Annotated in this window: 101 protein-coding genes, 1 tRNA gene and 3 pseudogenes (1 of these 105 only partly in view); 41 read left to right on the top strand and 64 right to left on the bottom strand. The window is 65.8% G+C overall.

The window, feature by feature from the left end; translation table 11 throughout:
* Positions 1-240, bottom strand: partial view of an SDR family NAD(P)-dependent oxidoreductase gene (locus RDCOP1_RS11405; RefSeq protein WP_072700566.1) — the 5' portion only. It extends 591 nt beyond the left edge of the window; 240 of the gene's 831 nt are visible here — the first part of the coding sequence; its start codon is at positions 238-240; its stop codon lies beyond the left edge, outside the window.
* 57 nt (positions 241-297) lie between these two features.
* A complete protein-coding gene (locus RDCOP1_RS11410; RefSeq protein ID WP_072700568.1) occupies positions 298-732 on the bottom strand; it encodes a nuclear transport factor 2 family protein in 435 nt (144 codons plus the stop codon).
* Positions 733-903: 171 nt separating this feature from the next.
* Here RDCOP1_RS11410 and RDCOP1_RS11415 point away from each other — a divergent pair, with 171 nt between their 5' ends.
* The 4 genes from RDCOP1_RS11415 (at position 904) to RDCOP1_RS11430 (ending at position 5361) form a co-directional block, all read left to right on the top strand.
* Positions 904-1566 (top strand): IclR family transcriptional regulator, encoded by a 663-nt coding sequence (locus tag RDCOP1_RS11415; protein WP_111731695.1) that lies wholly within the window; start codon positions 904-906, stop codon positions 1564-1566.
* Between the two features lie 120 nt (positions 1567-1686).
* Positions 1687-3030 carry a YhgE/Pip domain-containing protein gene (locus RDCOP1_RS11420; RefSeq protein WP_072700570.1) on the top strand — a complete coding sequence of 448 codons (1344 nt, stop codon included), beginning with the start codon at positions 1687-1689 and terminating at the stop codon, positions 3028-3030.
* Between the two features lie 189 nt (positions 3031-3219).
* Positions 3220-4779, top strand: coding sequence for a bifunctional 3'-5' exonuclease/DNA polymerase (locus RDCOP1_RS11425; protein ID WP_072700572.1), 1560 nt, complete (start codon positions 3220-3222; stop codon positions 4777-4779).
* Between the two features lie 135 nt (positions 4780-4914).
* A complete protein-coding gene (locus RDCOP1_RS11430; protein WP_084722578.1) occupies positions 4915-5361 on the top strand; it encodes a nitroreductase/quinone reductase family protein in 447 nt (148 codons plus the stop codon).
* A gap of 6 nt (positions 5362-5367) precedes the next feature.
* On the opposite strand, the gene RDCOP1_RS11435 is transcribed toward RDCOP1_RS11430, so the two are convergent.
* The 4 genes from RDCOP1_RS11435 to RDCOP1_RS11450 are packed head-to-tail and all read right to left on the bottom strand — an operon-like array spanning position 5368 to position 7820.
* Positions 5368-6222 (bottom strand): DNA-3-methyladenine glycosylase family protein, encoded by an 855-nt coding sequence (locus tag RDCOP1_RS11435; protein ID WP_072700574.1) that lies wholly within the window; start codon positions 6220-6222, stop codon positions 5368-5370.
* Positions 6222-6809 carry a methylated-DNA--[protein]-cysteine S-methyltransferase gene (locus RDCOP1_RS11440; RefSeq protein WP_072700575.1) on the bottom strand — a complete coding sequence of 196 codons (588 nt, stop codon included), beginning with the start codon at positions 6807-6809 and terminating at the stop codon, positions 6222-6224. The genes RDCOP1_RS11435 and RDCOP1_RS11440 overlap by 1 nt, the downstream gene beginning before the upstream one ends.
* Complete coding sequence (locus RDCOP1_RS11445) at positions 6806-7321, bottom strand: RNA polymerase sigma factor (RefSeq protein ID WP_072700577.1); 516 nt, start codon at positions 7319-7321, stop codon at positions 6806-6808. Before RDCOP1_RS11445 ends, RDCOP1_RS11440 begins: the two co-directional genes overlap by 4 nt.
* Positions 7308-7820 (bottom strand): methylated-DNA--[protein]-cysteine S-methyltransferase, encoded by a 513-nt coding sequence (locus RDCOP1_RS11450; protein ID WP_072700751.1) that lies wholly within the window; start codon positions 7818-7820, stop codon positions 7308-7310. The genes RDCOP1_RS11445 and RDCOP1_RS11450 overlap by 14 nt, the downstream gene beginning before the upstream one ends.
* 108 nt (positions 7821-7928) lie before the next feature.
* Between RDCOP1_RS11450 and RDCOP1_RS11455 the strand changes: the two genes are divergently transcribed.
* On the top strand, positions 7929-8615 hold the full coding sequence (locus RDCOP1_RS11455) for a ribulose-1,5-bisphosphate carboxylase/oxygenase large subunit (protein WP_072700753.1): 687 nt from the start codon (positions 7929-7931) through the stop codon (positions 8613-8615).
* Between the two features lie 88 nt (positions 8616-8703).
* On the opposite strand, the gene RDCOP1_RS11460 is transcribed toward RDCOP1_RS11455, so the two are convergent.
* The 6 genes from RDCOP1_RS11460 to RDCOP1_RS11485 form a co-directional block, all read right to left on the bottom strand.
* Positions 8704-9123 carry a hypothetical protein gene (locus RDCOP1_RS11460; RefSeq protein ID WP_371836826.1) on the bottom strand — a complete coding sequence of 140 codons (420 nt, stop codon included), beginning with the start codon at positions 9121-9123 and terminating at the stop codon, positions 8704-8706.
* A 90-nt stretch (positions 9124-9213) separates the two neighbouring features.
* Positions 9214-9951, bottom strand: coding sequence for an SDR family NAD(P)-dependent oxidoreductase (locus tag RDCOP1_RS11465; RefSeq protein WP_072700581.1), 738 nt, complete (start codon positions 9949-9951; stop codon positions 9214-9216).
* Positions 9948-10976: a phosphotransferase family protein gene (locus RDCOP1_RS11470; protein ID WP_072700583.1), complete on the bottom strand. Its 1029-nt coding sequence runs from the start codon at positions 10974-10976 to the stop codon at positions 9948-9950. Before RDCOP1_RS11470 ends, RDCOP1_RS11465 begins: the two co-directional genes overlap by 4 nt.
* Positions 10973-12190 (bottom strand): acyl-CoA dehydrogenase family protein, encoded by a 1218-nt coding sequence (locus RDCOP1_RS11475; RefSeq protein WP_072700755.1) that lies wholly within the window; start codon positions 12188-12190, stop codon positions 10973-10975. The genes RDCOP1_RS11470 and RDCOP1_RS11475 overlap by 4 nt, the downstream gene beginning before the upstream one ends.
* A gap of 82 nt (positions 12191-12272) precedes the next feature.
* On the bottom strand, positions 12273-12899 hold the full coding sequence (locus RDCOP1_RS11480) for a TetR/AcrR family transcriptional regulator (protein WP_072700584.1): 627 nt from the start codon (positions 12897-12899) through the stop codon (positions 12273-12275).
* Positions 12900-12949: 50 nt separating this feature from the next.
* Positions 12950-14077, bottom strand: coding sequence for an NDMA-dependent alcohol dehydrogenase (locus tag RDCOP1_RS11485; protein WP_072700586.1), 1128 nt, complete (start codon positions 14075-14077; stop codon positions 12950-12952).
* A gap of 151 nt (positions 14078-14228) precedes the next feature.
* Between RDCOP1_RS11485 and RDCOP1_RS11490 the strand changes: the two genes are divergently transcribed.
* The 3 genes from RDCOP1_RS11490 (at position 14229) to RDCOP1_RS11500 (ending at position 16085) form a co-directional block, all read left to right on the top strand.
* Positions 14229-14678: an SRPBCC family protein gene (locus RDCOP1_RS11490; RefSeq protein WP_072700588.1), complete on the top strand. Its 450-nt coding sequence runs from the start codon at positions 14229-14231 to the stop codon at positions 14676-14678.
* 88 nt (positions 14679-14766) lie between these two features.
* Positions 14767-15429 carry an enoyl-CoA hydratase/isomerase family protein gene (locus tag RDCOP1_RS11495; protein WP_072700590.1) on the top strand — a complete coding sequence of 221 codons (663 nt, stop codon included), beginning with the start codon at positions 14767-14769 and terminating at the stop codon, positions 15427-15429.
* 44 nt (positions 15430-15473) lie between these two features.
* Positions 15474-16085, top strand: coding sequence for a TetR/AcrR family transcriptional regulator (locus RDCOP1_RS11500; protein WP_072700592.1), 612 nt, complete (start codon positions 15474-15476; stop codon positions 16083-16085).
* Between the two features lie 21 nt (positions 16086-16106).
* Here RDCOP1_RS11500 and hppD read toward each other — a convergent pair whose 3' ends face one another.
* Positions 16107-17312, bottom strand: coding sequence for a 4-hydroxyphenylpyruvate dioxygenase (gene hppD, locus RDCOP1_RS11505; protein WP_072700594.1), 1206 nt, complete (start codon positions 17310-17312; stop codon positions 16107-16109).
* 180 nt (positions 17313-17492) lie between these two features.
* Here hppD and RDCOP1_RS11510 point away from each other — a divergent pair, with 180 nt between their 5' ends.
* A complete protein-coding gene (locus RDCOP1_RS11510) occupies positions 17493-18011 on the top strand; it encodes an Lrp/AsnC family transcriptional regulator (RefSeq protein ID WP_072700757.1) in 519 nt (172 codons plus the stop codon).
* Between the two features lie 45 nt (positions 18012-18056).
* The gene (locus tag RDCOP1_RS11515; RefSeq protein WP_072700596.1) at positions 18057-18677 is read left to right on the top strand and encodes a class I SAM-dependent methyltransferase; all 621 of its coding nucleotides are present in this window, start codon (positions 18057-18059) and stop codon (positions 18675-18677) included.
* Between the two features lie 10 nt (positions 18678-18687).
* Here the strand turns inward: RDCOP1_RS11515 and RDCOP1_RS11520 are convergent, their stop codons facing one another.
* From RDCOP1_RS11520 to RDCOP1_RS11550, 7 genes are all read right to left on the bottom strand, one after another.
* Positions 18688-18810, bottom strand: coding sequence for a VWA domain-containing protein (locus RDCOP1_RS11520; protein ID WP_084722584.1), 123 nt, complete (start codon positions 18808-18810; stop codon positions 18688-18690).
* Positions 18811-18844: 34 nt separating this feature from the next.
* Positions 18845-19345: a polyketide cyclase gene (locus tag RDCOP1_RS11525; protein ID WP_072700597.1), complete on the bottom strand. Its 501-nt coding sequence runs from the start codon at positions 19343-19345 to the stop codon at positions 18845-18847.
* A gap of 66 nt (positions 19346-19411) precedes the next feature.
* Positions 19412-20266, bottom strand: coding sequence for an SGNH/GDSL hydrolase family protein (locus tag RDCOP1_RS11530; RefSeq protein WP_072700599.1), 855 nt, complete (start codon positions 20264-20266; stop codon positions 19412-19414).
* Between the two features lie 291 nt (positions 20267-20557).
* The gene (gene fabG / locus RDCOP1_RS11535; protein ID WP_072700600.1) at positions 20558-21316 is read right to left on the bottom strand and encodes a 3-oxoacyl-ACP reductase FabG; all 759 of its coding nucleotides are present in this window, start codon (positions 21314-21316) and stop codon (positions 20558-20560) included.
* Positions 21317-21362: 46 nt separating this feature from the next.
* Positions 21363-22124 carry an SDR family NAD(P)-dependent oxidoreductase gene (locus RDCOP1_RS11540; RefSeq protein ID WP_072700602.1) on the bottom strand — a complete coding sequence of 254 codons (762 nt, stop codon included), beginning with the start codon at positions 22122-22124 and terminating at the stop codon, positions 21363-21365.
* A gap of 150 nt (positions 22125-22274) precedes the next feature.
* Positions 22275-23492, bottom strand: a complete 1218-nt coding sequence (locus RDCOP1_RS11545; protein ID WP_072700604.1) for an acetyl-CoA C-acetyltransferase — start codon at positions 23490-23492, stop codon at positions 22275-22277.
* Positions 23493-23535: 43 nt separating this feature from the next.
* Positions 23536-24681: an acyl-CoA dehydrogenase family protein gene (locus RDCOP1_RS11550; protein WP_072700606.1), complete on the bottom strand. Its 1146-nt coding sequence runs from the start codon at positions 24679-24681 to the stop codon at positions 23536-23538.
* A gap of 111 nt (positions 24682-24792) precedes the next feature.
* Here RDCOP1_RS11550 and RDCOP1_RS11555 point away from each other — a divergent pair, with 111 nt between their 5' ends.
* The 5 genes from RDCOP1_RS11555 (at position 24793) to RDCOP1_RS11575 (ending at position 28709) form a co-directional block, all read left to right on the top strand.
* Positions 24793-25395 carry a TetR/AcrR family transcriptional regulator gene (locus RDCOP1_RS11555; protein ID WP_072700608.1) on the top strand — a complete coding sequence of 201 codons (603 nt, stop codon included), beginning with the start codon at positions 24793-24795 and terminating at the stop codon, positions 25393-25395.
* A 121-nt stretch (positions 25396-25516) separates the two neighbouring features.
* Positions 25517-26815 (top strand): hypothetical protein, encoded by a 1299-nt coding sequence (locus tag RDCOP1_RS11560; RefSeq protein ID WP_072700610.1) that lies wholly within the window; start codon positions 25517-25519, stop codon positions 26813-26815.
* On the top strand, positions 26812-27594 hold the full coding sequence (locus tag RDCOP1_RS11565) for an ESX secretion-associated protein EspG (protein ID WP_072700612.1): 783 nt from the start codon (positions 26812-26814) through the stop codon (positions 27592-27594). Before RDCOP1_RS11560 ends, RDCOP1_RS11565 begins: the two co-directional genes overlap by 4 nt.
* A gap of 21 nt (positions 27595-27615) precedes the next feature.
* On the top strand, positions 27616-28089 hold the full coding sequence (locus tag RDCOP1_RS11570) for a DUF309 domain-containing protein (protein ID WP_072700613.1): 474 nt from the start codon (positions 27616-27618) through the stop codon (positions 28087-28089).
* Positions 28089-28709 carry an LON peptidase substrate-binding domain-containing protein gene (locus RDCOP1_RS11575; protein ID WP_072700615.1) on the top strand — a complete coding sequence of 207 codons (621 nt, stop codon included), beginning with the start codon at positions 28089-28091 and terminating at the stop codon, positions 28707-28709. Before RDCOP1_RS11570 ends, RDCOP1_RS11575 begins: the two co-directional genes overlap by 1 nt.
* An 83-nt stretch (positions 28710-28792) precedes the next feature.
* Here RDCOP1_RS11575 and RDCOP1_RS11580 read toward each other — a convergent pair whose 3' ends face one another.
* Genes RDCOP1_RS11580 through RDCOP1_RS11590 form a run of 3 tightly spaced genes read right to left on the bottom strand, consistent with a single transcriptional unit; the run spans position 28793 to position 31676 of the window.
* Positions 28793-29416, bottom strand: coding sequence for a LutC/YkgG family protein (locus RDCOP1_RS11580; RefSeq protein WP_072700617.1), 624 nt, complete (start codon positions 29414-29416; stop codon positions 28793-28795).
* Positions 29413-30921, bottom strand: coding sequence for a lactate utilization protein B (locus tag RDCOP1_RS11585; protein WP_072700618.1), 1509 nt, complete (start codon positions 30919-30921; stop codon positions 29413-29415). Before RDCOP1_RS11585 ends, RDCOP1_RS11580 begins: the two co-directional genes overlap by 4 nt.
* Complete coding sequence (locus RDCOP1_RS11590) at positions 30918-31676, bottom strand: (Fe-S)-binding protein (protein ID WP_072700620.1); 759 nt, start codon at positions 31674-31676, stop codon at positions 30918-30920. Before RDCOP1_RS11590 ends, RDCOP1_RS11585 begins: the two co-directional genes overlap by 4 nt.
* Before the next feature lie 100 nt (positions 31677-31776).
* On the opposite strand from RDCOP1_RS11590, the gene RDCOP1_RS11595 reads away from it, so the two are divergent.
* Positions 31777-31853, top strand: a tRNA-Met gene (locus RDCOP1_RS11595).
* Positions 31854-31945: 92 nt separating this feature from the next.
* Positions 31946-33133: an AI-2E family transporter gene (locus RDCOP1_RS11600; protein ID WP_084722580.1), complete on the top strand. Its 1188-nt coding sequence runs from the start codon at positions 31946-31948 to the stop codon at positions 33131-33133.
* Here the strand turns inward: RDCOP1_RS11600 and RDCOP1_RS21790 are convergent.
* The 4 genes and pseudogenes from RDCOP1_RS21790 to RDCOP1_RS11615 all read right to left on the bottom strand — a co-directional run bounded on the left by RDCOP1_RS21790 (position 33122) and on the right by RDCOP1_RS11615 (position 35061).
* Complete coding sequence (locus tag RDCOP1_RS21790; protein WP_231923101.1) at positions 33122-33391, bottom strand: hypothetical protein; 270 nt, start codon at positions 33389-33391, stop codon at positions 33122-33124. The genes RDCOP1_RS11600 and RDCOP1_RS21790 overlap by 12 nt on opposite strands.
* 104 nt (positions 33392-33495) lie before the next feature.
* A pseudogene (locus RDCOP1_RS21945) lies at positions 33496-33582 on the bottom strand (FAD-binding protein); the annotation flags it as partial.
* A gap of 88 nt (positions 33583-33670) precedes the next feature.
* Positions 33671-34318 carry a CoA transferase subunit B gene (locus RDCOP1_RS11610; protein WP_072700623.1) on the bottom strand — a complete coding sequence of 216 codons (648 nt, stop codon included), beginning with the start codon at positions 34316-34318 and terminating at the stop codon, positions 33671-33673.
* Positions 34315-35061, bottom strand: coding sequence for a CoA transferase subunit A (locus RDCOP1_RS11615; RefSeq protein ID WP_072700625.1), 747 nt, complete (start codon positions 35059-35061; stop codon positions 34315-34317). The genes RDCOP1_RS11610 and RDCOP1_RS11615 overlap by 4 nt, the downstream gene beginning before the upstream one ends.
* A 184-nt stretch (positions 35062-35245) precedes the next feature.
* Here RDCOP1_RS11615 and pcaD point away from each other — a divergent pair.
* The 4 genes and pseudogenes from pcaD to RDCOP1_RS11635 all read left to right on the top strand — a co-directional run.
* Positions 35246-36040 (top strand): annotated as a pseudogene (gene pcaD, locus RDCOP1_RS11620) (3-oxoadipate enol-lactonase); the annotation flags it as partial.
* Positions 36041-36090: 50 nt separating this feature from the next.
* The gene (locus RDCOP1_RS11625) at positions 36091-36900 is read left to right on the top strand and encodes an IclR family transcriptional regulator domain-containing protein (protein WP_072700628.1); all 810 of its coding nucleotides are present in this window, start codon (positions 36091-36093) and stop codon (positions 36898-36900) included.
* Between the two features lie 17 nt (positions 36901-36917).
* On the top strand, positions 36918-38129 hold the full coding sequence (locus RDCOP1_RS11630) for an acetyl-CoA C-acetyltransferase (RefSeq protein ID WP_072700630.1): 1212 nt from the start codon (positions 36918-36920) through the stop codon (positions 38127-38129).
* A 39-nt stretch (positions 38130-38168) separates the two neighbouring features.
* Positions 38169-38585: a DoxX family protein gene (locus RDCOP1_RS11635; RefSeq protein ID WP_072700632.1), complete on the top strand. Its 417-nt coding sequence runs from the start codon at positions 38169-38171 to the stop codon at positions 38583-38585.
* Between the two features lie 7 nt (positions 38586-38592).
* On the opposite strand, the gene curA is transcribed toward RDCOP1_RS11635, so the two are convergent.
* From curA to RDCOP1_RS11675, 9 genes are all read right to left on the bottom strand, one after another.
* The gene (gene curA / locus RDCOP1_RS11640; protein ID WP_072700634.1) at positions 38593-39630 is read right to left on the bottom strand and encodes an NADPH-dependent curcumin/dihydrocurcumin reductase; all 1038 of its coding nucleotides are present in this window, start codon (positions 39628-39630) and stop codon (positions 38593-38595) included.
* Between the two features lie 32 nt (positions 39631-39662).
* A complete protein-coding gene (locus RDCOP1_RS21495; RefSeq protein ID WP_169848882.1) occupies positions 39663-39827 on the bottom strand; it encodes a hypothetical protein in 165 nt (54 codons plus the stop codon).
* A 174-nt stretch (positions 39828-40001) separates the two neighbouring features.
* Positions 40002-42473, bottom strand: a complete 2472-nt coding sequence (locus RDCOP1_RS11645) for a glycosyl hydrolase 2 galactose-binding domain-containing protein (RefSeq protein WP_072700636.1) — start codon at positions 42471-42473, stop codon at positions 40002-40004.
* A gap of 16 nt (positions 42474-42489) precedes the next feature.
* On the bottom strand, positions 42490-43449 hold the full coding sequence (locus RDCOP1_RS11650) for a DUF1839 family protein (protein ID WP_072700638.1): 960 nt from the start codon (positions 43447-43449) through the stop codon (positions 42490-42492).
* Positions 43446-44387, bottom strand: a complete 942-nt coding sequence (locus RDCOP1_RS11655) for an amino acid--[acyl-carrier-protein] ligase (RefSeq protein ID WP_072700640.1) — start codon at positions 44385-44387, stop codon at positions 43446-43448. Before RDCOP1_RS11655 ends, RDCOP1_RS11650 begins: the two co-directional genes overlap by 4 nt.
* Positions 44384-45583: an acyl-CoA dehydrogenase family protein gene (locus RDCOP1_RS11660; RefSeq protein ID WP_072700642.1), complete on the bottom strand. Its 1200-nt coding sequence runs from the start codon at positions 45581-45583 to the stop codon at positions 44384-44386. The genes RDCOP1_RS11655 and RDCOP1_RS11660 overlap by 4 nt, the downstream gene beginning before the upstream one ends.
* Complete coding sequence (locus RDCOP1_RS11665) at positions 45580-45822, bottom strand: acyl carrier protein (protein WP_072700644.1); 243 nt, start codon at positions 45820-45822, stop codon at positions 45580-45582. The genes RDCOP1_RS11660 and RDCOP1_RS11665 overlap by 4 nt, the downstream gene beginning before the upstream one ends.
* Entirely contained in the window at positions 45819-46241 is a 423-nt protein-coding gene (locus RDCOP1_RS11670) for a holo-ACP synthase (RefSeq protein ID WP_072700646.1), read from the bottom strand. Before RDCOP1_RS11670 ends, RDCOP1_RS11665 begins: the two co-directional genes overlap by 4 nt.
* A 265-nt stretch (positions 46242-46506) precedes the next feature.
* Positions 46507-47907, bottom strand: coding sequence for an NAD(P)/FAD-dependent oxidoreductase (locus RDCOP1_RS11675; protein ID WP_072700648.1), 1401 nt, complete (start codon positions 47905-47907; stop codon positions 46507-46509).
* 95 nt (positions 47908-48002) lie between these two features.
* Between RDCOP1_RS11675 and RDCOP1_RS11680 the strand changes: the two genes are divergently transcribed.
* The gene (locus RDCOP1_RS11680) at positions 48003-48923 is read left to right on the top strand and encodes a LysR family transcriptional regulator (RefSeq protein WP_072700650.1); all 921 of its coding nucleotides are present in this window, start codon (positions 48003-48005) and stop codon (positions 48921-48923) included.
* A gap of 43 nt (positions 48924-48966) precedes the next feature.
* Here the strand turns inward: RDCOP1_RS11680 and RDCOP1_RS11685 are convergent, their stop codons facing one another.
* Positions 48967-50634, bottom strand: a complete 1668-nt coding sequence (locus RDCOP1_RS11685; protein WP_072700652.1) for an ABC-F family ATP-binding cassette domain-containing protein — start codon at positions 50632-50634, stop codon at positions 48967-48969.
* Positions 50635-50959: 325 nt separating this feature from the next.
* Between RDCOP1_RS11685 and RDCOP1_RS11690 the strand changes: the two genes are divergently transcribed.
* Entirely contained in the window at positions 50960-51808 is an 849-nt protein-coding gene (locus tag RDCOP1_RS11690; RefSeq protein WP_072700763.1) for an alpha/beta hydrolase, read from the top strand.
* A gap of 22 nt (positions 51809-51830) precedes the next feature.
* Here the strand turns inward: RDCOP1_RS11690 and RDCOP1_RS11695 are convergent, their stop codons facing one another.
* Genes RDCOP1_RS11695 through catA form a run of 5 tightly spaced genes read right to left on the bottom strand, consistent with a single transcriptional unit; the run spans position 51831 to position 56345 of the window.
* On the bottom strand, positions 51831-52805 hold the full coding sequence (locus RDCOP1_RS11695; RefSeq protein WP_072700654.1) for an alpha/beta hydrolase: 975 nt from the start codon (positions 52803-52805) through the stop codon (positions 51831-51833).
* 40 nt (positions 52806-52845) lie between these two features.
* Positions 52846-53982, bottom strand: coding sequence for an alkaline phosphatase family protein (locus RDCOP1_RS11700; protein ID WP_072700656.1), 1137 nt, complete (start codon positions 53980-53982; stop codon positions 52846-52848).
* A 52-nt stretch (positions 53983-54034) separates the two neighbouring features.
* Positions 54035-54319 carry a muconolactone Delta-isomerase gene (gene catC / locus RDCOP1_RS11705; RefSeq protein ID WP_072700658.1) on the bottom strand — a complete coding sequence of 95 codons (285 nt, stop codon included), beginning with the start codon at positions 54317-54319 and terminating at the stop codon, positions 54035-54037.
* 47 nt (positions 54320-54366) lie between these two features.
* Complete coding sequence (locus RDCOP1_RS11710; RefSeq protein ID WP_072700660.1) at positions 54367-55494, bottom strand: muconate/chloromuconate family cycloisomerase; 1128 nt, start codon at positions 55492-55494, stop codon at positions 54367-54369.
* Positions 55494-56345: a catechol 1,2-dioxygenase gene (gene catA, locus RDCOP1_RS11715; RefSeq protein ID WP_072700662.1), complete on the bottom strand. Its 852-nt coding sequence runs from the start codon at positions 56343-56345 to the stop codon at positions 55494-55496. The genes RDCOP1_RS11710 and catA overlap by 1 nt, the downstream gene beginning before the upstream one ends.
* Positions 56346-56533: 188 nt before the next feature.
* On the opposite strand from catA, the gene RDCOP1_RS11720 reads away from it, so the two are divergent.
* Positions 56534-57328 carry an IclR family transcriptional regulator domain-containing protein gene (locus RDCOP1_RS11720; protein ID WP_072700765.1) on the top strand — a complete coding sequence of 265 codons (795 nt, stop codon included), beginning with the start codon at positions 56534-56536 and terminating at the stop codon, positions 57326-57328.
* Between the two features lie 21 nt (positions 57329-57349).
* Here RDCOP1_RS11720 and RDCOP1_RS11725 read toward each other — a convergent pair whose 3' ends face one another.
* Positions 57350-58378: an LLM class flavin-dependent oxidoreductase gene (locus tag RDCOP1_RS11725; RefSeq protein WP_072700664.1), complete on the bottom strand. Its 1029-nt coding sequence runs from the start codon at positions 58376-58378 to the stop codon at positions 57350-57352.
* A gap of 194 nt (positions 58379-58572) precedes the next feature.
* On the opposite strand from RDCOP1_RS11725, the gene benA reads away from it, so the two are divergent.
* The 5 genes from benA (at position 58573) to RDCOP1_RS11750 (ending at position 65717) form a co-directional block, all read left to right on the top strand.
* Positions 58573-59967, top strand: coding sequence for a benzoate 1,2-dioxygenase large subunit (gene benA, locus RDCOP1_RS11730; RefSeq protein WP_072700666.1), 1395 nt, complete (start codon positions 58573-58575; stop codon positions 59965-59967).
* Positions 59968-59980: 13 nt separating this feature from the next.
* Complete coding sequence (benB, locus tag RDCOP1_RS11735) at positions 59981-60484, top strand: benzoate 1,2-dioxygenase small subunit (RefSeq protein WP_072700668.1); 504 nt, start codon at positions 59981-59983, stop codon at positions 60482-60484.
* 32 nt (positions 60485-60516) lie between these two features.
* Positions 60517-62133 carry a benzoate 1,2-dioxygenase electron transfer component BenC gene (gene benC / locus RDCOP1_RS11740; protein WP_072700670.1) on the top strand — a complete coding sequence of 539 codons (1617 nt, stop codon included), beginning with the start codon at positions 60517-60519 and terminating at the stop codon, positions 62131-62133.
* Positions 62130-62930: a 1,6-dihydroxycyclohexa-2,4-diene-1-carboxylate dehydrogenase gene (locus tag RDCOP1_RS11745; RefSeq protein WP_072700672.1), complete on the top strand. Its 801-nt coding sequence runs from the start codon at positions 62130-62132 to the stop codon at positions 62928-62930. Before benC ends, RDCOP1_RS11745 begins: the two co-directional genes overlap by 4 nt.
* 90 nt (positions 62931-63020) lie before the next feature.
* Positions 63021-65717, top strand: a complete 2697-nt coding sequence (locus RDCOP1_RS11750) for a helix-turn-helix transcriptional regulator (RefSeq protein ID WP_072700674.1) — start codon at positions 63021-63023, stop codon at positions 65715-65717.
* Positions 65718-65747: 30 nt separating this feature from the next.
* Here RDCOP1_RS11750 and RDCOP1_RS11755 read toward each other — a convergent pair whose 3' ends face one another.
* From RDCOP1_RS11755 to RDCOP1_RS11770, 4 genes are all read right to left on the bottom strand, one after another.
* On the bottom strand, positions 65748-68171 hold the full coding sequence (locus RDCOP1_RS11755; protein ID WP_072700677.1) for an ATP-binding cassette domain-containing protein: 2424 nt from the start codon (positions 68169-68171) through the stop codon (positions 65748-65750).
* A gap of 253 nt (positions 68172-68424) precedes the next feature.
* Entirely contained in the window at positions 68425-70803 is a 2379-nt protein-coding gene (locus RDCOP1_RS11760) for a PEP/pyruvate-binding domain-containing protein (protein WP_072700679.1), read from the bottom strand.
* Positions 70794-71798: a TIGR03617 family F420-dependent LLM class oxidoreductase gene (locus RDCOP1_RS11765; protein WP_072700681.1), complete on the bottom strand. Its 1005-nt coding sequence runs from the start codon at positions 71796-71798 to the stop codon at positions 70794-70796. The genes RDCOP1_RS11760 and RDCOP1_RS11765 overlap by 10 nt, the downstream gene beginning before the upstream one ends.
* Positions 71795-72931 carry an Rv3169 family protein gene (locus RDCOP1_RS11770; RefSeq protein WP_231922870.1) on the bottom strand — a complete coding sequence of 379 codons (1137 nt, stop codon included), beginning with the start codon at positions 72929-72931 and terminating at the stop codon, positions 71795-71797. Before RDCOP1_RS11770 ends, RDCOP1_RS11765 begins: the two co-directional genes overlap by 4 nt.
* Positions 72932-72975: 44 nt before the next feature.
* On the opposite strand from RDCOP1_RS11770, the gene RDCOP1_RS11775 reads away from it, so the two are divergent.
* Positions 72976-73575: a TetR/AcrR family transcriptional regulator gene (locus tag RDCOP1_RS11775; protein WP_072700685.1), complete on the top strand. Its 600-nt coding sequence runs from the start codon at positions 72976-72978 to the stop codon at positions 73573-73575.
* A 175-nt stretch (positions 73576-73750) separates the two neighbouring features.
* On the opposite strand, the gene RDCOP1_RS11780 is transcribed toward RDCOP1_RS11775, so the two are convergent.
* Both RDCOP1_RS11780 and RDCOP1_RS11785 read right to left on the bottom strand, forming a co-directional pair.
* Positions 73751-74161: a VOC family protein gene (locus tag RDCOP1_RS11780; protein WP_072700687.1), complete on the bottom strand. Its 411-nt coding sequence runs from the start codon at positions 74159-74161 to the stop codon at positions 73751-73753.
* Between the two features lie 5 nt (positions 74162-74166).
* On the bottom strand, positions 74167-74616 hold the full coding sequence (locus RDCOP1_RS11785) for a helix-turn-helix transcriptional regulator (protein ID WP_072700689.1): 450 nt from the start codon (positions 74614-74616) through the stop codon (positions 74167-74169).
* A gap of 161 nt (positions 74617-74777) precedes the next feature.
* Here RDCOP1_RS11785 and RDCOP1_RS11790 point away from each other — a divergent pair, with 161 nt between their 5' ends.
* The 3 genes from RDCOP1_RS11790 (at position 74778) to RDCOP1_RS11800 (ending at position 77281) form a co-directional block, all read left to right on the top strand.
* On the top strand, positions 74778-75785 hold the full coding sequence (locus tag RDCOP1_RS11790; RefSeq protein WP_072700691.1) for an NAD(P)H-dependent glycerol-3-phosphate dehydrogenase: 1008 nt from the start codon (positions 74778-74780) through the stop codon (positions 75783-75785).
* A 157-nt stretch (positions 75786-75942) separates the two neighbouring features.
* Positions 75943-76524 (top strand): SOUL family heme-binding protein, encoded by a 582-nt coding sequence (locus tag RDCOP1_RS11795; protein ID WP_072700693.1) that lies wholly within the window; start codon positions 75943-75945, stop codon positions 76522-76524.
* 79 nt (positions 76525-76603) lie between these two features.
* The gene (locus tag RDCOP1_RS11800) at positions 76604-77281 is read left to right on the top strand and encodes a nitroreductase (RefSeq protein ID WP_072700695.1); all 678 of its coding nucleotides are present in this window, start codon (positions 76604-76606) and stop codon (positions 77279-77281) included.
* 31 nt (positions 77282-77312) lie between these two features.
* On the opposite strand, the gene RDCOP1_RS11805 is transcribed toward RDCOP1_RS11800, so the two are convergent.
* Together RDCOP1_RS11805 and RDCOP1_RS11810 are read right to left on the bottom strand one after the other, a co-directional pair.
* A complete protein-coding gene (locus RDCOP1_RS11805) occupies positions 77313-78500 on the bottom strand; it encodes a DUF8462 domain-containing protein (protein WP_072700697.1) in 1188 nt (395 codons plus the stop codon).
* Positions 78501-78846: 346 nt separating this feature from the next.
* Positions 78847-79263 (bottom strand): hypothetical protein, encoded by a 417-nt coding sequence (locus RDCOP1_RS11810; RefSeq protein WP_084722581.1) that lies wholly within the window; start codon positions 79261-79263, stop codon positions 78847-78849.
* Between the two features lie 331 nt (positions 79264-79594).
* On the opposite strand from RDCOP1_RS11810, the gene RDCOP1_RS11815 reads away from it, so the two are divergent.
* Positions 79595-80911 (top strand): glycosyltransferase 87 family protein, encoded by a 1317-nt coding sequence (locus tag RDCOP1_RS11815; protein ID WP_084722582.1) that lies wholly within the window; start codon positions 79595-79597, stop codon positions 80909-80911.
* Here RDCOP1_RS11815 and RDCOP1_RS11820 read toward each other — a convergent pair.
* Complete coding sequence (locus RDCOP1_RS11820; protein ID WP_072700701.1) at positions 80881-81210, bottom strand: branched-chain amino acid transporter permease; 330 nt, start codon at positions 81208-81210, stop codon at positions 80881-80883. The two genes, RDCOP1_RS11815 and RDCOP1_RS11820, sit on opposite strands and share 31 nt — an antisense overlap.
* On the bottom strand, positions 81203-81895 hold the full coding sequence (locus RDCOP1_RS11825) for an AzlC family ABC transporter permease (protein WP_072700704.1): 693 nt from the start codon (positions 81893-81895) through the stop codon (positions 81203-81205). The genes RDCOP1_RS11820 and RDCOP1_RS11825 overlap by 8 nt, the downstream gene beginning before the upstream one ends.
* 117 nt (positions 81896-82012) lie before the next feature.
* Between RDCOP1_RS11825 and RDCOP1_RS11830 the strand changes: the two genes are divergently transcribed.
* Entirely contained in the window at positions 82013-82753 is a 741-nt protein-coding gene (locus RDCOP1_RS11830) for a M50 family metallopeptidase (protein ID WP_072700706.1), read from the top strand.
* 58 nt (positions 82754-82811) lie between these two features.
* On the opposite strand, the gene RDCOP1_RS11835 is transcribed toward RDCOP1_RS11830, so the two are convergent.
* Both RDCOP1_RS11835 and RDCOP1_RS11840 read right to left on the bottom strand, forming a co-directional pair.
* Positions 82812-83663, bottom strand: coding sequence for a DUF5995 family protein (locus RDCOP1_RS11835; RefSeq protein ID WP_072700708.1), 852 nt, complete (start codon positions 83661-83663; stop codon positions 82812-82814).
* A gap of 76 nt (positions 83664-83739) precedes the next feature.
* Positions 83740-84540 carry an acyl-CoA thioesterase domain-containing protein gene (locus RDCOP1_RS11840; RefSeq protein ID WP_072700710.1) on the bottom strand — a complete coding sequence of 267 codons (801 nt, stop codon included), beginning with the start codon at positions 84538-84540 and terminating at the stop codon, positions 83740-83742.
* Between the two features lie 130 nt (positions 84541-84670).
* Between RDCOP1_RS11840 and RDCOP1_RS11845 the strand changes: the two genes are divergently transcribed.
* Positions 84671-85705, top strand: a complete 1035-nt coding sequence (locus RDCOP1_RS11845; RefSeq protein ID WP_231923069.1) for a nucleoside hydrolase — start codon at positions 84671-84673, stop codon at positions 85703-85705.
* Between the two features lie 38 nt (positions 85706-85743).
* On the top strand, positions 85744-86139 hold the full coding sequence (locus RDCOP1_RS11850; protein WP_072700715.1) for a histone-like nucleoid-structuring protein Lsr2: 396 nt from the start codon (positions 85744-85746) through the stop codon (positions 86137-86139).
* Between the two features lie 40 nt (positions 86140-86179).
* Here the strand turns inward: RDCOP1_RS11850 and RDCOP1_RS21340 are convergent, their stop codons facing one another.
* Together RDCOP1_RS21340 and RDCOP1_RS11855 are read right to left on the bottom strand one after the other, a co-directional pair.
* Positions 86180-86344: an FUSC family protein gene (locus RDCOP1_RS21340; RefSeq protein ID WP_143152194.1), complete on the bottom strand. Its 165-nt coding sequence runs from the start codon at positions 86342-86344 to the stop codon at positions 86180-86182.
* 42 nt (positions 86345-86386) lie between these two features.
* The gene (locus RDCOP1_RS11855; RefSeq protein ID WP_072700767.1) at positions 86387-86866 is read right to left on the bottom strand and encodes a hypothetical protein; all 480 of its coding nucleotides are present in this window, start codon (positions 86864-86866) and stop codon (positions 86387-86389) included.
* A 209-nt stretch (positions 86867-87075) separates the two neighbouring features.
* On the opposite strand from RDCOP1_RS11855, the gene RDCOP1_RS11860 reads away from it, so the two are divergent.
* On the top strand, positions 87076-87663 hold the full coding sequence (locus RDCOP1_RS11860) for an HdeD family acid-resistance protein (protein WP_072700717.1): 588 nt from the start codon (positions 87076-87078) through the stop codon (positions 87661-87663).
* Positions 87664-87746: 83 nt separating this feature from the next.
* Positions 87747-87845, top strand: a pseudogene (locus RDCOP1_RS21800) (DUF2510 domain-containing protein); the annotation flags it as partial.
* Between the two features lie 302 nt (positions 87846-88147).
* On the opposite strand, the gene RDCOP1_RS21805 reads toward RDCOP1_RS21800, so the two are convergent.
* Positions 88148-88336: a hypothetical protein gene (locus RDCOP1_RS21805; RefSeq protein WP_231923100.1), complete on the bottom strand. Its 189-nt coding sequence runs from the start codon at positions 88334-88336 to the stop codon at positions 88148-88150.
* Between RDCOP1_RS21805 and RDCOP1_RS21810 the strand changes: the two genes are divergently transcribed.
* Positions 88335-88406, top strand: a complete 72-nt coding sequence (locus RDCOP1_RS21810; RefSeq protein ID WP_231923068.1) for an excalibur calcium-binding domain-containing protein — start codon at positions 88335-88337, stop codon at positions 88404-88406. The two genes, RDCOP1_RS21805 and RDCOP1_RS21810, sit on opposite strands and share 2 nt — an antisense overlap.
* 45 nt (positions 88407-88451) lie before the next feature.
* Here RDCOP1_RS21810 and RDCOP1_RS11870 read toward each other — a convergent pair whose 3' ends face one another.
* The 5 genes from RDCOP1_RS11870 to RDCOP1_RS11890 all read right to left on the bottom strand — a co-directional run bounded on the left by RDCOP1_RS11870 (position 88452) and on the right by RDCOP1_RS11890 (position 91711).
* On the bottom strand, positions 88452-88859 hold the full coding sequence (locus RDCOP1_RS11870; RefSeq protein ID WP_072700721.1) for a PPOX class F420-dependent oxidoreductase: 408 nt from the start codon (positions 88857-88859) through the stop codon (positions 88452-88454).
* 100 nt (positions 88860-88959) lie between these two features.
* The gene (locus RDCOP1_RS11875) at positions 88960-90306 is read right to left on the bottom strand and encodes a phosphotransferase family protein (RefSeq protein ID WP_072700723.1); all 1347 of its coding nucleotides are present in this window, start codon (positions 90304-90306) and stop codon (positions 88960-88962) included.
* 34 nt (positions 90307-90340) lie between these two features.
* Complete coding sequence (locus RDCOP1_RS11880) at positions 90341-90877, bottom strand: DinB family protein (protein WP_072700769.1); 537 nt, start codon at positions 90875-90877, stop codon at positions 90341-90343.
* Positions 90878-90984: 107 nt separating this feature from the next.
* On the bottom strand, positions 90985-91167 hold the full coding sequence (locus RDCOP1_RS11885) for a hypothetical protein (RefSeq protein WP_072700725.1): 183 nt from the start codon (positions 91165-91167) through the stop codon (positions 90985-90987).
* A gap of 64 nt (positions 91168-91231) precedes the next feature.
* Positions 91232-91711: a TspO/MBR family protein gene (locus RDCOP1_RS11890; RefSeq protein ID WP_072700727.1), complete on the bottom strand. Its 480-nt coding sequence runs from the start codon at positions 91709-91711 to the stop codon at positions 91232-91234.
* 157 nt (positions 91712-91868) lie between these two features.
* On the opposite strand from RDCOP1_RS11890, the gene RDCOP1_RS11895 reads away from it, so the two are divergent.
* Positions 91869-92858, top strand: a complete 990-nt coding sequence (locus tag RDCOP1_RS11895) for an MBL fold metallo-hydrolase (RefSeq protein ID WP_072700729.1) — start codon at positions 91869-91871, stop codon at positions 92856-92858.
* A 15-nt stretch (positions 92859-92873) separates the two neighbouring features.
* Here the strand turns inward: RDCOP1_RS11895 and RDCOP1_RS11900 are convergent, their stop codons facing one another.
* Positions 92874-95246, bottom strand: coding sequence for an FdhF/YdeP family oxidoreductase (locus tag RDCOP1_RS11900; RefSeq protein WP_072700771.1), 2373 nt, complete (start codon positions 95244-95246; stop codon positions 92874-92876).
* Positions 95247-95303: the final 57 nt, after the last annotated feature.

Consider the following 95303-nt stretch of genomic DNA (forward strand, 5'->3'; position numbering starts at 1 on the left):
GGCCACGAGGGACTCCGTCGCCAGTTCTGCGTTGATCTGCTGGGCGGTCTCCTTCATCTGAGTGTCGTTGATGTCGCCGCCGACGACATTCACGCCCCGCGTCGCCAGACCGCGAGCGAACTGGGCGCCCATGCCGCGCGCGGCCCCGGTGATGACGGCGGTCTTACCGGCCATCTCGGGGTACGCGGCCGCGATGGGGGTGGTAACGGTGCGGCCCGGGTTCTGAGCGTCAACGGTCATGATGCGTGATCCTTCGAAAGAGTGAAACGGTTGTGGTCCGACGCGCACAGGGACGTGTCAGGAGTCGTCGCGCCGGACGGTGCGTTGGGCAATGAGCCATGAATAGTTCTGGCGGACAAGGTGGTCCGCGATCGTGGTGAATCTGACCAGACGGGAGTCTCCGCCACGCGCCGTCGCCACGATCTGCAGGTAGGCGCGTACGTCCAGGGTCTCGTCGTCGACGGCAACGACGTCGACATTGGTGATCACATGGCGATGGACTTCTCCGGCGTCTCGCGCACGCTCGAAGAAAAGCTCTGCGAAGCGCGTGAGTTCGTCCGTGCCGACGACGGGAGCCGGATAGCTGGGCGAGTGGAACTCCCCGTCCGCTACGAATGTCTCTGCCCATTCGCGCGCCGATCCGCCGTCGATGAGGTGACTCTGCCGGCCGTAGAGCTGGTGAACCTCCGCGAGCACTGTCGCGGAGACCTCCTGGCAACTGCGTGAGACCACCTTGGGACCGTCCTTGTGTGCGATAATCGCACACAATGTGCGATTAATGATGATGGTAAGTGTTACAGTTCACAAACGTCAAGGGAGGTAACCGGGGACATGTCGGGTGCAGGGCAACAGACCGTAGAACCGCAGGCACTGGGGCGATCCCCCGTGGAACTCGATGCAGGAATGTCGAAGACGCTTCATAACGGTCTCTCGATCCTGGAGTTGCTCGCCGCCCACCCGCACGGAATGTCGATCACGGAAATCGCCGAGGGCATCGGCGTACACCGCACGGTGGCACACCGGCTCCTCCGCACTCTCGAAGCGCACCGGTTGTGCCGGCGCGACGAGCACAAGGTCATTTCACTGGGCGCGAGCCTGGTCACTCTGGCGGAATCGGTCGAGCAGGACCTGCGCACACTCGCCCGGCCGATCCTCGAAGAACTCGCCGACACCGTCGGAGCGACGGCACACCTCGTGGTCCGGGAATCGGACACCCATGTGCGAGCGATGATGGTGGTCGAGCCCCGGCGATCCGACGTACACATCGCGTTTCGGCCCGGTCAATTGGACCCGATCGACCGCGGTTCCGCCGGTATGGCGATCCTCGCGGCCCAACCCCCGAAGGAAGGCGAACGGCGCGAGGTGACCGAGGCTCGCCGTGCCGGATATGCGATCTCGGCAGGCGAGATCATCTCGGCGACGATAGGCATCTCCGCTGCGCTGTCCAGGCGCCCCGGCAGCACCCAGGCCGCGATCGGTATCTCGGTGTTCGACGCGACCGACGAAGAACGGCTCGCCGGTGCGGTAACCACAGCAGCGCGAACGCTCGGGGACCTGCTCCGCTGACCAGCGTCCGGCCGGACGCTCGTCGACAGCGCATATGCGTGTGAGCCCTCGTCGGGCACCCCCGTGTGCGCTCGAGCACTCGGTTCCACGAATCAGCACACATGTGTGCACAATCGTGGAGTGAGTTTTCCCGATACCTCGGTCGATCCGCATCGGCACACGCTGCGCGGTCCCCGTTTCTGGCTGGCGCCGCTCGTAGTCGTCACCGCGGTGATGGCCGCCTTGGGCTACTTCTATCTCGGCAGCATGCTCGAACCATCCGCAAACCTGCGCGAGTTCCCGATGGCGATCGTCAACCAGGACGTGGGCGACGTCATGCCGGGTTCCGACGCCCATCGCAACCTCGGAACAGAGATCACCGGAGCTGTTCTCGACGGCATCGATTCCGAGCGGATCGATCTGCAGGAAATGGGAATCGCTGCTGCGCACCAGGGGCTGGACAGCGGCGACCTTTACGGCGCGATCGTCATTCCGAGCGACTTCACCAAGCGCACCTCGATCCTCGCGCAAGCCAGCGTTGTCCCCGGTGACATCGAGAAGCCCGTCATCACCGTCTACAGCAACCCACGCACCGGAACCTTCGCGTCGGCAATCGTGGGGATCATCGGCGACGAAGCCATGACCACGGTCAATACCTCCGTCGGTGCAGAACTCACGAAAACTGTCACCGCGACGCTCGCGGAGACCGCACCCGATCTCCAGCTCTCGGGCGGCAGCAAGCTCACCCTCGCGGAACCGATCAACGTCCTCTCCGTCGAGCACAAACCCCTGCCGGCGCACACCGGTTCGGGATTGTCTGCCTTCTACTACACGCTCCTCCTGATCCTCGCGGGTTTCACGGGCGCGACAATCGTCAGCTCGATCGTCGATTCCGCGCTGGGATTCGTGCCCACCGAGTACGGCCCGCTCTACATCACCAAAGAAACCACGAAGATGTCGCGGCTGCGGGTGTTGTTCCTCAAATGGGCCATCATGGTCGTGCTCGCCCTGGTGGTCTCCGCCCTCTACCTCTGGATCGGCACCGCACTCGGGATGCCGGTGGCGCGACCGCTGCTGCTCTGGGAGTACGGAGCGCTTGCCATCACGGCTGTCGGAGTCACCTCGCTCGCGGTGATGTCCGTGTTCGGACCGGCCGGCTTGCTCGTGAACCTGATGCTGTTCGTCGTGCTGGGCCTCCCCTCGTCGGGAGGCACGATCCCCATCGAGGCGTCGCCGCCGCTGTTCGAATGGCTTGCGACTTTCGAGCCGATGCACCAGATCTACCTCGCGGTTCGCGCGATCCTCTACTTCGACGGAAATCTCTCCGCCGGCCTCGCCGAGGGCACGAAGATGACCCTCGTCGGCCTCGGAGTCGGTCTGCTGCTCGGGATCGTGGTGACGTGGATCTACGATCGGCGCGGCTTCCACCGCATTCCGGATGCACCCGGGACCACTCGCACCCTCTCGACCGTCACCACCGGGTAGTCGGCGCAACGGAACCCCACCGCATGTCGGGGTTGCGGCGGGGCTCCGCACGATCACCGTAGTCGCGGCGGCCACCCCTCGACCGGCCCGTACCGGGTGAAACCAGGGGTGAAGCCGATCTTGGGTCCCCCGGCGAACCGGTCGGCGGGCGGCGTGGAAGCCGCATTCGACGGGGGGCACACTTGAGCGGTGCGCACCGTCGTCGTCCCCCATCCCGCCGGTGGTGGTGCCGTGCGCGGCGCCAGTACCGTCACCGTCGACGAGAACGGAACACCCGGCGCTCCGGTGCGACACCACCGCGACCTCCCTGCCGCGGTGCACGAGATCGAAGCCGCCGATCACCCCCGATGGGTCTGGACCTCGACGTCGTCGGTATACCCCGAACTTCTCCGCGCGGGTGTGCGCGTCCAGCGATGCCACGACCTGGCAACGACGGGCGCGATATTGAGCATGCGCGACGGCGTGCCGGTCGCGCCCTCCGACGACCCGGTCGACGAACGGCCCGGACTGTTCGACGCCGCGCCCGCCCTCGACGTGGACACCGTCGTCGCGCGGTTTGCCGAGCAGCGTCGGCGCATCACCGGCGATCCCCGTCTGGAACTCCTCGTCGCCGCAGAATCGGCAGGGACGTTGGCCGCCGCCGAGATGGGTTTCGGTGGACTGCCGTTCTCCGCCGAATCCCACCGCCGCCTCCTCGAACGCACACTCGGCCCTCGGCCCACCGGTTACGAGATGCCTGCGCGGATCGCCGAAGTGACCGAAGAAATCAGCGCGGTGTTCGGCCGTCCGATCAATCCTGCGTCGCACACCGAGGTGCTCGACGCCTTCCGACGGGAAGGCATCGACGTCTCGTCGACGCGCAAGCACATCCTGCGTGAGGTCGACCATCCCGCCGTACCGTTACTGCTGCGGCACCGCGACCTGTCGAAGCTGTTCAGTACCAACGGATGGCACTGGCTCGACACCTGGGTGCACGGCAACCGGTTCCGGCCCGTCTACGTTCCGGGTGCCGTCGTCTCGGGGCGCTGGGCGAGCCGCGGTGGTGGCGCGCTCCAAATCCCCAAGGCACTCCGCACCAGCGTGGTTGCCGACCCCGGATGGACGTTCGTCGTCGCCGACGCGGGGCAACTCGAACCGAGAATCCTTGCGGCGATGTCCGGTGATCGCCGGATGGTTGCCGCCGCCGGCGAGGACGACCTCTACGCGCCTGTCGCGGCCACTGCCTTTTCCGGCGACCGCGCGAAGGCGAAGGTCGCGGTGCTCGGTGTGCTGTACGGCGCGACCTCCGGCGACTCTCGCTCGTTGCTCGCCGTTCTCCGCAAGAGCTTCCCGGACGCGGTTGAGTTCGTCGAACGCGCAGCACGCGCGGGTGAGCGCGGCGAGGTCGTGCATTCTTGGCTGGGACGGGCATGCCCACCGGCACCGTCGAGTTTCCAGTCCGAGGGTGACCTTCGTGCTCGCGGGCGTTTCACCCGCAACTTCGTCGTGCAGGCGACCGCTGCGGAGTGGGCCTTGTGCCTGCTCGCTGAACTGCGACGGCGACTGTCCACCGATCCTGATCCGAGCGCAGGTGAACTCGTGTTCTTCCAGCACGACGAAGTCGTGGTGCACACCCGCAATCCGTCGCTCGCGGCAGCGCACATCACCGCCTCGGTGGAGGTCGCCACACGACTGATGTTCGGTAACACCCGGGTCCGGTTCCCCATGAAGACGGCTGTTCGCACGACCTACGCCGACGATTCCGAATAAGCGCTCGTTGCTGCGGAGATCGCTGCGCCCCAACGCCGCCATTCAGAGAGCACTGCTCTTGACTGTCCCTTCGCAGTCGCGCACACTGGTATCAATTCGAGAGCACCGCTCTCGGAACTAGCCGAAGGAATCGTCATGGATGCCTCCACCCGCTACATCGGCCCCAAAGGACTGGACTCGGTCATGAACCGGTTCTTCAACACACTTCCCAGGCTCGGCATCAGCGTCGCCGGCTCTCGCCTGCTCGCCGTGCGCGGCCGAAAGAGCGGCGAATGGCGCACCACCATGGTCAATGTTCTGACCGCTGCCGACGGCGCGCGTTATCTCGTCGCCCCGCGCGGCCACACGCAGTGGGTCCGCAATCTTCGGGCATCGGGCACCGGAGAACTCCGGCTCGGGCGCCGCGTCGAAACCTTCAGCGCCACCGAAGTCGCGGACACGGACAAGATTCCCGTACTCCGCGAGTACCTGAAGCGTTGGGGATGGGAGGTGGGCCGGTTCTTCGAAGGTGTCACCAAGGATTCCACAGACGACGAATTAGCAGCTGTAGCACCCGGATTCCCGGTCTTCGCGCTCGACTGATCCGCTTCAGGGCGCCGGATCCGACGTGGCGTGCGCCCACAGATGCGCGACCGCGTAGGCGCGCCAGGGTCGCCACTGCGCCGCGAGCGCGGTAGCTTCACGCGTCGTTTCGGCGCCGAGAGCCCTCCTCAGCACGAGGTCGCCGGCCGGGTAAGCGTCGGGGTCGCCGGTGCGCAACGCCAAGTAGTCGACGGTCCACGGGCCGATTCCGGGTAGTGCGAGGAGGTCCCGACCGAAGGACGCCGACTCCGGATCCAGCCCGTCGCATGCGGCCCGGGCCAACTCGTGCACCGTGCGTGCGCGCGATCGGGTGGTACCGATCGTCGCACGAAGTTCTTCCTGATCGAGAGACACGAGGCGTTGCGGGGTCGGAGAACAACGCAACCCGCCCGGCGCGTCGTCGCCGAAGGCTGCGACGAGGCGGCCCGCGAAGGTAGCGGCTGCCCCGACGCTCACCTGCTGCCCCAGCACCGTGCCGACGGCGGTGGTGAACCAGTCGGTACTCCCCAGGACTCGCAGTCCGGGCCGCGCCCGTACCAGCGGGGCGAGGACCGCATCGGACGCGAACGCGGCGTCGACGAGCGCGGGATCGGTGTCGAGATCGAGCCAACGCCGCACTGCCGCTTCGACTTCCTCGATGTCGCTCCTGTGGGTAGCGTCGACGCGAAGGATCACCTCTTCTGCATCGGGGCGCAATTTCGCTGCCGCATACGCCGAACCGCGCGACGTGCGTATCGCGATGCAGTGGGCGCCGACCGGCGCATCGTGACGCTCGTGTCCCGGCACGGCATGTCGACGCAACGTCGCCAGTAAGGGCTCCACCGCGAACGGCAGCGCTACCGGGAGCCGGAGCGTCGCCATCACACAGCGGATTCGAGTCGGAGCAGAATTCGTTTTGCCTCGGTGCCGCCGGCGTACTGGCCCATTCCTCCGTCGGTGCGGACGACACGATGGCACGGGACGAGCACAGGCAAAGGGTTCTTCGCGCACGCAGTGCCTACCGCGCGTACCGCTCGCGGGCTACCCGCAGACGCGGCGACCTCCGCGTAGCTGGCGGTGCGTCCGTATCCGATGTCGCTCAGGTGTGAGATCACCTCGCGCCGGAAACCCTTGGCGAGGCGGAAGTCGAGAGGGAGATCGAAACGAGTTCGGGACCCGTGGAAATACTCGTCGAGTTGCCGGACCGCATCGTCGAGCTGCGCAGGTGCCTCGAGGATGCGAGGGCTGATCTGTTGCGACAACTCGTCGAGCACCCCGCCTGCACCGTCCGCAACGAAAGCCACCTTCACCAGCCCCACAGTGGTGGACGCCAGCAACAACGGGCCCACGGGAGTATCGACGACGCGGTACGCGACATCCAGCAGTCCGGCGGCCTCGGCGTCGACGACGAGCTTCTCGTGCAACCACGCCAGGTCGGATGTCGCTACCGGAGGAATCGGAAAGTTCATGTCGTACTTCCTGTTTCGGCGTGATAGTAGAGACGAAGTGACTCGCGGCCGTCCGCGGCGGCTCGGCGAGCCGCATCGGTACTGTTGCCGAGGATCGCGCCGATCTCGGCGTACGGCAATCCGCCCACGTAGTGATAGACCAACGCCGCGCGCTGCGTGAACGGCAACGCCGCGACCGCCGACCACAATTCGTCGTCCCCCGATCCGGGTAGCCCTGCTGTCGAGGGACGCTCGGGGACGGTCTCCGTCGGGACGGGTGTGCGACCACGGAGCCTGTGTACGTCGATCGCCTTGCGGTGAGCGATGGTCACCAGCCACGCTTCGATATTGCTGCCCGGGCGCAGATCGGGATACGCACGTAACGCGGCCAAGAACGTCTCGGACCACGCGTCGTCTGCGTCGGTGAAACCGAGCAGAGCCCTGCACACCCGCAGTACCGTCGGGCCGTGGTCGGCAACCAACCGTTCGAACGGCGGGAGAGGCCCTCGCTCGGTTGCGTCAGACCGGGGCATGAGTGGCCCGCGCCTCCCGGACTTCCGCTTCCCGCTCGAGCAGGAACCGTTTGCGTTCGAGACCACCTGCATAGCCGGTGAGCTTGCCGCTGCTCCCGATCACCCGATGACACGGGACCACGATGCACAGCGGATTCCGCGCGTTCGCGGCAGCAACCGCGCGGACCGCGGTGGGGCGTCCCACCGCCGCCGCAATGGAGGTGTAGGTGCGAGTGGTGCCGTACTCGATCTCTGCCAATGCGGCCCACACCTCCCGCTGAAATTCGGTACCGGCGGGCGCGACGGGGAACGTGAAGCGTGTGCGTTCACCTGCGAAATACTCGCCCAATTGCGTCCGTACCTCGTCGAATCCTTCGGTGACCCGGGGGCCGAAGGAGGTGCGGTCCGGGGAGGGGCGGTGCTCCGCCATGTACACACCGGACAGAACACCGTCGGTGTTCACCAACGTCACTTCACCGATCGGTGTGTCGATCAAGACGTGCGTGCGCGATGCGGTCACGGGTTCGATCCTTTCATCCGGTGCGGGGTTCACATCGAGTAGACGCTCGGCGCGACCGAAACGTGAGGTTGCTGGCCCGCCTGGTATGCCGTGGTGAAGGATGGCCTGATGATCGCCTTACCCGTTGTCCCTCTCGTCGGATCCCTTCTGGACGTCACTCGCACGGTGGTCGAGCGGACGGTCGCTACAGCCACCTTCGCGGTGTCCGTGCCCGCCCGCGCGGAGGCATTGCTCGACAACGTCGAGTCACTCGTCCGCCGGGTCGATGCGGTGGTCACCGAGGCCGCAGATGCCGTCGCCCAAGCCAACGCGATCATCGGGTCCACGCGCTCGGTCGTCGCACAAGCCGACGCTGTCGCCGAGCAAGCCCAGCTCATCGTCGGGCAGGTCGGCACGGTCGCTACCCAGGCCACCACCATCGTCGGAGAAGTCGGCACGGTTGCTACCCAGGCCCAGACGATCATCGAATCGGCCGGCCGCAGCGCCGACCTCGCCGGCGAACTACTCGACACCTACGAACCCCTCGCGCGGAAGGCTGCGCCACTCGCTTCCCAGTTCGTCGAAGAGCTGTCGCCGGAAGAAGTACACGCGGCCATCGTCATGCTCGATCGGCTACCCGAACTGGCCGACCGGATGAACATGATCATGCCGATTCTCGGGACACTCGACACCGTCTCGCCCGAGATCCACGAGTTGCTCGGCGTCGTCAAGGACCTCCGGCAGGCCATCACCGGAGTGCCCGGATTCGACTTCCTCCGTCGGCGCGGCGAAGAGAAGGAGAACACGGAGGAGTAAGTCGCGACCGGTCCGGAGACTCGGGAGTTCCCCGGCGACGAGCGCGAGACCGCCGCACAGCAGGTCGACTCGGAACCCGTCGCCCGACCTACGGAACGTAGAACGCCGCGACACCCGGCGTCGCGAGCCCGTGCCCGGGTATGACGGTGACCGCAACCTGCCCGGACCCGGTCTCCAGTGTCGCCTGGGCAGGAAATCCGTGCAGCCCGTCCGACAACTGGGCGGAGCCCGACGCGCCCGTCGACAGATTCAGCCAGTTCACGGTGGAAGACAGCGGGCACCCCCACCGCCCCTCCTTCCCGCCGGTGATCGTCACTGCGCCGGGTTGTTCGCCGACCACCGCGGCGCATCGGATCGGCGGCACGTCGAAGCTTCCGTTCGGATTCCCGAACGGGGCAGGATCGATCTGGAACGGGATGGTCACCGACGCGGCGGCGACGGCACATTGCGCCAATGCCGAGCCGATGCAGACCGAGGCGAAAACAAGTGTTCTACGAACCTGTTTCAGAGGGGAATTCCGAGAATCGGCTGCAGGCATAACGCACATCTTGCACGAGAAACCCGTTACGCGCGCGCAGTTTTCGCTTCGGCTGCCCGATCAGGCGCCGTACAGACTCGCCCCCGCGCGACTCACCACCAGTCGCGGCAGCACCGCGCGCGACGACAGCTTCAGCAGGGCATCGACGAGTTCGACGACATCACCTACCTCGATCATCTCGTCTGCCGGAATGCGGTCCTTGATCCAGTCGGACATGTCGGTATCGACGTAGCCGGGGGCAATCGCCGAGCCCGTGACACCGTTGCCCGATTCCTCGGCATTGAGGGTCTCCACCAGCGAGATCAGCCCGGCTTTCGTCGCACCGTACGCGGCGAGTCCGGCTTCGGCATACACGCCGGCGATCGACGCGAGCGCGATCACCTTGGCGCCGCGTCCGGGATCGGCCGCTGCGCCGGACCGCAGCAACGGCAACGCCGCCTGCATCAACGCGAACGGCGCGTTGAGGTTGACGGCCACGGTCTTGTCGAAGCGGCGTGCCGGGAACTCCGCGATGGCACCGGCGGTCCCGACGCCGGCGTTGAGGATCAGCGCCTTCATCGATCCGTAGGCTTCCGCGTGGGCAGCGACGATCCGGGCCGGCGCTTCCGGGTGCGCAAGATCGGCCGCGACCGTGCGCACCTCCTTCGCTCCCGCTTCGCGGAGTTGCACCGCGACCTCCGCGAGCCGTTCGGCGTGACGCGCCGAAACGGTCAGCGAGACACCGCGGTCCGCCAGACGGGTGGCGACCCCGAGCCCGATCCCCCTCGTCGCTCCTGTCACCAGCGCACTCGCGGTCACGAGGCCGGCCCCTTTACAGATTCCAGTCCGGCCGCGACGAGCGCGGGTACAGCCTCGCCCGCACGATCGAAACCGTCTCCGACGGTCGCGCCCGCCCGCCAGCGGTGATTGATGCCTTCGGCGATGACGGCCAGCTTGAAGTACGCCAGGCCCATATAGAAGTTCCAGTGCGCGATCTCGCGTCCCGAAGCGACCGCGTACTGCTGGACGAGATCGTCTGCGGACGGCAGTCGATCGCTGGTCCACGCGGCCGGGAATCCGAGTACCTGATCGAGCGCGGGGTGGCGGTACACACACATCATGGCGAGGTCGGTCAGCGGATCGCCGAGCGTAGAGAGTTCCCAATCGACCACGGCCGCAACTCGTCCGGGATCGTGGGAGTCGAGGATGGTGTTGTCGATGCGGTAGTCGCCGTGCACGATCGACGCGGTGGGTGATGCCGGAATCGAGTCGGCGAGAACGGCGTGCAGTCGGTCGACGTCCGATAGCTCGCGTGTCTTCACCCTGCCCCATTGACCGGCCCACAGCTTCACCTGGCGGGTGACATAACCGTCGGGACGGCCGAATCCGCTCAGCCCTACAGCCTCGTAGTCGACGTCGTGAAGGGCGGCGATGACGCGCACGAGTTCCTCGGTGCAGCGGACGACTTCATCGTCACCGAGCGAATCGAGGTCGGCCTTGCTGCGTACCACGCGCCCGCTCACGTGCTCGACCACGGTGAAGGACGCGCCCATCACCGATTCGTCCTCGCACAGTGCAATGGTGCGCGCGACCGGCACCGCACTGCCTTGGAGAGCCGAGGTGATGCGATATTCACGAGCGACGTCATGTGCCGACGGAGTCAGTCCCGCGGTGGGCGGGCGACGCAGCACCCAGTGGGATGTCCCGTCGAGGATGCCGTACGTGAGATTCGATTTACCTCCGGAGATCAGCTCTGCGCGCAGTTCTCCGTCGACCGGAACGCCGTTGTCTCTCAGGAAGCGATCGAGGGCAACGAGATCCAGCCCTCTGTGCGCCGTGGTCATCGGGCGACGCCTCGAGCTGCGGCTGCCTTGCGAGCGGCGCCGATGGCCCGCTTGGCGATCGCCCAACGGTGCACCTCGGACGGACCGTCGTAAATGCGGAACGGGCGGACCTCCCGCGAAAGCCTGGCGAGAGGGAGATCTTCGGAGACGCCGAGGCCGCCGCACATCTGTACCGAGCGGTCGACGATACGGAAGATGGCCTCGGCAGCGAATGTCTTGGCGATGGAGGTGGCATCGGCCGCGTGAGACCCTTGATCGAGTTCCCAGCACGCCCGGACCAGCAGCGCACGCGTCGCAGCGATATCGATCTCGTTGTCGGCGACCATCTTCTGGATCATGCCGAGGTCACCGAGTTTCGAACCGAAACCTTCGCGAGCGGCAACGTACCGCACCGCCGTATCGTGGCCGCGCCGCGCGGCGCCGAGCCAGCGCATCACGTGCGTCATACGGGCCGGGCCGAGTCGCACCTGGGCATAGGCGAAACCCTGGTCCACCTCGCCGAGCACGGCGGAGTCGGGAACGAACAGGTCCTCGAAGTCGACTTCGCAGTGGCCGCCGATCATCGACTTGTCGAGAGTGTCGATGTGGCGGCCGACCTTCAGTCCGCCGGAAGCCGCAGGAGCGAGGAACATCGTGGCGCCACCCCGCTGCCCCGGTTCCCCGAAGGTGCGCGCCATGATGATGAAGAATCCGGCACCGTCGGCACCGGTGATGAAATGCTTGCGCCCGTTGATCTTCCAGCCACCGGATACCTTCTCGGCGCGGGTGGTGAGCGCGTTCGGGTCGGCGCCTGCGCCGGGCGCCGGTTCGGTCATGGCGAAAGCGGAGCGTACGTCACCCGCGGCGAGCGGCGCGAGGAACCGGCGCTTCTGCTCGTCGTCGGCGATATGGGCGAGCATGTGCACATTGCCCTCGTCGGGTGCGGCGATGTTCAACGCGACCGGACCGAACAGCGAGTAGCCCGCCGCTTCGAACACGGGGGCGCGGTCGGCCATGCCGAGGCCCTGCCCGCCGTACTCGACCGGAGCGTGCGGCGCGAACACACCGGCCGCCTTGGCGGCTGCCTGCAACGTCGCCCGTGCAGCGTCGCCTCCGGCCGCCGCGATATCGCCCCGGTGCGCGTCTTCCAAGGGAAGCACTTCGCCGCGGACGAACGCCTCGGTTCGGGTGACGAGATCCTGGACGTGCTCCGGGTAGGACAGGTCTACCGCCATACTGAACTCCTTCCACCACCGACCGAACGATCGCTCGGTGCATGTCACCGTGGCATACCGCGTGAATCGGGTCAACCCCCTCCTACCGCGCCCCGACGGTGTTCCGGGCGATGACCAGATACCGATCGACGATCTCGTCGGGAGAAAGCGGGCCGTCCGGGCGGTACCAGCCCGCAACACCGACGCACATCGTCGTCACCGCCCTGCTCGCGTCCTTCGGGAACGGAGTGGTGAACACCCCGACGGCGAAACCGTCCGCGACGATCTCGTCCATCATGCGCTGCTGCTCGTCGCGCAGAGCGACGAATGCCGCACGAGCTGCCGGCTCCATACTGCGCATCTCGGTGGACGCCACGAACGCCTGGTCACGACGGACCATATGGAAACGCAGCAGTGATTCGACGACGGCGTCGAATCGTTCCCACGGCGTCGGGCCGGCCTCGGCGAGTGCGCGCCGGCTCCGGTCGAGCAGGTCGTGCATGACCGTAGTGGTGAGCGAGACGAGCAACGCCTGCTTCGACGGGTAATGGTGGTACAGACCTGGGACCGACAATCCGGACCGCGACGCGATCTCCCGAATCGAGGTTCCGTCGTAGCCTCGTTCGGCGAATGCCTCGAGGGCTGCCGCAAGAGGTTTCGGCAGAGTCGGTGGCCCGTAGTGACGCCACGACCCGACGTCGCCGGAGACCGGATCCTCGTGCATGTCCATGGACAACACCGTAAGGGACGGTCCCCGGCACCTACGCCGGACGGGAGAGGTCAGTAGTCGTCGTCGCCGTACAGAATGACGCCGCGCAGGTTCTTGCCGTCACGCATGTCGGCGTAACCCTGGTTGATGTCCTCGAGTTTGTAGGTAGCGGTGACCAGGCCGTCGAGGTCGAGTTGCTTGTTGCGGTAGAGGTTGAGCAGCTTCGGAATCTGCGAGCGTGGCCCGGTGCCGCCGAAGATGGCTCCCTGCAACCTCTTCTGAAGCAGAGTCAGTTCGAACAGACTCAGTGTCACCTGCGTGTCGGCAGCGTTGCCCATGCCTACGACGACTACCTGTCCGCCCTTCGCCGTCACCCCGAGTGCGGGCGCGATGATGTCGCCGTGGATCTCACCGACGGTGATGATGGTGACGTCTGCCATTGCACCCCAAGTGATCTCGCCGATAACCGGCGCCGCTTCCTCGAGAGACCCGAAGGTGTGCGTGGCGCCGAAATCCTTGGCCTTCTGCCGCTTGTACTCGACCGGATCGACCGCGACGACGAATCGGGCACCCGCGTGGGCTGCGCCCTGCACCGAATTGATGCCGACGCCCCCGATACCCACGACCACGACGGTGTCGCCGAGCTTGGTACCACCGATCTCGGTGGCCGAACCCCACCCGGTGGCCACACCACAGCCGAGGAGCGCGGCCTTCTCGAGCGGAATATCCTTCTCGATCTTGATGACCGAAGCCTCGTTGACGGTGACATACGGAGCGAACGTCCCCAGCAGGCACATCTGCAACACCGGGTCGCCGTTCAAGCCCACGCGATAGGTCTTGTCCGAGATCGCCTGCCCGGTAAGCAACCCTGCTCCCTCGTCGCAGAGGTTCTGCAATCCCTTGGCGCATGCCCGGCAGCGGCCGCATGCAGGGATGAACGCGAGGACCACATGGTCACCCTCCTCGAGGGTCGTCACGCCCGGCCCCACTTTGGTGACGACGCCGGCGCCCTCGTGCCCGCCTACTACCGGAAAGAACGGAAGCGGGGTCGCGCCGGTGCGAAGATGCTCGTCCGAGTGACACAGCCCGGAGGCCGCGAGCCGGACCTGCACCTCACCGGCCACCGGGTCACCCAGATCGATCTCTTCGATCTCCCACGGGCGGTCGATTCCCTTGATCACTGCCGCTTTCGTCTTCACTGTGGCCTCCTGCGCAGGATAATTGTGATATGCGTCACGCCGAAGTCAAGCACTGTTACCGCGATCGGGCAGCGAATTCGGGATTCCCCCCGTCCCGGCGATACGCAAAGCCGTACCCTCCGTCGCACTCACTCCTCGAAGGACCCGTGCAATGATCCACCTCCGCCACAGCGCGACCGCCGAGATACCCGCAGACCGTGCGTTCACCTACGTCGACGATCACCGCACCGTCCCCGACTGGATGTTCGGTGTCACCCGCTTCCAGCCGGTGGGTAAGCAGGTCAGCGGCCTGGGTGCACTCTTCGACGCCTCCATGCGTCTCGGGCCCCGAAGCCTCGACTCCCGGGTGCAGGTCGTCGAATGGGAGTACGGGCGTTCCATCGTGCTGGAGTCCGTTGCCGGCATCCGGTCGGCATCGTCGTGGACGTTCGCCGAGATCAGCGGAGGAACCTCGCGCCTCGACGTCGATTTCGCCTATCAACTTCCGGGCGGTCTCGCGGGACGCGCCCTCGGCAAACTCATCGAGCCGATCGTCGACACCGCGATCCGGGAGACCGAACGGGCACTTCGGGTTCAGCTCAGCCGGCTCCCACGGTCGTAGCGGCGAGCAGTTTCAGAGCGTGTGCTCTGTTACTGTCTCCGTGTTCCGTCACCCAGTGGGGAACATGCCTACGGAAGGGAGTCGTGCCATGCCATCGATCGTTCGAGAAGGTCCGATCTGGACCCTGAACCTCGGAGACGACGAGAACCGCTTCGGTCCGGAGTGGCTCACGTCCGTCAGCGAGTGCCTCGACGAACTCGAAGGCACCACCGAACCCGCCGCGCTGGTCACCGTCGGGGAGGGCAAGTTCTACTCGAACGGCCTGGACCTCGACTGGCTCGGACAGCACCTCGACGAGTACGCCTCGTACGTCGACCGGGTGCACGCATTGTTCGCGCGCGTCCTCACCCTCCCCTTTCCGACCGTGGCCGCGATCAACGGACATGCCTTCGGCGCGGGCGCGATGCTCGCCGTCGCACACGACTACCGGGTCATGCGAGACGACCGCGGTTACCTGTGTTTCCCGGAGGTCGACATCCACATTCCGTTCACGCCCGGCATGTCTGCTCTGATCACCAGCAAGCTTTCCCCTCGGACGGGACTGACCGCGATGACCACCGGGCATCGCTATCCCGGGCCGCAAGCGCACGAGGACGGTCTCGTCGACGCCACCGCCGACCTCGACACTCTGCAGTCCGCCGCGTCCGACATCGTGCGCCCACTCGCCGGAAAAGACCGCAATACCCTCGGTGCGATCAAGCAGACGATGTTCAGCTCCGTGGTCGAGGCACTTCGGCAGCCGATGGGCTGAGTGCGCCGCGGCAGCACCAGAGACAACCGACCTTCAGGGGCACAGTGGGACGACCTCGCCGACACGATCTCGACGAACTGCTCGATCACGCGCGGAAGTTGTGGGTTCGCCGAGGCGCCGCCGGGGTGACCATCCGCGGCCTCAGCGACGCCGCAGGAGTCTCGAACGGGGCCATCTACAACGCGTTCGGTTCACGGGACGGACTTCTCGCGGCCGTGTGGGCACGCGAGGCGTCGAGGTTCCTCGAGTTCCAACGCCATGCGGTCGAAACAAGCCTTGTCACAGCGGGTTCGACAGACGCTGTCGTCGCGGCGGCAACCGCGCCGGCCACCTATGCGGCGAGCGACGAACTGGGCGCTCAACTACTGCTCGCGGTGACACTCGACGACCTCGTCACCCCGGACCTTGCCGAGTCGCGCCGCCACGAACTGGTCGAACTGCAGCGGACTCTCACCGCGCTGCTCACCCGGCTCGCACACGAGCATTGGGGCAGGGACGACCGATCCGCGGTCACGGTGATCAAATACTGTGTGGTCGATCTTCCCGCCGCGCTGCTGCTCCGGGCGGACAGCGTCGCCGACCCACTGGCTGTGCACACGCTCGAACTCGCGGTGCGCGGAGTCGTCTCGAAGCCACCCCCAGCTCCGCCTCCGTGATCGAGCGTCTCGCAGGCGTCGTCAGAAGTTCCCCCGCGCCGCCTGCTCCCGCTCGATCGCCTCGAACAGAGCTTTGAAGTTGCCTTTGCCGAACCCGGCCGAACCGTGTCGCTCGATCAATTCGAAGAACACCGTCGGGCGGTCGCCCACCGGTTTGGTGAAGATCTGGAGCAGGTAGCCGTCCTCGTCGCGATCCACAAGGACACCACGGCTTTTCAACTCCTCGATCGGAACCCGGACGGCCCCGATCCGTGCGCGCAATTCCGGGTCCTCGTAGTACGCATCAGGCGTGGGGAGGAATTCGATGCCCTGATCGCGCATACGGTCCACCGCGGCAAGGATGTCGCGGGTCGCCAATGCGAGGTGCTGGGCTCCGGGACCCCGGTAGAAGTCGAGGTACTCGTCGATCTGCGAGCGCTTCCTCGCCAACGCCGGCTCGTTGAGCGGGAACTTCACACGGTGATTGCCGTTGCACACCACCTTGCTCATCAGAGCCGAGTAGTCGGTGGCGATGTCGTCGCCGATGAACTCGGCCATGTTCGTGAAACCCATGACGCGGCGATAGAAATCGACCCATTCGTCCATACGCCCGAGCTCGACATTTCCGACAACGTGATCGAGCGCCTCGAACATCCGCGTCGCCGTGTCTCCACGCCCCCCGAAGGAGGAGGTGCGTTCGACGTATCCGGGCAGGTAGACGCCCGAGTACCGCGATCGATCGACGAGCGTGTGCCGGGTGTCGCCGTATGTCGCGATGGCGGCAAGACGAACCGTGCCGTACTCGTCGGTGACGTCGTGCGGCTCGTCCAGGATGGTCGCGCCCTGTGCGCGAGCATGCCGGATGCATGCGTCGACATCCGGGACCTGCAGCGCGATGTCGACGACACCGTCTCCGTGCAGCCGATGACGGTCGGCCAGCTGACTGTCCGGATCGACTGCTCCGCTGATCACGAAGCGCACTGCGCCGCTCCGTAACACGTAGGAATGATGATCGCTGTTTCCTGTGGTGGGCCCGGAGTACGCGACCAACTCCATACCGAACGCGGACTGGTAGAAGTGCACGGCCTGCGTCGCGTTCCCTACCACCCACTCGACCGCATCCCAGCCGCTCACCGGGAAGGGATCGTGTGCGGCGTCGTACTCGATCGACCCGACGAGCCTGCGTAATTCGTCCGGGTCGAGACGAGCGAGTCGCTCGGTGTCGGTGAGGTCCCGTTCGAGAGTCATGGCCTTCTCCTGCCGCGAGCGCGCTGGTGATCTTCGTCGGATACGACCAGGAGAAACCCTCGCGGAGGAGGATGCAATCTCGTGTCGGTGAACTGAACGAGCAGACTCGAAAAACAAGCACCTCACCGGTTCAGCTATACAATCGGCACAGATTCCGAAACCTGCCGGGAAGGAATGATCATGCGCGAGGTCCTGCAACTCGACGAGTTGGATTTCGCGCTACTCGAAGTCCTCCACACCGATCCCAAGATCGGGGTACTGGAACTCTCGCGGCGACTCCGCGTCGCCCGTGCCACCGGATCCGCCCGCCTGCGGCGGCTCGAGGACGGCGGCCTGATCGCTGGGTACGAGCCACGACTCGACCTCGCCGCCGCAGGGTTCGTGGTGCAGGCTTTCGTCACAATGGAGATCGCACAAGGGGCGCTCGAGACGATACGTGAAGCGCTGGAATCGATTCCAGGGGTGTTGGAAGCGTTTGCCACCACGGGAACCGGAGATATTCTGTGCCGTATCGCCGCCGACTCCCATCTCGGCTTACAGCAGACCCTCATCGACCTGAACCGGTCGTCGATCATCACGCGGTCCACCAGCGTGATGGTGTTGTCGCAGGTCGTGCCGTTCCGAGTGATGCCGCTGTTGCGCACACTCGAACCCAGCGGGTCCGCGAAGGCGCCCGCATACCGGCCCCACGGCAGGTAGAACGGTAATGCGGCGTACCCGGCGCCGACCCGACGAAGGGCTGTCATGGGTTTCTACAGAGAGCGCATCCTTCCGCACTTGGTGAACGCTTCGTGCGGTTCGTCCCTGACGACAGCGTCACGTAGCCGCGTATGTACCGGGCTGAACGGACGGGTCCTGGAAATCGGATTCGGGTCGGGCCTCAACATCCCGCACTACCCGAACACGATCCGATCTGTCAGTGCCATCGAACCCGCCGACCTCGGATGGAAACTCGCCCGGTCGCGGCTCGCGCAGACGCAGATTCCCGTGGAAAGGTCGGGCCTGGACGGACAATCGCTGCCCTTCGACGACGACACTTTCGACAGCGCGCTGACCACCTGGACGCTCTGCACGATCCCCGACGCGGGTGCCGCACTCCGCGAAGTCCGCCGCGTCCTCGCACCGGGCGGCACGTTGCACTTCGTCGAACACGGCCTCGCTCCCGACGAAAACGTCCGGCGGTGGCAGCATCGGCTCGAACCGATCCAGAAAAGGGTCGCGGGAGGGTGTCACCTCACCCGCGATATACCGAGTCTCGTCCTCGGCGCGGGGTTCGATATCCGGGAACTCGACACCTATTACGAGGACCACGTCCCGAGACCCTTGGGCGCGTTGTCCCTCGGAGTCGCCGTACCGTCCCCGTAGCAGTACGGCTTCAGCCGACGATTCCCGCACCTTTCGCGGTGGTCGGCCAGTCGGGGAATTCGCTGAGCAACCGCCGGTACAGTTCGGCGTCACTGATCTTCGAGATGTCGTCGACAATGAAGGTTGGTGGGATAGTTTCCGGATAGCGGGCGCTATCGCACCAAAGATCATCGAGACGGAGTGTTTTCGGCCAGCCGTTTCAGGTTGAGCAGTTGCCTTCTCGCCATGACGAGGTCGCCGACGGACACCGCGAGTGCCAGCCAACCCGGCCCGCCCATGATCACCTTCATCAACAACTTCGTATGGGTCGCCGACGGGACGAGCATGTACGACACGACGGCACCCATGATGCGACCGGTGTAATGCACCTGCGGTTCGACAGCAAGCAAACGCCCTTGGGGGATGCCCGCCGTTCTCGTGAAATGTCGGCCCGGCTCCGGTGGAGGGAGGTCGAGTAGCCGTCGCGGGGAACGGCGCCCACCGTTGTCGATCCAGTCGTAGGAGTAGGGCGCCACCTGGATCTGGGCGACCCAGCCCCAGACGACAGCAGCAGGCGCATGCACGGTGACGCCTCTCCACGCCTCGAGACTCGGAGCGGGAACGAAGTCGTCGCACGGGTAGCGGAGGGCAACCTCGTCGTCGGTCACTCCCCACCGGTCGGCCAACATGCGAGGAGGATCAGTCGTTCCGGGCGATCACGGGCACTTCTCGATGCGGTGCTGCCGCCTGCCCGGCTACCACGCCGCCACCACACGACTCGCCATATGCCGCATCCCAGCCGCCGTGGGATGCATCGGGGCAGCCAGCGACAACGACTGCTGTCCCTCGAACCAGCGTTGGTCGGGGAACGCACATGCGTCGTGCCCGACCGCGCCGCTCGCGACGTCCACGAATTCGGCTCCGGTGCTCGCCGCTGCACCGGCGAGCACACCGTTCATCCGGGTGAAGAATCCCTTGATCCAGGAAGCATCGGCGTCGCTGGTGGGGATGTTCGGCCAGCACCCACGGTCGCCGACGACACCTCCGTGCCCGACGAGCAGGACCCGTGCGCCGGGCGCCTTCTGCTTGATCTTCGTCAGGGTCGCCCTGACCTTCGGGGCGAGACTGTCGAGTGCCGCGGTCGCTCGAGCACCCGTTTCCGGGTTGTTGCGGCACTGCGCGTCTCCCCCGGGAAAGTCGGTGAAGCAGGCGGAAACCAGGTCACGCCATCCGACGTCGTTGCCGCCGATGCTGAGGGTGACCAGGGTCGTGTCCGGTGCGAGCAGATCGATCTGCCGAGGTACCTGCCCGGTCTTCGTATCCTGCGGAATTCTCGTGACATTGTCCGTGCGGGCCCCCGCGCACGACACGTTGGTGAACGACGCCGCACGAAGCGCGTGTGCCACCACCGATGGGTATCCGGCATCGGATCGGGCGCATCCCCCGATCATGGCAGCGGCGTCGAGATAGGGTCCCGCAGCACGTGAGTCACCGAGCGCGACGTATCGGACACCGGGATCCACTACCGTGTCGCTCATTGCCGATCCGGGCCACACCATGCTCACTGCCGCGACAGCTGCGACTATGGCCGCTCGCACGCCCGAACGCATTCTCATCGGACCCTGCACTGCGGGACAACGACATTCATGCTTCCTCCGATGGAACGCGACAGTTGCGGCAGGCGTTGACGCGTACCACGGATGTTTCCGCAGTAGGCGCCGCGCATACCCTCACCGTCTGAAATCGGACCGGCCGGGATTGTCGTTACGACTGTACGGAAGCGGCCCCTGATTCGACCGCTGTTTCACCAGAACGAAAGGTCATCCACGGGGACCCGACCCAACGACGACGCCGCGACCCCGAGGCTTCGGGTGTCGCGGCGCCGGTCGGCGATCAGGGGATCAGTCCTTCGGCCCTCCGGCCACGTAAATGACCTGGCCGGAGACGAACCCGGCGCCCTCGGACGCGAGGAACGACGCGGTGTGCGCGATGTCTTCGGGCTTGCCGACGCGCGCGACCGGGATCTGGGTCGCAGCGGCCTTCTTGTAGTCCTCGAACGGCACGCCGACGCGCTCGGCGGTGGCAGCGGTCATCTCGGTTTCGATGAAGCCCGGCGCGATCGCGTTGGCGGTGACGCCGAACTTGCCCAGTTCGATGGACAGTGTCTTGGTGAAGCCCTGCATGCCCGCCTTGGCCGCCGAGTAGTTGACCTGACCGCGGTTGCCCTGCGCCGACGTGCTCGACAGGTTGACGATCCGCCCGAACTTGTTGTCGACCATGTACTTCTGCGTTGCGCGCGCCATGAGGAACGCGCCCCGCAGGTGGACGGCCATGACGGCGTCCCAATCCTCGACCGTCATCTTGAACAGGAGGTTGTCGCGGGTGATCCCAGCGTTGTTGATCAACACGGTGGGTTCGCCGAGTTCGGTGGCGATCTTCTCCACTGCCGCAGCAACCGATTCTTCGTCGGCGACGTTCGCACCCACTGCGAGCGCCTTGCCACCGGCAGCCTCGATGGCAGAGACCGTGTCGGCGCAGGCGTCGGCGTCGAGGTCGAGAACAGCAACCTGAAGGCCGTCCTGGGCGAGTCGCTTGGCGACGGCAGCACCGATACCGCGTGCGGCTCCGGTGACGATGGCGGTGCGGACTGGTGAACTCACTGCAAACCTCCGTGGTGGGATGGATTGTCGGGGACGAGCAAAGCGATCAGTTGATGGTCAGGCCGCCGTCGACTGCGATGGTCTGGCCGGTCACGTAGGCAGCGGCTCCCGAGACCAGCCACACCGCGGTGGCGGCGATTTCGGCGGGGTCTCCGGTGCGGCCCAAAACGATTCGGGATTTCATGGCGTCGAGGTAACCGGGCTGGTATTCGTCGGTCATCTCGGTCCGGAAGAACCCGGGCGCAAGAGCGTTGACGCGGATGCCTTTCCGAGCTCCCCACTGCTGTGCGAGGTCGCGGGTCAGGCCGATGATGCCGGCTTTGCTCGCCGCGTAGGCGGCCTGCGGAAGACCCGCAGTGGTCAACCCCAGAACCGACGAGATGTTCAGGATCGAGCTTCCCGGTTGCATCACGCGCGCGGCGGCCTGCGCCGCCCAGTACGACCCGTTGAGGTTGATGTCGATGACGCGCCGGAACTGATCCGGGGTTTCCTTCGTCGCCGGTACGGCGGTACCGATGCCGGCGTTGTTGATGAGGATGTCGACCTTGCCGAGTTGTTCGACGGCCGCGTCGACCATGTGTTGCGCCTGCTCGGGCTCGGCGATGTCGGTTTCGACGGTCACTGCCCGGCGCCCTGTGGCGCGGACGAGTTCGGCAGTCTGCTCGAGCCTGTCGACGCGTCGCGCCGCGAGGACGACGTCCGCTCCGGCTTCGGCCAGCGCCCGAGCGAAGGCAACACCGAGACCCGAGGATGCGCCGGTAACGACGGCAACTCGGTCGTCGAGACGGAATGTGTCGAGCACGGACATGCGATGATCTCCTCGGTGTGACGGGGCCTACACAAGATGTATAGCCGAGTTCAGGCGGTTGCACAAACAATGCATGTTTGAAAAACGTTAGGCCGCATGTCTTTTCAGACATGCGGCCTAACGGTGGGATAGCTCGAACCTATGGGGAGATCAGCTGAGGCGCTCGAGCACCATCGCCATACCCTGACCACCACCGACACACATCGTCTCCACACCGAACTGCTTGTCCTGCTCACGCAGATTGTTCAGCAGCGTGTTCGTGATCCGCGCACCCGTCATACCGAACGGATGACCCAGCGCGATCGCACCACCGGAGACATTGAGCTTGTCCTCGTCGATCCCCAGCTCACGCGCCGAACCGAGCACCTGCACCGCGAACGCCTCGTTGATCTCGAACAGATCGATATCCGAAATCCCCATGCCGGCATTGGCCAGCGCCTTACGAGTGGCATCGATCGGACCGAGACCCATGATCTCCGGCGACAGCCCCGACACCCCGGTCGAGACGATCCGCGCCAACGGCGTCAACCCGAGAGCCTTCGCCTTGGTGTCGGACATGATCACCAGCGCCGCCGCACCGTCGTTGAGCGGGCACGCGTTACCCGCGGTCACCGTACCGTCGGGACGGAACACCGGCTTGAGCTGGCTGACCGCCTCGTAGGTGGTGCCGGGACGCGGGCCGTCATCGGTGGAGACGACAGTGCCGTCGGCGAGCGTGACCGGGGTGATCTCCTTCTCGAAGAACCCCGACTTGATCGCTTCCTCGGCCCGGTTGTGCGACCGCACGCCCCACCGGTCCTGGTCTTCGCGGGAGATCCCGGTGAAGGAGGCGACGTTCTCGGCAGTCTGGCCCATCGCGATGTAGACGTCGGGCAAGGTTCCTTCGGACCGCGGATCCGTCCAGGCCGTACCGCCCTGGGCAAGAGTTTCGGTCCGCGCCTCTGCGTCCGCGAACAAGGGGTTCTTGGTGTTCGGCAGGCCGTCTGCGTTGCCGGTCACGAAGCTCGACACCGACTCCACACCTGCGGAGATGAACACGTCACCCTCGCCGGCCTTGATCGCGTGCAGCGCCATGCGCGTGGTCTGCAACGACGACGAGCAGTAGCGGTTGACGGTCACGCCGGGCAGGAAGTCGTAGCCCAGCTGCACCGCGACGACGCGCGCGATGTTGAAGCCGGACTGGCCCGCGGGCTGGCCGCAGCCGACCATCAGGTCGTCGATCTCGGTGGGATCGAGTTCGGGAATCTTCGCCAGCGCCGCCGCGACCATCTGCGTGGTCATGTCGTCGGGCCGGAGGGTCTTGAGCGACCCCTTCATCGCACGCCCGATGGGCGAGCGTACTGCTGAGACGATCACTGCTTCGGGCATCGGAAGCTCCTTCGAGAAAGTGGGTTCGGATTCGCTGTCGGAACTACAGGCCGAGATCGCGGCCGATGAGTTCCTTCATGATTTCGTTGGTTCCGGCCCAGATCTTCGTCACCCGGGCGTCCTTCCATGCCCGCGCGACACGGTATTCGTTCATGTAGCCGTACCCACCGTGGATCTGAACACACGCGTCGAGGACCTCGGACTGGGTCTGCGCGCTCCACCACTTGGCCTTGGCGGCATCGACCGCGGTGAGCTTGCCGTCGGCGTGGGCTTCGACGGCCTGGTCGACGTACGCTTCGGCGACCTCGATCTTGGTGACCAGTTCGGCGAGCAGGAACTTGTTGTACTGCATGGTGCCGATGGCCTGTCCGAATGCCTTGCGTTCCTTCGAGTACTCGAGAGTCTCGAACAGGATGTGCTTGGCGTGGTGGACATTGTTGACGGCCGAGCCGAGGCGTTCCTGGGGCAGCAACTTCATCATCGAGATGAAGCCCATACCTTCTTCGCCGAGCAGGTTCTTGCCCGGTACGCGGACGTCCTTGAAGAACAACTCGGCGGTGTCGGCTTCGGGCTGCCCGACCTTGTCGAGCTTGCGACCGTTCTCGAAGCCCTCCATGCCGCGCTCGACGACGAGCAGCGAGATACCTTTCGCGCCCTTCGACGGGTCGGTACGGGCCGCCACGACCACCAGATCGCAGTTGTATCCGTTGGTGATGAACGTCTTGGCGCCGTTGAGGATCCAGTCGTCGCCGTCACGAACCGCGGTGGTCTTGAGGTTCGCGAGATCGGACCCTCCGGACGGCTCGGTCATGCCGATGGCGCAGATGAGTTCACCTGTCGCGCAGCGGGGCAGCCAGCGCTCGCGCTGCTCCTCGTTGCCGAGGTGGACGATGTAGGGAACGGTGATGTCCGAATGGATACCCATCGAGGACGACAACGCCATGTTGGCGCGCGCGAATTCCTCGGCAACGATCGCGTTGAAGCGGTAGTCGCCGGCCTCCATGCCACCGAATCGCTCCGGGATCTCGAGGCCCAGGAAGCCTGCCTTGCCGGCTTCGAGCCAGATGTCACGGGGGATCTCGTGACGATCGATGAGTTCCTCTGCGCGGGGCAGTACGAACCGATTCACGAACTCCCGGGCGGACTCGCGGAAGGCCTCGTGATCGGGACCGTACAGGGTGCGTCGCATCAACTGCTCCTCAAACAAATAAGCGAGTGCTTATTTTCTAAGCACTCGCTTATGATGAGGCGTTGTGGTGAGCCTGTCAACCACACGAGCAGGGCAGGAACTGGAGAAACCGTGACCACACCGAACCCCGGCGTCATCAGCACCTCGAAGGCAGCCGCGCGTCTACGCGAAGCCGCCATCGAAGCGTTCGCAGAGAACGGCTACGGCGGTACGACCACCCGGCAGATCGCGACCCGGCTGGATATGAGCCCCGCCGCGATGTATCCGCACTACAAGTCGAAGGAAGAACTTCTCTACGCCATCTCCTACGAGGGGCACGACCTCGCGTTGCAGGTCGCGCGGAACGCCGACATCCCCGGCGCCGACGCCACCACCCGGCTCGAGTCCGTCATCGGCCGATTCGCCGAATGGCAAGCCGAGCACCACCGGCGCGCCCGGGTCATCCAGTACGAACTGAACGCCCTGGCACGCGACCACTACCGCACCATCACCGGGCTTCGACGGCAGACCACGCAGGTCGTCAGGGATGTGGTGGACGCCGGGCTCGAGTCGGGTGAGTTCACGGTGCCCGACGCGGAGGGCGTCACCCTCGCACTCATGTCTCTGTGTGTGGACATCTGCCGCTGGTACCCGTCCGGCCGCTACAACGAACCCCAAGCGATCAGCACGCTCTACGCCGATCTCGCGCTGCGCCTGGTGGGTGCTGTGCGCTAGCATCGCGCCACCGACAGATCGGGGGGTCTTGTGGTGGGGGAACGTCATGTCGTGTCGAGGGGCGCTCAGGCGCTGACGTGTTCGTCGCGCTGTCCTCGCGTCGGACGCGGGCGGTAGCCGGATGTCGAACGACGAGAACCCGGTCGAAGAACTCCTGCAGCCACTTCTGGGTTCGGGTGCGCCGGGTTCGGTGACGCGGCGACAGGCCCGGCACGACGAACTGGCCGCGCGACTCGACGCGGGCGTCGACCCCGAATACATCCGGGACTTCGAGAATTTCCACAGCATGGAGCACGCCGAGATCTACCGGATCGCCCAGACCATCAGCCCTGTCGCCATGACCACCCTTGCCGGCGAGTGGGCCAAACTGGGCAAGGGTTTCAGTCTCGCGATCGCTCTCGGCACAGTCATGATCCGCGACCGGATCGCACGACACTGGGAAGGTGACGCAGCAACGGCCGCGCTCACCGCCACCGCGCGTTTCGGCGACTCCGCACAGCAACTCTGTGACGCAGCGCAGGCGGTGTCCCAGAAATTGCACATCGCGGCAGACGTCGGGGAACGAGTGAAGTCGTCGATTCCGCCGCCTGCGGAACGGATTCCGTCGGCGGTCGCCGCGCTGAATCCGGTGACGGAAGCGGAGGCCGTGCGGCAGGCGGAAGCGATTCGCGTGCAGTCGGTTCGCGTGATGGAGTCGCTGTACAAGCCGTACTACCGGGATTCGGGTGCTGCGGTACCGGTACTCCCTCCCCCCTACGTGGCGGCCACGGGTGCCGGTGGAGAGAACGCCCACGGCGCACGACGGCTCGACGACACGACCGGTGCGCGCGCCTCGGAAACGGGCACTCCCGTGGCAAGTCGGCTCGACGCGGATGAGCGAGCAGATCCCGGCACCGGGCCGTCGAATACGGGTGACAGCCCCGGCGAGAATGCGGCGAACACCTCTCCCCGGACGAGCAAAGGCGGCGCACCGCCCGGCGCATTCGAGGATTCCGGCCCGGCGACGACCACCCCGGCCGGAGCAGCGGGGCCCACGCCACTGCCCGGTCAGACGTCGGCTTCCCCGCAGTCCGGTCTTCCCGCCGGCCTCGGAACCTCCGGCAATGCAGGTATCGGCAGCACCGGAAGTGGAGGCGGAGGCGTCTCGTCGCCCTGGGGTTCGAGCCTCGGCGGACTCGCCGGCGGCGCACCGGTATCCACCGGTACCGACCGCCCGGGTCAAACCGCGGCGGCCGGATCACGCAACGGTGTTGCCCGGCCGATGGGGATGTATCCCGGCATGGTGCCACCCGGTGCGACGCAGAGCAGCGACGAGCAGCGGCGGGTGCCCAGCTACCTCGTCACCAACGACCACGGCAACGAACTCATCGGCTCGATGCCGGACACCGCACCGCCCGTTCTGGGAGCCGACCCCGCATGAGCCGGCGCCTGACGCCCGACCGGTTCCTGTCGCTGTGGACTGCTGCGGGAGGCGACGAGGTGCCGTTCCCGCTCCGGTACCGCTCGACAGCCGCCTGGGAGAACGAGTACGTCGCAGACCTGCGCGCCGCCGGGGAATGGCGGCGGCGTCTCGACGATCCCGCCCTGGAACACGCGGTCCGCACCTTGCACATGGGTGAAATTTCGATCGAGGTCTACGGAAGTTCCTGCCATCCCGGTGAATCCGTCTTCGCTTCGGGCGCCATCCTCGGTGAATCCGCAGTCCTGGCACGGCAGTACGAGAACGCGGGCGACATCGAAGTCGCCTGGATGCCCGCGGATCTGCTGGCCGCCGCCGTCGCCGGATTCCTCCCTGTCGTCCGGCCCGGCCGGATGAGCCGACAGACGGCTCCGGCGCGGGACATCCTCGATCCCGTCGATCGCGACGCCGTGCGCCTGCCGCAAGGAGGCAGCGCCGCACACGCGATCCGCGGTCTCCTGCTCCGCGAGAGAACTGCGACCGGCAGCGTCCGGTTCTTTCTCGGCGCCCCCGGGACCGCCTCCCGGGCGGTGTCGGGTGTCGGCTGGTTCGACGTCGTCGACGACGGCCGGTATCTGTTCGCCGAGGGAACCGACACTCGCGTAACCCCCGGTACGACCGATGTGCTGCGCGAGGAGGTGTCGTCACAGTTGAACGCGGCGCGTTCCGCACGCCGGGCGAGCACCGGGCAACCGCGACGCCGCATCGACGGACTGTCCGCGGCGATCCACGAACGCTGACCGTCGTCTACCCTGAAGCCCATGACGGAGCGGGACCGGACACCCGACGGCCGACCCCGGAACGCGCGTCCGCGGGATGCGCTCGGCCGTCCGTTGCCACCCGGTGAAGACGGCGTCGAACGCGTTCCCGAAGACCTCGATCTCGATATCGAGGAGACTGTTTCGGAGGGTCAGCGACTGCTCGATCACGGGTACCCGTTCCACGCCCACGAAGTGTTCGAGGCGATGTGGAGGAAGGCTCCGCCGGAAGAGCGCCCGCTGTGGCAGGGCCTCGCGCAGCTCGCAGTGGGCATGACCCACCTGCTGCGCGGAAACCCCAAGGGTGCGGCCTCGCTGTTGCGGCAGGGCAAGGCGCGGATCCGTCACTACGAGGATGTGCCGCCGTACCGGCTCGACATCGACGGGTTGTCCGCGTGGGCCGACCATCTCCTGACCCAGATCGACCGAGGCGACCCCACGGATGCGCCCCCGATCCCCATACTGAGGATGCCTTGATGCCGATTCTTCCCATGTTCCCGCTGGGTACCGCTCTGCTGCCGGGAGCAGGCCTGCCGCTCCACGTCTTCGAGCCGCGCTACCAGCAGCTCGTGCACGACTGCATGGCTGCACCCGACGGCCCGCGTTTCGGGGTCGTGCTCATCGCACGGGGACGCGAGGTCGGCGGCGGCGAGCAGCGTAACGATGTGGGTACCGTCGCGCGGATTCTTCTCGACACCGAGATCGGGAACGGACGCCACGTTCTGGAATGTGTTGCAGAGGAACGCATTCGCGTTGTCTCGTGGCTTCCCGACGATCCGTACCCGCGCGCCGAGGTGGAGGCGTGGCCGGATACGGGGTCCGGGCCCGTCGACCTGTCTCCGCTGCTCGGGTCACTGGAACGCCTGTACGACCTCCTCGACCGATTGACCGAGGGGAATGCGCCACCGCCGCCGTCACCCTCGGAACTCCCGGACGATCCCGGCGAACGCTTGTTCGCGATCGCGCGTCATGTTCCCATGGGCGAAGCCGATCGATATGCGGTGCTTTCGACGCCCGGTCCGGCCGAGCGCTTGGAGGTGCTGACCGAATCGGTGGCCACCGCGATCGATCTGGCGTCGTGGAAGCTTCAGAACTGACACTCCCCGCGATCGACGACGGACACCGCCGGGCCGCCCGCGAGACTCACGGATTCGTCGCGGGCCTGTGAGTTCCGGCCTTGTCAGTCGACGACGACCACCACGAGAGTCCGCGGTCCGTGCACTCCCTCGACACGCTCGAGTTCGATGTCGCTGGTCGCGGACGGCCCACTGATCAGTGTGGTCGGCCGGTCGGGCACGAGCCTCGCGAGAGCTTCGGGCACACCGACTTCGATGGTGTCGAGGCCCACGACGCAGATGTGAAGGTCGGGCACCAGGGTGAGGGCACGTCGGCCCTGGTCTGCGCTTCCGTCGAGAAAGATCGTGCCGGTCGCCGCGCACGACACAGCCGATCCGGTGAGTACACCGTCGAGTTGCCCGAGGTCGGGTGCGGGCACCTCGGGCGAATCGACGACGATCCGTCCGCCGAATTCTGCGAGCCACGAGCGGTCCAGTCCGGCGGGCACCCCCAGACTCTGCACGCCGAGTCCGGTGAGAAGTTCGGAGAGCGCACCGGGCAGATCAGCGGCGGAGTAGCAGTGCACCTCTGCCTTGTAGTCACGCACCCGGTCGGCGAACAACTCGTAGCGATGGTCGTCGGGGAGGGTACGCCCGGTGCGATAGCGGCGGACGACCTCCACCGGAGCAGACTCCGAGAGCGTCAATGCATCCCGGATACGGCCCAGTACAACGTCTCTCGAATTCACGAGGTGCCCCCCGACCGCCTCGCACGTTCGAGGGTCTCCCGCCGTTCGTCGGTGTCCCACCATTGCCGGAACGTCTGTTTCGGAGGTGCGGCGATATCGCGGGCGGCGGTCCACCCGCTGAGCGGCCACGGGAGCGCCGTGATCCTTCCCTTCCTGCCCGCGAGCAGCCGGGCGATCCCCGCTGCCTTCTGCGCTTTGGTCCAGCGCGGAGCCGACGACATCGCCAGCGACGCTGCTTTCATCGCTGCGGCCTCCGCTCCCGGTCGTGCGTGCTCTGCCTTCTGGTGCCGCAATTCGACGAGCAGGGAAGGAATGTCGATGCGCACGGGACACGCGTCGAAACACGCACCGCACAGGCTCGACGCGAACGGCAGGGTGGCGTTCGGATCGTGGGGTTCGTCCATGCCGGCCAGTTGCGGCGTGAGGACAGCGCCGATCGGCCCAGGGTAGGTCGAGCCGTAGGCGTGACCGCCGGTGCGTTCGTATACCGGGCACACGTTGAGGCAGGCAGAACAACGGATGCAGCGGAGCGCCGCTCGGCCCACGGCGTCCGCGAGGGTTGCGGTGCGTCCGTTGTCCAGCAGGATCACGTGAAAATTCTGTGGCCCGTCGCCGGGGGTGACCCCTGTCCACATCGAGGTATACGGGTTCATCCGCTCGCCCGTCGACGAACGTGGCAGCAGTTGCAGAAACACCTCCAGATCACGGTAGGTGGGCAGCAGCTTCTCGATTCCCATGACGGTGATGAGAGTCTGGGGCAACGTCAGGCACATTCGTCCGTTACCTTCGGATTCGACCACCACGAGGGTTCCCGTCTCGGCGATACCGAAGTTCGCTCCCGATACCGCTACCGGAACGGTCATGAACTTGTGGCGCAGGTATTTTCGAGATGCTTCGGCGAGGTGCGCCGGGTTCGCATCGAGGTCCGGATCTACACCGTCCATCTCGCTGAGGAAGATACTGCGGATCTCGGCCCGATTGCGGTGGATGGCGGGCACGAGAATGTGCGACGGGGTGTCGTGCCCGAGTTGCACGATGAGTTCGGCCAGGTCGGTCTCGTGCGCGGTGATGCCCTCGGACTCGAGATACTCGTTGAGGCCGATCTCCTGGGTGGCCATGGATTTCACCTTGATGACCTCGTTCGAGCCGGCTTCGCGCACCAGACCAGCCACGAGCGCATTGGCCTCGTCCGCATCGGCGGCCCAATGCACGACGCCACCACGTGCGATCACGGCCGCCTCGAACTGCTCGAGCAGGTCGGGCAGTCGCGCAAGCACGTCGTTCTTGATGCCCTCGCCGGCAACGCGGAGGTCTTCCCAATCGGGTAGTTCTTCGGTGACCGCGAGCCTTTTGCCACGGATCGTGTGCGTCGCCTTACCGATGTTGCGCCGCAGTTGCGCGTCGGCAAGTTCGTGATGTGCTGCGGCGGGGAATGTTTCGGTTCCGCGTATGTTTCCGGTGCCGCGCGGGGGGACCGGCGGCATCCCCAGCGAAGCGGTGGTCATGAGCGCACCGCCGGGGCCGGTTCGCGAACGGACGCGAGAATCTCCGCGAGATGCATTGTGCGTGTTCCCATCCGCAGGCGCGACATGCCACCGCCGATGTGCATGAGGCACGACGAATCGCCGGCGGTACAGATCTCGGCATCGGTGACGGCCACGTTCCTGATCTTGTCCGCGAGCATCGCCGTGGACGTCTCGGCGTTCTTGAGCGCGAATGTGCCGCCGAACCCGCAGCACACATCGGCTTCGGGGAGTTCGACGAGATCGATGTCGCGCACCTCCCGCAGTAGCCTGAGGGGTTTGTTGCCCACCCTGATCATCCGCAACGAGTGACAGGTCGGGTGGTAGGTGACGCGGTGCGGAAACGACGCCCCGACATCGGTGACGCCCAGGACGTCGACGAGCAGTTCGGACAGTTCGTACGTCTTGGCCTTCACCACCTCCACACGCTCGCGGAGGGATGCAGAACCGTAGCGGTCCGCGACGATGTGGTGCTGGTGACGGATCGACCCGGCACACGACCCGGACGGCACCACCACCGCGTCGATCGCCGGGTCGCCGAATTCGTCGGCGAAGTTCTCCACGAGCGGCAGCGCGTCGGGCTGGTAACCGGTGTTGATGTGCATCTGGCCGCAGCAGGTCTGCCCCGGCGGGAACACCACCTCGTGGCCGAGCCTCGTGAGCAGGACCGCGGTTGCCTGGAGTGCGCTCGGGAAGAGCGTGTCTCCGAGACAGGTGCCGAACAGTGCGATCCGCATGGGGCTCCTCCGCATCGTCTGTGGTCCGCCTCACACTATCGCCGCCGACCGACACCCTGGTGAAATCGTCTCCGAAAGTCGTGTATCGTTGGTCAGGCAACGCGGGGTGGAGCAGCTCGGTAGCTCGCTGGGCTCATAACCCAGAGGTCGCAGGTTCAAATCCTGTCCCCGCTACCACCACCGGCCCGGACTCTCACGAGTCCGGGCCGGTTTTGCTTTGCCCACGGTAGATTCGCTGTGCCTGTATCTGTACCGGCCGCGGGAGCAACATGAACGACGTGGACGACCCGGAACCGGAGCGCACGCAGCGGGGCGGTGCCCGGCGCGTCCAGCGCTCCGGACTTCCACGCTGGTTCCGCCCGGTGATCCTCTACGTGCTGTTCGCGATCGCCGCGTACCAGATGTCCGGCTGGCTGTTCCACAACCTCAAGGGCTTCCTCGGACTGCTTTTCCTGGCTTGGCTCTTCAGCGTCACCGTCGAGCCCGTGGTCGACCGCCTGGACCGTTTCGGGATGCGTCGTGGGCTGGCGGCGGGGATCGTTCTGTTCGGGCTGATCCTCCTGGTGATCGGGTTCCTGTCCCTGTTCGGCGCCTTGCTCGCCGAACAGCTCGCCCAGCTCGTCACGGCGTTGCCGGAGTCGCTGGCGTCGGTGACGCAGTGGGCGAACCGTACTTTCGACACCGACTTCTCCGTCAACTCCGACGATCTGAAGGTGACGCCCGATACACTGCGCGAGCTTGCCGCGCGCTTCACTCCCGGCGTGCTCGGAGTGGTGACCTCCCTCTTCGAGGTGCTGTTCCAACTGCTGACGATGCTGCTGTTCGCGTTCTACATGTCGGCCGAAGGGCCGGCGCTGCGCCGCACCGTCGCCAGCTGGTTCCCGGCCCGGCAGCAGCGCGTCATCTCGACGGTCTGGGAGATCTCGGTCGACAAGGCCGGTGGATACGTCGTCTCCCGCCTGATCCTCGCGGCGTTCAGCACAGTGGCGACAGGGGTGTTCCTGGTCATCTTCGACGTGCCCTACTGGCTCCCACTGGCGTTGTGGACAGGCATCGTCTCGCAGTTCGTGCCGACACTCGGCACCTATCTCGCGATCGGGCTTCCCGCGATCATCGCGGCCACTGCCCACCCGATCAACGGATTGTGGGTCGTCGTGTTCGGCACGGTGTACCAGCAGATCGAGAACTACCTGCTGCATCCCCGCATCACCGCGCGCACGGTCTCGATCCATCCGGCGATGGCGTTCGGATCGGTGATCGTCGGTGCATCCCTGTTCGGCCCGGTCGGCGCGCTCGTGTCGGTTCCGGTGATCGCGGTGATCCAATCGCTGACCGAGACGTTCGGACGTCGCTACGAACTCGTTCCGGAGATTGCCGGTCCGCCCGAGACCGAACCGCCTGAAGCCGACGGCGATCCCGGCGACACCCGTCGACCCGACGAAGGATCAGGACCGTGAAGCCAGGTCGCGTGCGGCGAGGTGGGCGAACAGCATGCTCGGGTACCCGCGCAATGCGACGAGAAAGCGGCCGACGAGTGCCCTTCCACCGATGAGGGTGCTGCGCAGTCGTTCTCCGGCACGTTCGCGGCCCAGAGGTCCGCGGATGGACTCGTTGAGTTCGAGGTCGTCACGGACTCGGAGCGGGGCCGCGCAGATGTGTCGGCCGGTCGCACTCGCCTTGGGCGCCTTGCCGAAGTAGTCGGGCCAAGGCAGCACCTGGAACTCGAAGTTGTCGTCGGCTTCGATGCTTCGATGCTTCGATGCTTCGATGCTTCGATGCTTCGATGCTTCGATGCTTCGACAAGAATCACCGAAAGGCCTTCCCTGGCAGCGGTGTACGCTCCGCAGCACCCACCCGCCCCCGAGCCGACCACGAGTACGTCGCATTCCTGGGCCCAGTCCACCACTGTGTTCCTCCGTCGGTCAGGCGTCGGCAGGATGCTGACCGCACGGTGCCGACGGACGGGTGATCAGCGTCCCACCGGACGGGAGGTGTCAGACCGTGAGCGGAGCGGCGGTGGCTGCGAGCACGTCGTCGACGGTCACTCCGGGTGCGGTTTCGCGCAGAACCAGACCTGCGTCGGTGACGTCGATGACCGCCATGTCGGTGATGATGCGCTGAACGCAGCGTCGTCCGGTGAGGGGCAGCGTGCACTCCTCGACGATCTTCGGATCACCCTTCTTGGTCACGTGTTCCATCATCACGATCACGCGCTCGGCACCGTGGACCAGGTCCATCGCGCCGCCCATCCCCTTGACCATGGCGCCGGGGACCATCCAGTTCGCGATGTCGCCGGTCGCCGATACCTGCATGGCCCCGAGGACCGCGACGTCGATCTGGCCGCCGCGAATCATCCCGAACGACGCGGCCGAATCGAAATACGACGCCCCCGGGATCGCCGTGACTGTTTCCTTGCCGGCGTTGATGAGTTCGGGATCGAGTTCGTCCTCGGTCGGGTACGGTCCGACGCCGAGGACACCGTTCTCCGAGTGGAGGATGACCTCGATGCCGGGGTCCAGGTAGTTCGGCACCAGGGTGGGCATGCCGATACCGAGGTTGACGTACTGACCGTCCGCCAGTTCCCGGGCGACGCGAGCCGCCATCTCCTGGCGGGTGAGCCTGCGGATATCTGCCTTGGTCATGCTCGTACCGTCCGATTCTCGATGCCGACCTCGACCGGGCCGACGTGCACCACGCGCTGAACGTGGATGCCGGGTGTGTGGATCTGGTTGGGATCGAGTTCGCCGGGTTCCACGAGGTGCTCGACCTGCGCGATGGTGATCCGGCCGGAGGCCGCAGCCGGCGGATTGAAGTTGCGGGCGCTGGCGCGGTAGACGAGGTTGCCGTGGCGGTCGCCCTTCCACGCGTGGACGAGGGCGTAGTCGGCGACGATTCCGCGTTCGAGAACGTAGGTCTGACCGTCGAATTCGCGCGTCTCCTTCGGCTCCGACGCGGCGGCGATGTGACCGTGCCCGTCGTAGCGCAGCGGAAGACCGCCCTCTTCCACAGCAGTACCGACACCCGCGGGCGTGAAGAAAGCGGGGATACCCGCGCCTCCGGCGCGCAGGCGTTCGGCGAGTGTGCCCTGCGGAGTCAGTTCCACTTCGAGTTCGCCGGAGAGGTACTGCCGGGCGAACTCCTTGTTGGAGCCCACGTATGACGAGATCGTGCGGCGGATCCGCCCCTTCTCGAGGAGCAACCCGAGGCCGAAGCCGTCGGTACCGCAGTTGTTGCTGACGGTCTCCAAATCGGTGGCGCCCTGATCAAGGAGCGCCTGGATGAGGATCTCGGGAATGCCGACCAGGCCGAACCCTCCGACAGCGATCGTGACGCCGTCCTGAATGTCGGCTACGGCATCGGCCGCGGAGGCAACAACTTTGTCCATGCGTCTCAGGATAACCCGTTCCGTACGCATTGTGAACCCACGTACGCATCGCGAACAATTCTGCCGGGAGAGCTTGCGGGCGGCGCGACGGCCGCCCTACTGTGTTCGCATAGCGTTCATCCGTCCACATGGCGAACATGCCACCGGCATACTTCCCCGCAGCAACCCGCAGAGGAGACCGCCGATGACCGTCCCGCTCCACTACACGCAGCACGGGGATCCGGCCGCCCCGACCGTTCTCTTGCTCGGTTCACTCGGCTCGGATTCGACGATGTGGGTGCCGCAGATCCCGGCGCTGGTGGAGAAGTGGCACGTCCTCGCCGTCGACCATCGCGGGCACGGCCACAGTTCTCCCCCGCCCGACGGCCCGTACGCGATGGCCGACCTGGCGAGCGACGTGATCGCGCTGCTCGACTCTCTGGGCCTCGACGCGGTGCACTACATCGGACTGTCGCTCGGTGGCGCAATCGGCCAATGGATCGCCGCGCACCACCCCGAGCGGATACGCAGCCTCGCTCTCTTGTGCACCGCTCCCGCCTTTCCGCCGTCCGGTCCGTGGCTCGACCGCGCCGCGGCAGTACGCACCGAGGGCGTCGACTCCATCGCCGAGGCGGTCGTCTCCCGCTGGTTCTCGCCCGAGTTCGCCGAGCGCCATCCCGAAGTTCTCGCCCGGTATGTCCGCATGGTCGAAGCGACGACGGACGAGGGCTATGCCGCATGCTGCGAAGCTCTGGCGAACTGGGACGGTCGCGCCGACGCCGCACATATCGTCGCCCCGACACTCGTGATCGCCGGCGCACAGGACCCCGCGACTCCCCCGTCCACCATGCAGGCACTCGCGGACACCGTCGCGGGCTCCGAATTCGTCGTCGTCGACCCCGGTGCGCACCTCGCGAACGTTGAACAGCCCGACCTCGTGACTACCCTGCTCGTCGAGCACATCTCCCGTGCTCAGGACCGTGCCGCAGCCCAGGACACACCGCACATGCAAAGTCCGGCACGCGGCGCCACCCGGAAAGGCACAGTTTCATGAGCACCTCGGACCTCGACGACGCGCGCGCGAATCCTGTCGCGCCGACCGATTACGTACAGTCACTTGCGCGTGGCCTGTCGGTGCTCAAGGCATTCGGGGCCGAGCGCCCGAGACAGAGCCTGTCGGACGTCGCACGCACCACAGGGCTCACGCGCGCCACCGCGCGCCGCTTCCTGCTGACCCTGGTCGAACTCGGCTACGTCCGCACCGACGGCTCGCAGTTCTGGCTCACCCCGAGGGTGCTCGAACTCGGCTACACCTACCTCTCCGCGCTCTCCCTGCCGGATGTCGCACGACCACACCTCGAGTCGCTGGCCGAACAGGTCGAGGAATCGACCTCGGTCTCGGTACTCGACGGTGACGACGTCGTCTACATCGCCCGAGTACCCGTTCGTCGCATCATGACGGTGTCCATCACTCTCGGCACCAGGTTTCCCGCGCACGCGACCTCGATGGGGCGGGTGCTGCTGGCGGGCTTGGAGCCGGAGGAACTCGAAAAATACCTGGCGCGAGCCGAACTCACACGGATGACATCCCGCACGCTCACCACCATCGACGACTTGCGAACCGAAATCGAGAAGGTGCGCACCGACGGATATGCGATCGTCGATCAGGAACTGGAAGAGGGACTGCGTTCCCTCGCCGCACCCATCCGCGACGAATCCGGCGCGGTCGTGGCGTCGATGAACATCTCCACCCACGCCGGGCGGTATCCGGACGATACCGTCCACGACGTGCTCGTCCCCGCCTTGATCTCCACCGCCGACGCGATTTCGCGCGACCTGGTCAGCACCCGCACCCACTGAACCTCCACGAGGACACCATGAACGACGTAGTGATCTGTGAACCCCTCCGCACCCCGGTCGGCCGCTTCGGCGGCGCCCTGAAGGACATCGCCCCCGAGGACCTGGCCGCCACCGTGATCCGGGAACTGGTGACGCGGACCGGAATCGGCGGATCGGACGTCGACGACGTGATCCTCGGACAGGCGTCTCCGAGCGGGGAGAATCCCGCCATCGGCCGCATCGCCGCGCTCAATGCCGGACTGGGAGTGGAGGTACCGGGCGCTCAGGTCGACCGTCGTTGCGGCTCCGGACTCCAGGCCGTGCTCCAGGCCGTCATGCAGGTGCAGTCCGGCGGCAGCGATCTCGTCCTCGCCGGCGGAGCCGAGTCGATGAGCCAAGCGGAATTCTATGCGACCGGGATGCGCTGGGGCGTCCGGGGCGAGGCCGTTTCGCTCGACGACCGACTCGCGCGCGCCCGGGTCACCGCGGGTGGCCGGGACTTTCCGGTACCTGGCGGCATGATCGAAACCGCCGAGAACCTCCGCGCGGAGTACTCCATCAGTCGCGAGGACCAGGACGCGCTCGCGGTGCAGTCGCACCACCGTGCGGTGGCGGCGCAGAAATCGGGCGTCTTCGCCGAGGAGATCGTGCCCGTCGATGTTCCACAGCGCAAGGGGGATCCGGTTTCGGTCGACACCGACGAACACCCGCGGTCGGACACCTCTCTCGAAGGACTGGCGAAGCTGCGCCCGATTCGCGGCAGGATCGATCCGGAGGCCACGGTGACCGCGGGTAACGCCAGCGGGCAGAACGACGGTGCCGCACTCGCGGTGGTCACGACCGCGCAGAAGGCCGCACAACTCGGGCTGCGCCCGCTCGCCCGTCTCGCGAGTTGGGCCGTGGCCGGGGTTCCACCCCGGACCATGGGGATCGGTCCGGTCCCTGCCGCCGAGAAGGCACTCGGCCGGCTCGGTCTGACCCTCGCCGACATGGACGTCATCGAACTCAACGAGGCATTCGCCGCGCAGGCGCTCGCGGTGATGCGTGTCTGGGGAATCGAACCCGACGATGCACGGCTGAACCCGCACGGTTCCGGGATCTCGCTCGGCCACCCCGTGGGTGCGACGGGTGCACGCATTCTGGCGACCCTCCTGCGCGAACTCGACCGTCGGGAGGGCCGTTACGGGCTGGAGACGATGTGTATCGGAGGCGGGCAGGGGCTCGCGGCGGTCTTCGAGCGCATCGCCTGATCTCTCCACGACCGCAGCCCTGCCCAGTAGCATCGGGCCATGAGTGATCTTCGTACGGCCACCCCGCCTACCACTCGTCCCCGCACCGTCGCGCGGCTCCTGCTCGCGTCCGCGCTGGTGTTCGCCGGTCTGAGTCACCTCTTCTGGGCGCGCAGGGACTTCCAGGCGCAGGTACCCGACTGGGTTCCCATGGACAAGGACGGCGTCGTGGTGGCGTCCGGCGGTGTGGAGATCATGCTCGGGGCAGGGCTCGCCGTTCTCACCCGCGACCGCGTGCGGGTGGGCCGGATCGCCGCGTTGTTCTTCGCTGCGGTCTTCCCCGGAAATGTTGCGCAGTACCGCGGGCGACGCAGCGCGTTCGGTCTCGACACCGACCGGAAACGCCTGGTGAGGCTGTTCTTCCAGCCGGTGCTCATCGCGTGGGCACTGTGGAGCACCGGCACGCCGCGTCGCTGACGCGCGGTTACTCCTCGGGCGAGACGCGCACCAGGAGCTTTCCGAAGTTCTTGCCCGCCAGCATCCCGATGAACGCGGTCGGTGCGTTCTCCAACCCGTCGACGATGTCTTCCCGGTACTTCAGTGATCCGTCGCGGACCCACGCGGAGGCGTCGCGCAGGAAGTCGCCGTACATCTCCTTGACGAACTCGGTCTGGATGAAGCCCCGGATGGTCAAGCTCTTGGTCAGCACCGACGAGAAGAATCCCGGCAGGCGGTCCGCCCGTTCCTCGACCACGCCGTTGTACTGCGCCACCAGGCCGCACACGGGGATGCGCGCGTAGGTGTTGAGCAACGGCCACACCGCATCCTGCACGGCACCACCGACGTTCTCGAAGTACACGTCGATGCCTTCGGGAACCGCGTCCTTCAACTTCTTCGCGAACTCGGGATCGCGATGGTCCAATGCCACGTCGAATCCGAATTCCTCGGTCAGTGCACGGCACTTTTCGGGCCCGCCCGCGATACCGACGGTCCGGGCACCCTTCCGCTTGGCGATCTGCCCCACCGCGGAGCCCACCGGACCTGTGGCAGCCGCGACCGCCACCGTCTCACCGGGCTTCGGCTGTCCGATCTTCAGCAATCCGGAATACGCTGTGAAACCGGGCATTCCGAGAACCCCGAGTGCGGTGGAGATCGGGGCCGCCTGCGGATCGAGTTTCCGCACCGCCGCGGCGTCGACCACCGCGTGCGATTGCCACCCCGCTCCCGCCAGCACGTAGTCCCCGACGTCGACACCGGCGGCACGCGACTCCACGACCTGGCAGACGGTGCCTCCGACCATGACGTCACCGAGTTCGACGTGCGCCGCGTAGGACTTGGCAGTGCTCATCCGCCCACGCATGTACGGGTCGAGCGACAGATAGACGACACGCACGAGCAGTTGGCCGTCGCCGACCTCGGGTAGGTCCACGACCTCGGTACGGAAGTTGTCGGGAGTGGGCGTGCCGTCCGGGCGTGATGCGAGAACGATGCGGGTGCTCTGGGTCGATGTGGATGCACTCATCACCCCAGTGTGCCGCACCCCGCCGGACGGCTTCAGGCGATCCGGTGGGCTTCCCCGCGGGGCGGCACGTAGCTCGAGAACAATCGGGAATGGACGACCTCGGTGAAGGACGGTCCGTCCGGTTCGACGCGACGAGCCTGCCGCGACGGCTGCTCGTTGCGCACCGGGGACATGTTGGATGTGGATCGAATAGACACTTCGACTCCTCTCGGAAACCTGGGAGAGAGGCGCTACCTGACGCCACCACGTACGACGCGGCGGGTGTGCGACCCCCTGCGAATACATATACCCCCTCGCGGGGCACAACGCACGCGTCGGTACCGATGTTTATTCGTGTCGTCGACTCGACCCGTTGAGATGTCGAAGTTTCGCTAATCCTCTGCCACGACACGGATCGGGGCGGTGACGGCCGAATTGAGGGCCGCGACGCGACCGGACGGCGCGGTGTGGCCGGCCGTCGCTCTCAGTTCGACGGTGCGAGAACCGCCGGGAGGCAGATGGAACCACGAATCGGCGGCTTCGAAGCCGCGCACGTCCAGGCGCACATACTGGGCTGTCCACTCGGTTTCCACCGTGACCGACCAGCCTTCCGCGGAGCGGCGTGCGGTGGCACGAAGGCCGACGCTTCGCTCTACCGGACGCGCGGCACCTCCGACGAGATGAACACTCTCGGCGACTACCGCGCCGGTCGCGTCGACCAACTGAGCCGAGACAGCGTCGAATGTCCTTGTCCCGAAACGATATGCATGGTTCACATCCGCGAAACCTGCGGTGGCTACATTCCACGACAGGGTTTTCGCGTCGTGGGCGCCGAGGTGCAGTGGTACGACGACATCGGTCGGCACGGCACCCGCGGGGGTGTGGGAACGGAGGTGCAACGTGGCATCGAGCGGTCCGGCGTCGTCGTTGAACGCAACGATCTGTAGCCCGTCGAGTCCGTCGTCGACGAGAAGCACTGCGACAGGGGAGAAAACACGACGGAGGACGAACCATGGGGCTTTCGGGACACCGGCATGGTCCAGAACGCCCCACCCTGCTCCGGGTACCAGATCTCGCGCCGCCAGCACCAGGGCACCGCGGCACCCCGAGTCGGGCCGGCGCCAATGCTGGAGCACCTCGGTGAAGGCTTCGCACACGGCGGCGCGCCCGAGATCGAGGTAACGTTCGGGGTCGGACCATCGCTCCGTCGCCGGATCGACTCCGAACACGGTGCGTACGTAGTGATCCCGCACATCTTCGAAGTCCCACGACGCTCCGTTGTCGCGGGGAACTGCGGCCTTCCACTTCGGGTGGTGACCCGCAGCGGCGACGCTACCGAATTCCTTTTCGATCGCGTCGTTCCCGGGTGGGATGGAGAATGCGAGGCATTCCGCGGCGAAGCGCACGCCTGCTGCGCGGACATCGGAGATCGGCCGACGATAACCCCCGACGCCGAAATAGTGCGCCACACCGGAACCCACGTCGATGGGCAGCGCCTCGGAGCCCGGTGGCGCCGACGGCGAGGACGACACCCAGACGACGTCGGGAGCCTCCGCAGCAGCAACCGCAGGAAGGAGTTCGTCGATCGCGGGGATCACCGGGCGCGGCAACCCGAGCATGACGGGTTGTTGTTCGGTTTCGCTCCCGCCGCTCAACACCACCAGCGCGGGGTTTCCCGCAAGCCTGCTCGTGAGCGTCCGCAACTCTCGTTCCAGCGAGGCGCGGAATTCCTCGTCGTCGGGTGGATCGGTCGTCGCCAGCATGACGTCCTGCCACACCATGATGCCGAGTTCCGCACAATCGGAGTAGAAGTCGTCACGCTCGTACAGCGTGGTACCGGGGATCCGGATCATGTTGATACCGGCGTCCACACACTGTTCGAGCACTTTCCTGGTCTGCGCGGCGTCGTTCAGCCCGATCGGGTCGGACGGCGTCCAGACGATACCGCGACAGAACACGTCGATTCCGTTGATCCGCAGCGAGAACCCACTGTCCTCGTAACCTCCTGTGACGGAGCGGAAGCCGACATTTCCCAGATCGAGTGATGTGCCGTCGAGGTCCAGTTCCACGCGATACCCGGCCGGGTGCCCGTGTGTGTGCGGCCACCACAACTGCGGCGCCGGCACGGTGACTCGAGCGCGCACCGACCGGGAACCGTCCGGCATCGAAACGATCTCTCCGCGAGCCTCGTACCGGCCCATCCGGACGACGGCGGACGAAATCTCCGGGCCTGCGACCGCAACCTCTATCTCTGCCGAACCGTCCGGCCCGGTGACCGCGGTGCGGATACGGCGGGACAGCACCACATGGTCGTCGCCGCCGAGAAGACGGACGGGCCGCCAGGGTCCGACCGGGGACGGCACCCCGGCGAATACGGGTGCCCGTCCGAGCACAGTGGTGCGGAACCAGCGAAGACCCTGCGCGGAGACCAGCGACGACCGCCACCGGCCCCGTGGCCGCCGGGTCCTCAGCGCCGCGTCGAGAGACGGAAAGCGCAGCGCGATCCGCACGGTGGGCGCGAGGTCGCCCAGGACCACGTCGATCGGCAGGAACATCGAGTCGGACGACGCGACTCGCTCCGGCCCGACCCACACCTCCGACAACGTCGCCAGACCATCGAAGGTCAGGCGCCATGGTCCGTTGCCGGCCGTCGCCACATCCGTGACGAACCACCAGTCGCTCGCGTCGGTCTGCGCCCTGCGTGCTGCATTCGTCCCGTCGGCGTCGCGGACGGCCCCGGCAGCGGTGCCCGGGACGTTCGCGGGCAGCCATCGTCCCTCGATCGCACCGAGTTCGTCGGGGTGGCGCACCGCACCGGGGTCCACCGCGATGCAGAACCACTGCGCTCCGGCAAGCAGATCCATGTTCGGGCGGCGTTCCCTAGCGCGATCCTGCAGCGCGTGCTGCTGCCGTGATCGACTCGTCCCACGCGTCGGCCATCCGGTCCAGTTGCTCACCGGGGTCGACCGTGCGGCCCCGCGCTGCGCGGGCCATCCGGAATTGCACACTCTTCGCCGCCTCGGACACCGACCGGAAGCCGGGCGCTGCCTTCGCCGTTCCCGGATAGCCGTGGTTCTCCATGTAGTCGCATACGTCGGCCGCGAGTTCGGCGCTCGCCCCGCACTGACGCAGCACGCCGAAGGTCCACCGGTGGAACAGTTCCATGCCGCCCGTGCTCAACTGGTCGACGTCTTCGAGGACGCGTTCGGCGAGCGCTCGCACCGGATTGACGGTCGACCGGTTGCGGAGATGACGGCGCACGACGGCGTCGAACGCATCGCACTCCGGAACCGACACACCGAGACGTACCTGCTCGATATACGGCGGCCACGTGGGAAGCGGATCGTCGAGTCCGAACACGCCGCGGAAGTCGTCGGCGGCGAGGCGGTGATAGCCGCTGTTGTGGAAGTACTCGAGAACTTCCGACTCGCCGTCGATGAGGTTAGGCACGATCGTCGTCTTCGAATGCTCTGTGCGATAACCGGTTCCCTCGGTATCGGGTAGCCAGAATGCGTCGACCTCGACCGTCGACAGCAGGCCGGCCTCGGCGTTGGCTTCGAGATGTTCGACGGGGCGGCGCCAGACGTTCATCTCCGCCACTTCGATGCCGTACAACGCGAACAGATCTTCGGGCTTGAACTTCAGGAAGGTCCACTGACTGCCGTCGAAGCGGGCAGAGAAGGCGCACGCGGCGGCCGGAACGGGGTCGAGACCCAGGGCGTGCAGCACTTCGACCCACAGGTCCACATAACAGTTGGTCTCGGTCCAGACTCGGTCGGCGCCGTGGATCGCGTGCGGAACATACCCTTCGACCTGGACGTCGATGAGGCGTCGGGTCACGGAAACATCCTGTTGCGCACAGAGGTCGGCCATGTGTCGACGGCAGTGCCGTGTGTGCGGAGCATCGCCAGCGCGATGCGCTCCATCCCGAAACCGACGCAGGCGCTGTGCGCGACCTCTCCGTCGGCGGTGGTGATTCCGAAGGTGTCCCCGAAGTGGTCGCGGTGGCAGTTGCACGACACCACCGCGGTGCCCTCGTCGAGGTCGCCGTAGAGCCGTACCGTCAGTTCGGTCTTGAGATTCTCGTGGCGCTGGTTCGCGGCGAGCATGCGTCCTGCTCGGCCGAAGAACGGATCGTTGGCCGGCACAGCGGTGGCGTCGAGTCCGAGCGAATCCAGGACGTCGAGGCCACGGCCGATCCAGGAATCCCGGTGCTGTTCGGCGGCGTCGGCTGTTCCCAGGCAGACGAACTCGTGCATACGGAATGCCTGCATGCGAGCCGGGTCGACCGCAGGTTCGTGCCGGAAGCAGTAGCCGTAGACGTCGAGCAGTTCGCCGCCGTCGCGCAAGGTGCCGGTGTACCTCGCGTACGCGGGATGACACGCCGCCGAGACGAGGACGGTATCGGCGGGCTCGAGCCACGAATCCCAGGCTTCGCCACGCGCGCGGGCGGCAAGCAACTCGGCGTGTTCGGCGTTGGTTCCCGCGAAGGTCGTCACCGCGCCTGTCAGGTGCGGAAACGAGGCGATGTAGTCGGTTCGCTCGAAACTGGTGCGGGGAAAGACCGGAGGAAAGCGTAAACGGGTGGCCGCTGCACCCGGGCCCGCCGCGACAACGACCCGGTCGATTCCGTCGACGATATCTTCGAATTCACCGGAGCGACCGTACAATCCGGGCACGGCGGTCTCGATGAGCAGGCCGGCGGCGAGCAGTTGCTGCTGGAAGTCCAGGCGCGCCTGTTCGAGTTCGGTGAGGTCGCCGACGGTCGTGCTGCTCATATCGTCCCTCGGTATGCGATCGACATCTGGGCGGAATTGTTCATGATGCGGTCGTTGTTGACCATCACCGCGGCGCCGTGCGCGTCGCGCAGATGCCTGCCGAGCGAATACGGACTGTCTTCCCGGTAGCCCGCGATTCCGCAGATCAGCATCGACCGGTTCACCAGATCGACGACGGCGGTGGAGGAACTGACCTTGAGGTTGTTCATCGCGAGCGAGAATCCCATGCCCGTCAGCGATTCGGCCTCGGGCGAGCCTGCTTCCGCCGTGGCGGCCCGGTCGAACCGTTGCGCAGCCGAGAACACCAGATCGGCGAACTGCTGGTGCACGGCGGCAGCTTCGGCGAGCCGCAGCGCGCCGGGCGGCGTGACGCCGGGTTGCTTGCGCGCGGCAGATCGCACGTAGGCGCGGGCCTTTTCCATGGCCGCATCGGCGATACCCAGCCATACCGCCGACCACACGCTGTGCGAGACGGGGAGCATGGTGCGCGAAGAGATTTCCGAATACGGCGTGCCGACGATCAAATCGGCGGAAGTCGCTGCGGTGAGCACGAATCCGGGACTACAGGTGCCGCGCAGTCCGAGGGTGTTCCACGGTCCGGTCGGCTCGAGAGTGATGCCGTCGCGGGGGCACACGACGAGAACCTGGTCGCTCGGCGGGCTCACTGCGGTGCGGCGTGCCGTCACGAGGATCGCGTCGGCGTACTCGCCATAGGAGATGACGGGCGCGTTCTTGACGATCGAGACCGAATCGTCGACTCGTTCGGCGGCACAGAGACTGCTGCGCACGTCACCGCCCGTGCCGAGTTCGGTGGTTGCCGAGGCGATGAGATAGCCGTGCTGCGCGACGTCCGCGACGAATGCGCTTACACCCGGCGACGAATGCCGCACGAGCGACAGTATCTGCGTCTGGTGCATCGCGAAGATCATCGCGGTGGAGGCGCAGTAGCGACCGAGGATGCGCGCGATCTCGCACAGGTCGTTCAGCGACGCGTCCTCGCCGCCGTGCTCCGCCGGAACGGCGCACGTGAGCAGTTTGTGGGAGCGCAGGGCGTCGACGGCCTCGTGGGGGAACCGGGCGTCGCGGTCGACTTCGTCCGCCCATACAGCGGCGACGTCGCGGCCGACGATCTCCGCTCGCTCGCGCAGCGACAGACGTGTCGACGCACTGCCGAACGACGCATCGACGACGCTCACCCGACACCCAGTTCCGTCAGTGCCGAACGGATGGAATCGACACTCGCGAAGGTGCTTTTGCGCAGGAGTTCGTCGGGGAACTCGACGTCGAACGTGTCCTCGAGCGCGAGCATCACGTTGACACTGGCGTGGGAGGTCAATCCGAGTTCGTAGAGATCCGCAGCGAGATCGAGATCGGTGGCGTCGACCGACAGTTTTGCGTGCTCGTCGAGCACCTTGCGGATTGCCTGTTCAGTCATGCCTGTTCTCTTTCTGTCACTGCTGTACGGGTCGCGGCCACGGTTGCGAGGGCGTATTCGGGCTCGTGGGAGAGCGAGACCTGGAAATCGGTCAACTGTTCATCCGACGCGCGTGCAGCAGCGTTACCGTCCAGTTGCACCGAACATCCACCCCACGGTTCGCGCCGTATTTCGATCGAACGCCACGGGATCGCCTCGTCTCGCGGCCGCAGTACCTTCATCACGGCTTCCTTCGCCGCGAACCGGGCGGCGAGGCGCTGAGTGCGGGCGGCCCCCGTGCACACCGACAGTTCGTGCGGGGTGAAGATGCGCCGGAGGTACCTGTCACCGAAGAGGTCGATGCTGCGGGCGACGTCGGCGACCGTCACCACATCGCACCCGATCCGGGGCGTCGCCACGTTTCCTCGTCGAACGGTCATGGGTTACTCCTCCGGGGTGCGACGACCGGCAACGGTCGAACTGCTTCGCCTACCTCAGCTTCGGAAGAAGTCACCAGGTTCCGCCCGACGTTGTGCGCTTTCGAACATGCCCCCACGAGCGTCAACGCCCGTTTTGCACAATTCGACGTGACTCTAGAGCCGCGCGCGTGTCAAACTCAATGCCCCGCGCCCGCATGTGTCCCGGTTCACAGACACCTGGACCCCGGCCGTGGAGACGGGCGGGGTCCTGGCGACCGACGAGCAGTCAGGCGGAGGCGCGTGCCGGTTCTTTGTCCGGCTCGCCCTCGGCCGGTGCGACCGGCTGTTCGGGCGCGGCGGCCGGGGTCGGCTCCTGGGCGTAGTAGAAGTGGGGACGGCGGTGGCCGAGGAACGATCCACACCACGACATCACCGCGATGTAGCGGTTACGGAAGCCGACGAGGTACACGAGGTGCACGGCGAGCCACAGCACCCAGGCGATGAAGCCGGTGAGTTCGATCTTCCCGACGCGCGTGATGGCACGGAACCGGTTGATGATCGCCATGCTGCCCTTGTCCTTGTACCGGAAGGGCGTACCGGCGGGCGTCTTGCCCAGGATCATCTTCGCGACGTGCCGGCCGCCCTGCATCGCGAACGGCGACTGCGCCGGCAGGTTGTCGAGCGTGACCATGTCGCCGATGGCGTAGATGTTGTCGGCGCGGCCGACCGTGAAGTCCTCGTCGACCAGGAGCCGTCCGCCCCGGACGGTTTCGCACCCGGTGCGCTCCGCGAGTATCGCGGCGAAGTCGTTGGCCTGGATGCCGGCGGACCAGATGATCGTCTCGGCCGTCAGGCGACGCGATTCCTCGGTGGTCGGGGTGGACAGGGTCGCACCGTGCTCGTCGATGTCGGTGACGAGGGTGTTGAGCACAACCTCGACACCGGCTTTTTCGAGCGATTCCTTCGAGTACTCGCTCAGCTTTCCACCGAAGGGCGGGAGCACCTTGTCGGCACCTTCGACGAGCGTGACGGTGACGTCGTCGGCGGTGATGTTGTGGATCGCGTCCGCGAAGTAGCGCTGTGCGAGTTCCTTGATCTGACCCGCGAGCTCGACGCCCGTCGGGCCCGCTCCGACGACGATGAAACTGAGCAGATTCTTCCGGTGCTCCGGATCGGAGGTCGTGTGCGCCTCTTCGAAGCAGCGCACGATCTGGCGGCGGAGCCGTTCGGCGTCGTCGACCGTCTTGAGCGCGTACGTGAGGTCGGCGAACTCGTCGCGGCCGAAGTACGCCTGCCGGGCACCGGTCGCGGCGACGAGGTGGTCGTAGCCGAGGGTGTGCCGAATGCCGCCGGCCTCGTACACAACCGTGGAGGCGTCGGGGTCCACGTCGACGACCCGGCCGAGTCGCACGTCGGCATGCGGGTACTTCGCAAGGATCGCGCGGACGGAAGGAGCGATCTCGCCGGGCGAGATCACACCCGTCGCGACCTGGTAGAGCAGCGGCTGGAACAGGTGCTCGGTGGTCTCGGAGATGAGGACGAACGGCTTGCCTGCCTTGGCGAGCTTCTTCGCTGCGGCCAGTGCTCCGAAGCCGGAGCCGACGATCACAACCTCTGTCCGGTCGACGATGTCCGCCTCTTCCTTTCCTGTCGCACCCACGCTAGCGATACCTCCACTCGAGTTCATGTATTAGTCCAACCTAGGTATCTCCCCCACTGGGTATCCAGTAACCTGGGATATTCGGGGAACTGTTATCTGTTCTGCTCATAAATAGGTGCGTGATGGATTTCCGGCAACTGCGGTACTTCCTGGCCGTGGGTGAAGAGGCGAGCTTCTCGCGAGCGGCCGAACGATGCTTCATCTCCCAATCGGCGATCAGTCATCAGATCACCAAGCTCGAGCAGGAGGTCGGCGCGAAGCTGTTCGAGCGCTCGACCCGCAAGGTCAAGCTCACCCCGTCGGGAGTGCGGCTCATGCCCATCGCCGCCGAAGTGCTCAGCCTCGAAGCACGCGCACTGGAAGTCGGTCACGAACCGCGGGGAAGCATCCGGATCACGGCGAACATGAGCTTCGCGTCGCAGAGCCTCGATGCCATCTCCCGCGTACGCGAGCGCCACCCGAACCTCGACGTCGAGTTCGTCATCAAGGACTTCACCGACCGGGTGAACGCCGTCGCATCGGGCGACGCCGACCTCGCGCTGATCCGCGGCGATGTGGACCGACCCGGACTCGAGGCGATCCGCCTCGGGATCGAAGACCTCGTGATCGTCACCTCCACGCGACACCCGTTGTCCGCGTTCTCCACCGTAGAACTCGGGGAACTCGCCCACTACCCACTGCTGCTGCCGCCGCGCAACAGCCAGGTACTGCTGCATCGCGTGGTCGAGGACGCGTTCGTCGAGGTCGGGCGGCGCGTCCGTCTCGGACCCCCGATCGCCAGCGACCACACCGCGACCCTCGAAGTCATCACCAACCCTCGTGCCTGGACGGTGCTCTACGCGGGCACGGCGGCCGACACCCCGCACAAGGGCCTGAAGTTCATGCGCGAAACCGATCACCGACTGCGCGTGCCGGTATGTGGCGTCGTGCGGAGCGGCGCGTCGCCGACCCCCGAACTGGAGTTTCTCGTCCAGGCCCTCGCCCACTCCATCGTTCCCGCGGCGACCACCGCGCCGGCGCGCGTGCGCGACTCCGGAAGCTGACGCCACCTGCGACCGGTACGGGACATCGGTGCCGTGCCCCGGCTCACGCCGCGTCGTCCTCCCCCGGATCGCCACTCGGATTCAGGTGCTTCCACCCGGCGACGTCCCTGCGTAACTGACGATCGTGGGTTGCGAGCACGACCGCGGCGTCGGTCGCCTCCAGAGCCTCGGTCAGTTCGTCCACCAGTGTGATCGACAGATGGTTCGTCGGCTCGTCGAGGAGCAGCACGTGCGGTCGCGCGGCAAGCGTCATGGCCAGGTCGAGGCGGCGCTGCTGGCCCATCGACAAGTCCCGCACCCGCTTGTCCAGATCCGCCTCGGCGAGAAGACCCAGGTCCTCGAGCGGCACCGTCCGGTCCTCCGGCACCACCCCTCGGGCGGCGAGAAGGCCGAGATGGGTGTCGTAGACCTCGCGGACCCGTTTGCCGGACGGTGGCGCCGATTCCTGCGCGAGCAACCCGACCCGCACCACCGGATCCACGACCAGAGTTCCGGACGTGGGCGTCACCGTCTGCCCCAATACCGCGAGCAGTGTGGACTTCCCCGCACCGTTCGGTCCGGTCACGACCAGCCGCGAGCCCGCGAGCACGGTGAGCGACACCGGCCTGTCGAGCCGGCCCGCGACGACGACATGCTCCGCCCGGATCAGCGGCGTATCGGGTTCGATCAGGTCCAGTTCGGCCCCGAGCGGCGGCATCGTGAACCGCAGCGGAGGAACCGGTGTGGTGATCTCCTGGTCGTCGAGCGCATCTTGCCGACGATGGACCGAACGCACCAATCCTGGTGCCCGCGTTGCTCGCTGGTGCTTGCCGGTTCCCTTGTCCGGTCGCCACCCGTCGACGAGCCGGTCCCGGGCGTGTTCGAGATCGCCTGCCAACCGGGCCCGCTCGGCCTCCTGACGGTTGTATTCGTCGACCCAACGTGCGTACTCGGCTTTGCGCCCCTCCCGGTAGCCGGCGTAACCGCCGCCGTAGAGACGGGGACGTCCGTCACGGCTCGGGTTCAGATCCAGGATCGAGGTCGCGACATCGGACAGCAGCGCCCGGTCGTGGCTGACCAGCACGATACCGCTGCGCGTCTGCTGCAGACGCTCGGTGAGGTAGTCGAGCCCGTCGGCATCGAGGTGGTTGGTGGGCTCGTCGAGAAGGAGGAAGTCGTGTTCCGCGCCGAGCAGGGCGGCAAGACGGACCCGGTATCGCTGTCCGACGGACATCTCGGACAGCAGGCGCGACCGGTCGGTCACCGCACCGAGCGCTTCGAGTGCCGTGTCCACCCGGCGATCCGCGTCCCACGCCTCGAGTTGTTCGGCCACCTCGAGCGCTTGTGCATAGGTTTCCGCAGCAGCAGACCGGCCTTCGGAGAGTCCGACGGCACTGTCGTCCAGGATGCGCAACGCCGCGCGGGCGGCAGCAAGTTCGATGTCGATCAGGTCGCCGACCGTCCGCCCCGGCGCGACCGTCATTTCCTGTTCCGCGACACCCAGCGATCCGTATCGCCGGACGGAACCGGAATCGGGGTCGAGGGTACCCGCGAGGATGTGGATGAGCGTGGACTTTCCCCGGCCGTTCTCACCGACGACACCGATGCGGGACCCGGGCGAGACGGCCAGGTCGACGCCCTGCAGAACGGGGTGACCGCCACGGGCGATGTGGACATCGGCTGTCCCGAGTTGTGCGCGTGAACGGCGAGGCAGGGTGATGCCGGTAGTCATTTTTCCTCCGCGTACCGGGCGTCCTCGGCCCACGGTGGTGGGTGAGAGTCGCTCGGCTTCCGACGAACGGCCGGATCATCGGCCGATGGACACAGGTGCAGCCCGCTTCGAAATCCCGTCGCGCGGGAAGGGCAGGCCCGCGGGCGTCAGTGGAAGAGGAGTGCCTGAATCACGCCATTCAGCGTACCGACGCACGCCGAGGCGTCAATCGAATTACCTTATGGCCGTTTCCACCGGTCTCGCGCTGCGGCGAGGCCCGGAACCCGACGGGGTTGTCGTGCGAGGATGCGGTAGGCACCACGTCGTCCACCCGGCAGGAGACCCCATGCAGCACACCGAGTCCTCGTTCACCGGCGGAAACGGCACGCGAATCGTGTACGACGTGTGGTCGCCGGACGGTGATCCCACCGCGCTGCTCGTGCTGGCACACGGTCTCGGTGAGCACGCACGCCGCTACGACCACGTCGCCGAACGGCTCACGGACCTCGGCATCGTCGTCTACGCACCGGACCATCGGGGGCACGGGCGGTCCGGCGGCAAGCGACTGCACGCGCGCACGATGGCCGACTTCACGGACGACCTCGACACGCTTTTCGACATTGCGACCTCGGCCCATCCCGGCCTGCCGACCTTTCTGCTCGGCCATTCGATGGGCGGTGCGATCGCCCTCGCGTACGCACTCGATCACCAGGACCGGCTCACCGCACTCGTTCTGTCCGGCCCCGCCCTGGTCGTCTCCTCGGGCACGCCCAAGCCGGTCGTCGAACTCGGAAAGCTGATCGGCCGTGTACTGCCCGGCGTGCCCGTGCAGAAACTCGACAGCAAAGCCGTCTCCCGCGACCCTGCGGTGGTGGCCGCGTACGACGCGGATCCGCTTGTGCATCACGGCCTCGTCCCCGCCGGTATCGCGCGGGTACTCGTCCTCAACGAGCAGAGTGTCGCGCAGCGTCTTCCGGACCTGACATTGCCGCTGCTCGTCCTGCACGGCTCCGCCGACAGGCTCGCCGATCCCGCCGGTGCCGATCTGGTCGCGGACCGCGCCGGGTCGTCCGACCTGACGAAGAAGGTGTACGAGGGCCTGTTCCACGAGGTATTCAACGAACCCGAGCAGGACCGGGTGCTCGGCGATCTCGTCGACTGGCTGCAGCCGCGCCTCGCGCACGCAAATCCGTAGTGTTCGCCGCGCGGACGTTGTCTCAGGCTGCGCGGCCGTCCCCCAGCGCCACGACCGCGCGACGCGCAAAAACGATGCTGAGGGTGATGAGTGCACCGGCTTCCGGCAATGCGCGCGCGAGGACCGGCCACGCGTGGACCTGCCCGCGCCACAGATGCGTTTCGACAACACGGCCCGCATCGGCGAGGCGGCCCGTCATGATCTCGACATCGGGGCGGGTGAGCTCGTATTCGGCCGCGGAGAGGAACATCGGGGGAAATACGGCGGGATCGGCGTCGACGGGATTCATTTCTCCCTCGATCGCCTCCTCCCCGATCCAGCGTGGACGCAGCTTGTCGAGCGCCTTGATCGGCAGGTACGCATCTTTGAGCATGTAAGCCCGGTCGTGTCGGTCGAGGTCCAGATTCAGCAAGGGCGAATAGCCGATGACCGCTGCCGGTCGCTGGAGTCCGCGGAGGGCCGCGATCTCGGCGACCTTCGCGGCCAGGTATCCGCCCGCGGAGTCCCCCGCGACCACGATGTGGGTGGGGTCGTCGGCGATCTCGAGGAGCGCCTCGTACGCCCTCATCGCGTCCTGCACCGATCCCGCGACGGGAACAACCGGAACCTGGCGGTAGTCCATCGAATACACCGGCGCACCCGATTCGAGCGCGAGTTGCACGCACAGTTGCCGGTGGGTGGACGGACCGCAGAAGACGAATCCCCCACCGTGGAAGTACAAAATGGTGGCGTTCTCGAGCGGGTCTTCCACCGGCTTCGGCGAAATGATCTGCTCTCCCGGCACACCACCGAGTTCGGTGGCGGTGATGTGCACGGCCCGGGGAGTGGGCGTGATCTTGTCGATCACCCAGGACAACCTGCCGAGAACCGCGATGCCGAAATCGTTGCTCGGCCAGAGGCTCAGGACCGGCTTGAACAGAAGCCTGGCTCCCCACAGGATGATCAGTGCGATCCTGCTCGTGCGTTCGTGCCAGGTGATCGGACCGGAAGCGCGCATGTGAACACACTATGTCGCACACCGCGTGCGTGCGACGGCGTTACCGGAGCTGGAGAAGGGGTACGAGAAGCTCCTCGTCCGTGAGCGCGCCGTGCTGGCCGGGTAGATTCGAGAGTGCTCGCTCGCCGTGACTGCGGACGACCGTCGACTCCCCGCGTGCGATCACGACGATGTCACCGATGCGCCCGGTGATCGCGGAATCCGGATCGGGGCCGAACAATCCCGCCGTCAACACCTCGTCGCGGGTGCCGACCCAGAAGTCGTCGCCGAGTTCGTCGGTCCAGCGCCCGAGCACCTTGTCCACACGGCGGGTATGTATGTGCCGACAGCGCGGCTCACCGGCGATCACGTCGACGTCTTCTTCGAGACCGGGGTGCCCGTCGAAATCCACGCGGCGGCCCCGGGAGGCGTCGACCATCCCGTGGTCGGCGGTGACCAGCAACCGCGTCCCGTCCGGCAGCGCTGCGGCGAGTTGTTCGACGAACCGATCGACCACGGTGAGTTGTGCGAGCCACGCCTGTGATTCGGGCCCGTACACGTGGCCGAGGGCGTCCACCTCCCCGAGGTAGCAGTAGACGAGGTTGCGCTCGCCGGAGCGTGCTGCGGCGACGACCTCCGCGAGAAGATCTCCGTACGCGGAAATCCCTACGAATCTGCCGCCGCGCAACACCGCCCGCGTCAGCCCACTCCTGCCGAACGTCCTCGGCACGACGGTCGTGACCGCCAGCCCGGCGGCCTGCCCGCGTTCGAATGCCGTGCGATGAGGTTGGGCGTGCTCGGGCACCAGCGTTTCGCGTCGGTCGAGTGACGTCCCTGCTGCGGTCCAGTGCAGCCAGTTGACCACTGTCTCGGCTTCCTCGACATACGACTGGTACCCGGTGATGCCGTGGCGCCCGGACGGCAAACCTGTACCGAGCGACGCGATGCTCGTCGCGGTGGTCGTGGGAAAGCCCGCACGAATCGCACGCCCAGGGAGGTCCGTGAGATAAGGCGCCGCTTTCTTGTTGCGCTGCAGCAGTTCCCACCCCATGCCGTCGACGAGAAGCACCACCGTGTTCGCGCTGTCGGTCAATCCGAGCCGGTTGCGTTCGCCGGGGACCCCCGCTGACGCGAGTACCGACGGCATCACGTCGGCGAGGGTGGGCTCGGCGTAGACATCGCGCAGTGGAAGAGTCATGTTCCGAGTATGGCCCGGTACGCCAGGGCACGGCGGGTGAGGAGTCGTGCGCTCATTCCTTGATGTCGGACCCGTGCCTGGTCAGCGCCGTGACTTCGATGTTCATGAAAGGGAACAACGGCAGGCCGAAGAGGATTTCGTGCAGTTCGTCGGCCGACTCCACGTCGAAGATCGAGATGTTGCTGTACTTGCCGACGATGCGCCAGATCTCGGGCCATTTGCCTTGACGCTGCAATTCCTGGCTGTACTCCTTCTCCCTGGCGAGGGTTTCGGCCCGCAGGTCCGGGTCGAGGTCGCGGGGGATGTCGACATCCATCCGGACGTGGAACAGTGCCATCGTTTCTCTCTTTCGTGTGCCGGATTCGACAGCGCGTGGTTCGACGCTCAACCGCGCGCGTATTTCCGGACGACGTCCATGTCGAGTTCGACGCCCAGACCCGGACCTTCGGGCAGATGAACCTGGCCCTCGGAGTAGACGAGCGGGGTCTGTAGCAGTTCGACCGCGAACAGTTGCGGGCCGAACAGTTCCGTACCGTAGTCGATTCCCGGTTCGGAACACGCGAAGTGGATCGATGCGGCCGTGCCGATCGGACCCTCGATCGATGTTGCTCCGTGGCAACGCAGTCCGGCCGCCTTCGCAACGGCGACCACTTCCTTGCTGCGTTGCAGTCCCCCGCATTTGGTGGTCTTGAGCGCGATGACGTCGGCGGCACCGAGCTTGGCGACCTGGAATGCGTCATGCGGGGTCTGCACGGATTCGTCGGCCATCACCGGCGCCGAGACGCGGCGGTTGATCTCGGCGAGTACGTCGAGTTGTTCGGCGGGAGTAGGCTGTTCGATGAGCTCGACACCACCGTCGACGAGTTGCGGTACATGCCGTAACGCGGTGAAGCGGTCCCAGCGGGCATTGACGTCGATACTGAAGCCGACTTCACCGCCGAATGCTTCGACGATTCCGATCACCCGGTCGGTGTCGACCACCGGGTCGAGAGCACCCATCTTGAGCTTGAACGCGAAGTTCAGCCGCTCGTCCATCCTGCGGGTGACCTCGTCGACGATCTCGTCGAGGGGTGCGGCACCGAGCGCCCACCGTACGTCGACTCCGGTGCGGAAGGCGCCGCCCAGCAACGATGCGACGTTGATTCCGAGGCTGCGCGCCCACGCGTCGTGCATCGCCACATCGATTGCGGCCTTGGCGAACCGGGCGTTCGCGACGATGCGCTCGATGTCGACCATGACGCCGCTGATCTCGTCCACGCCACGACCGACGATGTAGGGGCCGAGGTAACGGTCGATGATCTCTTTCATGGTCTCGACGGATTCCCCGCCCCACCATGGTCCGCCGGGCACGACTCCTTCGCCGTGGCCGACCACGCCGCCTGCCGTGGTCACCGCGACGAGGAGGATCGGCTGGGTGTCCGACGTGGTGGTCGCGAACTTGTGGGGGCGGATCAACGGGATGTCGATGATCGTGGTGTCGACCGACACGATCGACAGTTCGGGGTCGGACATCAGGCCTCGGGATCGAGTACGAAGTTGTAGGTCACCTCGGCGACTCCGTCTTCGTTGGGCTGGGGGTCGAGGAGCAGTTCGGGCTTGACGGCGGCCGCGACGTCGTCCTCGACCCATTCTCCGCCCTTGAAATACAACTGGGTGGTGATCGCGCGCTTGCCGGGAGCTTTCACCATCAGGTGCAGGTGCGCGGGACGCCACGGGTGCCCGCCGTAGGATTCGACGAACCAGCCGGTGGGGCCGTCGGTCGGGATGCGGTACGGTGCCGGCTCCAGCGTCGTGATCTCGAAGCGGCCGTTCTCGTCGACCTCGACGGTGCCGCGAAGGTTCCATTCGGGGATTCCGGGAGCGAACTGCGAGTAGTAGCCGTCCTCGTCGGCGTGCCACAGTTCGACGGTTGCGCCCGGCAGTCCGTTGCCGTCGAGATCGGTCACCTGCCCCTTGAAGACGAGAGCCGGTGCCACCTTGTCCTTCTCACGCATCGGCATCGTGCACTTGGAGGGAAGTTTCGGTGAGTTCGGAACGTAGTAGGGACCCTCGATCGAGCCCTTCGTGCCGGCCAGCCGATTGCGGTCGTAGTGCACTTCCTCGATCTCGTGCTCGAGGAACACGTCGAGCCAGAGCGGCCATTCGCCGTACTCGCCGACGTCGATCATCCACTGCTTGAGCACCCGGTACTCGTCGTACGTGACCTCGTGCTCGTGGACGATCTTGTTGAACGCTGCAAACAGATCCTTGACGATCGCGGCGACGCGCTCGGGCGACGTATCGGACGACACTCGCTCACCCTTGAACTTGTCGGTGGCGGCGTTGCCGGATCCGGACGCGGTCGGGTTCTCCATCGTGGTCATGGACTCTCTCCTGAAGAGGTAGCAAACATGCGTCGACTGTGGGCGCCGGTGTCATCTGAGATGATCACCGAGTACGCTATGCGTACAGCCGAACCGCAGTGCGTACAACACATACTGTGGGTGGTGTCACAGCGCTTGTCAACACCGAGCACGAGAGACTCATGCAGAATCCGCAGGTAGGAGAACCGATGCCCGATACAGACCCAGGCAACTCCCGGAGTGACGACCGGGATTTCATCCAGAGCATCGAGCGCGGATTTGCGGTGCTGCACGCATTCGACGACCGGGACCCGAATCCGAGCCTCGCGGAGATCGCGGCCAAGACCCGGCTCTCGCGGCCCGCGGTGCGACGGATCCTCCTCACGCTCCAGAAGCTCGGCTATGTCACCGGCGAGGGCAGCCGCTGGTCGCTGACCCCACGGGTGCTGAGCATCGGGAACCACTACACCTCGTCACACGCCCTGGTCGACGCCGCCCTGCCGAAACTCGTCGAAATCGCCGACTACACCCACGAATCGGCATCGCTGGGAGTGCTGGACGGTTCCGACGTCGTATACGCCGCCCGCGTCCCGGTGCGTCGCATCATGAGCATCAACGTTTCCGTCGGCACCCGCGTCCCCGCCTACGCGACCTCGATGGGCCGCGCTCTCCTCGCATGGGCACCGCGCGAGACGGTCGACGCGGTCGTCGCAACGACGGAATTCGACAAGCTCACAGCCGCCACGATCGGTAGCGCCGACGAACTGGAGGCAGAACTCGAACGGGTCCGCGAGCTGGGGTACGCGCTCGCGACAGCAGAACTCGAAGACGGTCTCATCTCCCTGTCCGCGCCCGTGTTCGACGCGAGTTCGGCGGTCGTGGGAGTGCTGGCGTGTTCCACTTCGACGGCCAGACATTCCGCCGAGTCGTTCCGGGATCTTGCGGCGAAGTGCCTCGTGGACTGCGCTGACCGTCTCAGCGACGAACTGGGCCGCCGCAGGTGATACTGCCGGAAGGGTGCGCGATCACACGTCCTGCCCCTCACCCTGGAAGGCGGGGATCACCTCGTTCGCGAACAGTTCCGCGTATTCCATGAATCGTTCGGCGGGCAGCCCGGCCGGCATCATCATCATGAAGTGCTCGAACGGCATACGCTCCTGCATCTTCCGGAACTTGTCCACGGCACGGTCCGGCGTCACGATCTGCAGGATGCCACTGCGCTTGAACTGTTCGAGGCTCATGGGCTCGAGTACGGGATCGCTCATTCCGATCGCCTTGTCCTCGTCGAGCCAGGTGCCGTAGCTGTTGTTGATGTAGTGGTAGTAGGGCCCGAGTTCTTCCATCGCCTTCTCCGGGTCGTTCGCCACCACGAAGAACAGTCCCTGGATGCGGACACGGCCCGTCGCCGGATCCTTGCCCTGCTGCCTCAACTTCTCGGCGTAGAGATCGCCGAACTCCTCGTTACCGAAGTAGCCGTCGGCGTACCTCGCCACGCGCTCGAGTGCCTTGTCTGCGAAACCCCCGATATAGAGCGGAATCGCGCCTCGCGGTGACAACGGCGTGATTTTGGCGTCCTTCACTGTGAAATGCCGTCCTTCGAAATTCACGGTCTCGCCGGCCCACAACGCGTGGACGATCTGCAGAAATTCGTCGAAGCGCCTGCCCCGCGTGGTGAAATCCAGGCCGAGCCCGTCGTACTCGCGACGCCGGTAGCCGAGCCCCAAGGCCATCTCTGCCCGGCCACCCGAGATGATGTCGAGAACCGCAGTGTCCTCGGCGAAGCGGACCGGATGGTAAAGCGGCGCAAGGGCGACGGCCGAGCCGAGCCGGAGCGTGCTGGTACGCGCCGCGACGGCCGCCAGCGTCAACAACGGCGAAGGCTGGTAACCGTCGTCCGCCCCGTGGTGCTCGGGCACCCATGCTCCGCTGAAGCCGACGGTCTCACTCCAGGCGATGACGTCGAGCGTTTCGGCGTAGAGGTCGTTCCAGGGACGCTCCCACTCGGGCGGATTACGAAAGTCGTAGAGATAGCCGAATGTCAGCTTGCGAGTCATCGTGAGCCCCTCACACCTCGTGGAGTGAGCACCATATGGCAATCATCATAAGGATTGCAATCCTTACTCGTTCCCCTCGCGTCGGCGCCGCGAGCTGCGGAGGTCCTAGGTATCCCTAGGCATCTGCCCAGTGTGACCCGCGCCACACTCTGTCATCGTTGAGCTACGGCACAAGCCCCTTACCTGGAGGAACCATGACCGAATCGCTGGACCACGTGCAAGCAGCGTTGACGGGGGCGCTGGTCGAAGACCCGTCCACCGGACGCCACCAGATCCGTCGCGATGTGTTCACCGACGAGGAGATCTTCGAACTCGAGATGAAGCACATCTTCGAAGGGAACTGGGTCTATCTCGCGCACGAGAGTCAGGTTCCGAACGTCGGGGACTATTTCACCACGTACATCGGCCGCCAGCCCGTGGTCATCAGCCGCGACAAGGAAGGCGAACTGCACTGCCTCATCAACGCGTGCAGCCACCGCGGCGCGATGCTGTGCCGCCGCAAGACCGACAATCGCACGACCTTCACGTGTCCCTTCCACGGGTGGACGTTCCGGAACAACGGAAAGCTGTTGAAGGTCAAAGATCCTCGCGACGCCGGCTACCCCGAGCAGTTCAACACCGACGGCAGCCACGACCTGCGCACCGTCGCGCGTTTCGAAAACTACCGGGGATTCCTCTTCGGGAGCCTCAACCCGGACGTGCCCTCCCTCGAGGATCACCTCGGCGACACCACGAAGATCATCGACATGATCGTCGATCAGTCTCCCGAAGGCCTCGAGGTTCTGCGCGGATCATCCACCTACACGTACGACGGAAACTGGAAGTTGCAGGCAGAGAACGGAGCCGACGGCTACCACGTCTCGGCGACGCACTGGAACTACGCCGCGACCACAGCTCGGCGTACAGCCGGTGAATCGACCAACGAGACCAAGGCGATGGATGCCGGCACGTGGGGCAAGCAGGGCGGCGGTTACTACTCGTTCGACCACGGCCACCTGCTGCTGTGGATGTGGTGGGGCAACCCGGAAGACCGTCCGCTGTATCCGCGCAGAGACGCCCTCGCCGCCGAATTCGGCGAAAAGAAAGCCGAATTCATGGTGGGCGCATCGCGCAACCTCTGCCTCTACCCCAATGTGTATCTGATGGACCAGTTCTCGTCGCAGATCCGGCACTTCCGCCCGATCTCCGTCGACAAGACCGAGGTGACCATCTATTGCATCGCGCCCAAGGGCGAAGGCCCCGAAGCACGCACCAACCGCATCCGTCAGTACGAGGATTTCTTCAACGCCACAGGGATGGCGACCCCGGACGACCTCGAAGAGTTCCGCTCCTGCCAGAAGACCTACCTGGCAACGGCGGCACCGTGGAACGACATGAGTCGCGGTGCCACCCATGTGCAGACCGGGCCGGACGAGGTCGCCACCGACCTCGGTATGACGAAGGTCCTCTCCAGTGGCGTGAAGACCGAAGACGAGGGTCTGTATCCGATCCAGCACGGTTACTGGCTCGAATCGATGCGCAGAGCAGTGGAATCCGAACGCGCCGGAGTCGAACCTGCCGCCGCCGGCACCTCGACCGCGACGCTCTGAGAGGACCGAAACCATGACTGTCGTGAACGAAGTGACGCAGACCGACGTCGAGCGGTTCCTCTACCGGGAGGCACGCCTGCTCGACGACCGTGAATTCGAGCGGTGGCTCGAGTGCTACCACCCGGACGCCGAGTACTGGATGCCCGCCTGGGACGACGCCGGCAAGATCACGGAAGATCCGCAAACCGAGATCTCGCTGATCTACTACTCGAACCGCGGTGGCCTCGAAGACCGTGTCTTCCGCATCCGCACCGACCGCTCCTCGGCCACCTCCCTGCCCGAACCCCGCACCGGACACAACATCACGAATGTGGAAGTCCTCGAGCGGCGCGGCACAGAGATCGACGTCCGGCACAACTGGTTCTCGCTGTACTTCCGGTACAACACCACGGACACGTACTTCGGTACGACCTTCCTGACGCTCGACGTATCCGGCACCGACCCGGTGATCAGGAAGAAGAAGATCATCCTGAAGAACGACTACATCCACCACATCGTCGACATCTATCTCGTCTAGATGTACCCCGAACACGAAAGGAGGCAGATGTCATGACATTTCAGGTGGCATTGAGCTTCGAGGACGGGGTCACCCGCTTCATCAAGGTCGCTCCGAACGAGACGGTCGCCGACGCTTCGTACAAGGCACGCATCAACATTCCCCTCGACTGCCGCGACGGCGCGTGCGGCACATGCAAGGCGTTCTGCGAATCCGGAAGTTACGACGGCGGCGACTACATCGAAGACGCCCTCACCGACGAGGAAGCCGAGGAAGGCTACTGCCTCCCGTGCCAGATGATGCCCGAATCCGACCTCGTGGTGCAGATCGCCGGCACGTCCGAAGTCGCGAAGACCGCCGCCGCGTCGTACACCGCAACCGTCACCGGGCTACGTCGCTACTCCGAAACGGTCGTCGGACTCGACGTCGACGTCGACAACCGCGACGACCTGGTGTTCCTACCCGGGCAGTACGTGAACATCGCGGTTCCCGGCAGCGACGACGGTACGGGCAAACCCGCGACCCGCTCGTACTCGTTCAGCGCGGGACCGTACGAGAACTCCCTGTCGTTCCTTGTGAAGATCACCGACGGGGGCCTGATGTCCGGATATCTGCGCGACCGCGCCCAGGTGGGCGACATGCTCGACTTCACCGGCCCGTTCGGCAGTTTCTTCCTCCGCGAACGCAAGCGTCCGGCGCTGTTGCTGGCCGGCGGTACGGGACTCGCGCCGTTGCTGTCGATCCTGTCGAAGATCCGGACCGAGGACCCGGGCCATCCGGTGCACCTGGTCTACGGAGTGTCCTCCGACCGCGATCTGGTCGAACTCGACACGCTCGAAGAACACATGCGGTCGCTGCCGGGCTTCACCTTCGACTACTGCGTCTCCGACCCGAACTCGACTGCGCCCCACAAGGGCTATGTGACGAGCCTGGTCGAGCCGGAACATCTCAACGGCGGGGATGTCGACATCTACCTCTGCGGCCCCCCACCCATGGTGGAATCGGTGCGAACACACCTGTCGGACAACGGGATCTCACCGACGAACTTCTACTTCGAGAAGTTCAACGCGTCCGCGACCCCGGCCGGGGCGCCCGCAGCCGGACCGACGGACGCCGAGAGGGCCGCGGCGGAAAAGGCCGCTTCCGAAACCGGGCGTCCCGTCGTGCTCGACAACCCTGCCCCCGGCAACTACGAGATCGGTGAGGAACACCCGCCCGTCGCCGAATCGGACGAGCAGTTCGATGCCCGGATGGCGCTCGAACTCGGCGTCGTGGAACTGACCATCGGTCGGCTGACCCCCGAACAACTGGTGGAGTTCCGGATCCTCGCGGAAGCCTCCGGTGCCTCCATCGAAGGCGACCGCTTCACCGACGCGTCCGCTTTCACCGACACCAACGCCGCCTTCCACGAGTTCCTGTTCCGGTGCTGTACCAACCCGGTACTGCTCGAGGCCTACAACCAGCTCGAAGTGACACAGTTGATGAAACAGGTTCTGCGGGATTCCTATTGGGTCGAGTCCCACATCGTCGACGAGCATCTCGAGATCGTCGACGCGTTCGAGCGAGGAGACAAGAGCGCGGCCCGCGATCTCGTCGTCGCCCATTCCCGGCACGCCAAGGAAACGATGCGGCGGGCTATCGCCGACGGCGTCGCAGCAGGTGCGAAATGACGAACACATCCCGGGTTTTCCCGGGCCGGTTCGACGGTCGTTGCCTGACGATCACCGGCGCGGCACAAGGAATCGGACTCGCCGTGGCTACACGCATCGCCCGGGAGGGTGGCGAGGTGATGCTCGTCGACCGTGCCGACCTCGTTCACGAGGTCGCCGGCCGACTGCGGGATTCCGGCAGTAAAACGCGGTCGGTGACTGCCGACCTGGAAACCTTCGAGGGTGCGGAGCACGCGGTGACGGCCTCGGTGCAGGCGATGGGCCGGCTCGACGTTCTGATCAACGTCGTCGGGGGCACGATCTGGGCCAAACCGTACGAGCACTACACGCCGGCCGAGATCGAGCAGGAGATCCGCCGTTCACTGTTCCCGACCTTGTGGATGTGCCGGGCCGCCGCCCCGCACCTGATCGACCGGCGCGCGGGGACCATCGTCAACGTGTCGTCGGTAGCGACTCGAGGTGTCAACCGCGTGCCGTACGCCGCGGCGAAGGGCGGGGTCAACGCCGTCACGGCGTCACTCGCGCTCGAACTGGCCGGATACGGAATCCGGGTGGTTGCGACCGCTCCCGGCGGCACCACGGCCCCCGAACGCCGTATTGCCCGCGGCCCGTCGCCTGCCGGCGAACGGGAGACCCAGTGGTACCAGCAGATCGTCGACCAGACCATCGACTCCTCCCTGTTGAAGAGGTACGGGACGCTGGACGAACAAGCCGCGGCCATCGCCTTCCTGGCTTCCGACGAGGCCTCCTACATCACCGGCACGGTGCTGCCCGTCGCCGGTGGCGATCTCGGATAGCCCGCGGCGAGCCAAGGCGTCACCGGAGCATTCCGCCGGGATGAAACGAGTCCGGACACCGGCCCACCGCCGCCCCGCTACCGTGGAGCTGTGAGCGACACCACACAGACGATCGGGCGGGAACCTGAACTGGCACAGCTCGAACAGTTGCTTGCCGATGCGCGGGCGGGGACTCCCGCACTGGTGCTCGTCGAGGGGCCTGCCGGGATCGGAAAATCCACGCTCGTCGAGCATTTCATCGGTGCCCACAAAGACATCGCGGTGCACACGGCTTCCGGTGCGGCGTGGGAATCCGGTCACCGGTGGGGGGTACTCGAACAGCTGACCGATGTCCCCGCGCACGACGCGGTCGGCGTCGCGCACGCCTATCTAGATCAGATCGACGGGCCGACCGTCATCGTGGTCGACGATGCGCAATGGTCGGATCCCGAATCGCTGCAAGCGCTCTCGTCGACGATCAGGCGTGCGGGCGAGCGCCCGTTGCTCATGCTGTGGGTCATCCGCGATGTCCTGCCCGACGACGTTCTCGATGCCACCGCACAGGTGCTCACCACCGCCGGTCACACCCGCACGGTTCGCCTCGGGCCGCTGACCGCCGCAGATCTGGCGCGCCTCGCCTTGCACCGCACCGGCGTCGAACTGTCGGCGTGGACTCTGCAGCAGTTGCACGACCACACCCGCGGCAACCCGTCCTGGGTGTTGCAGTTGCTCGACGAAACCCCGCGCGAGCAGTGGCACCGGTGGCAGGCCCGGCTTCCCGCACCACGCCGGCAGACCGGCGCCGTCCGTCGCGCGCTGACCTCGTGCGGACCGGACACCCGTGCTCTCGTCGAATCGGCGGCCGTCCTGGACAGCACCGATTCGCTCGCGCTCGTCTCAGCACTCGCCGAGCTCGACGACCCCACCGGCGCGCTCGACGAATCACACACCCTCGGGTTGCTCTCGATGCGGGAGCAACGGGGGGTGGTGTCGCTGACCTTCCCGGATCCGCTTACCCGCGCAGCCGTCGCCGACGAGATCGGACCCGCACGATGGCATGCGCTCCACGCCCGCGCCGCGACGCTCGTCGACGACGAGGGCGAAGCCCTGTTCCACCTCGTGTCCGCGACACCGACAGCGGACGAGGAACTGGCACACCGTCTCGACGATTACGCCCAGCGACGTGCCGCCGAGGGCGCCTGGTCCCAGGCCGCCGACGCCTTTATTACGGCAAGCCGGATCACTCCGGAGAGAACGCTGCGCCTGCAGCGGATGGTTCGCGGCGTCGACGCGTTGACCGGCGCCGCCGACCTGCCTCAGGCGCAGGCGTTCGTGCCCGAGATCGAAAGCATGCCCAGTGGGCCCATGCGCAACGCCGTCCTCGGTTACCTCGCCGTGCAGCGTGGTCGCGCGGCAGAGGCTCACCAGCTGCTGAACGAGGCATGGTCACTGGTCGACGCGGTCGCCGAGCCGGAACTGGCCGCCATGATCTGCCAACGCCTGGTGCTGCATTCGCTCGCCCGGTTGCAGGGCGACGAAGTCGTTGCGTGGGCCGACCGCGCCTCGAACCTGCTCCCGGCCGACGAGCCGCCCGTGGTCGAGTCGCAGGCGATCCGCGGCCTCGGCATGGCGATGACCGGACGGAGCGACGACGCACGCTCGTCGTACACGTCTCTGTCCGAGAGCATCCGGCTCGGCCCGCAGAGTCAGCGCATCCGCATGGCCCAGGGATGGCTTGCGCTGGCGCTCGACCGTCCGGACTGGGCGCGCAGTGAACTGGAAGCAGCAGAGCCGACCACCCTGCGCGGCGGATCGCTGCGGATCTCCCTGTGGGCACAGGCGTGGCTCGCCCGCACGCAATTCACCCTCGGAGCGTGGTCGGACGCCATCCGCACCGTCGACCGCGCGGCGGTGCAACTCGACGCGACCGGGCTCGACCTCCTCCGTCCGCTCGTGCACTGGACCGGCGCCCAGGTCCACGCACTCCGCGGAAACTGGACCGAAGCGCACGCGCACCTTCGCATGGGCCGGGCCGGGCCGATCGACTACGCCCTGATGCTCGTCCCGTCATGTTTGGCGGCGGCCCAATTCGCTGAGACAACCTCGTCGTACGCCGAAGTCCTGCGGAACCTCGAACCCCTTGTCGCGATGAAGCACAGAGACGCGATCGACGAACCCGGGATGTGGCCGTGGGCGGACCTGTACGGCAACGCTCTCGTGATGACCGGCCGTGTCGACGAGGCGGACACGTTCCTCCGTCCACACGAGGAACGCGCCGCAGATCGCGGGCACCTGTCGGCGCAGGCGCGCCTCGGTTATGTACGGGGCCGGATTCAGGGCTCCCGCGGGGACATCGACGCCGCCGTCGAGTCGTTCGAGTCCGCGCTGGATCGGATTGCTACTCTGCCTCTTTCGTACGATCGCGCGCGAATCAACTTCGCTTACGGCCAGACGTTGCGGCGGGCAGCGCGACGACGCGACGCCGACGCCGTGATCCGGACTGCCAGGGATATCTACGCGACGCTCGGCGCCACGTCGTATGTGGAGCGCTGCGATCGCGAACTCAAAGCCGGCGGACTCAAGACGGACTTGGAGCAGGTCGGTCACCATCGCACCGACCTGACCGCCCTCACTCCACAGGAGCGCGCTGTGGCGGCACTGGTTGCGGCGGGCCACACCAACAAGGAAGTCGCCGGCGAACTGTTCCTGTCCGTGAAGACCGTTCAGTACCACCTCACTCGCGTGTACTCGAAGTTCGGCATCCGGTCGCGCAGCGAACTCGCAGCGCGATTCCGGGGGGAAGAGTGAATCCCCCTCCCACCCATAGTGCTTCGCGAATTACGCCCCCACGTACTCGGCGAGATGCTTGCCGGTGAGCGTCGAACGGTCGTCGACCAGTTGCTGTGGTGTTCCCTCGAACACGATCCGGCCGCCGTCGTGGCCGGCACCGGGACCGAGGTCGATGATCCAGTCGGCGTGTGCCATCACAGCCTGGTGATGTTCGATGACGACCACCGATTTCCCGGAATCCACCAGCCTGTCGAGGAGGCCGAGCAGGTTTTCGACGTCGGCGAGATGCAACCCCGACGTCGGTTCGTCGAGGATGTAGACGTCGCCCTTCTCCCCCATGTGCGTGGCAAGCTTGAGTCGCTGCCGTTCGCCACCGGAAAGGGTGGTGAGCGGCTGACCGATCTTGATGTAGCCGAGTCCGACGTCGGCGAGACGCGTGAGGATTTTGTGCGCTGCCGGAAGAGCGACACCACCTGTGGACTTCCCGTCCCCGCTGCCCTTCTGCCCACCGCCGAAGAACTCCTCGGCTTGTGCGACCGACATGTTGAGCACCTCGTCGATGTCCTTGCCGCCGAGGTCGTACTCGAGCACCTCGGCCATGAATCGCTTGCCCTCGCACACCTCGCAGGGCGCCGATACCCCTGCCATCATCGCCAGGTCCGAGTACACGACTCCGGCCCCGTTGCAGTTCGGGCACGCCCCTTCGGAATTGGCGCTGAACAGCCCCGGTTTGACGCCGTTCTCCTTGGCGAACGCCTTCCGGATCGGTTCGAGCAGACCGGTGTAGGTGGCGGGGTTGCTCCGCCGCGAACCCTTGATCGCCCCCTGATCGATGGAGACCACGCCGTCGCGCGGAGCCACCGAACCGCGGATGAGGGAACTCTTGCCTGACCCGGCGACGCCGGTCACCACGACGAGCACCCCCAGCGGGATGTCCACATCGACGTTGCGGAGGTTGTGGGTGTCGGCGCCGCGAACCTCGAGCGCGCCCGCCGGAGTACGCACCGACGATTTCAGTGAGGCGCGGTCGTCGAAATGCTTTCCGGTGAGAGTGCCGCTCGAGCGCAATTCGTCGACCGTGCCCTCGAACACGATCTTGCCACCCTCCGTGCCCGCGCGGGGACCGAGATCGACAACGTGGTCGGCGATCGAGATCGCTTCCGGTTTGTGCTCGACGACCAGGACGGTGTTGCCCTTGTCGCGCAGTTGCAGCAGCAGATCGTTCATCCGTGCGATGTCGTGCGGGTGCAAGCCGATGGTCGGTTCGTCGAAGACGTACGTGACATCCGTGAGCGATGACCCGAGATGCCGAATCAGCTTGGTGCGCTGAGCTTCACCACCGGACAGCGTGCCCGCTGGACGGTCGAGCGCGAGGTATCCCAGACCGATATCGACGAACGAATCGAGGGTGTCGCCGAGGGACTTCAACAGCGGGGCCACGGAAGGTTCGTCGAGACCACGGATCCACTCGGCGAGGTCGCTGATCTGCATCGCACATGCGTCGGCGATGCTTTTCCCGTCGATCTTCGACGACCGGGCCGCCTCGCTGAGCCGCGTGCCGTCACATTCGGGGCACGTCTGGAAGGTGATCGCACGATCGACGAACGCCCGGATGTGGGGTTGCATCGCCTCCCGGTCCTTCGACAGCATCGATTTCTGGATCTTCGGTATGAGCCCCTCGAACGTGACGTTGATGCCGTCGACCTTGATCCTCGTCGGTTCCTTGTAGAGCAGGTCGTTCAGTTGCTTCTTCGTGAACTTCGCGATCGGCTTGGTGGGGTCGAAGAATCCGCTACCGCGGTAGATGCGCCCGTACCAGCCGTCCATGGTGTAGCCGGGGATGGTCAGCGCACCCTCCTCGAGCGATTTGGTCTCGTCGTACAGCGCCGTCAGGTCGAAGTCGGAGACCTTGCCCATTCCTTCGCAGCGTGGGCACATGCCTCCGGTGACGCTGAAACTCCGCCGTTCCTTCACCGTCCTCCCGGATTTCTCCACGGTGACCGCTCCAGCCCCGCTGATCGAGGCGACGTTGAAGGAGAACGCCTGTTGCGAACCGATGTAGGGCTTGCCCAGGCGGCTGAACAGGATACGCAACATGGCATTCGCGTCGGTCGCGGTACCGACGGTGGATCGGGGGTTCGCGCCCATGCGCTCCTGGTCCACGATGATCGCCGTCGTCAGACCCTCGAGAACGTCGACGTCGGGCCGCGCCAGGGTCGGCATGAAGCCCTGCACGAAGGCGCTGTACGTCTCGTTGATCATCCGCTGCGATTCGGCCGCGATCGTCGCGAATACCAGCGAACTCTTGCCGGACCCCGAGACACCCGTGAACACGGTCAACCGCCGTTTCGGGATCTCGAGGCTGATGTCCCGAAGATTGTTCTCGCGTGCGCCGTGTACGCGGATCCGGTCGTGGCTGTCGGCGGGGTGGGTCCGGGACGAACCGGATTTATCTCGCGTGGCAGAGCTCATGGGTCTCCATCCGTCCGGCGACACCCCGGCGTCCTGGACCAGGGGCCTAACGTATGTATAGCAAAAGTGTGGCGCGCCCCGGGGGAACCCGCGCGACTGCTCGTTCTCGACGACATGGGTACCGCCCTGCCGCACGTAGCAGCAGACCAGGTCGCTGCCGCCGTTCTCACCCTATGACCGCCCGACGCAGCAATATTCGTGATACCGATGACTCGGGCTCAGTTCTCCAGGCAGTCCTCGTTCAGCGTATGAATCACGGCTGGTCGAGACGGGTGACCACACCTCGGTCTCCATCCACGCGTACACGGTCGCCGGTCTCGAGCGATTGGGTGGCCACCAAGGTGTTCACGACGCAGGGCAAGCCGAATTCGCGGGCCACCACAGCGCCGTGGGACACCGAGCTGCCGATGTCGGTGACCAGCGCCGCGATGACGGTGAAGTACGGCGTCCACCCGACGTCGGTCACCGGCGTCACGAGGATCTCCCCCTGCTGCAGCTCGCGCGCATCGAACATCGATTTTGCTACCCGCACAACACCTTCCACAGTCCCGCGACTTGCGGGTCGGCCGATGATCTCATTGCCCGTGACACCTGGCGCAGGCCGGGCGATCAGCGGGGTCGGTCGTCCGACAGACACATCGTCGAACTCGAGAGAGTTCTGGAACGCCAGCGCTTCCCGACGCTTCAGCGCACTCTGCACGAGACCGGTGATGTCTTCCGAACCGACGACCCGTGTCAATTCGGCACGGTCGAAAAAGAACACCAGATCAGAGTCAGGCAGTCGCCCGGTCTCGGCCAGCACCTCACCGAGGTGGCGGTAGCCCAATTTGAGCGCATGCGCCATGAGCACCATCTTCGATTTCGTTTCCTCGCGCCCGCGCGCGCCGCCCTGTGCCAACCGGGCAAGAAATCTGATGGTGAAGGATCTGGGTGCTTCGACGTGGGTGCTTGCCGATTCACGACGAGTCGGATCGAGCGCCGAACGGACCATCACCTGCATCATCGCGCCCAGCCCTTCAGGATCCTCGGCCCAGGAGGGGTCACGCATGCACAACTCGCGGTAACCGCGATGACCGTGACGGGTCAAGAACTGTCTCAACGCTGCGCCGTCGGCGCTTCGTGTGGACTGCAGCTGGCTGACCGCGGCGTCCGGCTCTGCTGCCGCGAACTGCTCGGCGGCCCCGTCGGTGGCGGCTATGGCGCGTACCACCGAGTCGAGCTCCACGAGCATCATCGCGCTCTCGACATCGGAGGCTCCGGCCATGAGCCGGGTTGCCTCGGCACGACCCTCGTCCTCGGTTCGTCCGTTCTTCACCGCTCTTCTCATCAGGACACTTTCGAGAATGTTGGCCGCAACCGCCGCGCGCGACGACGACCGCACATGTGTCAGCGTGATGTCGCAATATTGCTGCACGCCAGATTCCAACTGACACATCACGCGCCGTGGGTCGTCGCTGGTCGGGATGTGAAACTCGGCGATCTGATCTTCGAGCCGCCGAATCGCGGGGCCGGCGGACAACGCGTAAGCGGTAAGCCGGACCGTGTTGATCAGCCTGTGCACAAAAGGTTTCGGGGGTTTCGGCTTCAGCTCGTCGACCACCCGCCCGCAGATCGAGGTGGAGAACTGCTCCAGCGAATTGCCCAGGAGTCCAGAGCTCAGAGCTGTTCCCTCGGTCAGGTTCAGAAACATGTGGCCATGGAAGTAGCCCACCTGTAGCCACGGCTTCTCGTAGCTCTGCTGTGCCCGCGCCACCACCTGCGTCATCTGCATCGCGTAGTCGATGGCAAAGCCGGAGACCGATGCGGTCAACGGGCAGAATGCACCCGGCATCATCTCGCCGATGTTGCAGCGCGTGTACACGTGGTCTGCGCCCGCAAGAGGCGAATCCATCTCGGCCAGATCGCCGGGCAGGTTGGTGATCGGTCGAGCCTGCAGCCACCACAGTTTGCCGGATTGGTCGATCGCCCACTCGAGATCCATCGGCCTGCCCCAATGTTGCGCAGCACGCAGGGCACCGGACCTGATATCGGTGACCTCATCCGGCGACAAGACCGGCACCTCACCGACGTCGCGAACGGCCGGGTTACCGTCCGAATCCAGGACAATGTGGTCTGAGGACGCCGTACCGTCGACGAGCGCTTCACCGAGACCAGCGACGGCGTCGATCACCGTGAGGTCACGCCGGCCGGTCGCCGGATCTGCTGTGAACACAACGCCGGCGGCGCGCGCGTCCACCATATGCTGCACCACCAGATGCATGGTGGCGGTGGGTTTCCCGCTGTAGGCCGCGACGCGTCGCGAACGCACGGAGGCAGCGCACCTCTGCACGGCCGCGGCGAAGTCATCGACGGAGTTCACGCCCAGCACGGTGTCGTATTGTCCGGCGAACGACTGGTCGCCGCCGTCTTCCCCGACTGCCGAGGACCTGACGGCCACTGGTACAGCACCGACTGCGGCCATGCGCGAGAACCATTCCCCGACATCATCGATGCTGACCCACTCGGCAGCATCAGCAAGGACGAACCCCACCGGTACCGGAAGTCCGAGGCGGCGCAACTGCGCGAGTCCGGCCGCTTTGCCGCCGTAGCGGTCATCGGTGACCTCGTCGAATTCGATTGCGGTCAAGGGCATGATGATCCCCCCAATGCGTCGACGATTTCGGCGAGCGCCTCGACCTCGATAGGACCCGGTTGATACAGGCAAATCCGGTCCGACACACCGTCGACGCGATCACGGATGTGCGCGGCGACCTCTTTCGGGGTTCCGCACGCAGCGATGGTGTGCAGTATGTCGTCGTCGATCAACGAGGCCATCTCCCGCCAGCGGCCCTGCTTGGACATCGCGTTGAGTGCGGGTTGCAGATCGCCCCAGCCGTGGGCGTCGAGCACCGGCCGGTAGGCCGGGGTGGAGCCGTAGAACGCCAGCAGCATCCGGGTCGAGGCATGGTCGTCGTCCCGTCCGGTACCCACCGACACGATGACCTCGGGCACCACCTCGAAGTCGTCTTCGCTGCGGCCGGCAGCCGCCAGCCCGTCGCGAACGGCCGGCAGCGTCGTCTCGTGCAGGAACCGCTTCGATCCGAAAGGCATCACCAACAGACCGTCGGCCACTTCTGCGGTGGCTTTGGTCAGCCGAGGCCCGAGCGCGCCGAGATAGATCGGCGGCGGACCGAACGGGTTCGGCCCGGGCACGAAGGTCGGTGTCATCAAGGTATGGCGGTAGAACTCACCGCGGAAGTCCAGTCGCTGCCCCTCATTCCACGTCGCGAAGATCGCGCGCAACGCCCCCACCAATTCCTTCATTCGCGCGACCGGATGATCGAACTGTGTGCCGTAGCGCTTCTCGATCTGCGCCCGCACCTGTGTGCCCAGACCCAGGATGAACCGCCCCTCGCTGAGCAGTTGCAGATCGTTGGCCTGGTGGGCAAGTTGAATTGGATTGCGGGGGAATGCGATCGCGACGTTCGACATCACGTCGAGACCCTTGACCGAAGACGCCAACACCAGAGGCGTGAACACGTCGAACGGTCCCTCGAAGGTGAATACACCGGATGCACCGGCTTCCTTGAGCACTTGCGCGCGTTCGACCGCATCCGTGGGCCCGAACAGGGCTGTCACGATCTTCACTGAAGCGGCGCCCGAGCCGCGACGTCTGTCCAGTCGGAGAAGCCCGACGGGTGGTGCGGGCCGATCACACCGTGCTCGAACAAGCCCGCACCTTCGCGGACCGTCCCGTCGGCTTCAGTGCACACAGCTTTGCCGACGTGGTCGATGAGACTGAAGGGCGCTCGGGCCATCACCTCCGGGTCCGTGAGGTCGAAGCTGACGCGTTCGGCGAAGGGGCCACCCTTCCAGCTGCCGTGTGCCCACGAGGAGTCGCCTCCGTACCCCGACCCGAAAGCAATAGGCGCGAACAACTTCGACTCGACATCCAGCTGAATTCGGTCCCCTGCACGGTTCATGAACTCGACATGGGCGCCCCGGGGAATCCTGGTTCCGGTCCGGTAGTCGATGGTGGCGCGCACTCCGTCGAGTTGTTCGATGCGCCCGTCCCGCCAGCGGCGCGTGCAGTCGTAGAGGCTACGGTGGCCGTCGGAATCCTCTTGCAGGATCAAGAAGAGTTGATAGTCGTCGAAGGCCAAGGGTAGGTAGAGCCACCACATTCCGGCAAACGAAGCGTCCGGCCGGCCGGTTGGCTCAGCCTCACCGACAGGTCTGATCCCCCACGATCGGTCACGGCTCGCCACGCTGGTGTCATGACTGACTTCGAGCCGTTCGCCGTCGACATCGATCCACCCCTCCCAGGACCCGACCTGGGCGAAGCGACACGCCTGCAGAGTCACTCGCCGCTCGGTGAGCATCTCGTGCGGCTTCTCCAGCGCAGCAGGAAACAGTCCGCGCCATGTGAGGTCTGCGGAAATACCCTCGGTCTGTGCCAGTGTCAGGTGCAGCTGCTGCAGTGGCTCGACTACTTCGAGACAGTAGCCGTTGACGTTCTGGTGAAAGCGGTCGTCGTCGATGGCGTCGCTGAGGTGAAGCGCGGTCTGCATATCGCCGCGGCGGATGACGAAGTAGGCGTCTTTCACGCCGAGGCGCGGGTAGTAGCCGACTCCGGTGAGCGCCATGAAGCGGCCCTCCCGATCGAGCACGTTGAAATACGACCGGTCGTAGAAGTTTCGATCAGACGTGGTCGGCCACGTCAACGGCAGAGGTGCCTGATGGATCGGATACTCGTCGAGCGGACTCAAGTTCACAGGCACTCCCTCAAATACGATGCAGATCGTATTGGAATTACGGTGAAGTCATGACAGCAGAAAGCCCAAAGGATGGCAAGAGGTCTGCGCAGCCGTCGCCGGGACGGCCGCGCGACAGCAGGATTGATGCCTCGATCATTGCCGCCACCCGCGAATTGATCATCGATACGGGCTATTCCGCGTTGTCGTTGTCGGCAATCGCCGCGCGCGCCGGGACCACCACCGCTGCCATCTACCGGCGATGGTCGGGCAAGGCGCAACTTGTCCACGAGGCAGTGCTTTCTGCCGAAACGATTCCCATGCCGGACGATTCGGGAGATATCCGCAATGCAATCAGGGTTCTGGTCGAGACGATCCGGGTCATCTTCGACCGGCCTGAGGTGCGATCGGCATTGCCGGGTCTGATCGCCGACACCGTTGCCGACCCGGAATTGCACAACATGATGATCGCGCGATTGGCCGGGAATCTGACCGCATTCGAGTCTCGCTTCGGTCAGGAGCGTCGCGACGACGACCGATTACCCATGCTCGTGGAGGTGGTCGCGGGGACCGCGATTTTCCGCATCTTGATCCGCCGGGACGCCGCCCTCGACGACACCTGGGTGAACGAGATGACCGAGATGATCACCGGGCGCTGGCCCCCCGCGTGACGGAACCACTCGCCGTATCAGTCGATCAAGCCCGCATCCTTACTGCCGTACGCTGCGCGGAGTTCGGGTTCGACGACCTTGCCACCGGGATTGCGAGGTAGTTCGTCGACCACAATCAGGCCCTTGGGAGTGCTTGAAGCGTGCCGAGTTCTCGTCGAGGTGTCCGGGCGTCGTGTCAGCTCGTCTCCTGTATGCGAACCATGTTGCCGGCGGGGTCGCGAAATGCGCAGTCGCGCACACCGTACGGCTGATCCATCGGCTCTTGCACGACTTCGGTGTCGCCGTTCTGCAGTTGCGCGAATGTGGCGTCGAGATCCTTGGTGGCCAAGATGATCGAGGCGAAGGTTCCCTTTGCCATCATCTCGGCGACCGTGCGGCCCTCGTCCTCGGTGATGCCCGGATCGGCGGTGGGCGGGTAGAGGACCACGGAGGGACCTGTGCCGTCGGCGGCGCCGACCGTGATCCACCGCATTCCGCCGTAGCCGACGTCGTTGCGGACTTCGAAACCGAGTGTGTCGCGATAGAACGCCAGGGAGGCGTCCGGGTCGGTGTGGGGAAGGAAGGTGTTGTGAATGTTGATGTCCATGACGATTACGGTAATTGGGTTTCGACGTTCCGTGCTTCTCGATTTCTGATCGGTCTGGTCACCTGTTTCGCCACGCAGGAAGGCAAGCCGGCCACAGCAAGGCGTGCTTCGCGTCTGTAGGTGCTCGGGGGCACCCCCACCAGTTCTGTGAAGCGGGTACTGAAGGTTCCGAGGGAGGAACAACCCACCTCGAAACAGACCTCGGTGACGGTGAGATCGCCGCGCCGGAGCAACGCCATGGCACGTTCGATACGTCGGGTCATCAGGTACGAGTACGGCGATTCGCCGTAAGCGAGGCGGAACTGCCTGCTCAGATGCCCGGCGGAGATGTTCACTCCCCTGGCCAGCGCTTCCACGTCGAGCGGTTGCGCGTACTCACGATCGATCCGATCGCGCACCCGTCGCAACAGGGCGAGGTCGCGCAGGCGCTGCGCTGTGTCGGCCTTTCCGGTCACGCACCCAATCGTGCCACGCCCGGTGCCGCGCGGACCGTCGCCGGCAAAGTCGCCGCGATATCGGGTTCGTCCTGCCCCTGGCCGGGAACCACAACTCGAAAGGCACTGCGGCATGACAGGGTGACCGGTACGCACGTACCCCTTCGAAGGGAGGATGCACCATGGCACGTCCAGTTCGCGTAGTTGTTCTCGGCTCGGGTTCGTGGGGCACGACCGTTGCCGGTCTCGCCGCACAGAACACGCCGACGCTCCTGTGGTCACGGAACAAGGAGATCGCCGACGAGATCAACATCGATCGCCGCAACCACCGTTACCTCGGTGATCGACGACTACCCGAGACCCTGCGCGCAACGGCGGACATCAACGAGGCCGCCCACGAAGCGGATGTGCTCGTCGTCGGGGTGCCCTCTTACGCTGTGCGCGCCGCCCTCGAGCCGCTCGCCCACGAACTGCGGGCATGGGTGCCGATCGTTTCGCTCACAAAAGGTCTCGAACCCGGAACCCGGTTGCGGCCCACCCAGGTGATCAGCGCGTGTCTTCCCGGCCATCCCGTCGGGTTGCTCTCGGGACCGAACATCGCCAGCGAAATCGCCGACGGCAAAGCCGCCGCCTCCGTGATCGCGATGCAGGACGACTCCGTCGGCACGGCCCTCCAACCTCTGTTCGCCTCGAAACTCTTTCGGGTGTACCGAAATACGGACGTTCTCGGATGTGAACTGGGCGGGATTCTCAAGAACATCGTCGCTATCGCCGCGGGAATGGCAGAAGGTTTGCGTGTCGGTGACAACACACGCGCCATGGTCCTCTCGCGCGGCCTCGCCGAGATGACGCGCCTCGGAGAGGCGATGGGCGCGCACGCCCGAACGTTCGCCGGTCTCACCGGGATGGGGGATCTCATCGCCACGTGTACGAGTCCTGCGTCCCGTAATCGGAGACTGGGGGAAGCGCTTGCACGCGGACTGAGCGTCGACGAGGCGGTAGCCGAACTCGGACAGGTCGCGGAGGGCGTCAGGACTGCGCCGACCGTCATGGAACTGGCTCGTGAGGTGGGGGTCGAGATGCCCATCGCGGCCGAAGTGGCAGCGGTGGTCGGAGGCCACCGAAGCCCGGCCGACGCGTACCGAGGCCTACGACGTGTCACACCCGGGGACGAGGAGGACGTCGTGTGATCGGGAAATATCGGGTGATCTAGGGATTTCGCCAGACAGGTCGGGCACCCGCGGCACGAACGGATGAAAGCGCCAGGTCGCAGCGCTGCCGAGCCTGTCGTCGGTCCAGTAGGCCTACCGTGGAGGTGACGGCTGGACAACCCGACGGGAGGCCGAAATGCGTGTGGTGACCATGGCGACCGAGGCAGCAAAGGGAGCCGGTTCGCTGGTAGGCATCCGCCGCGGTACGGAAGAGCCGCGTTACGACGTCCACGACCGGGTCCGCGGACTGGAGGTCCGCCGGTACGGCCCGCGAATCGCTGCGGAAACCACCGTGACCGCAGACGAGGAACGTGCCCGCGACACAGGCTTCCGCCGCCTCGCCGGGTACATCTTCGGCTCCAACGACAACAAGTCGAAGATCGCCATGACCGCGCCGGTATCCCAGTCCGGAGGGCCGGGAAATTCGTCGGTGGTCCGCTTCTACATGCCGTCGCGATGGACGATGCCCACCCTGCCCACCCCGATGGACCGATCCGTAGAACTCGTCGAGGTCCCGAGCGAGACGCTGGCGGTGCTGCGTTTCACCGGCGACCGCGGGCGCGGAGCAGTAGCAGAGCGGAGCGCAGAACTGCTGAGGAAGCTGGAAGGCACCGCGTGGACCGCCACCGGCCCGCCGGTCGCCTGGTTCTACGACCCACCCTGGACCGTTCCGTTCCGCCGTCGCAACGAGGTGGCCGTCCCGGTGGCCCCTCGTTGACGGGCACGCGACCGGGATCCGAGGCCGGATGGATACGCCGACGAATCTCGGCACGTCGCCGATATGCGATGGTGAGCAGATGACCGGTTCTGCCGACGTATTGTCGAATCTGCTCGACTCCCGCTACAGCTGCCGCGCCTTTCTGTCCAAGGAGGTGCCGCGCGAAGACATCGAACGCATGCTGCGGATGGGTCAGCGGACGGCGTCGTGGTGCAATTCGCAACCCTGGCGGGTACATCTGACCAGCGGTGCCGCGACCGAGCGGTTGCGTGAGGCGGTCTATGCGCAGGGTGCGTCCGGGGAACTGGACCCGGATATCGCCGGTCCCGTGGAGTATCGCGGCGAATACGCCGATCGTCGCCGCAACGCCGGGTATGCCCTCTACAACGCGTTGGGTATCGCCCGTGACGACTACGCCCGTCGTGGCGAACAGATGCTCGAGAACTTCCGTTTCTTCGGAGCACCTCACGTCGCCGTCGTCACCACCGACAAGGCACTCGGGGTGTACGGCGCGGTGGATTGCGGCGGTTATGTAGCGAACATGCTCCTTGCCGCCGAATCGCTCGGGATCGCGGCGGTTCCTCAAGCGGCGGTACCGATGGCCTCCACCGCACTGCATCGTGAACTGGGCATCGGAGACGACCGCGACATCGTGTGTGCGATCTCGTTCGGGTACGCCGACGAGACACATCCGGCGAATACCTGCCGCACCGATCGCGCGACACTCGACGACACCGTTGTGTGGGTGACCGACTGAGGCACATGAATGACACGGATCATCCTGTTGCTCAGTCTGTTTGGGCGCGAAGGTATCGACCGAAGTGCGGCACGGTGAATCCGATGAAGCCACGTTCGGCGGAGTAGATCAGACCTTTTTTGATCAAACCGTCGCGCGCCGGCGAGAGCGATGCCGGTTTACGGCCGAGTTCGGCGGCGATCTTCGACGTTGCCACCGGTCCGTCGTCGCCCGCCAGATCGGCCATGGCCCGCATGTACTCCCGCTCCGCGGGCGTCGCCCGCTCGTAGCGCGAGCCGAAGAAGCCCACTGCCAGTTCCTCTTCCGCCGCAGGGGCCGCGACCCGCACGTCGTCGGCGGTGATCGGGGTGCCCGCCGCGACGTCCCAGGTGGCCTTCCCGTACGCCTGCACGAAATACGGATAGCCGTCCGCCGTCTCGTACAGCAGATCCAGTGCCTCCTGGGAGAATTCGACGTCCTCACGTTGAGCAGGAGCAATGAGAGCGTGATCGGCGGCGTCACGGTCGAGACGACCGATCCGGTGATAGGTGAACAGTCGCTCCGAGTACGACTTCGACGCCGACAGCACGGCGGGCAGATGCGGAAGCCCGGCTCCGACGACGATAAGCGGAGCGGTGTCCTGGCTCAGTTCGTGGCAAGCCCCGCAGATCGCGGACACGTCGTCCGCCCCGAGGTCCTGCATCTCGTCCAGGAACAGTGCGATACCGACACCCACGTCGCGGGCGAGCCCCGCGGCGTCCACGAGAAGTTCGACGAGGTCGATCTCGATATCCCCGGAGTCGGCGCGGCCTTTCACCGCGGGGGCATCGATCCCGGGTTGCCATCGTTCGCGCATTCCCTTGTCGGCGGTGGCACGCAGCGCGAAGGATTTCAGCACGCCGAGGAAATGGTCGACGGATTCGGGATCGGGATGCGCGGCCGCGATCTCGCGCACCGCCATGTGAAGCGCGGACGACAAAGGTCGACGCAAGCCCTGGTCCGGGCGGGCTTCGATCTTGCCGGTGCCCCAGCTCTTGGCGATGGCAGCGGAGCGTAGATGGTTGAGCAGAACGGTTTTTCCGACGCCACGCAGTCCGGTGAGCACCACGCTTCGCTCGGGTCGGCCGCGCGAGATGCGCTCGAGTACGACTTCGAACGCTGCGAGCTGCTTCTCCCTGCCGGCAAGTTCGGGCGGGCGTTGTCCTGCGCCCGGGGCGTACGGGTTGCGGACCGGATCCATCGATCGATGGTAGCGAGCTGCACAGGGGTTTCTGGGTTGCTCTAGTGCGTGTCGTAGAGAGCGGAATGGAGGCGTACACGTACGTACGCGGACATCCGGAAACTATTCACCTATCTACTGTTTCAACTAGAGAACCGAATAATCTCCGGACAACTCGCACGCCGCCGCATTCGCCCTGGCCGCCGCCCTCGCCTGTGAAACTCTGTGGCGACAAAGCTATTCACTATCGGAATGTTGCGGACAGCGTGCGACGACGCGAGCAACCGGCCGGGGATGTGACTCCCCCGGCCGGTTCCGGACCCGATGCAGTTGACCGAACCTACGTTTGCGGTTCCCAGACGTACGACTACCAGACGTTGACGACGCCACCGCACGATGTGGTCGGGATACTCCACAACGGAATGCTGTTCACCGCGCTGACGGTGAACTCGACTTCGCCGGGACCCGACCGTATGTCGAAACGCGCCACCCCGGTTCCCGGGTAGGCAACGGTTACGGAGTCGTCAAGGGTGCCGCGCGCACCGGTACTGCGGTTGTGCCAGTCCAGTCGCACGTCGGACCGGTATCCCGCGAAGAACCACAGGGTGGAGACGTCGGCGAGAGAGAGTTCGATCCTCCCCGGTTCGGTCTGCCATCCGAACAGCCGCGCCGGCGCATAGGGCTGATCCACGATGTAGGGGCTGAGGCCCCAGCACCGGGTCATCGGAATCTCGACAGTGTCGGCCGTCGCCGTTCCCGCGCCCACACCGAGGCCGACAGACATGCTTGCGGCCACGACAACGGTTGCGATTGCGCGTCTTAGGAATCGTATGGTCATTCATGCCCCCATCTCTCTGATGAACCGCCAGTACAGCACGCGAAAATTCGCCGCACCAACGATTTCGGGCGTGCCGAGTGGCCGACGAGGGTTCCGTTCGGGACGAGTCGAGCCCGCAAACCCAGACCACAGGCCCAAGTGATTGATGTCACATTTAGAAAACAGGTAATCCGGGTAGCACCAAAGAGGTTGCGAGGTTGCGGTTCTCACCTTCCACGGAAAGTACAACGATTGTGTAACGTAACCACAGCCGTTTCCGACCCGGAGGTATCCGCCCGTGCTGTTGACCGAAGTCCGCTCCCGACCTGTGCAGTCCGCGTTGATCGCGGCGGGTCTCGTGGTCACGGTCCTCACCGTCGCGGGATACATGCGCGATGCCACAACCGAATACCTGATGGATCTCGACGTCTTCCGCGATGCCGGCTGGGCGTTCCTCCACCACACTCCGCTCTACACCGAAGGCTTCTTCAGCCACTCCGGGTTCCGGTTCATCTACCCGCCGTTCGCGGCCTTTCTGTTCGCCCCGATGGCCCTCGTGAGCAGCGCCGTACTCCAAGTGGTGTGGACGGCCGGTCTCATCGCCCTGGTCTGGTGGATTCTGCAGGTCGTCTACCGGCGACTCGACGTCACCCGCGCCGGTCTCGTCGCGTCGGCGACGCTCGGTGTGGTGCTCGCACTCGAGCCGTTCCGTTCCAACTTCGCATTCGGGCAGATCAACATCGTGCTGATGGCACTCGTCGTCGCCGACGTCCTCGGCGTCATCCCGAAGCGTTTCCGGGGTGTGGGCATCGCTCTGGCAGCCGCAGTCAAGGTCACGCCGGCTGCCTTCGGCCTCCTTCTGCTGCTCCGCCGTGATCTTCCCTCGGTGGCACGGGCGTTCGGCGCGTTCATCGCGACCGTCGCGTTCGGGTACTGGCTACGCCCCGAATCGACCGTCTTCTTCTGGACCGAGGAGTTCTTCGCCACCGACCGCGCGGGCGACCCCGGATTCTTCCGGAACCAGGCGCTCACCGGACTCATCGCGCGCTTCGACTTGTCGGAGGGTCTCAGCAAGGCGCTCTGGCTGGTGGGTGCCGCACTCATAGTGGCTGCCACCGCCTGGGCTGCCTACCGCTTCCTCCGCGCGGACGAACCTGTGGTCGCGCTCGCGATCGTGGGCCTCGCGTCGCTGCTCGCCGCCCCCATCGCGGTGACCCACCACTGGGTGTACGCGCTTCTCCTCGTCCCACTGCTCGTGGCGCCCCGCTACCGTTCCTGGTGGCCGGTTCTCCTCCCCGCCGCTCTGGTCTTCCTCGCCGGCCCCAACCATCTGCTGCGCGACGCCTCGTCGCGAGGGTGGGTAGAACAGCTCCTGCTCGAGGTACTCGGCATTTCGCAGTGTCTCGCGGCGATCGCCGTGTTCGTTGCGGCGGTGATCGCGGCCCGCAGTCGCCGGCCGGCTCTCCCCGAAGCCGGGGAATCCGACGCGCGCGAAGCGGTCCCTGCCGGTGAACAGCCCACGGTTGGAGACAACACAGCTGGAGACAGCACGGTCCAGGACCAGACCACTCAGGACAAGAAGGTTCAGGACCAGACGGTGGACGCGACGAGGTAGAGACCTGTCCCCACGACCGTGCTGAGAGCGGCGTTTCGGCGCCACACGTGCATCCCCACCGTTCCCGCCAACCCGATCGTCGCGGGCAGCCACGTCGTGGACCCCACGTCGCGCAACGTGTACATCACCAGAATCACCATGACCCCGGCGGGCATCGTGCGCCCAAGGAAATCCACGAACGCCGAGTTGCGCAGAGCGGACAGCGCCACGAACGGGGCCGCTCGCAGCGCGACCGTGACCACGAACATCACGAACAGCGCCGCGAAGACGTATCCGGCGCCCGGCACCGATTCAGGCATTCGTTGTCGCGTTCCGGTAGACGAACCGGGCGAACAGAGCCGCGACGAACAGCGTCAGGCCGATCACGAGCATCTGGTCTTTCGCGATCAGCAGCGCGACGAGCCCGCACACCAGTGCGATGACCGGTGCTGGCACGTCGCGGTTGGCCCGGAACGCATCGATGGCGAGCACTGCGAACAACGCGGTGAGCGCGAACTCGAGGCCGGCGAGGCCGGCGGGCAGCACCGCTCCGATCAACGCACCGACGGTGCCGGACGCGACCCACACGATTTGGCACACCACTTGCACAGTGAGAATCCGGGTTCCCGACAGTGCGTCCCGCACCTTGGGAGCGACGATCGCATACGACTCGTCGGTGAGCGCATACACGCCGTAGAGCCGTCCCAGACGACCTCGGATCCGGTGCAGCGGAAAGGACAGTCCGTAGAACACGTGCCGGAAGTTCACGAGCAGCGTCGCGGCGGCGATCGACGCCAAGGGCGTCACTGCGCCGATCAGGCCGATCGCGAGGAATTCCATCGACCCGGCGTAGATCACGGTGGAAAAGATCGGTGCCCACCACCAGTCGAAGCCGCCTTGCGTCAGCACCACTCCGAACGCGAGACCGAGCGGGACGAGTCCGACGCCGACCGCCCACGAGTCGGCGATACCCGCACGAATCTGCGTGGTGCGAGGGTTGAGCATGGCTCCCAGGTTATCGGCGGGCCAAGGGCCCTCCGCACGCACCGTACGATGACGCGTCCGTGCTCTCGGAGAGTTCGACGGGACCGCACCCGGCGGCCCGAGATGGAAAGGTGACCGGTGGCCTCCACCCTCGATTCGTTCACGAATGCCGTGCAGTCCGCGTGGCAGGCCGTCTCCACGGTCGACGAGCCCGCCCCGTCATGGCTGGTGGTGGGTACAGCGGTCGTAGCCCTCGTCCTGGTGTGGGTGCGACCGCTCTGGCTCAGGACCCGGCACATCATCACGCAGGCACACGAAGGCTCGCATGCCCTGGTGGCCGCACTGGTCGGGCGGAAGCTCTCCGGGATCCGTCTGCACAGCGACACCTCCGGTGTGATGGTCTCGTCCGGCAATCCTCGCGGTCCCGGGATGATCGCGACGACCTTCGCCGGGTACACCGGTCCCGCCGTGCTCGGCTTCGCGGCCGCGACACTTCTGACCCTCGATCGTCCCGCCGCCGTGCTGTGGTCGATCCTCGCCGCGCTCGCAATTCTGTTGTTGCTGATCCGGAACCTGTACGGGTTCATCTCCGTCGTCATCGCCGGCGCCCTGGTCGGTGCGGCCGCGTATTTCGGTGACCCCGTGGTGCGCTACATCGCCGCGTACCTGATCACCTGGGTCCTGCTGCTCGGCGCGACACGTCCGGTGCTGGAACTTGCACGCACCCACCGTCAGGGGCGCGGTCGCGGCTCGGACGCCGATCAGTTGAGGGGACTGACCCGGATACCGGCCGGGATCTGGATCGCGATCTTCGCGCTCGTCACAGCAGGCACCGCCGTGTACGGGACGGTGCGGGTCGTGGTGACCCAACTCGGCTGACGCCCCGATCGGATCTGGAGGAGGCCGACGAGCCGTCACACTGTCGACGCTCGGCCGGTCAGAAGATCCCGATGGCTTCCGCGGTGTCGAGAACGACCTCCGAAGCGCGCCACTCGGCCCACATCGCGGCCTCGCCCGCGTCCTCCGTCGCCGGGGACATCAGTGCCCGGCTGCTGATCCATGCCACCGCACGCACCGTCTGGAAGAAGATCCCGGCGGCACGGTCGCTGCCGATGACGTCGCCCACGATCGACACCGAGAAGAGTTCGGTGAGATCGGTTCCGTAATCAGCCTTGATCTCGCGGATGATGTTCGGCGTCGCCGCGCCGAGGACTTCGCCGTACTTGTTGAAGTCGTCCCACCGCTCAACAGGGGTTTCGACCGCGGCCAGCGCGGCCGGCAGGTCGAGCAGCAGATGAGCGCTCATCCCACTGGTCGCCACACGTCCGCCGGAATGCTCGCAGTCCGTCGCGGTCCGGTAGTAGAGCTCCCACGGCGCGGGCACCGGCACGTCCGTCGCATGCGCGTACACGCCTTCCAGATAACGCTGCACGAAGTCGAGGGCCAGGTCCTCGGCCCACTGCGAATCGGCGTAGTCGCCGCGCTCGATCGACGGGACGGTGGTGTCGAGGATCTCCTTGTAGACGACCGCGAATCCGCCGCGCGGGTCTCCCGCGTCACCCCACAACTCGGCGATCTCGGTGACGTTGTCTCGAGCGTCCTGCAGGGTCCGGTTGTTCTCGGGTGCCGATACGTCCGCGATTTCTTCCATGACCCCGGCGTCCACGCGGGGCGGGCAGACGGAGGCGGGGCGCGCCTCGGCGGTGGACGTGGCCGTACCGACGAGGATGCCTGCGGCCATCGTGACAGCGGTGAACGCGGAGACCATGAAGCCCGCCGGTTTTTTCATGAGGGAGAAGGCTAGCCCGTTCCACCCGTTTCGGACAAACGCGGCCATTCGATCTCGGTCACCGGAGCGGAGCGGGTCAGCCGAAGTCGACCTGCCGGTGCGCATTGGCCAGCGCGGTGACCACGCCGGTCCCGAACGGACCGAGCCTGTCGAACAGCACGGCCGTGCCCACCGCGACGCCGTCGGTGCCGATGTGGTTGTCCGCCTCCACACCCACTTCCAGCCCTTCGGGCAGACGCGACAACGCGAGGGTCACGTCCGCGTTGATGTAACCCACACCCTCGTCGCCCCAGTTGGTCACGAAGCTGGTTCCTTCGCCCACCATCGCGATGTTGACGAACGGCGACTGTTCCTCCCCGACGATCACCGGAAGTTGCCTCGACCACAGGCGTTTACGGCCCGCGTTCTGGTGCTCCGACCTTCCCCGCGACCAGCGGCCGTCGCTGCTGTACCAGGAGTAGGTGTCGGTAGCCGGCGGTGAATCGAGCACCTCTTGTGGCGGTGCGGGATGTTCGTCCCGGGTCCAGACGGAGCCGGGGGGCTGCGCCGACCGGCGCAGGTACACGATGGTGGCCCGCGCCGACACCTTCCCGTCCTGGATCAGGTTCGCATCGGCCACACGGATCCGGTTTCCGTCGCGGACACGCGTGGTGGTGAACGTGATCGTCTCGTTGCGGACCGGTGCGAACAGGTCGAGGGTGAAGCGCGCCGGGACGAATCCTTCCGGTGCGTGGGCATTCTCGAGTTCTCGGGCGACGAGCCCGCTCACGCACGGCCCGTTGAGCATCGCGTCCGACCACGGACTGGCCGCGTACTTCGTCGGCGTGTAGACACCGTCGGCTTCTGTGAAGAATCCACGTTCCGGGCGCTGGGGCATTCCCGGATTGTTGCAAGGGCATGTGTGAGCCTGTTCACCGGGGACGCCCCGGCGCCCGATACCGCGAGCGATGGGTGAAGATAAGACGGTGCACGTACACCGACCCGAGCCGTCGCCGGGGCCCGTCCCGATGATCGTCGACGTCGACACCGGCATCGACGATGCCCTCGCACTGCTGTACCTGCTGGCGAGTCCCGAGGCCGAGATCGCCGCGGTACTGTGCACCGCCGGAAACGTTCCGGTCGCGCAGGTGACTACGAATACCCTTGCGTGGCTGGAGGTGTGCGGCCGGTCGGACATCGAGGTCGCCGTCGGGTCGGCGGTGCCCCTCGTCGCGCCGCTGATGACGACCGAGGACACGCACGGTCCGCGCGGAGTGGGATACGCGGAGTTGCCCGATGCGTCACACGGGCCGTCCGCACGCACCGCCGCAGAAGCGTGGGTCGAACTGACGCGTGAGCGGCCCGGGGAATTGACGGGCCTGGTCACAGGACCCCTGACAAATCTAGCGCTGGCCTTGCGTCTCGATCCCGGCGTGCTCGGCCGCCTCCGCCGGCTGGTGGTGATGGGAGGCTGCTTCAACCATCCGGGCAACACCACCCCCACGTCGGAGTGGAATGTGGCGGTCGATCCGGAAGCGGCGAAAGTCGTGTTCGATGCCTTCGCGGGGCTCGACCCCCGGCGGCGTCCACTGCTCTGCCCGCTGGATACGACCGAGTCGATCGAGATGCGGCCTGTCCACGTGGCACGTATAGCCGAACTCGCGGGAAGCGTTCCCCCGGAAGAGTTGTCGGAGGACGACCCCTGCGGCCGCCGTTCGCGGGCCTCGGTGCCCGTGGTGCGTCACCTGTCGGACGCACTGCGGTTCTACATGGAGTTCCACCGCGATCAGAACCTCGGGTTCCTCGCCCACGTGCACGATCCGTTCGCGGCAGCGGTCGCGCTCGGCACGGTCCCGTATGTGACGCGTCCAGCGACCGTCGACGTCGAACTCGACGGGCGGATCACCCGGGGGACGACGGTTGCCGATTGGTCGGGAATCTGGGGACGAGATCCGGACGCCGACATCGTCGTCGGGACGGAACCGGAATTTTTCTTCGATCATTTCGTCGATCGAGTCGCATTCTATGTGCGCGACTTGAACATACCCCGGAGTAACAACTAGCGTCGCATTCGCAATAATTCGGGGACAAGGAGAATAGTGTGGCGCAGAAAGTGCGCGTCGAATATTTCGACGACATCGATGGTCAACCCATCGCCGATGGTCTGGCGCAGTCGTTTCGAATCGCCGTGGACGACGTCGAATACGAAATCGACCTCCGCCCGGCCAACGCGGACAAATTCTGGGCCGTACTTCGCCCGTGGCTGAAGAGGCCCCCGGGTACGCGCACGCCGGCAGCACGGGCAGAAGCCACCGAGCGTGTGATCAAGCCGTCCCGGCCACGGGCGGCCCGCAAGCGCAAGACCATTCCGTCCACCCGTTCCCCCGAACAACTCGCGGCGATCCGCCACTGGGCCCGCAACGAGGGGTTCGACGTCAGTTCGCGTGGCCGGATCCCGTCCCACATCCTCGAACGCTTCGAGGCAGCGCACTCCTGAGTTCAGGACGACAGGTGATGTCGGTCGCCGCGGTGGATAGTCACCGCGGCGACCGAACACCCACCACCACGCCGATGAGTGTGTCCCCGACTCGGCCGAGCGCGATATCGACACCGAGTGATTCACCGATTCCGTTGAGCAGCAGCGCCATTGCCGTGATGAAGATGCTCGCGACGTCGAGATCAGACGTTCTCCTGGTCAGCACCCCGATCGTCGGCAGGCCGTGACCGCATCCGGCGCTGCGAGATCAGGGCATCTCCATCGTTTCCGACCGTTCGATCTCCGCAATTGCCCGGCGCAGACAGGGACCGGGGGCAACCTTCCGCGCGGCGAGAAGATCGGTCAGTACCAGCAACCCGGCGGTGAGGTACTGCTCCGGTGCGATACGAGGATCCGTCGCCTCGACGTCCTGCACGCCCAGAGCGCCGGTAACGACGGCGACCACCGCGTCGGGCTGTATCGACGGTAGCCACCGCACACCGTCGCGCACCGCTCGGGTGAGTACGGCCTGTACATCCTCGCCCGTCAAGCCGTCGGGATGAAGTTCTTCGAACAGCTCACGCATCATCCCGGCATGGACCGCGGTGACCGTCTCGTACGGCAGGCCGGCGAGATCGTCGAGTGCGTCGCCGAACAGGTCGCTCGCTCCGGCGCTCGCAGCAGTGAGAGCCGCGTCGGTCGCGGACGCGATCCGCTGGGTTGTCTTCGGCCAATGGTCGGGCCACACAGTACTTCGCCTCGCTTTCTGTCGCAGGTCCACCGGGGTCGCGGCGGCGAATCCTGCCGCATCAGTTTTCACGATGCCACCGACCCGTCTGCGAACGGGCCGCACCCACGCAATGCAGCGGGACCGTTTTCGGGTCACGACCGCGTCCGCGGGCCTATTCTTGGCACACCAAGATCACGACTTCCGAGGTGTCCCCACGAGGAGTTCCCATGTCCGCGAACCCCGTTTCTCCCTCCGACCCGTTCAGGTCGCTGTTCAAGCAAATCTGGTGGGTGGTGCTCATACGCGGCATTCTCGCCGTGCTCTTCGGCATCGTCGCGCTGGTGTGGCCCGACATCACGGTGTGGGCACTGGTCATCGTCTTCGCGATCTATGCCATCGTCGACGGAGTCGTGCTCGGTGCCCACGCGGTACGCGACCGTGCGGCGCTCGCCGGGTGGGGCTGGTGGCTCGCGATGGGTGTCGTGTCCGTCGTCGCCGGCATCGTGGCCCTCGTCTGGCCCGGGATCACCGCGTTGGTCCTGCTGTACGTGATCGCCTTCTACGCGATCCTGTACGGCATCACCGGCATCGTCGGCGGCCTTCGATTCCGGAAGGTCCCGGATTCCGGGTGGGTCTGGTCGGTGATCGCCGGTGTCCTCGCGGTGGTGTTCGGCCTGATCCTTCTCATCTTCCCCGGTGAAGGCATCCTGAGCCTGATCTTCCTGGTCGGCATCTACGCGATCCTGTTCGGTGCGTTGCTGATCGTGATGGCGTTCCAGGTGCGCAACTCCGCGAAGCGGATGGGCGTCATCTGACGCGCGGCGCTCCCTGTGGTGTAACAAACCGACCGGTATCCCCGACGTTCTGACGGAACACACTTCCTCAGAACGGATCGACTATGAATCCTCCTGCCGGCTGGCATCCCGACCCCTTCGACCCGTCCATCGATCGCTATTGGGATGGTGCGCAGTGGACCGAGCAAACCAGGCCCAAAGGTAGCGAGACTCCTACTCAGGTCTTCGGTTCCGTCGATCCAGGAGGCAACCGGCCCGCCGGCGATGAAAAGAAGCGCCGGAAGTGGCCGTGGGCGGTCGGCGCCGGATTCGTGGGGCTGATGGCCCTCGGAGCAGCTGTGGGTGAGGAACAACCGGCGCCTGCTTCGTCTTCGGTCGTGTCTACTACGACCAGTTCGGCAGCTCCGACCACAACGACGGCGCGATCCACCACGACGACGACAACACTCCGAACCACGACGCCGGCACCGGCAACAACCACGGAGGCTCCGGTGCCGTTGGTCCCTCAGATCGAAACGACAACCAGCACGACAACGGAATACACGCCACCGGCTGCCCCGGCGTACACCCCGCCTCCGGTGACGCAGTACACGCCTCCACCCATGACGGAGTACACACCTCCGCCGGAGCCGCCGGAGCCGGTCGCGTCGTACAAGAACTGCAGTGAGGCAAGGGCAGCAGGTGCTGCTCCCATCCTCAGAGGCGAACCCGGGTATGCACCTCACCTGGACAGAGACAAGGACGGCATCGCCTGCGACAAGTAGCCTCCCGGCTGGGGCGGTAGCCCTCCGCCAACCGATAGCGACCGATCAGGCGTTCGCGAGTCGCCCCCACGCGTGCCAGTGGTCGATCTCGATCCACGCGCTCACCCGCCGCCTGTCGCGCTGATGGTAAGGGCGACCGGTGTAGTGCGCCGAAATGCGGTCGATGTCAGTCAGATCCGGATCGTCCACGAATTCCACCACCCTGCCCTGGATGCTGACGTGGGTGATCCAATCCTCGGGATCCATCGCGGACAGGCTCACGCGCGGGTCGTGGCGCAGGTATTCGAGCCGCTTTCGTCCCTCGTCCATGTTCACGAGAATGCGTCCGTTCTCGTACATGTACCAGGTGGGCACCGACACCGGTTGCCCGTCCGCCCGCAGCGTACTGATGGTTGCGTAATTGGGCTGAGCAAGGAACTCGGCAACGGCGGCAGGAACCGGAGGCTTCGGCACAATCGAGCCTTTCTCGAGGTGAGGATCGGTACCGGACCAGCCTATGCCCGGGCACCCGGGTCATCCGCCACAAGTGCGGCAGGAGAACCCGCGCCGACGCTCAATACCGCGGGTTGGCGACCCTCAGCCGCGTGTCGACCAGGTCTCGGACGACGCAGCCGACCGGCGTCTCCTCGAGAGTGATATCACCTGCTCGCAGACCGAGGGCCAGTTCGGATTCCGTGCGATAGCCCAGCTCCCCGAGCCGGGTGCGAAATTCTTCTCGCAGCGCGTATCCGACCTCCGACTCACGCGCGGCGATGCCGAGAACATGCGCGGCGACACGAGATCGATAGACGGACCTCGGGTCGGCCCCCGCCGACGCATCGACGACGAAATCCTGGACCGCCCGCAGCAATTCGCCGATGCGCCGAGTGCCGAACAAATCGTCTGCCGGATCGTCACCGGCCCGTACGACATCACCGGTCGCGCTCGCCGGTACACCGAGCAGATCCAGCAGGTCGCGTTCGCATTCCGCGACACGACGGCCGATGGCGAGCAGTTCGAGGGTGTTGTCTCCGCCGTCGTCGGCACGCATCGCCTGCATCCGGCAGATGACCGCCCAGCGCAGCGACCCGAACACCTCCCACCAGTGCACGACGTCCGGATCGGGTGACACCCCGGATTCGTCGGCGTAACCGCGAAACAGGTCGTCGCGTGACCCGAATCCTCCGACAGGGTGCGGCGACCCGAATCGCCATGTCTTCGTGCACAACCAGCCGAGATCTTCCATCGGGTCGCCCAGGTGCGCCAACTCCCAGTCCAGCACTCCCCGGATGCCGTCCTCGTCGACGAGGATGTTCCCGTTGCGGAAGTCGCCGTGCACGACAGACTTTCGTGTTGCGGGTGGCCGGTTGTCTCTCAGCCAGGAGAACGCGGCTTCCAGCGCGGGCAGCGGGCCTCCGGTCCGTGTGTATTCGCCGAGCAGGAACTCCAGCGGGTCGTGGTCCGGAAGGCCCGGCACCGCGACCGGGTCCATCCGGTGCAGTCGGCCGAGCGTGCGCCCGAGGTCGTACGGTAGGCGCGCTCGCACGGAACCGAACCTCTCGTCGCGAAGCAGTCGTTGCGGCAGCGCCTCGCCTGGCAGTCGCGACATCACCAGGTACGAGCCGATACCCGGCAACGGCTCGCCGCCGCTGTTGTCCACGATCTCCGGTACGGGGACCCCCACTCTGCCCGCCTCCACGAAAGCCGCTGCTTCCATGGACATTCGGCCTGGGTCCTCTCGGCCCGGCGGGTCGCGGCGCAGGATCAGTTCGGGTGGCAACGCGGGATCGGACTTCGTCGTGAGCGACCAGGTCTCGCGACTCGCCCCTCCGGTGAGCCGCTCGACGCCGGTGAAGACGCACGCCGCGCCCAGGACCGTCGACAGTCGCTCCGCCAGTGCGTCCTCGAACGTCTCGCTCATCCTGTACCGAACCGTCGCCGTGAGTCCGGGGCGATCAATCGAATTCCATGCCCGCGGCCTCGCCGCGCTGTCTCGTCGTGTTGGCGCCGTCGAGTGATTCACGAATGATGTCGGCGTGTCCGCTGTGGTGGGCAGTCTCGCGGATGATGTGGATGAGGATTTTGCGGGCACTCATCCATTCCCGTGTGGGGGTCCACGGAGCAATCGGAAGCGGTACCTGGCGGTTCAGGTCGAGTGTCGCGACGTACTCCTCCGTCGCGTCCGCGACCGCGCGGTAAACCTCGAGCAGATCGGCGAGGGACTCGTCGTCGCGCATGAAGTACTGCGCCATCAGCGCATCCATGTCCGTGACCGCGGAGTTTTCGTCCATCTCGCGGATCGTCTCGATCCAGGACCGCTCGGTGTTCGCGACGTGCTTGACGAGGCCACCCAGCGTCAGATCGCTCACGGTCGAGCGCGTGCGGGCCTGTTCGTTGTCGATTCCGCGGACGGTGATGAGGAACATCTCGCGCTGCTCGGCCAGCATCTCGAGGATGTCCGCGTGTTCACCGGTGACTGTGCTCTGGCTCATGACCACTCCTCGTTTCCGGATTCCGTCGATGCTGCCACGGTAGAAACGATTGCGGTCGGCTTCGGTCCTGAATCCCCGTGTCGAGCCGAATTCGGTACAGAGGCTGGTCAGGCGGCGAAGCCGACGGCACCGATCACCGGGATGATCGTCATGAACACGATGGCGATCACGAACAGCGTGATCGTGACCTTCCTGTCCCAGCGTGACCGTGCTCCCGTCGCCGCAAGGAGAAAAAAGACGAAGCCGATGCAGATGGAGCCGATCCCGATGATCACCGATGTTTCGAGCATGGTTCCATCATCGCCCACGCGGGCAGTCGCTTCGCGCGGGACCGCCCCCGTCACGTGAGAGCGATCAGCGATTGAGCTGCGTGATCCGCCCGGAGAGCACCGTCGCGAAACTTGTCCATCCGGCGTAGGGAGCGAGCGCCGCACCCGCCGTCGGGTTCGCCGCCGCCGTCCGGCGGGTGAGGTCGACCGTGCTCGCGGCCAGCGCAGCGGCCACCAACGTCGCGGGCACAAGGCGGTGCCACGCGAAGAACATCCACGACCAGGACGCATTGAGAACCAGGTTGACGCCGAGCGCAGTGATGTACTTGCGCCGGCCGTCGTGATCCCCGCGTTCGTCCAGCGAGTCGATCGCGACCGCCGAGGTCACCGCGATATCCGCATAGAGCGCCGTCCACACCACCGGGAAGACCGCGGGAGGAGGCTGGATACCGGGCTTACGAAGCTTGCGATACCACCGCGAGTCCGTTTCGCGTGAAGCGATGGAACCGACGATCGCGGTCACGGTGGTCGCTGCGGCGGTGGCGAGGACGGTGGTGAGCTTCATGCGAAATGACTCCTGTCGATTTCATCCCTCGGCGCCGGCCGGCGGCCGGCTCGCGGCATCCGACCGGCTACCCGGGCTCCCGCGCCTCGAAACGCCCCGGCACCGCCGCGAGTAACCTGACCCGCGAACACGCTGGGGACGACTACGGGGGCGGACGATGAGCGGACTCACACAGATCGGCGACGGGGTATGGGCTTTCGTGCGTCCGTCGGGAGGTTGGGGCGAGGCCAACACCGGGCTGATCGTCGCTTCGGGTACGGCGTCGATGGTCGTCGACACGGTCTGGGACACCGCGTGGGCGAGGCGCGTGGCGGATGTGCAGCAACCTCTCGTCGCGCACGCGCCGATCACCGAGGCCGTCAACACCCACAGCGACGGTGACCACTGGTGGGGCAACGACACTCTTCCCCCGTCCACGCGGATCACGACGAGCCGGGCCGCCTTGGCAGGCATGCACGAGGACCTTCCGCCCGCGGCGCTCGGTGTGCTGGCGGGGATCGGCGGGGTGCTCGGCAGGCTTCCGGGGCCGGTCGGCCCGGCAGGTGCGTATGTTGCCCGCGTGCGCGGCGGTGCTCGCTTGCCGCGCCGCACCCCACGCCTGCCCGACCGCACCTTCGACACACGCGACATCGTGGAAATCGGCGACCGCAGAATAGAACTCGAGCAGCTCGGGCCGTGTCACACCGCCGGCGATCTCGTCGCCCATGTTCCCGACGCGGGTGTCGTGTTCGCCGGCGATCTGCTCTTCATCGGTTCTACGCCGATCCTGTGGCACGGGCCGATCGAGAACTGGTTCTCTGCACTCGAGCGATTGATGTCGTGGGACGCCGCGACCTACGTTCCAGGGCACGGACCGCTGTGCGGCCGCGCAGAGATCCTCGCGCTACGCGATTACTGGGTATGGGTGAACGAAGCGGGCCGTGACCGGCACAACGCGGGCCTCTCACCTTTGCAGGCGGCACGAGAACTCGTGCGTAGCCCGGAATTCGGCCGGTGGCGCGAGTGGGAGTCGCCGGAACGCCTTGTGCTGAGCCTGAGCACGCTGTTCGATCAGTGGAACGGGAATCCTCCCGGCCCCCCGGCGATCCGCCGCCGCGCCCGCACATTCGCGGACGCGGAGACGCTCCTCCGCGAGGGGATTCTCTGAACTCCACAAGCAGCGCTACGAGAGATGCTCCGGCTGGGGATGCGTCTTGTGCGACCAGTCGGATCCCACTTTCTGCATGCCGCCCACGTCGGGGCAGTCGCTGCTGCGGGTGCCCGTGGGCGCGATCGAAATCACCACCGATTTGTAGGTGGGGCAATTGCTTTCGAGTGCAGTGGAATCGAGAGGGACCAACGGGTTGGTCTCCGGGTAGTAGGCCGCCGCAGACCCACGCGGCACGTCGTACTCGACGACGCGGAACCGATGAGCGCAGCGCACCCGTTCGTCACCGTCCCATCGGGTGAACAGGTCGACGATGTCGCCCGGGTCGAGCCCGGCCGCGGCGATGTCCTCACGATGCATTAACACCACACGACGACCGCCCTCGATACCGCGGTAGCGATCGCTCAGCCCGTAGATGGTGGTGTTGAACTGGTCGTGACTGCGCAGCGTCTGCAACAGGAGATGCCCCGGAGGCACCTGAACGACCTCGATCGGGGACACCGCGAATTCTGCTTTCCCCGTCTTTGTTTGGAAGGTACGAGTGTCACGCGGCGGGTGCGGGAGGATGAATCCTCCGGGTCGGCGGACGTTGACCTCGTAACCCTCGCAACCGGGAACGACTCTGGAGATGTGCGAGCGAATGTTCGCGTAGTCGTCGCGCATCGCCTTCCACTGGAGGCCGTAGCGGTCTCCGATCGTCGCCTCGGCGATGCCCGTAATGATCGAAACCTCCGACCGGAGATGCTCACTCGCAGGTTCGAGCGGGCCACGTGAGGCGTGGACCGAGCATTCGGTGTCTTCGACGGACACGAACTGGTGACCGGACGCCTGCACGTCCTTCTCGGTGCGTCCCAGCGTCGGCAGGATGAGCGCGGTCTCCCCGCACACCAGGTGGGACCGGTTGAGTTTCGTGGAGATCTGGACGGTCATGTCGATTCCGGACATCGCTTCGGCCGTGACGACGGTGTCGGGCGCCGATTGAACGAAGTTTCCGCCGAGGCCGAGGAAGAACTTCGCCTTGCCGTCCCGCATCGCACGAATGGAATCGACGGTGTCGAAACCGTGTTCGCGCGGCGGGTCGAACCCGAACTCCTTCTCGAGCGCGTCGAGGAAGTGCTGCGGGGGCCGCTCCCAGATGCCCATGGTGCGGTCGCCCTGCACATTGGAATGCCCACGCACGGGCATGAGGCCGGCACCCCGTCGACCGATGTTTCCCCGCGCGAACGCGAGATTGCAGATCTCCTTGATGGTTGCCACGGCGTTGCGGTGCTGCGTCACACCCATCGCCCAGCAGAAGACCGTCGCCTTCGACCGGCGGAACATCTGGGCCGCCTCCGTGATCGCCTGCCGCGACAGCCCGGTCGCTGCGATCACCTCGTCCCAGTCGACGTTCCGGACGTGCTGCTTCCAGTCGTCGAACCCGGTCGTGTACTCCCGCACGAAGTCGTGATCGAGCGCATCCCATTCGACGAGGAGCGATCCGATCGCCTGCATCAGTGCGAGGTCGCCGTTCACCGCGATCGGCAGATGGAGGTCGGCGAGGTCCGTTCCCCGGCCGACCACCCCGCGCGGGGTCTGCGGGTTACGGAAGTTGACCAGACCTGCTTCCCGGAGCGGATTGATCGCGAGGATCTTCGCGCCGTTGCGCTTGGCTTTCTCGAGCGCGGTGAGCATGCGGGGATGGTTGGTGCCCGGGTTCTGGCCCTGGAGAACGATCAGCTCCGCGTGGTGGACGTCCTCGAGCGTGACACTGGCCTTGCCGATACCGATCGATTCCTGCAGCGCGATGCTCGTGGACTCGTGACACATGTTCGAGCAGTCGGGCAGATTGTTGGTTCCGAAGGCACGGGCGAACAACTGGTACACGAACGCCGCTTCGTTCGACGCGCGGCCGGAGGTGTAGAAGAGGGCTTCGTCGGGGCTGTCCAGCGACCGCAGCTGCTCGCCGATCAGCGCGAAGGCGTCGTCCCATTCGATCGGGGTGTAGTGGGTGGCGCCGGGACGCTTGACCATCGGGTGGGTGATGCGCCCCTGCTTGCCGAGCCACAGCTCACTGTGCTGCGCGAGGTCGTCGATGCTGTGCCGCGCGAAGAACTCGGGCGTCACCCGGTCGCGAGTGGCTTCCTCGGCAACCGCCTTTGCACCGTTCTCGCAGAACTCCGCAGCATGCCGGTGCCCCGGAGCGGGATCGGGCCACGCGCAACTCATGCAGTCGAAGCCCTCCGCCTGGTTGAGCTCGCGAAGCGTCTCGGCCGACCGAACGATCCCCATTTCGCGAAACGAGCGTTTCAACGCGACCGCGACACCGGTGACGCCGGCCGCACTGTTCTTGTGGTCTCCGACACGGAGTTCCTGCTCGTCGTAATCGCGTCGTTGATCGTCCCGCATCGTCACTCCTCACAAACGCAGCTTTGGTGCTCCGTCCAGTGTGACAGAGCCCATAGA

This window comes from Rhodococcus coprophilus NBRC 100603, from assembly GCF_001895045.1.
GTDB classification, from domain to species: Bacteria; Actinomycetota; Actinomycetes; order Mycobacteriales; family Mycobacteriaceae; genus Rhodococcus; species Rhodococcus coprophilus.

What these genes read in the sequence shown, in the direction of transcription:
- RDCOP1_RS11565 (WP_072700612.1), top strand. Translation starts at nt 26,812, where the DNA reads ATGAGCCGGCGCCTGACGCCCGACCGGTTCCTGTCGCTGTGGACTGCT.
- RDCOP1_RS11670 (WP_072700646.1), bottom strand. Translation starts at nt 46,241, where the DNA reads ATGACCGTTCGACGAGGAAACGTGGCGACGCCCCGGATCGGGTGCGAT.
- RDCOP1_RS11470 (WP_072700583.1), bottom strand. Translation starts at nt 10,976, where the DNA reads ATGACCACGGCGCACAGAGGGCTGGATCTCGTTGCCCTCGATCGCTTC.
- RDCOP1_RS11495 (WP_072700590.1), top strand. Translation starts at nt 14,767, where the DNA reads ATGCCATCGATCGTTCGAGAAGGTCCGATCTGGACCCTGAACCTCGGA.
- RDCOP1_RS11825 (WP_072700704.1), bottom strand. Translation starts at nt 81,895, where the DNA reads ATGCTCAACCCTCGCACCACGCAGATTCGTGCGGGTATCGCCGACTCG.
- RDCOP1_RS11720 (WP_072700765.1), top strand. Translation starts at nt 56,534, where the DNA reads ATGCCCGATACAGACCCAGGCAACTCCCGGAGTGACGACCGGGATTTC.
- RDCOP1_RS11515 (WP_072700596.1), top strand. Translation starts at nt 18,057, where the DNA reads ATGGGTTTCTACAGAGAGCGCATCCTTCCGCACTTGGTGAACGCTTCG.
- RDCOP1_RS21805 (WP_231923100.1), bottom strand. Translation starts at nt 88,336, where the DNA reads ATGGGAGCAGCACCTGCTGCCCTTGCCTCACTGCAGTTCTTGTACGAC.
- RDCOP1_RS11690 (WP_072700763.1), top strand. Translation starts at nt 50,960, where the DNA reads ATGCAGCACACCGAGTCCTCGTTCACCGGCGGAAACGGCACGCGAATC.
- RDCOP1_RS11655 (WP_072700640.1), bottom strand. Translation starts at nt 44,387, where the DNA reads ATGAGCAGCACGACCGTCGGCGACCTCACCGAACTCGAACAGGCGCGC.
- RDCOP1_RS11800 (WP_072700695.1), top strand. Translation starts at nt 76,604, where the DNA reads ATGACCGGTTCTGCCGACGTATTGTCGAATCTGCTCGACTCCCGCTAC.
- benB (WP_072700668.1), top strand. Translation starts at nt 59,981, where the DNA reads ATGACTGTCGTGAACGAAGTGACGCAGACCGACGTCGAGCGGTTCCTC.
- RDCOP1_RS11790 (WP_072700691.1), top strand. Translation starts at nt 74,778, where the DNA reads ATGGCACGTCCAGTTCGCGTAGTTGTTCTCGGCTCGGGTTCGTGGGGC.
- RDCOP1_RS11680 (WP_072700650.1), top strand. Translation starts at nt 48,003, where the DNA reads ATGGATTTCCGGCAACTGCGGTACTTCCTGGCCGTGGGTGAAGAGGCG.
- RDCOP1_RS11635 (WP_072700632.1), top strand. Translation starts at nt 38,169, where the DNA reads ATGAGTGATCTTCGTACGGCCACCCCGCCTACCACTCGTCCCCGCACC.
- RDCOP1_RS11820 (WP_072700701.1), bottom strand. Translation starts at nt 81,210, where the DNA reads ATGCCTGAATCGGTGCCGGGCGCCGGATACGTCTTCGCGGCGCTGTTC.
- RDCOP1_RS11845 (WP_231923069.1), top strand. Translation starts at nt 84,671, where the DNA reads ATGATCGTCGACGTCGACACCGGCATCGACGATGCCCTCGCACTGCTG.
- RDCOP1_RS11795 (WP_072700693.1), top strand. Translation starts at nt 75,943, where the DNA reads ATGCGTGTGGTGACCATGGCGACCGAGGCAGCAAAGGGAGCCGGTTCG.
- RDCOP1_RS11810 (WP_084722581.1), bottom strand. Translation starts at nt 79,263, where the DNA reads ATGTCTGTCGGCCTCGGTGTGGGCGCGGGAACGGCGACGGCCGACACT.
- RDCOP1_RS11590 (WP_072700620.1), bottom strand. Translation starts at nt 31,676, where the DNA reads ATGCGGATCGCACTGTTCGGCACCTGTCTCGGAGACACGCTCTTCCCG.
- RDCOP1_RS11440 (WP_072700575.1), bottom strand. Translation starts at nt 6,809, where the DNA reads ATGAACTTTCCGATTCCTCCGGTAGCGACATCCGACCTGGCGTGGTTG.
- RDCOP1_RS11880 (WP_072700769.1), bottom strand. Translation starts at nt 90,877, where the DNA reads ATGAGCCAGAGCACAGTCACCGGTGAACACGCGGACATCCTCGAGATG.
- RDCOP1_RS11805 (WP_072700697.1), bottom strand. Translation starts at nt 78,500, where the DNA reads ATGGATCCGGTCCGCAACCCGTACGCCCCGGGCGCAGGACAACGCCCG.
- RDCOP1_RS11510 (WP_072700757.1), top strand. Translation starts at nt 17,493, where the DNA reads ATGCGCGAGGTCCTGCAACTCGACGAGTTGGATTTCGCGCTACTCGAA.
- RDCOP1_RS11890 (WP_072700727.1), bottom strand. Translation starts at nt 91,711, where the DNA reads ATGAAGCTCACCACCGTCCTCGCCACCGCCGCAGCGACCACCGTGACC.
- RDCOP1_RS11835 (WP_072700708.1), bottom strand. Translation starts at nt 83,663, where the DNA reads ATGAAAAAACCGGCGGGCTTCATGGTCTCCGCGTTCACCGCTGTCACG.
- RDCOP1_RS11710 (WP_072700660.1), bottom strand. Translation starts at nt 55,494, where the DNA reads ATGTCCGACCCCGAACTGTCGATCGTGTCGGTCGACACCACGATCATC.
- RDCOP1_RS11875 (WP_072700723.1), bottom strand. Translation starts at nt 90,306, where the DNA reads ATGAGCGAGACGTTCGAGGACGCACTGGCGGAGCGACTGTCGACGGTC.
- RDCOP1_RS11525 (WP_072700597.1), bottom strand. Translation starts at nt 19,345, where the DNA reads ATGTTGGCCGACCGGTGGGGAGTGACCGACGACGAGGTTGCCCTCCGC.
- RDCOP1_RS11675 (WP_072700648.1), bottom strand. Translation starts at nt 47,907, where the DNA reads ATGAACTCGAGTGGAGGTATCGCTAGCGTGGGTGCGACAGGAAAGGAA.
- RDCOP1_RS11430 (WP_084722578.1), top strand. Translation starts at nt 4,915, where the DNA reads ATGGATGCCTCCACCCGCTACATCGGCCCCAAAGGACTGGACTCGGTC.
- RDCOP1_RS11540 (WP_072700602.1), bottom strand. Translation starts at nt 22,124, where the DNA reads ATGTCCGTGCTCGACACATTCCGTCTCGACGACCGAGTTGCCGTCGTT.
- RDCOP1_RS11585 (WP_072700618.1), bottom strand. Translation starts at nt 30,921, where the DNA reads ATGACCACCGCTTCGCTGGGGATGCCGCCGGTCCCCCCGCGCGGCACC.
- RDCOP1_RS11415 (WP_111731695.1), top strand. Translation starts at nt 904, where the DNA reads ATGTCGAAGACGCTTCATAACGGTCTCTCGATCCTGGAGTTGCTCGCC.
- RDCOP1_RS11570 (WP_072700613.1), top strand. Translation starts at nt 27,616, where the DNA reads ATGACGGAGCGGGACCGGACACCCGACGGCCGACCCCGGAACGCGCGT.
- RDCOP1_RS11530 (WP_072700599.1), bottom strand. Translation starts at nt 20,266, where the DNA reads ATGCGTTCGGGCGTGCGAGCGGCCATAGTCGCAGCTGTCGCGGCAGTG.
- RDCOP1_RS11600 (WP_084722580.1), top strand. Translation starts at nt 31,946, where the DNA reads ATGAACGACGTGGACGACCCGGAACCGGAGCGCACGCAGCGGGGCGGT.
- RDCOP1_RS11435 (WP_072700574.1), bottom strand. Translation starts at nt 6,222, where the DNA reads ATGGCGACGCTCCGGCTCCCGGTAGCGCTGCCGTTCGCGGTGGAGCCC.
- curA (WP_072700634.1), bottom strand. Translation starts at nt 39,630, where the DNA reads ATGAGTGCATCCACATCGACCCAGAGCACCCGCATCGTTCTCGCATCA.
- RDCOP1_RS11895 (WP_072700729.1), top strand. Translation starts at nt 91,869, where the DNA reads ATGAGCGGACTCACACAGATCGGCGACGGGGTATGGGCTTTCGTGCGT.
- RDCOP1_RS11755 (WP_072700677.1), bottom strand. Translation starts at nt 68,171, where the DNA reads ATGAGCTCTGCCACGCGAGATAAATCCGGTTCGTCCCGGACCCACCCC.
- RDCOP1_RS11615 (WP_072700625.1), bottom strand. Translation starts at nt 35,061, where the DNA reads ATGGACAAAGTTGTTGCCTCCGCGGCCGATGCCGTAGCCGACATTCAG.
- RDCOP1_RS11575 (WP_072700615.1), top strand. Translation starts at nt 28,089, where the DNA reads ATGCCGATTCTTCCCATGTTCCCGCTGGGTACCGCTCTGCTGCCGGGA.
- RDCOP1_RS11725 (WP_072700664.1), bottom strand. Translation starts at nt 58,378, where the DNA reads ATGACTCGCAAGCTGACATTCGGCTATCTCTACGACTTTCGTAATCCG.
- RDCOP1_RS11775 (WP_072700685.1), top strand. Translation starts at nt 72,976, where the DNA reads ATGACAGCAGAAAGCCCAAAGGATGGCAAGAGGTCTGCGCAGCCGTCG.
- RDCOP1_RS11840 (WP_072700710.1), bottom strand. Translation starts at nt 84,540, where the DNA reads ATGCCCCAGCGCCCGGAACGTGGATTCTTCACAGAAGCCGACGGTGTC.
- RDCOP1_RS11480 (WP_072700584.1), bottom strand. Translation starts at nt 12,899, where the DNA reads ATGGACATGCACGAGGATCCGGTCTCCGGCGACGTCGGGTCGTGGCGT.
- RDCOP1_RS11445 (WP_072700577.1), bottom strand. Translation starts at nt 7,321, where the DNA reads ATGCCCCGGTCTGACGCAACCGAGCGAGGGCCTCTCCCGCCGTTCGAA.
- RDCOP1_RS11665 (WP_072700644.1), bottom strand. Translation starts at nt 45,822, where the DNA reads ATGACTGAACAGGCAATCCGCAAGGTGCTCGACGAGCACGCAAAACTG.
- RDCOP1_RS11610 (WP_072700623.1), bottom strand. Translation starts at nt 34,318, where the DNA reads ATGACCAAGGCAGATATCCGCAGGCTCACCCGCCAGGAGATGGCGGCT.
- benA (WP_072700666.1), top strand. Translation starts at nt 58,573, where the DNA reads ATGACCGAATCGCTGGACCACGTGCAAGCAGCGTTGACGGGGGCGCTG.
- RDCOP1_RS11900 (WP_072700771.1), bottom strand. Translation starts at nt 95,246, where the DNA reads ATGCGGGACGATCAACGACGCGATTACGACGAGCAGGAACTCCGTGTC.
- RDCOP1_RS11695 (WP_072700654.1), bottom strand. Translation starts at nt 52,805, where the DNA reads ATGCGCGCTTCCGGTCCGATCACCTGGCACGAACGCACGAGCAGGATC.
- RDCOP1_RS11760 (WP_072700679.1), bottom strand. Translation starts at nt 70,803, where the DNA reads ATGCCCTTGACCGCAATCGAATTCGACGAGGTCACCGATGACCGCTAC.
- catC (WP_072700658.1), bottom strand. Translation starts at nt 54,319, where the DNA reads ATGGCACTGTTCCACGTCCGGATGGATGTCGACATCCCCCGCGACCTC.
- RDCOP1_RS11700 (WP_072700656.1), bottom strand. Translation starts at nt 53,982, where the DNA reads ATGACTCTTCCACTGCGCGATGTCTACGCCGAGCCCACCCTCGCCGAC.
- RDCOP1_RS11455 (WP_072700753.1), top strand. Translation starts at nt 7,929, where the DNA reads ATGATCGCCTTACCCGTTGTCCCTCTCGTCGGATCCCTTCTGGACGTC.
- RDCOP1_RS11550 (WP_072700606.1), bottom strand. Translation starts at nt 24,681, where the DNA reads ATGCGACGCACCCTGTACGGTCCCGATCACGAGGCCTTCCGCGAGTCC.
- RDCOP1_RS11625 (WP_072700628.1), top strand. Translation starts at nt 36,091, where the DNA reads ATGAGCACCTCGGACCTCGACGACGCGCGCGCGAATCCTGTCGCGCCG.
- RDCOP1_RS11885 (WP_072700725.1), bottom strand. Translation starts at nt 91,167, where the DNA reads ATGCTCGAAACATCGGTGATCATCGGGATCGGCTCCATCTGCATCGGC.
- hppD (WP_072700594.1), bottom strand. Translation starts at nt 17,312, where the DNA reads ATGACTCTCGAACGGGACCTCACCGACACCGAGCGACTCGCTCGTCTC.
- RDCOP1_RS11780 (WP_072700687.1), bottom strand. Translation starts at nt 74,161, where the DNA reads ATGGACATCAACATTCACAACACCTTCCTTCCCCACACCGACCCGGAC.
- RDCOP1_RS11630 (WP_072700630.1), top strand. Translation starts at nt 36,918, where the DNA reads ATGAACGACGTAGTGATCTGTGAACCCCTCCGCACCCCGGTCGGCCGC.
- RDCOP1_RS11545 (WP_072700604.1), bottom strand. Translation starts at nt 23,492, where the DNA reads ATGCCCGAAGCAGTGATCGTCTCAGCAGTACGCTCGCCCATCGGGCGT.
- catA (WP_072700662.1), bottom strand. Translation starts at nt 56,345, where the DNA reads ATGACCACGATGGAGAACCCGACCGCGTCCGGATCCGGCAACGCCGCC.
- RDCOP1_RS11560 (WP_072700610.1), top strand. Translation starts at nt 25,517, where the DNA reads ATGTCGAACGACGAGAACCCGGTCGAAGAACTCCTGCAGCCACTTCTG.
- RDCOP1_RS11475 (WP_072700755.1), bottom strand. Translation starts at nt 12,190, where the DNA reads ATGGCGGTAGACCTGTCCTACCCGGAGCACGTCCAGGATCTCGTCACC.
- RDCOP1_RS11860 (WP_072700717.1), top strand. Translation starts at nt 87,076, where the DNA reads ATGTCCGCGAACCCCGTTTCTCCCTCCGACCCGTTCAGGTCGCTGTTC.
- RDCOP1_RS11745 (WP_072700672.1), top strand. Translation starts at nt 62,130, where the DNA reads ATGACGAACACATCCCGGGTTTTCCCGGGCCGGTTCGACGGTCGTTGC.
- RDCOP1_RS11490 (WP_072700588.1), top strand. Translation starts at nt 14,229, where the DNA reads ATGATCCACCTCCGCCACAGCGCGACCGCCGAGATACCCGCAGACCGT.
- RDCOP1_RS11645 (WP_072700636.1), bottom strand. Translation starts at nt 42,473, where the DNA reads ATGGATCTGCTTGCCGGAGCGCAGTGGTTCTGCATCGCGGTGGACCCC.
- RDCOP1_RS11685 (WP_072700652.1), bottom strand. Translation starts at nt 50,634, where the DNA reads ATGACTACCGGCATCACCCTGCCTCGCCGTTCACGCGCACAACTCGGG.
- benC (WP_072700670.1), top strand. Translation starts at nt 60,517, where the DNA reads ATGACATTTCAGGTGGCATTGAGCTTCGAGGACGGGGTCACCCGCTTC.